Origin of the sequence: Serratia sp. root2, assembly GCF_031931805.1 — a bacterium.
Lineage (GTDB): Bacteria > Pseudomonadota > Gammaproteobacteria > Enterobacterales > Enterobacteriaceae > Serratia > Serratia inhibens.
Map to the genome: position 1 here is coordinate 1,771,243 of NZ_JAUJXB010000001.1, position 113,872 is coordinate 1,885,114.

Below are 113,872 nucleotides of genomic sequence, written 5' to 3' on the forward strand. Positions count from 1 at the left end.
ACCTGCTGTTTGATGGTCAGATGCAGCGCCGCCTTGCGCGTCATCCCCTGTTGCAAATGCCGGGCAAAGCTGGCCTGCAGGGCGTCTGGGGAGGTAGGTTGCCTGCTGTCAATGCGGTGTTTCATGGTGCTCCGGGTCAAAGGGGGCTTTACCGCCCCACTTTACCTTATTTCTGCTCCTTGGCGGCATGTTGGGCGCTCGCTCTAAACCCAGTCCGTTGTAAATAAAATGTTTTGAAACAGATCATTTATTGTTGCATTTGCCGCACAAGTCCTACACTTAAACGACCATATAGTTAGCAAGCTAATTATATGGCAATTCTGATTTTCAAGACCCGCCCCCTGCCCGTTTACTGCCGCTGGATAGCGGCGGCGCAGGCTCGTATTACCTGCACGGGCATTTACTGTGAAACATGTTCAAGGTGGAATTATGTCGCAACAGCACAACCCCACGCCGCCTCGGCGTAATTTTCTAAAAAAGTCCCTGGCGTTAATCCCGCTGGCCGCTGCGGGTAGCAGCATGCTGGCGCTGGAAGCGAAAGCCACGCCCGCCACCGGCGTCTCTGCCCACTATGTGCCGGTTTATTTCAACAACGACGAATGGCGTTTTCTGCTGGCAGCCTGCGATCGGCTAATCCCGAGCGATGCGAACGGCCCCGGCGCGGTGGATCAGGACGTGCCGGTGTTTATCGATCGGCAAATGGAAACCCCCTACGGCCACGGCGGGCTGTGGTATATGCATCCGCCGTTCGTGCCTTCCGCGCCAGAGTTGGGCTACCAGTCCAAATTGACGCCACGTGAAACCTATCGAACCGGCATTCGCGAGGTTAATGCTCATTGCCGGCGGCAATTCCAAAAAGTCTTTGCCGATCTCGGCCATGCCGAACAGGAACAGTTGCTGACGGCGCTGGAACACGGCCGGCTGGATTCCGATGCTCTACCCGGCGCGCTGTTTTTCAATCAACTGCTGACCAACACCAAAGAGGGGTATCTGGCCGACCCGGTTCACGGCGGCAACCAGACGTTGGCCTCATGGAAGCTGATCGGCTTCCCCGGTGCGCGGGCAGATTACACAGATTGGGTCAACCGGCCCAATCAGCCCTATCCTCTCGGCCCGGTCAGTATCTCAAGCAAAAGGAATGCATAAATGAGCGCAATTAAAAAACCGCCGGTAGACGTGGTGATCGTCGGGTTTGGCTGGACCGGCGCCATAATGGGAATGGAGTTGACCGAAAGCGGTCTGAGCGTACTGGCGCTTGAGCGCGGCGAACGGCGTGAAACCTATCCGGACTTCGCCTACCCGCGCATTGCCGACGAACTGACCTACGGTATCCGCCTGAAACTGGCGCAGGAAATGGCGAACGAAACCGTGACCGTGCGCCACACCCCGGCCGACTTCGCGGTGCCCTATCGCCAGCTCGGTTCATTTCTGCCAGGCAACGGCGTCGGTGGCGCCGGTGTTCACTGGAACGGCATGCACTGGCGCGCACTGCCTTCCGATCTGAAGCTGCACACTACCCTGACGGAAAAATACGGGGCCAAATGGATCCCGGAAGGCATGACGTTGCAGGATTATCCCCTCAGCTATCAGGAGCTGGAACCCTACTTCGATAAGTTCGAAAAGGTGTGCGGCACCGCCGGTAAGGCCGGCAACCTGCAGGGAAATATCATCAAGGGCGGCAACCCGTTCGAAGGACCGCGCAACAGCGAATACCCGACGCCGGCGCTAAAACAGCTCTACTCAGGTTCGCTGTTTGGCCAGGCCGCCGAGTCTCTGGGCTACCACCCGTTTCCCGTTCCCGCTGCCAACTGCTCAGAACCCTACGCCAATACTTACGGCGTCCAGCTTGGCCCCTGCAATTTCTGCGGTTACTGCGAGCGTTTCGGTTGCTTTATGTACTCCAAGGCGTCACCGCAAACCACCATTCTGCCGGTGCTGACCAAGCGTAAAAACTTTGAGCTGCGCACCCAGGCGCAGGTGATCAAAGTGAATCTGGACAGCGGCGGCAAAAAAGCCACCGGCGTCACTTATATCAACGCGCAGGGGCAAGAAATCGAACAGCCGGCCGATCTGGTGATCCTCAGCGCCTTCCAGTTGCATAACGTTCGCCTGCTGCTGCTCTCCGGCATCGGCAAACCTTACGATCCGGTGACCGGCGAAGGTGTGGTCGGCAAGAATTACGCCTACCAGATGAACAGCGGCATTTCGCTGTTTTACGACAAGGATACTCACTTCAATCCGTTTATCGGTGCAGGCGCGGCCGGCACCGTGATCGACGATCTGAACGGTGAAAACTTCGATCATGCCGATCTGGGCTTTATAGGCGGTGCCTATATCTCCGCTACCCGTACCGGCGGGCGGCCGATCCAGCAAATGATGCTGCCGCCAGGTACTCCCGGTTGGGGCAGCGGCTGGAAACAGGGCATCAAGGATAACTACCCGCACTCGATGAGTATCGGCTCCGAAGGCTCGGTGATGCCGTACCGCGATTGCTATCTGGATCTGGACCCGACCTACAAGGACGCTTACGGCCTGCCGCTGCTGCGCATGACCTTCGACTGGAAACAAAACGAGATCAAAATGACGCAGCACATCACCGGTAAAATGGTGGATATCGCCAACGCCATGAAACCCGGGCAGATGGCGGTGTCGGTGAAGAAAACCGGTGACCATTACGATGTGCGGCCTTATCAGTCGACGCACACTACCGGCGGCGCCATTATCGGCGACAGCCCGGCCACCAGCGTGGTGAATAAGTATCTGCAGTGCTGGGATGTGCCAAACGTGTTTGTCACCGGCGCCTGCGCCTTCCCGCAGAACCTGGCCTACAACCCTACCGGCATCGTCGGCGCGCTGGCCTACCACTCGGCCGAGGCGATCCGTAATCAGTATCTGAAGAATCCCGGCCCGCTGGTTCAGGCCTGACGGCATCACAAGGAGCTTATATGAAAGGATTTACCCCTTCGCTGTTAGCGCTGGTGATGCTGAGCGCCGGTGCGGCACAGGCGGCCGACGATGCACAAAGGATCCGACACGGAGAATATCTGGCGCGTGCGGGCGACTGCGCCGCCTGCCATACCGCCCCCGGCGGCGATCCCTTTGCCGGCGGCCTGAAAATGACCACCCCGATCGGCGCCATCTACTCCACCAACATTACGCCGGACAAACGGACCGGCATCGGCGAATACAGCCTGCAAGAGTTCGGCGACGCATTGCGCAAAGGCGTGGCACGCGACGGCACCCGGCTGTATCCGGCCATGCCTTACCCGTCATTTGCCAAAATCAGCGACGAGGATGTGCGCGATCTTTATCTGTACTTCACCCATCAGGTTAAACCGGTAACACGGCAAAATAAGGACAGCGATATTCCCTGGCCGCTGAATATGCGCTGGCCACTGGCGCTATGGAATCTGGCGTTTCGCGAGGACGGCAGTTACCGGCCGGATGCCAAACAGAGCGCAGAATGGAACCGCGGCGCCTATCTGGTTCAGGGCCTGGGGCACTGCGGCACCTGCCACACACCGCGTGGCATCGGTTTCCAGGAGAAAGCGCTCACCCAAAGCGACAGCGCCTATTTGAGCGGGGGCACGCTGGAAGGCTGGCACGCCGCCAATCTGCGCGCAGACCCGGTCAGCGGGTTGGGCAATTGGCGAACGGAAGATATCACTCGCTTCCTGAAAACCGGCCACAACTCAGGGTTTGCCGCTTTTGGCTCGATGGTGGACGTCGTGCAGGACAGCACCCAGCACCTGAGCGACGCCGATTTGCAGGCGATCGCCGACTACCTGCAATCGCTGCCGGGCGACAGCCGGCAAAAACCGCCGCAGGCCGACGCCAAAACGGCGAAAGCACTGTTTAGCGGCGATGTCAGCCGGCCCGGCGCGCAAGCCTATCTGGATAACTGCGCCGCCTGTCACCGCAGCGATGGTCAGGGTTATCGCGATACCTTCCCGCAGTTGGCGCACAACCCGGCGCTGTTAAGCGAGGACCCCTCTTCGCTGATCAGCATTATTCTCAACGGCTCCCGCACGCCGATGACCGTCAGCGCCCCCACCGGGCTGACCATGCCGGACTTCGGCTGGCGGCTGAGCGACGAACAAGTCGCCCAGGTGGCCAGTTTTGTGCGCAGCAGTTGGGGTAATCATGCCCCGGCGGTGACCGCAGAACAGGTTCGTGAGATCCGTGAAAACAGCGCGGTAAAACCCACTCGGCAGTAATTATTCCCGGGCGCACCCTCTGCGCCCGTCACTTTTCATCCCGCAATAACCCGCGCTTTAGATCGCTCCTTCAACACCCGTCGGTTTAAGTTTGGTTTAACTTTGCTCCGCCATTGTTTATCCGGCGTTTATTAGCCCTTGCCGATAATGACGGCGAACATAAAATCGATAGCGCTTATTTCCCGCCAACGCTCTGCGTCTCTTGCGGTAACAGCGGGTTCTACCTACCATAACGTCAACATTCACGATCAATGGGTAAGGTAGCCGCACGCTATCCCTCGCACGCTGAAGAGCGTGTTACCTTTTATAGCGGGGTGACAGGATGTTCACCCGCATAGCCACAGGAGTCCGCCATGCGAGTATTGGTTGTTGAAGATAACGGTTTGCTGCGCCACCACCTTTCCGTACAGATGCGCGAGATGGGCCATCAGGTCGATGCTGCGGAAGATGCCAAGGAAGCCGACTATTTCCTGCAGGAACATGCGCCGGACATCGCGATTGTCGATCTCGGCCTGCCGGGCGAAGATGGCCTGAGCCTGATCCGCCGCTGGCGCGCTCACCAGATGAAACTGCCCATTTTGGTGCTGACCGCACGCGAAAGCTGGCAGGACAAAGTGGCGGTGCTGGAAGCCGGCGCCGACGACTATGTCACCAAACCCTTCCACCTGGAAGAAGTGATCGCCCGCATGCAGGCGTTAATGCGCCGTAACAGCGGCCTGGCTTCCCAGGTGATCGTCTTGCCGCCATTCCAGATCGATCTGTCGCGCCGCGAGTTGAGCGTCGGGGAACAGCAAATCAAACTGACCGCGTTCGAATACACCATTATCGAAACCTTGATCCGCAATGCCGGCAAAGTCGTCAGCAAAGACTCACTGATGCTGCAGCTGTATCCGGATGCTGAACTGCGCGAGAGCCACACCATCGACGTGCTGATGGGCCGCCTGCGCAAAAAATTGCAGGCTGAATATCCGCAGGAAGTGATCACCACGGTTCGTGGCCAGGGCTATCGTTTCGATGCGAAGTGAACATGATGTTCAACAAGGATAAAAAACCTTTTTCGCTGCGCGCGCGCTTTTTGATGGCGACCGCCGGGGTGATCCTGGCGCTGTCGCTGTCTTACGGCCTGGTGGCGGTGGTCGGCTATATCGTCAGTTTCGACAAGACCGCCTTCCGCTTGCTGCGCGGCGAAAGCAACCTGTTCTTCAGCCTGGCGCAATGGAAAGACAACAAGCTCACTATCGCCATTCCGCCCGACCTCGATCTCAACTTCCCTACCCTGGTGTTTATTTACGACGACAAGGGCAATCTGCTGTGGAGCCAGCGCCAGTTGCCGGAGCTGGAAAAGCGCATCAACAAAGAGTGGCTGGAGAAATCCGACTTCTACGAAATCGATACCGATACCCGCATCAGTAGCGAAGTGCTGGGCAACAACCCCAAAGCGCAGGATCAGCTGAAAAACTATGACGACAACGACCAAAATGCGCTGACGCACTCCGTGGCGGTCAACACCTACGCGGCAACCTCGCGGCTGCCTGCGCTGACCATTGTGGTGGTCGATACCATCCCGCAGGAGCTGCAGCGCTCGGACGTGGTCTGGGAATGGTTCAGCTATGTGCTGCTGGCCAACCTGCTGCTGGTGGTGCCGTTGTTGTGGCTGGCGGCTTACTGGAGCCTGCGCCCGATCAAGGCGCTGGTGAATCAGGTCGGCGAGCTGGAGAACGGTGAACGCGAGCAGCTCGACGAGAATCCCCCCAGCGAGCTGCGCGGTCTGGTGCGCAATCTGAACATTTTGCTGCGCAATGAGCGCCAGCGTTACACCAAATACCGCACCACGCTGTCCGATCTGACCCACAGCCTGAAGACGCCGCTGGCGGTGCTGCAAACCACGTTGCGTTCGCTGCGCACCGGTAAACAGACCACCATCGAAGAGGTCGAACCGATCATGCTGGACCAAATCAGCCGCATCTCGCAGCAGATTGGCTACTACCTGCATCGCGCCAGCATCAGTTCGGGGCAAACGGTCCTGACCCGTGAGATCCACTCCGTACCCGCGCTGCTGGATAGCCTGACCGTGGCGCTCAACAAGGTGTATCAGCGTAAAGGCGTGGTGATCACGCTGGATATTTCGCCGGAAGTGACCTTTATGGGGGAAAAGAACGACTTTATGGAAGTGATGGGCAACATATTGGAAAACGCCTGCAAATACTGCCTGGAGTTCGTTGAGATTACCTCACTCCACTCCGAAAAAAACCTCACCATCGTCATCGACGACGACGGGCCGGGCATTCCGGAAAGCAAACGCGAGTTGATCTTCCAGCGGGGCCAGCGCGTAGACACTCTGCGCCCCGGTCAGGGGTTGGGATTGTCCGTTGCGGCGGAGATTATCGAGCAGTATGACGGCAGCATCAGCATCAGCGACAGCCCGCTCGGCGGTGCGCGCATGCAGGTCACCTTCGCCCGGCAGCACGATTCCCATCATCACGAATAAATTCTGTCGTTCCGGCCCCGATCCACGGGGCCAAACTTCCGTTATAATCGCACTCAGGCTCACTCCTTTCTGCTGGAATAGAACATGGATTATCAATTAGATCTGGACTGGAACGACTTTTTGCAACGTTACTGGCAAAAGCGTCCGGTGATTCTGAAGCGCGGCTTCAAAAACTTTATCGATCCAATCTCCCCGGATGAGCTGGCCGGGCTGGCGATGGAAAACGAAGTGGATAGCCGCCTGGTCAGCCACCAGGACGGCCGCTGGCAGGTTGCGCACGGTCCCTTCGAGAGCTTTGACCACCTGAGCGAAAACAACTGGTCGCTGCTGGTACAGGCGGTGGACCATTGGCATGAGCCTTCCAGCGCACTGATGCGCCCGTTCCGCCAATTGCCGGACTGGCGGATGGACGACCTGATGATTTCATTCTCGGTCCCTGGCGGCGGCGTTGGCCCGCACCTCGATCAATACGACGTCTTTATCATTCAGGGCACCGGCCGTCGCCGGTGGCGCGTAGGCGAGAAGGTGCCGATGAAGCAGCACTGCCCGCATCCGGATCTGCTGCAGGTTGAGCCTTTCGACGCCATTATCGACGAAGAAATGGAGCCGGGCGATATTCTGTATATCCCGCCGGGCTTCCCGCATGAAGGTTACGCGCTGGAAAATGCGCTCAATTACTCGGTGGGCTTCCGCGCACCGAACGGCCGCGAGTTGATCAGCGGCTTTGCCGATTACGTGCTGGCACGCGAGCTGGGCAGCCAACGTTACAGCGATCCGGACATTCAGTTGCGCGACCAACCGGCGCAGATCTTGCCGCAGGAAGTCGACGCCCTGCGCCAGATGATGTTGGATCTGGTTCAGCAACCGGAACACTTCCAGCACTGGTTCGGCGAATTCATTTCCCAGACCCGCCACGAGCTGGACGCCGCGCCGCCGGAGCCGCCGTATCAGGCCGGAGAAATCTACGAACTGTTGCAACAGGGTGAGCCTTTGCAACGCCTGGGCGGCCTGCGCGTGCTGCGCGTTGGCGATCGGTGCTTTGTGAATGGCGAGCTGATTGATACCGAACATCTGCAAGCCGCCGACGCGCTGTGTCAGCACTTCAGCGTTAACGCCGCCATGCTGGGCGACGCCATCGACGATCCGTCGTTCCTGGCCACACTCACCGCGTTGATCAACAGCGGTTACTGGTATTTCAACGACTAAACCCGATAACCGTCGGATAGGGCCACCCGCTTCGGCAGGTGGCTTTTTTTTCATCACGCCCCCGGCACCGAACTCCACCGAGGGGAAATACTCAGTACTTATTAAAAGTTTAACCGCAAAAATCCATACCGGTATTTTCCTGAACTCGAGTTAATAAAAACATTTCCTACGACTCCCCCTCGTTCCTTTCCTGGCTTCGTCCAATATCCATTGAGCAAATGCTTGTATTGGCTCCCTGCTTAATTCGATCGGCTCTGGGAGAACGAGGCAAAAGGTTTTGGCGATCGTTTTCCCCTCTGGCCACGGCGCGACCAACCTTCCTCGCGCAAGTTCGGTATCAACGTAGAGGCGCGGCACCAATGCAACACCGAGGCCGGCCAATGCCGCTTCGATCAACATGGCATGGAGATCGTAGCGTGCCCCCATCGCAGGATGGGTCAGAGGGATCCCCGTCTCCTGGGAGTAGCGTTGCCAAGCCTCAGGGTTTTGCCGTCGGTGCAGACGCGGTAAGGTGTCCAGCGCGCTTGTCCCCTCGCCTCCCGTCAGAATGTCAGGATGGCAAACCGGAACCAGCACCTCATCCAACAGGGGGTGAGTCCGCATTCCCGTCCAGGCCGGGTGTTCGAAATGGATTGCAGCATCGAACCCACTCCCGGCCAGCACAAAGGGTTCCATGCGTTCGGCGAGATGCACAGTGATGTTCGGATGCTTCTGTTGAAATCGTGACAAGCGCGGAATGAGCCATCGCATCGCGAAAGTCGGGATGATAGCAATATCCAGGCTTGCACCATCGCTCGGCTGCCCTGTCAGGTATTGACTGTCCCGATCCAGGCGGTCAAGCAACTCACGGATTTGGGTCGCATAGCGTTCCCCGTTCGGCAGGAGCCGGACGCGATTTCCGATTCGCTCGAACAGCGTGACGCCAAGGAAGGCTTCCAGACGACCAATCTGACGGCTGATGGCGCCTTCGGTTAGAGACAGTTCATTCGCCGCGCGAGCGAAGCTGCCATGACGTGCGGCTGCCTCGAATGCCATCAGTGAAGTGTTGCTAGGGATCTTCCGGCGCATAAGCGTTCCTGATTTAGGCCTCGGCAGTCGGCCTACCTTGATTTTTTGTCACTGAAGCATACCGAAAAATCGTTTTTTTCGCTGCCTTTCGCGCTCTACCATGACTTAACATCAATAAGGCGTTCGGTCGAGAGTGATCTAATGATTTATACAGTCGAATGCAGCTTTGCCGATCCAACCGGCGAAGCTGAGTGGAATGATTTTTATAGTCTGGAAAAACTGCCCGCACTCATTTCGGTAAGCGGGTTCCATACCTCGCAGCGTTTCAAGGCGCTGAGCACCGGTTGCCCTGTCTACCTTGCCCTTCATTCGATCGACAATCTCGATGTTCTTCAGGGAGATGAGTATCGTCAGAAAGGCGGCGGCAATTTCGCGCGCTGGCAGCAACACATCACCGACTGGCACCGCACTCTTTATGGTGGCCTCGACCGTGCACCTGCCATCGGTGAAGACGAACACCTGGCGACGAGTGCAGTCGGCCCGGAACCGCTCATCGAAATGGGCCTCACGCCTTATCGGATGCCGGCTGTCGCATTGGAGAAATGCCCTGAAGTTCGGTGGCTGGCGAAGCTGGGGCGCCCCCTTGAACAGGGTCTGGAACGGCTTCCGAAGGGCGTCCACCTCTATGTGCCGATGACGAATCAATTGACGAAAGGCAGTATTAGTGAGGAGTACGATGATGAATAACATGAAATTTCCAAGCCGGCAGATTGGGGCGTTTTCGATCACCGCCATCAGTGACGGATACCTTTCCGCAGGCCTGGATTTGCTCTCCAATATCGATCCGATGGATGCGTCAACGTTGCAACAAGACGCAGGTGCGAACGATCCCTCTTCTATTCATATCAATTGTTACCTGGTTCGTGGCCATGGCCGCACGATCTTGATTGATGCGGGTGCCGGGGGATTTAAGCAATGGGGCGGCAAACTGAAAGCGAATCTTGCACTTGCCGGCGTACAACCCTGCGACATTGACACTATTCTTCTGACTCATGCGCATCCCGATCATGTCGGGGGGCTGGTGGACCCGTCCGGGGACGCCGCCTTTCCCGATGCAGAATTGGTGGTCCACCAACATGAGCTCTCTTTCTGGGAGGATGACAGCAATCTCAGCCGGGCGAGTGAGCGCGCTCGCGGCAACTTTCTGTTTGCCCGGAAGGCGTTCGATAAGTATCGGGAGAGGATTCGCACGTTTACGGATAATGAAGTTCTCCCTGGCATCAGTGCGCATCCCCTTCTGGGGCATACCGCAGGGCATTCCGGTTATCGCCTCGAATCCGATGGCCACAGTCTGTTGATTTGGGGGGATATCGTTCATTTCCCCCAAATCCAGATTGCTCGCCCCGACGTATCCATTGCGTTTGACCAGGATCCGCGGGTTGCCGCCGAAACACGATCAAAGCTGTTGGATGTCGTCAGCTCGGACAAAACGCTTGTCGCCGGCATGCACCTGGGAGAACTCGGCTTTGCACGTATCGAGCGGACAGGTAAGACCTACAAAATATCTTACGAATCTTGAGCGTCATCCCTTCCTTTGTCCGCCCGTGAACGGGCGCGGGCCATTGCTTATACCTGCAACGCCAGCGCCCGGTAGCCGTTCAGTTCGTTTTCCGCCATGCCGACCTGTTTCGCTGCCGCGCAAATCTGCCGCCAGGTGTTGTCGTCTATCGGGATCCCCCGTTGCAACCGCGCCTCACGGTTCGCTTCTTCCCATTCGCCCGGTACCTCAATCGGCTTGCCGTCGCTTGGCGGCGAAGCCTTGACCCAGTCGACAAACGCCTCGGCTTCGCTTTGCATCTCTGGCGCTTCAAAGGCTTCCGGATTAAGGATGATGGTGGTCATGCAGTTGAAAATGGCGCTGCTGTCGGATTTCAGCGTGGCGTTATGGGTAGTGCGACCGCCGGAGAGCGCGCCACCGAGAATTTCGCACAGGGCAGCCAACGCATAGCCCTTGTGGGCGCCGAACGGCAGCAGCGATCCGAAAGGTTGTTCGTGCATCACACTGGGTTCCGTGGTCGGCCGGCCTTGTTGATCAATCAGGTAGCCCGGTGCCACGCTCAGGCCTTTGTTGTAGGCCACACGCGTTTTGCCGTAGGCGATGCCGCTGGTGGCGAAGTCCAGCAGCAGCGGTTTTTTACCCTCACGCGGGAAAATCACGCAAAACGGGTTGGTGCCAAAGCGGCGATCGCTGCCGCCGAACGGTGCCACCATCGGGTCACCTACCACGTTGACGAAATGAATGGAGATAAAACCGGCGCGCGCGCACTGCTCGGCCCAGTGGCCGATGCGGCCGATATGGTGGGAATTATGCAAAGCCACCGCCGCCAGCCCCAACTGCCGGGCGCGTTCGATCCCCTTGTCCATCGCTTCACTGGCCACCACCTGGCCAAACCCCTGGCCGCCGTCAATCGTCAGCACCGCGCCGGCGTCACGCACCACCTTGGCATGAACGTTAAGCTGCAACTGCCCTTCCGCCAGCGACGCCATATAGCTTGGGATCATGCCGACACCATGCGAATCATGCCCGGCCAGATTGGCCTGCACCAGATGCTCAGCCACCAGCGCAGCCTCCCGATCCGTGCTGCCAGCGTGGCGCCAAATGGCCTGTACAAATTGCTCAAGGCTTTGGCTGTCGATACGGTGTTCGGTGCTCATAAGGCGGGTCCTTGCGCTAAAAAGAGGTTCACAAACACTAGGAGCAAAGCGTGATTGCGGCAAGCAATTATGACAACGGCAATCAACGCGCTCTGGCGCGCTCGGCCGTCAGCGCCGCGATACGCATGATGACGGCCACCGCCTGCTCCATGCCCTCGAGCGAGACGAACTCGTGCTTGCCGTGAAAGTTGTAGCCGCCGGTAAACAGGTTCGGGCACGGCAGGCCGCGAAACGACAGCTGCGCCCCGTCGGTGCCGCCGCGAATCGGCTTCATTACCGGTTCGATATCGCAATCACGCATCGCCTGCTGCGCCAGCGCGATCACATGCGGGTGCTCAGCCACATGCTCGCGCATGTTGTAATAGCTGTCTTCGATCGTCACATCTATATAGCAATCGCGCGGCAGGCCTTTGCCCACCTGGCGTGCCACTTCGATCATCCGGCGTTTGCGCGTCTCAAAACCTTCATGCTCGAAATCACGCAGGATGTAGTGCATTTCGGCACGTTCAACGCTCCCCTTGATGCTGCTGAGGTGGTAGAAACCCTGGTAGCCGGCGGTGGTTTCCGGCGTTTCATCCGCCGGTAGCGCCTGCTGAATGCGGGTCGCCAGCGACAATGCGTTAACCATTACTCCTTTGGCGCTGCCGGGATGAACGTTGTTGCCGACAATTTTAATTGTCACCGAGGCTGCATTGAAGTTTTCGCATTCCAGCTCGCCGACACCGCCACCGTCCACGGTATAAGCCCACTCGGCGTTGAACTCTTCTACGTCAAACAGCTGCGCACCTTTGCCCACTTCTTCGTCCGGGGTAAAGGCCACGCGAATATCGCCATGCGGGATGTTGCGCTGTTGCAACCGCACCATGGCGGTGAGGATTTCGGCAATGCCCGCTTTGTCATCGGCGCCGAGCAGTGTTTTGCCATCCGCGGTGATCAGCGTCTGCCCCAGCATTTGGTGCAGGATCGGGAACATCACCGGCGACAGCACTTCATCGCCAATGCCCAGGGCAATATCGCCGCCGCGGTAACTTTCGACAATCTGCGGGTTAACGTGCTTACTGGTAAATTCCGGTGAAGTATCCAGATGGGAAATAAAACCAATGGCCGGCACCGGCCAGGCAACGTTGCCCGGCAACGTCCCCATCACGCAGCCATGCTCGCTGAGCGACACCCGTTCAAACCCCAGTTCAATCATTTCCTGTTGCAACGCACGCGCCAGCTTCAGTTGCCCGTCGGTACTCGGCACATGTTTGACGTTCGCTTTAGATTGCGTGTCGAAAGAGACGTAGTTAAAAAAGCGATCAAGTAGTTTATTCATGGTATCCGCCCTCAGAATATCGCGTTTCATTATGCGGAACCGATCCGGATCAAATATTGAGACAGGTCATTTTTAACCAGAATTAACGGAAATCATTAATTCCCGAGATGTTTGCAATCTCGCCAGCCGTCTCCAGCCTGACAGCCGTCCACATCCTGATGTGATCGCCCTCACGCCTGGTACCTGTTGTCAGCCGCTGACCACAGGTGCCTTTTTCGGGCAACCGATTGCAACGCCTAATTATTCCACCTATAACTGATTCAAGGCAGAGGTTGCCGCATTCTTATCCTTTAATTTCGCCACACCAGGGAGTTTTATCAGCAACGTCGTTATCCACTAAAATATAAAAAAGGAACTGCCATGAAAGGTATTATTGATAATATCTTAAGCAAGCTGCAGACTTTCTCGAAAGCCATGATGGGGCCGATATTTTTTCTGCCGGTGATTGGCTTGATTCTGGCATTAAGTTCTATTCTTACCAACGCCACGCTGGTGAATGAAAACTCCGGCGTCTTTCATATTGGCAAAATGATCGGGGATACCTTTTGGCCGTTGTTTGGCAACCTCGGGCTCATTTTTTGTATTGGCATTACCTACGGTCTGGCAAAGGATAAAAAAAGCGAGGCGGCGCTGGTAGCCGTGATGTGCTTTATTATGTTCCTCGGTGCCAACTCCTCTTATTTGCAGTTGAGCGGCCACGTCGCGCAGAAAATTAACGGGGAATACTACGGGACCGGGCAAACCGAACTGCTGGGCTTTACCGTGGTGGATATGGGCATTTTCCTCGGCCTGATCCTCGGCATCACCATCGCCTGGGTGCACAACAAACTGTGCAACGTAGAGTTGAACGGCGTGTTCTCGGTCTATGGCGGTTCCAAACTGGTGCTGATCGCCATGACGCCGGTGATTATGCTCTACGCCGTCGGCTTCAGCTACCTGTGGCCGGCCATTTCGCACGGCCTGATCGCCCTGACCGGCTTTATGAAAAGCTCCGGCTCGCTCGGCGTGTTTGTCTACGGTTTCTTCGAGAAATTCCTGATCCCCACCGGGCTGCACCACTTTATCTGGTCGCCGTTTCAGCTCACCAGCATCGGGGGGTCGATAGTCCAGGACGGCCATACGGTGTCCGGCTCGCAGGCGATTTTCCTCGCCTATATGCGCGACCCCGGCATCTCTCCACTGATGAACGACGCGTTGCGCTTTTCGCAACAGGGCATGGTGACCATCTTCGGCCTGTCCGGCGCAGCGCTGGCCTTCTACCGCACCGCCCGGCCCGAAAAGAAAATGCTGGCCAAGGCCATACTGATCCCGGCCATCACCACCTCTATTCTGGTGGGCATTACCGAACCGATAGAGTTCACCTTCCTGTTTATTTCACCGCTGCTGTGGGTGATCCACGCGGTGCTGACCGCGCTGTCGCAGGTGGCGTGCAACCTGTTCGAGGTTCGCCCCTGGGGCGCCAGCGGCCTGATCGAGTTCCTGGTGTATAACCTGCCGCTGCCGGTCGCCCTCACACGCTGGCCACTGTATGTGGTGATTGGTCTGGTGCAGTTCGCCGTGTATTACCTGGTGTTCAAAACCCTGGTGCTGAAACTCAACTTAAAAACCCCGGGGCGTGAGGATGACGATGAGGTCAAACTTTATTCCAAGCAAGACTACCAAAATAGCAAAAACCTGCCGAACGAATTAAGCGGCATTATTATTCGCGCCCTCGGCGGCAAGAGTAATATTGTTTCCGTCGATAACTGCTTCACCCGGCTGCGGGTGGAATTAAAAGATATGCAGCTTATTGACGAACCCGCATTAAAAAGCACCGGCGCCAAAGGCGTGGTGAAAAATCGAAATGAGGTTCAGGTGATCTATGGCGTCACCGTCGGCAAGGTAAAGAATCAGGTCGAAAAATATTTAGCGGCATTATAACGTTTATTCATAGGGAGACTTGTCATGAAATTAACCGTTCTGGGCGGCGGCGGCGTACGTTCGCCGTTCCTGGCCAAATCCATTGCTTATAACGCGCACCGCATCGGCGTGACCGAAGTGGTGTTTATGGATACCGACCGGCAAAAACTCGCCGTTTACGGCGCTATCGCACAGGGCGTATTCGAACGCATCCGCAGCGACATCGCCTTCAGCCTGAGCAGCGATGCCCGCCAGGCGCTGAGCGGCGCCGATTACATCATCACCACCCTGCGCATCGGCGGCGAGGAAGGCCGCATTCATGACGAGCGCATCGCGCTCAACCATCAGGTGTTGGGGCAGGAAACCACCGGCGCTGGCGGTTTCGCCATGGCAATGCGTTCCATTCCGGCCATCATCGATTACTGTCGTCTGATCGAACAGGTGGCATCGCCGGATACGGTGCTGTTCAACTTCACCAACCCTTCCGGCATGGTGACCGAGGCGATCATCAAATCCGGCTTCAAACGCAAGGTGTACGGCATTTGCGACGCGCCCAGCGAGTTTATCCGTGAACTGGCAGAGCTGCTGGGTTGCCGCGAGGCCGAGTTGAGCGTCGACTGTTTCGGGCTGAACCACCTGTCGTGGTTTCGCAACGTGCGGGTCAACGGCCAGGAGGTGACGGAGAAATTGCTGGCCGACCCGCGCCTGTACCGCGATACCTGCATGAAATACTTCTCGCCGGAACTGGTGGCGCTGTCCGACAACCTGATGCTCAACGAGTACCTGTATTATTACTACTACCGCGAACAGGCGATCGCCGCCATCGTCGGTGCCGGGGAAACCCGTGGCGAACAGATTGCGCAGATTAACCGGCAAATGCTGGCGGACCTTGCCGAACTGGACATCCCCCACCAATTGGAGCAAGCCTTCAGCGTGTATTTCAGCCACTATCTGACGCGTGAAAACTCTTATATGCAGCGCGAATCGAGCCAGGGCAAGGTGAAAGAACGTGAGATGCTGACGCTGCAACAATTTATCGAACAGCCAGACAGCGGCGGTTACGCCGGGGTGGCGATAGACATTCTGGAAGCGGTGAATAATGGCCAGCAAAAACGTGTGGTGGTGTCGATGCAAAACAATGACACGCTCGATTTCCTGCACCCGGAGGACGTGATCGAAATCAGCTGCGAATTGAGCAACGCGGGCATTCATCCGGTGAAAATGCGTGATATCCCCGATACCCAGAAGAACCTGATCGCGCAAGTCAAAGAGTACGAGCGCCTGGCGGTCGCGGCCATCCTGGAGGGCAACCGCCAGAAGGCCATCAAGGCGCTGATGGTGCACCCGCTGGTGAATTCTTATTCGCTGGCGAAAACCCTGGTCGAGGAATATCTGCAGGCCCATCACCAATATGCCGAGCACTGGCGTTAAGCGACGCGGCGCATACCCTCAGGGGATGCGCCGTTCAAACCAGGCCTTGACCAGGTTCTCAAACCCCAGCAGGCAATGGCCGAAAAACGGATTGGGGTAGTAAATATCGTGGTCGTACTTCTGCCGATCCTCATAAAGAAAGGTCATGTCTGCCTGTCGCGCCAACGGGCTGTCGCCGTCGCCGCAAAACGCCGCCAGCCGGATATTGTTGCGCTTTACCGCCTCACTCCAGCTCAGCGCCGAATTGCTGTTGCCTGACTTTGAAATCACAATCACCATATCAAAGCGGAAACGCATCTTCTGATCGAGGATCTCGAAATCCGGCCACAGCGACAGATAACTGTCGATCCCCAGCGTCATGAATTTGTTGTACATATACTGCGCCACAAGCTGCGAGAAGCCGCTGCCGTGGATCAGGATCTTGCCGCTGTCGAGCATATCGAGAAACTGCGCCTGCTGCTTTTCATCGGCCGGTGCGGCCAGTTGCGGTTCCCCCTGCAACGCCGGCGCCATCACCAGGTTGAACTTTATGAAATACACCAGTTCCAGATAACCGCGAAAACCGAGTTTCTTTGCCAGCCGCACCAGCGTCGAGGGCGAGCTGTGGCAGCGGACGGAAACCGCCCGGATGCCGTCGTCGATGCAAGCGTCCGGGTTGTCGAAAATAGCGTTGAGGATGGTGAGATCCGTTTTGCTCAGATCCGCCTGGCTGAATACCTGTTTGAAATTCACCGCGCCTCTGCCCATTCAGTAAAAATAACGGCCGGTCGGCTGACAAGACCAGAGCGCAACCTGCTGCGCTCTGAACTGCAGGTTAAGGCCGATCGGCCCGTTCGACTTTCCCTACCAGGAATTTGTGCACAAAGCGCGGCACCACTTCACTGGCCTGGCCATAGTGTTTCTCATCGAACTGGCTTTCCACCTGGCTGGGTTCCAGATTCAGTTCCATGGTATGCGCCCCGCCCAACCGAGCCTCGTGCACAAAACCGGCCGCCGGGTAAACATGGCCCGAGGTGCCGATGGCAACAAAGAAGTCGGCCTTGGCCAGCGCCTGATAGATTTCGTCCATGCCCAGCGGCATTTCGCCGAACCACACCACGTGCGGGCGCAGCGGTGCCGGGAACTGGCAGCAATGACAGCGATCGTCCACGCTGAGATCTCCCGGCCAGTCAAACACCTGCCCGGAGCTGGTGCAGCGCGCCTTCAGCAATTCGCCGTGCATATGCAGCACCCGCTTGCTGCCGGCGCGCTCATGCAGGTTGTCGATATTTTGCGTCACCAGCAGGAAGTTATCCCCCAACCAGGCTTCCAAATCCGCCAGCGCGCGATGCGCGGCATTAGGCGCGATTTCCGGCGTTTGCAGTTGTTGGCGGCGCGCATTGTAGAACGCCTGCACCAGTTGCGGATCGCGCTGGTAACCTTCCGGCGTAGCGACGTCCTCCACCTGGTGTTCTTCCCACAAACCGTCCGCAGCACGGAAGGTGCGGATGCCCGATTCCGCTGAAATCCCGGCCCCGGTCAACACCACCACAAAAGGCTTTTTCAGCTCGGCCGCCGCCATGGTGTCGCGATGGAAAATACGTGAACGAAAGCGCTGATGCAGCACATGCTTGCTCTTACGAAACTGACACAACCGATGGCGAGTGTGCATTAACTCTCTCCTTACCTTTCCCTGTTTTCCAAATTGAGGAACGCCGCCCCGCGCACGCCGCCGGCATCGCCATAGCGTGCTTTCTCGATCCGCGGCAGCTTGGCCACGCGCAGCAAGTGCGCCGGCAAACGCTGTGGCAACGCCTGGTAGATCGCTTCAAAATTCGACAACCCGCCACCGATCACCACCAGATGCGGATCGATAATGGTCAGCAGATTCCCCAGGCATATCGCCAGGACGTCCATAAAACGCTCAACGTGAGCCACTGCCTGCGGCTCACCTGCCTGATAATGCGCAATGATCTGCTGCGCAGGCAAGTGCTGCTGATAAAAGTGAGCGTACATCCACTCAAAACCGCGGCCCGATATGTAATTTTCGATGCAACCCTGATGACCGCAACCGCAGGCAACGCGAGGTATATCACGCCCCAGCACCTCGAGCGCATCCACCGGCAACCGGAAGTGGCCAAATTCGCCGGCGATGTAATTGCGCCCGGACACCACTTTGCCCTCCACGATCAGCCCGCCGCCCACGCCAGTGCCCAGAATAATGCCCAGCACGGTCGGATAACGACGGAACTCTTCGTCCCAGGCTTCCGACAGCGCAAAACAGTTGGCGTCGTTGTCGACGCGCACGTCGCGGCCAATCAGCTCCGCCAAATCGCGCGGCAGCGGCTGCCCCATCGCCGCCGGTACGTTGGAGGTGAACAACGTACCGTCATCATTGGGCAACCCCGGAATGCCGATACCCACTTTGCCCCGCAGCCCGCAGAACTCGTCCGCCTCAAGGGTCAGGTCACGCAGCGTGGTAAGCAATTGCCGGTAGTCGTCGCGCGGCGTCGGTACCCGTTTCTGCCAGATGCGATTCAGATCCGCATCAAATACGCCCAGCTCAATTTTGGTGCCGCCCATATCGAAACCGTAGTACATAACCCACCCTCAGGCTAAAAAAAGGGGGCGGCGTTTCCGCCACCCCTGATTTTCATTATTGTCCGCTCAACACTCGCGCCGGATCGATACGGCTGGCGCGCCTGGCCGGATACCAGCTGGCCAACAGGCTGAGCACCAATGCGGTCGCCAATACAATCACCACGTCCAGCCAGTGCAGCTCGGAAGGCAGGAAGTCGATGAAGTAGATATCTCCCGACAGGAACGAGTGCCCCATCAGTTTTTCCAATCCTTTGATGATGTTGGTCAGTTGCAGCGAGGCGATCACCCCGACCACCACGCCGCTGACGCTGCCCACCAGCCCGGCCAACAGGCCGTACCAGATGAATATGGCGCGGATAAAACCGTCTTTGGCACCCAGAGTGCGCAGCACGGCGATATCGCCGCTCTTGTCCTTCACCGCCATCACCAGCGTGGACACGATGTTGAAACAGGCCACGCCAATCACCAGCACCATCGCCAGATACATAATGGCGCGGATCATCTGGATATCGCGGTACATGTAGCCGTAGGTGCCGATCCAGCTCTTGATATAAACGTAGGAATTGGTGACTTCGCCCGCGTCGCGCACCAGTTTGTTGGCGGCAAACACGTCATTCACCTTAATCGCGATACCGGTCACGCTGTCGCCCATATCCAGATACTGCTGGGCATCGGCCAGCGGCACCATCGCCAGGCTGTGGTCCAGTTGGCCGCTCAGTTGCAGAATGCCGGTCACATGCAGACGGATGCGTTTTGGCTGCAACAGTTTCATTTGCGGATCGCTGTTGGGGATCATCACCGTGACGTAAGAGCCCTGCTTCACGCCCAGCGCATCGGCCACGCCCTTGCCGAGGATCACCTGCTGTTCACCGCTTTTGAAATTGGCCCAGGCATCGCCCTGCACGTATTTCGGCAATGCGCTGAGCTGGCTTTCCTGCTGTGGGTTGACCCCTTTGACGCCAACCGCCCGCAGCTGCGCGCCGTTTTCCATCAGGCCGGTAAAGTTGATATAGGGGGCGGCGGCCAGGATGCCCGGCACCTTTTCCACCCGCTGCAAGATTGACGACCAGTCTTTGAACGGCTGTTTCACCGGCTCAATCTCACCGTGCGGCACCACCGCCAAAATACGGTTTTTCAGCTCGCGCTCGAAGCCGTTCATCGCACTCAGCCCGACGATCAACACCGCCACGCCCAGTGCAATGCCAATGGTGGAGATCACCGAAATCAGCGACACCATGCCGCCGCGCTTGCGGCCCCGGCTAAAGCGCAGCGCCGTCAAAAAGGAAAGTGACGCACCCGCCATTACTCGGCTCCCATCAGGGTCAGTTGAGCCTGCAGGTGACCGTCGGCCATTTCCAGCTGGCGGCTGAGACGCTTGGCCAGTTGCAGATCATGGGTCACCACCAGGAAGGCGGTGCCCTGACGCACGTTCAGTTCACCGAGCAGATCAAAGATGCTGTCGGCGGTGCGCTTGTCGAGGTTACCGGTCGGCTCGTCCGCCAGTACCAGCGAGGGATTGTTCACCAATGCACGCGCGATCGCCACACGTTGGCGCTCACCGCCGGACAGCTCCGAAGGCCGGTGTTTACTGCGTTTTTCCAACCCGACCGCCGTCAGCATTTCCAACGCCTTTTCCTGCGCCTGGGCCGGTTTCATGCCGCCGATCAACAACGGCATGGCGGCGTTTTCCAACGCGGTAAAGTCCGGTAACAGGTGGTGGAACTGATAAATAAAGCCCAACTGGCGGTTGCGCAGTTCAGCCTTGGCCGCCGACGACAGGGTATTCAGCGACTGGCCTTTGTAGATCACCTCGCCGGAGGTCGGTGAATCCAGCCCGCCCAGCAGGTGCAACAGAGTACTTTTACCGGAACCCGAGCTGCCGACAATCGCCATCATCTCGCCTGGCTGCATGGCAAAGCTGACATTACGCAGTACGTCGGTATGCAGATTGCCTTCCTGATAGGTCTTGCACAGGTTTTCGCACTGCAGCAAAAGATGGTTACTCATAACGTAAAGCCTCAGCGGGTTGTACGGCGGCAGCGCGCCATGAAGGGTAAAGCGTGGACAACAAGGAGACCGCCATCGCCGCCACGGCGATAATCGTCACCTGCAGCGGATCGACCGCCACCGGCAGCGACGCGCCGTCAATCAATGCACCGAGGATCGGCATCAGGTTATTCAGGTTGGTGGCCAACAGCACGCCCAACAGCGTACCGAGCAGCGAACCGATAATACCGGCGCTGGCGCCCTGCACCATAAACACCGACATGATCTGTCGGCGGGTCAGGCCCTGGGTTTGCAGAATGGCGACTTCGCCCTGCTTCTCCATCACCAGCAGGCCGAGCGAAGTAATGATGTTAAACGCCGCCACCGCCACAATCAGGCTGAGCAACAGCCCCATCATGTTTTTTTCCATGCGCACCGCCTGGAACAGCTCCCCCTTGCGTTCACGCCAGTCTTTCCATTGCGTCCCCTGCGGCAGTTTCTGCTGGCTGAGGGTATCGACCGTCAGCGGCTGTTGCAGGAACAGACGCCAGCCGGTGATGTTGCCGGCCGGGTAGCGCATCAGGCGCGAAGCGTCTTGCTGATTGACCAGCATCTGGGTGCCGTCCACCTCACTGTTGGCGTGGAAGGTGCCAATAATAGTAAACAGGCGCTGGCTGGGAATACGGCCCATCGGCGTGAACTGGCTGGCGCTTGGTATCATCACCCGCAGCGAGTCGCCGCGTTTGACGCCCAGTTGCCCGGCAAGCTGCTCGCCGATGATGATATTGTACTGGCCCGGCTGCAGCTGTTGCTGTTTGACGTTCACCAGATACTGCGTCAGCGGATCGGCTTCGTCCGGGTTCACACCGAGCATCACGCCGACCGCCACGCTGCGGGCGCTTTGCAGCACCACGTCGCCGGTAGTCAGCGGCGCAACGCGGCTGACGCCCTGCAACCCCTGCGCCATCGACGCTGGGATCTGCTGGGGATTGATCGACCCCTGCGGGCCGGTGATCAACGCCTGCGGCATCAGGCCGAGGATATTGTTTTCCAGATCTTTTTCAAAACCGTTCATCACCGACAAAACGGTGACCAACGCCATGACCCCCAGCGTAATGCCGATGGTGGACAGCCAGGAGACAAACCGCCCAAAGCGGTCTGAGGCTCGCCCGCGCATGTAGCGCAGGCCAATGAATAACGCGACAGGTTGATACATGAAATCCGTTTTGTTGCCGTAGCTTAAGCAAAGTGATCAAGGATAATAAAGGCTATACCTCGTTTAGGGAACCACCCAGACGCCTTTTATTCCGCCTATTGCGCATTGCGCCGCAGCATCTGCCCCAGAGCTTTGAGTAAGGGCGCTGCATGCTGCCCCCCCGTTTCAGTCGGGGCAAATGTATTCGCTCCCCCACGGGTTCTGTCAGGAACAGAGTTGAACGCTGCAGCGTGAAAGACGGCGGGTAGTTAACCGGCATCTCGCTTTAACAGGTTATAAACCGACACCCGTGAAATGCCCAGCGCCTCCGCCGCCATGGTGGCCGCCCCGCGCAGTTGCAGATAGCCCTGTTGCTTCAATAACTGGATCACCTGAAAACGTTGCTCGGAAGAAAGCGCACGCGGCTGGGTGGCATGCGACGCGGCAAAATTGTTGATCACTGCAGCGATATCCGACAGCGAACGGGCCCCCTCCGCCGCCGGCTGCGGCACACTCTGCACTACCGCGGTCAATTGTTGCAAGATGGCGTTGACACTGTTGAAAATTGAGACGTCCAAATTAAGGCAGATGGCCGCCACATAGACGCCTTCACTGTTGCGCAGACCAATCGAGGTGCTTTTGGCCGGACGCCCGTCCGGGAAGGCATTGGCGTAATTTTGTACCACGTCCGGAAAGTCCGGCGAGGCAATGCGCTCCAGCCCCATTTCACTGGCGGCGTCGCCAATACTGCGGTTCGACAGATTGTTGGCGATGGCGACGATGGCATGGTCCGGCTGTGTCAGATCGTGCAATACCACTTCACAACTGGGGGCAAACATCATACCCAGCGCCTGGACAATTTTTTCCGCTTCGCGCAGCAATAGCGCATTTTCCTGCCTGAGATCGCTCATTAACTTAACCATTTGACAAAAACTTTACAAAGAGTAAATTAAAAATTCCGGACAATCAATCTCTCCTTCATCCCCGCGAGGTCGCCATGAGTTCAACGCCCCACTGTATCACCGCCGCCGATATCTCTACCGCCGCAGAAATCCTGGCCGGACATGCCCGCCACACGCCGGTCATGACCTCGCATCAGGCCGACAACCTCACCGGTGCAAAACTGTTCTTCAAATGCGAGAACTTCCAGCGCGTCGGTGCCTTTAAGTTCCGCGGGGCGTACAACGCGATCGCGCAACTGAGCGAGGCGCAGCGCAAGGCCGGAGTGATCGCCTTTTCCTCCGGTAACCACGCGCAGGCAATGGCGCTGGCGGCGCGGGAACTGGGCGTCAACGTCACCATAGTCATGCCGAACGACGCGCCGGCAACCAAGCTGGCGGCGACACGCGGCTACGGTGCCAACGTGGTGATTTACCAACGCCACAGCGAGAACCGCGAAGAGATTACCCAGCGATTGGCCGCAGAACAGGGTCTGTCGATAGTCCCCCCCTATGATTACCCACAGGTGATTGCCGGCCAGGGTACCGCCACCAAAGAGCTGATAGAAGAAGTCGGCCCGCTGGACGTGTTATTGGTGTCTACCGGCGGCGGAGGCCTGCTTTCCGGCAGCGCGATAGCGGCCCACCACTGGTCGCCGGGCTGCCGGGTGTTCGGTGTGGAGCCACAGGCGGGCAACGACGTGCAGCAAGCTTTTCGCAGCGGGCATCCGGTGCGCATTCCGGTGCCGAAAACCATCGCCGATGGTGCACAAACCCAGCAGGTGGGTACACTCACCTTCCCGATCATTCAGCAGTACGTAGAGGATATTTTGACGGTCACCGACGCGCAGCTGTGCCGGCAAATGCGCTTTTTTATGGAACGGATGAAAATGGTGGTCGAGCCAACCGGGTGCCTGGCCGCCGCGGCAGCGATGAATTCGCTGCTGGATTTGCGCGGTAAAAAAGTCGGGGTGATTGTCAGCGGCGGCAACGTCGACGTGGATAAAATCGCGCAATACCTCGCTATAGGCGCGCAAGAATAATGCCTTCAGTGGGTTAACCATATCCGCGAGGCGAGCAGTTCACCCTGGCCTGGCAGGGGCGCTGCACGCTGCGCCCGCATTAGTCATAAACGACGCTGGCGCTTGAAAGACGACGGATATGGCGCTTTTACCTATGTCAGTTTGCTGGCCAGTGGGCTAGTATTACCGGGTAAAGGCGCTTTGTTATTTGTGCCAGGGCGAAATTTAACACATTGATTAAAGATACCTTAATGAGCACCTCCGATAACCGTAACCGTTCTGCATCGTCATCCTCCCGTTATTCCCTGCCCGAACGCGCGGGCGACTTGCGCCAGTTGGGGCAGCTAACCGGCGCGGCCTGTGCCGTGGAGTGCGCCGAGATCGTCGAACGTCATAACGGGCCGGTGATGCTGATCGCCCCAGACATGCAGAACGCCCTGCGGCTGCGTGACGAAATCCAGCAGTTTACCGATCAAATGGTGACCACGCTGTCCGACTGGGAAACCCTGCCCTACGACAGCTTCTCGCCGCACCAGGAGATTATCTCCGCCCGTCTGTCGAGCCTGTACCACCTGCCGACCATGGTGCGCGGCGTCATCATTCTGCCGGTCAATACCCTTATGCAGCGCGTTTGTCCGCACGAATTCCTGCACGGCCACGCGCTGGTGATGAAAAAGGGCCAGCGTCTGTCGCGCGAAAAACTGCGCGCCCAGTTGGAACAAGCCGGCTATCGCAGCGTCGATCAGGTGATGGAGCACGGCGAATTCGCCACCCGCGGCGCGCTGCTCGATTTGTACCCGATGGGCAGCGAGGAACCTTACCGCATCGATTTCTTCGACGATGAAATCGACAGCCTGCGCATCTTCGACGTCGACACCCAGCGCACGCTGAGTGAAGTCGAGGCCATCAACCTGCTGCCGGCCCATGAATTCCCGACCGACAAAACCGCCATCGAGCTGTTCCGCAGCCAGTGGCGCGAACAGTTTGAGGTGCGCCGCGACGCCGAACATATCTACCAACAGGTGAGCAAAGGCACCTGGCCGGCCGGCATCGAATACTGGCAACCGCTGTTCTTCAGCCAGCCGTTGCCGTCGCTGTTCAGCTATCTGCCGGCCAACACGCTGATCGTCAACACCGGCAATCTGGAGAGCGCCGCCGAGCGCTTCTGGCTGGACGTCAACCAGCGTTACGAAAGCCGCCGTGTCGATCCTATGCGCCCGCTGCTGGCGCCGGACAGCCTGTGGCTGCGGGTTGACGCGCTGTTTGGCGAATTGAAAGCCTGGCCGCGCATGGCACTCAAAACCGAAGCGCTGCCAGCCAAAGCCGGCAACACCAATCTGGACTATCGCGCGCTGCCGGATCTGGCGGTGCAAGCCCAGAATAAAGCGCCGCTGGACCAACTGCGCCGCTTTATAGAAAGCTTTGACGGCAGCGTGATTTTCTCGGTCGAGAGCGAGGGCCGCCGCGAAACGCTGCAAGACCTGCTCGGCCGCATCAAACTCGGCACGTCGTTAATTCAACATCTCGATCAGGCGGAACCGGCCGGCCGCTACATGATGGTCGGCGCCTCCGAGCGCGGTTTCCTCGACGGCATACGCAACCGGGCGCTGATCTGCGAAAGCGATCTACTCGGCGAACGCGTCAGCCGCCGCCGACAGGACAATCGCCGCACCATCAATACCGATACCCTGATCCGCAACCTGGCGGAGCTGCATCCCGGCCAGCCGGTGGTGCATCTGGAACACGGCGTCGGGCGTTACGTTGGCCTGACGACGCTGGAAGCCGGCGGCATCAAGGCCGAATACCTGATCCTGTCCTACTCCGGTGAAGACAAACTCTATGTGCCGGTCTCTTCGCTGCACCTGATCAGCCGCTATGCCGGTGGCGCAGATGAAAACGCGCCGCTGCACAAGCTGGGCGGTGACGCCTGGACTCGCGCACGGCAAAAAGCCGCGGAACGGGTGCGGGACGTGGCGGCCGAGCTGCTGGATATTTACGCCCAGCGCGCCGCCAAATCCGGCTTCGCCTTCAAACACAACCGCGAACAGTATCAACTGTTCTGCCAGAGCTTCCCGTTTGAAACCACCCCAGATCAGGAACAGGCAATCAACGCCGTGCTGAGTGACATGTGCCAGCCGCTGGCGATGGATCGGCTGGTGTGCGGCGACGTCGGCTTCGGCAAAACCGAAGTGGCGATGCGCGCGGCCTTCCTGGCGGTGGAAAACGGCAAGCAGGTGGCGGTGCTGGTGCCCACTACGTTGCTGGCGCAGCAGCACTTCGACAACTTCCGCGATCGCTTCGCCACCTGGCCGATTCGCATCGAAATGATGTCGCGTTTCCGCAGCGCCAAAGAGCAACAACAGATCATGGACGACGCCGTCGATGGCAAAGTGGACATTATTATCGGCACCCACAAACTGTTGCAGAGCGATCTGCGCTGGAAAGATCTGGGGCTGCTGATCGTCGATGAAGAACACCGTTTCGGCGTGCGCCACAAAGAACGCATCAAGGCGATGCGCGCCGATGTGGATATCCTGACGCTAACCGCCACGCCGATCCCGCGTACGCTGAATATGGCGATGAGCGGCATGCGCGACCTGTCGATTATCGCGACCCCGCCGGCCCGTCGTCTGGCGGTGAAAACTTTCGTGCGCGAGTACGACAGCCTGGTGGTTCGCGAGGCGATACTGCGTGAAGTGCTGCGCGGCGGCCAGGTTTACTACCTGTACAACGACGTGGAGAACATCGAGAAGGCCGCAGAGAAGCTGGCTGAACTGGTGCCGGAAGCGCGTATCGCCATCGGTCACGGACAGATGCGCGAGCGCGATCTGGAGCGGGTGATGAACGATTTTCACCACCAGCGTTTTAACGTGCTGGTCTGTACCACCATTATTGAAACCGGCATTGATATTCCCAGCGCCAATACCATTATCATCGAACGCGCCGATCGCTTCGGGCTGGCGCAGCTGCATCAGTTGCGCGGCCGCGTAGGCCGTTCGCACCATCAGGCCTACGCCTATCTGCTGACGCCGAATCCGAAGGCCATGAGCACCGACGCGCACAAACGGCTGGAAGCCATCGCTTCGCTTGAAGATCTCGGCGCAGGCTTTGCGCTGGCCACCCATGACCTGGAAATCCGCGGTGCGGGCGAGCTGCTGGGTGAAGATCAAAGCGGCCAGATGACCACCGTCGGCTTCTCGCTGTACATGGAACTGCTGGAGAGCGCGGTCGACGCGCTGAAAAACGGGCGCGAGCCGTCGCTGGAAGATCTCACCAGCAACCAAACCGAAGTGGAGCTGCGCATGCCGGCCCTGCTGCCGGACGATTTTATCCCGGACGTGAACACCCGCCTGTCATTCTATAAACGCATCGCCAGCGCGAAAAACGACGGTGAACTGGAAGAGCTGAAGGTGGAACTGATTGACCGCTTCGGCCTGTTGCCGGATCCGGCGCGCAACCTGTTGCAAAGCGCGGCGCTGCGCCAACATGCGCAGAAACTGGGGATTAAGCGCATAGAGGGGAACGAGCGCGGTGGGTTTATCGAGTTTGGCGAAAAGAATCGGGTCGATCCGGGTTACCTGATCGGTTTGCTGCAAAGCAATCCGCAAATTTATCGCCTGGATGGGCCAACCAAGCTGAAGTTTATGCTGGACCTGACCGATCGCCAGAAGCGCCTGAAGTTCACCGAGGAACTATTGACCGCATTCCGCGAGCATACGTTGGCAGCCTGACTGTCAGCCCCGGCGGTAACGCTATTGCCCGGCCTTGCCCGGCTGCGGTTCTAAGTTATCGCCAAGCTGTCTATCCCGTTTTTTCGGTTCAGGATACTCTGTGCTCAGCCAAGCTTAATGGGGGTAGCCATGAATATTGATGATGAGTTGCGTGCGCTCAGCGAACAGGAAGCCACGCTGACCTTTAGCCATTTTGACTCTGCAACCGCCTGGGAGCTGGGCGCGGCGCTGAAGACCGCCGCAGAGCAACGGCATCTGAGTATCGCCATCGAAATCCAGCTGGCCGGGCAGACGCTGTTCTATTACGCCATGCCCGGCACCACGCCGGACATCGCCGACTGGGTACGGCGCAAACGCAACGTGGTGAATCACTTTCACAAAAGTTCTTACGCTATCGGCCTGCGCTTGCAACAGCGGCAGGCAACGCTGGAGGAGCGCTATGGCCTGAGCGTGCGTGACTACTCGGTGCACGGCGGCGCTTTTCCTATCAATCTGGCAGGCATAGGCTGCATCGGCACCCTAAGCATCTCCGGTTCGCCACAGCTGGAGGACCATAACCTGCTGGTCGGCACGCTGGCACATTTTCTCGGTTTATCCCTGCCCTCGTTGCATTAAGCGCTAAAAGTCTCGTTATCTTTTCCCACCCGGCCGCCTTATCCGCGGCCGGCCTGCCTTTTCCGCTTCACCCTTCCAATCAAAATAGCGTAACTCCGATTTTCTGCGTCCCTTTGATGTATATCTAGGAATCGCTGCCGTAACTGGCGTAGTGTGTCTATCAGCTATTCGAGACGGACCTTACCTGGCCCGCCATTCCGTTCTCTTTTATAGACTTGGTCCGCACCTTAGATGAAAACGCACGAAATTACCGGCATCCGGCCGTTCAGCGCGCTGATTGACGCCTGCTGGCGAGAACCCTATTCCCTGCAACGCCTGCTTAAAGATGCCATCGCCGGTGTCACCGTCGGCATTATCGCCATCCCGCTGGCGATGGCACTGGCAATCGCCAGCGGCGTGCCCCCTCAGTACGGGCTCTACACCTCGGCAGTCGCCGGCATCGTCATCGCCATCACCGGCGGTTCGCGCTACAGCGTCTCCGGCCCCACCGCCGCCTTTGTGGTGATCCTCTATCCGGTATCGCAGCAGTTCGGCCTTTCCGGGCTGCTGATCGCTACCCTGCTTTCCGGCGTGTTTCTGGTGATTATGGGGCTGGCTCGCTTCGGCCGTCTGATTGAATATATTCCCCTGTCGGTCACGCTGGGCTTTACCTCCGGGATCGCCATCACCATCGCCACCCTGCAAGTGAAGGATTTCTTCGGCCTGCAACTGGCGGCGATGCCGGAAAATTATGTCGGCAAGGTTTACGCCCTATTGCAGGCGCTGCCGACGCTGGATATCGGCGACACGCTGATCGGCGCGGTCACGCTGCTGATACTGGTGTTCTGGCCGAAGCTCGGCCTGCGGGTGCCCGGCCATCTGCCCGCGTTGCTGGCGGGGATGGCGGTCATGGGCATCCTGGCGCTGTTCGATCATCAGGTGGCGACTATCGGTTCCCGTTTCAGTTATCTGCTGGCCGATGGTAGCCGTGGACAGGGTATCCCGCCGATCTTGCCGCACCTGATGCTGCCGTGGGATCTGCCGGCCGCTGGCGGCAAGCCGATGCCGCTGAGCTGGCAGACGCTCTCCGCCCTGTTGCCGGCGGCATTTTCCATGGCGATGCTGGGCGCCATTGAATCGCTGCTGTGCGCGGTAGTGCTGGATGGCATGACCGGCAAAAAACACAACTCCAACACCGAACTTATCGGCCAGGGCGCGGGTAACCTCATTGCGCCGTTTTTTGGCGGCATTACCGCCACCGCCGCCATTGCGCGTTCGGCGGCCAACGTGCGCGCCGGCGCTACCTCGCCGGTGGCGGCCATTATCCATGCGTTGCTGGTGCTGCTGGCGTTGCTGGTACTGGCCCCCTGGCTGTCCTGGCTACCGTTGTCGGCGATGGCGGCGCTGTTGCTGATGGTGGCATGGAACATGAGCGAAGCGCACAAGGTCATTTATCTGCTGCGCAGGGCACCAAAGGACGACATCCTGGTGATGCTGCTGTGTCTGTCGCTGACGGTGCTGTTCGATATGGTGATCGCCATTACCGTGGGCATAGTGCTGGCCTCGCTGCTGTTTATGCGGCGCATTGCACGCATGACCCGCCTGAGCGAACTGAGCGCCGGAAACGGCCGCCTGGTGCTGAGAGTGAATGGCCCGCTGTTTTTCGCCGCCGCCGAACGCATCTTTAATGAATTGCTGGCGCGCAGTGAAAGTTATGACGTGATTGTGCTGCAATGGGACGCGGTGCCGGTGCTGGATGCCGGGGGCTTAACCGCCCTGCAACGTTTTATTGAGGCCCTGCCCGCAGGCAAGCAGTTGGCGATCACCGATATTCCGTTCCAGCCGTTGAAAACGCTGGCGCGGGCGCGGGTACAGCCGATCGAGGGAAAACTGCATTTCTACCCGACGCTGCCGGAAGCGCTGGCTGCGCTGGGCGATTAAAAAAGCAAAAGCCCGACAAATCGGGCTTTTTCAGACGCGGAAACCGGCTTAGTTGCTGGTATCCAGCTCCGGGAAGCTCTTCACCAGATCGTCGATGGCTTTCATCTGCACCAGGAACGGCTCCAGCTTGTCCAGCGGCAGCGCGGATGGGCCGTCGCACTTGGCACTGTTCGGCTCCGGGTGCGCTTCGATGAACAAACCGGCCAGACCCACCGCCATGCCGGCGCGCGCCAGCTCGGCAACCTGCGCACGACGACCGCCGGAAGCGGCGCCGAACGGATCACGGGTCTGCAGGGCGTGAGTAACGTCGAAGATCACCGGGTGGCCGCCGGTCACGTTTTTCATCACGTTGATGCCGAGCATGTCGACCACCAGGTTATCGTAGCCAAAGTTACTGCCACGATCGCACAGGATCACCTGATCGTTGCCGCCTTCCTTGAACTTGTCGACGATGTTGCCCATTTGGCCCGGGCTGACGAACTGTGGCTTCTTGACGTTGATTACCGCGCCGGTTTTCGCCATCGCTTCAACCAGATCGGTCTGACGCGCCAGGAAGGCCGGCAGTTGGATAACATCAACCACTTCTGACACCGGCTGCGCCTGCGACGCTTCGTGCACGTCGGTGATGATTTTCACGCCGAAGGTTTTTTTGATTTCTTCGAAGATTCTCATCCCCTCTTCCAGACCCGGACCACGGTACGAGTGAATGGAAGAACGGTTGGCTTTGTCAAAAGAGGCTTTGAAAACGTAAGGAATGCCCAGTTTTTGCGTTACGGTCACGTAGTGCTCGCAGATGCTCATCGCCAGATCGCGCGATTCCAGCACGTTCATACCGCCAAACAGCACAAACGGCAGATCGTTCGCTACGTTGATGTCGCCAATGCTAACTACTTTCTGTTTCATGCTTTCGCCTTTGTTGATGTTATACCCGTCGCCTTCCAGGCCGCAGCTTGAAATGCACAGGGTATTTTAAATGAATTAATGCAGCGTAACCTGTTTAGGTTCAATCGAGTGGATCTGTACTTTGATCACTTCGCTGATTGGATCTTCAGGACACTGTTCGACAAAATAGTTGAGATCGGAAATAGCGATATGGTTGCATTCCAACTGGGCGTAAATCAGCCCGCGGTCGCGGATCTCGTAAGGATCGTCCGGATCGAAGCACAGCACCGTTTCGCTGGCACGCAGGGCCATTTCCATCTGTTTTTCTTCCATCAGGGCGGCTTTCAGCGTATCCAGCATTTTACGCACCACCATGATGTTTTCCGATTCATCGAGATCGTCGTCTTCCAGTTCGGCGCCCAAGCCCAGGTTGCCCTTGATCCACACTTCCAGCTGATGTTCGTTCAGCGTTTCGCCGTTCAGCGGGTTGATCAGCCACAATTCTTCATCCAGCCAGTCTGCACGCAGGATCAGCTGGGTGGGGAAAATAACCGGCAACAGCGGTAAATCGAGATGATGGGCGATATGCAGGAAAATGGTGCCGAGCGAGACTGGCGTACCCTGACGCCCTTCCAGCACCTTGTCGAGCCAGATGGCGTCGGATAGCCGATACACGCCACCGGCACCGCCAAAACCCCAGGTTTTGAAGAACAGCTCAATGAGTGCGTCCAGTTGCTGTTCCTGGTTGAGATCCTGCGGCATGGCCGCACGCGCATCGTCGACCAGCTGTTGCAGCTTGCGCTCGACTTCGGCGACGGGAAAATCACGCCGCACCGACTGCGATACCAGGATTACACCCTCGCTCAACAGCGAGGTGTTAAATTCAAAATCAGCAATGCTACTCATAAGTATCCCATCAGAAAGGGTAATTTCGTCGTGGCAAGTTTAATTATCAGGTACAGACAGCCCAGCGCCAGTACAAACGCCAAGGTGCGCAGGTTCTGGCTTTTGGTCTTCTTGCCCAATGCGACGTAACCAAGCAGGATATAGATAATAACGCCAAACAGCTTCTCGGTCAGCCATGAGTCCATGCCCAGCAGCGGATAAAGCTTGAACATCACCACCAGTGCAATACCGCTGGCAAACAACACCGTATCATTAACGTGCGGCGTTATCTTCACCCAGCGCTTGTTCAACATGGCCGAATTGCGCCACTTCCAGAAGAAACGCAATACAAACAAGGCAATACTGAGGGCGACCGTCAACAAATGCAGATTTTTTAACGCCGTGTAGACTGCCATATCGCTTCCTTTTTTTTATTCGCTGTGTGCTTCGTTATTGTTGGTTTTCAGTTACTGCGGCCATTGGCCAAACGTCACGCGATCGTTACCACCGTAATCACGACGTGTAGCGACCGAAATAAAACCGGCGGCCTGCAGCAGCGTGCGTACGCTTTCCCCCTGCTGCCAACCATGTTCAAGCAACAACCAACCCTGATACTGCAGATAATGCGGTGCCTGCTGCACGATGGCGGTCAAATCCGCCAGCCCGTGCCGTGGCGCCACCAGCGCGCTGCTCGGCTCAAAACGCACGTCACCCTGCGCCAGATGCGGGTCAGCCGCGTCGATATAGGGTGGGTTACTGGCGATCAGGGCAAAAGTCTGGCCGGCCAGCGGTTCGAACCAACTGCCCTGCAAGAACCGCGCATTAGCGATCGCCAACTTCTGCGCGTTATGCTGCGCCAGCGCCACCGCTTCCGGCTGCAAATCGACGCCGGTCACCGCGCAATCCGGGCGTTCGCTGGCCAGCGCCAACGCAATGGCACCGGTGCCGGTACCCAGATCGAGGATGGTGCAGGGAGAAGGCGGCAAACGTTCCAGCGCCAGTTCCACCAGGCATTCGGTGTCCGGGCGCGGGATCAGGGTTGCGGGTGATACCGACAACGGCAGCGACCAAAACTCGCGCTCGCCGATCAAATAAGCCACAGGTTCGCCGCGTTCGCGGCGCACCAGCAGCCTTTCCAACTGTTCTTGTTCCTGCGGCGTCAAAACGGTTTCGCCAAACGCCATCAGGAAGGTTCTGGCCCGGCCGGTCACGAAGCCCAGCAGGATCTCGGCATCACGTCGGGCGCTTTCGCTCTGCGTCAGCCGCGCACTTGCCGCCTTCAGCCAGGATTGATAATCCATTACTCAAGCTCTGCGGACAGCGCGGCGAGCTGATCGGCCTGATATTCCTGCACGATCGGCTGAATCAGCATATCCAGCTTGCCTTCCATCACCTCATCCAGACGGTAAATCGTCAGGTTGATGCGGTGATCGGTCACCCTTCCCTGCGGGAAGTTGTAGGTGCGGTTGCGATCGGAACGATCGCCGCTACCCAACAGGTTGCGGCGGGTTGACGCCTCTTCCAGCTGGCGTTTGGCCATTTCGGCGGCGCGGATGCGCGCACCCAGCACCGACATCGCCTTGGCTTTGTTCTTGTGCTGCGAACGCTCGTCCTGGCACTCCACCACGATGCCGGTCGGCAAGTGGGTGATACGGATCGCCGAGTCGGTGGTGTTGACGTGCTGACCGCCGGCACCGGAGGAGCGGAAGGTGTCGATTTTCAAATCGCCGGCATTGATCTCCGGCAATTCGGCCTCCGGCACTTCCGGCATCACCGCCACGGTGCAAGCGGAGGTGTGAATGCGCCCCTGCGACTCGGTTTCAGGTACGCGCTGCACGCGGTGGCCGCCGGATTCAAATTTCAGTTGGCCGTAGACGCCGTCGCCGGAGACCTTGGCAATCACTTCTTTATAACCGCCGTGTTCACCTTCGTTGGCGCTCATGATCTCGACGCGCCAGCGGCGCGTTTCGGCATAACGGCTGTACATGCGGAACAGATCGCCGGCGAAGATCGCCGCTTCGTCACCGCCGGTACCGGCGCGCACTTCCAGGAAGATACCGCGTTCGTCATCCGGGTCTTTCGGCAGCAGCAACAGTTGCAACTGCTGTTCAAGTTCTTCCGTCGCCGCCTTGGCCTGCTTCATCTCTTCCTGCGCCATCTCGCGCATTTCCGGATCGTCCAGCATCATTTCTGCGGTGGCCAGATCGTCCTGCACTTGGCGCCATTCCAGGAAACAACGGCTGACGTCGGTCAGTTGCGAATATTCGCGCGACAGGGCGCGGAACCGATCCTGCTCGGCAATAACGCCGGCATCGCCGAGCAGCGCCTGCACTTCTTCATGGCGCTCTTGTAACGCTTCCAGTTTGGCAACAATAGAAGGCTTCATGCGTGGTATTAAACCCTGTTAAAAGAGAAAACTAATGCTGATCCAGCCCGAGGCTGTCGCGTAATAACTGCAACCGCTCCACGTCGCCGTCGCCGGCGGCCTGCTGGAGGGATTTGGTAGGGGCATGAATAAGGCGGTTGGTCAGCCGGTGGGCCAGTTCGTGGATAACCTGCTCCACGTCAGCGCCTTGCGCGATGGCGGCCAGCGCTTTGCCTTCCATTTCGGCACGGATCTGGTCGGCTTGCGAGCGGTAGTCGCGAATGGTTTCCACTGCACCCTGCGAGCGCAGCCAGGCCATAAAGTTGGTGCTTTCCTGCTGAACGATCGATTCCGCCTGCACTGCCGCGGCTTTGCGCTGCGCCAGGTTGTTTTGGATGATGGCGTGCAGATCGTCCACGCTGTACAAATAGGCGTTCGCCAGCTTACCCACTTCCGGCTCGATATCGCGCGGTACGGCGATATCCACCAGCAGCATCGGCTGGTTGCGACGCGCTTTCAGCGCTCGCTCCACCATCCCTTTACCGATGATCGGCAGCGGGCTGGCGGTAGAACTGATGATAATGTCGGCATCCGCCAGACGTTCGTCGATTTCCGGCAACGTGATCACTTCCGCGCCGACTTCGTCAGCCAGCAACTGGGCGCGTTCGCGGGTTCGGTTGGCGATAATCATATGCCGCACTTTGTGCTCGCGCAGGTGACGCGCCACCAGTTCAATGGTTTCACCGGCGCCGACCAGCAGCACGTTCAGATCGGCCAGCGACTCGAAGATTTGCCGCGCCAGCGTACAGGCGGCAAAGGCCACGGAGACTGCGCTGGCGCCGATTTCTGTTTCGGTGCGCACGCGTTTGGCGACGGAGAAGGATTTTTGGAACAGGCGTTCAAGTTCGCCGGAGAGCGACTGGCCGCGTTGCGACTCGGCAAAGGCTTTTTTCACCTGCCCGAGGATTTGCGGTTCGCCCAGCACCAGCGAATCCAGCCCGCTGGCCACGCGCATCAAGTGGCTGACGGCGTCGTTGCCGTGGTGCCAGTACAGGCTTTTGCTCACTTCTTCCGGGCGCAGGTGATGGTATTCGCACAGCCAGGCTACCAGCTGTTCGTGAAGATGTTCCTGTTGCTCCACGCTGAGATAAAGCTCGGTGCGGTTACAAGTAGACAACACCACACCGCCCTGCACCAACGGTTGTTGGAGCAAGCTGGTCAGCGCCTGATCGATAGACTCTGGGGAGAAGGTCACCCTTTCACGCAGAGAAACCGGAGCGGTTTTGTGATTTATACCTAACGCCAGCAGGGTCATTGCTTCGAGTAATACTTCTGTTGGTACGGGTTCTCGTTGAACGGCATTCTACTTGATGCGCGAGATCAATAAAAGTAACAACCGCATCTTCCGTTCAATCACTGATATAGCCAAAGCCAATCAATGAATAATAATAAATTCAAAAAGTTAAGTTTTATCCAGATCAATAAGCGCACTAAATTTTAGTTTGAAACGCGACGATCCGCACAGTATTCATCAATAAGTTATCCTGATTTAACGGTTATGGCCGCCCAAATAGTCAGCAGAGCTCTCTTCATCGCCGGTTACGGTGCCGGCATGCTACGCCGGCACCTTTAGGCTGTCGCGGCTTATTTAGCTGCAGATAACCCGTTGAACCTTACGTCGCTACAGCTGAAAAAGGTTTCTCTCGCGGGATCCTGCCGCTCCCACTGCACATACAACAGCGTTTGCTTCCCGTCGGCACGATCGGCCGGGATCTTGACGTCAATCTGATAGACGCCGGCATATTTGACCTGGTTGCCTTTGGCCGGCGGCGGAACTATCACTTTAGTCACCTCAAGCTGTGTCAGATCGCTCCATTTCAACTTATCCGTAGCGGCATTGAAACTCGGCTTGGCAAGCGACACCGTCCACTTGCTCGGTTCATGCACCTGGGTGGCATCAAAGTAGAGCGTGGCCTGACCGTCTTTCACCGAAACACTGCTCACCTGCCAGTCGGCATGCGGCTGGTCGATGCCTTCAAACTTGGCGATGCCCGCCGAGCACAGCTGGCCATCAGGGACCTTATCTGACGGATGCTGTGTGCCTTCCAGGTTTTGCGAATAAGCGGGCCATTCGGTAAACATCTGGCGGCGTTCCCAAATAGGGATGGTCTCCGCTTTGTACAAAAAGGCGTTTCTGCAGGCCGCATTAGGCATGTTCGAGCCATCATCCGGGTGGTTGTACCCGCCGTCCTGTTCACAAATCACCTGACGCGCCTTGGGAATCAAGGTAGCGCCGTGCTTTGGCCCGATCGCTTTCGGTTCGGTATTCTCGGCGGCATGCGCCGGCATCGTTAATGCAAACAGCATTCCTGCCAACAGAGAAAAACGCTTTTTCATACGAAATACCTTATTTTCATTATGTGTAGGGGGTTGAAATACATCCGCATCGCCTGCGTGACGCAGATGATGTGCAGATGGATAGCCCTGCTATCCATCTGGCCTTACCAGCATAGACATCTTTCCAGTAAATTGCATAAATAAAATTAATCAATTACCACTGATTATCGAATGAAATACGCATAATTACGCGGTTATTATTCAATAAACATTAATTTAATTGCTAATACATGCTGTTTTGGCACAACACCGACGTGGGTTACAACCGAAGATATTCTCGCGGCCGGCGCGGCACGACTGAGCGATTGTGTTAATCTTATGGCAACCAAAAGCTCAGCCGTCAGCCGTTAAAGCGCCTGTTATCCCGTCAAAAAGACGGTGATATTCGGAAAGGGAGCCTGTTGACGCTGTCGCGTTCCCCCGCTAGCGTGAACGTTGAAAAAAGATTTCGCTGTGCATGCCCGCAAGGACAAAAGGACAAGAGAAAGTTATGCCAATCCGCAAAGTTAGTTTGCTACGTCTGATCCCGCTGGCCAGCCTGGTGCTGGCCGCCTGTACCACCACCAAGCCAAGCGGCCCGGCGACCAGCCCAACCTCACCGCAGTGGCGCACCCACGAGCAAGCGGTGCAACAGCTCGGGCAATATCAAACCCGTGGCTCTTTCGCCTATCTGTCGGACCAGAAAAAAGTCTACGCGCGCTTCTTCTGGCAGCAATTTTCGCCGGAACGCTACCGCCTGCTGCTGACCAACCCGCTTGGCAGCACCGAGCTTGACCTGAACGTGCAACAGAACGTGGTGCAATTGACGGACAACCAGGGCAAGCGCTATGTCAGCGACAACGCCGAAGAAATGATCCGCAAACTGACCGGCATGGCGATCCCGCTGGATAACCTGCGCCAGTGGATGCTCGGCCTGCCGGGCGAGGCCAATGATTTCACGCTGGATGACCAGTACCGCCTGAGCAAGTTGACTTATCAGCAAGGCGGCCAAACCTGGACCGTGGATTACCAGGACTACAACAGCGATCTCAAGCCGCAGTTGCCAAGCCGCCTGGAGCTGAAACAGGGCGATCAACGCATCAAACTGAAAATGGATAACTGGACCCTCAAATGATCCGCCAGTGGCCATCTCCCGCTAAACTAAATTTGTTTTTGTACATTACCGGCCGGCGCGAAGACGGTTACCACCAGCTGCAGACGCTGTTCCAGTTTCTGGATTACGGCGATACGCTGACCATCGACGCGCGGCAGGATGACGCCATCCGCCTGCTGACGCCGGTGGATGGCGTGCCGGACGAGCAAAATCTGATCGTCCGCGCCGCACGCCTGCTGCAACGGCATTGCATCAGCCACGGGGTCAACACGGCCCCGCGTGGTGCCGATATCGGTATCGATAAGCGCCTGCCGATGGGCGGCGGGCTGGGTGGAGGCTCTTCCAACGCCGCCACGGTGCTGGTAGCGCTTAATGAACTGTGGCGCTGCGGGCTGAGCGACGACCAGTTGGCTGAGCTGGGGTTGACCCTGGGTGCCGACGTGCCGGTTTTTGTGCGCGGTCATGCGGCGTTTGCCGAAGGCATCGGCGAACGATTGCAGCCGGCCAATCCGGCAGAAAAGTGGTATCTGGTGGCACATCCGGGCGTCAGCATCCCTACCCCGGTTATTTTTGGCGACGCGGAATTAAAAAGAGACACCCCGGTTCGCCCGTTAAATGTGCTGTTGCAGGCAACTTACGCAAATGATTGCGAACCAATCGCAAGAAAACGTTTTCGCGAGGTTGAACAGCTTCTTTCTTGGCTGTTAGAATACGCGCCGTCACGCCTGACTGGCACAGGTGCATGTGTGTTTGCTGAATTCGACACAGAAATCGCCGCCCGTCAGGTGTTAAATCAAGCTCCGGAGTGGTTGTGTGGTTTTGTAGCGCGTGGCGTTAACGTCTCTCCACTACATCGCATCCGTTCCGGGCAGATTGAACCGTAGTTCTCGTTTCGCTGCGCAGAGTCATGCACACCTGGCCCTGTAATCCCTGCGCCGCTGCGGTTTCAAGTTAGTTTTTACACACCCGTATGATATTGCGCCGGCATCGTTAACTGCCCCTTAGCGAAGGCCGTACGACAATATCTTCTCTGGACGCATGCCTGAGGTTCTTCTCGTGCCTGATATGAAGCTTTTTGCTGGTAACGCCACCCCGGAACTAGCACAACGTATTGCCAACCGTTTGTACACCAGCCTTGGTGACGCCGCTGTAGGTCGTTTTAGCGACGGCGAAGTGAGCGTGCAAATCAACGAAAATGTACGCGGCGGTGATATTTTCATCATCCAGTCCACCTGTGCCCCTACCAACGACAACCTGATGGAACTGGTTGTTATGGTAGATGCCCTGCGTCGCGCCTCCGCAGGCCGTATTACTGCTGTTATCCCTTACTTCGGTTATGCCCGCCAGGATCGCCGCGTGCGTTCTGCTCGTGTTCCCATCACGGCCAAGGTTGTCGCCGATTTCCTCTCCAGCGTAGGGGTTGACCGCGTATTGACGGTGGATCTGCATGCTGAACAGATTCAAGGCTTCTTCGATGTTCCGGTAGATAACGTGTTCGGTAGCCCGATCCTGCTGGAAGACATGCTGCAACAGAATCTGGTGAACCCAATCGTGGTTTCCCCGGATATCGGCGGCGTAGTGCGCGCCCGCGCTATTGCCAAACTGCTGAACGATACCGATATGGCTATCATCGATAAACGCCGCCCGCGTGCGAACGTTTCTCAGGTGATGCACATCATTGGTGACGTGGCAGGCCGTGACTGCGTGCTGGTTGACGACATGATCGACACCGGCGGTACCTTATGTAAAGCGGCTGAAGCGTTGAAAGAACGCGGTGCCAAACGCGTATTTGCCTACGCGACGCACCCGATCTTCTCCGGCAACGCCGTGGAAAACATCAGGAACTCGGTGATTGATGAAGTGATCGTCTGCGACACCATTCCGTTGTCTGCTGAAATCAAGGCACTGAAAAACGTACGCACTCTGACGCTGTCCGGCATGCTGGCTGAAGCCATCCGCCGTATCAGCAATGAAGAGTCAATCTCTGCGATGTTCGAGCATTAATTCATTTTCTTTTGGTGCGGCGCCCTGCCGTACCGGAAGAACCTATTGCCCGGCAGCAGAAAAAGAAAAACCCGTTGGTGCGCAAGCAGCAACGGGTTTTCTACTCGTAGTCAAACATGACCTTAGACCTGAGTGCGCGGCAGATCTCCTTTGCCGTAATGCCGCTTCCCTTACGTTTTTTTAATCAATGCGACGAACGATGCTGATCGTTGCGGCAGCGTTTATCGAAATGTTTTACCCACCAGTAACGATCCGCAACCTGCTCGCGGCCGCCGATACGTGCACCGACCAGCCACAACAACGCACCGACGAAAATACTCATGACGGCGCCATGGGCGAAAAGTTGCGGTAAATCGAGCTGCGATACTTCAGCAAGAATGTTATATCCGACACCGCCGATCATCACGACCAGCCCCAGCCCCATAAAAAAGTTGCCCATTCTGCACGCGTTTCTACGTTTCATATGTCACCTCCATAGCGTTATATGCCAACCGGGATAACTCAGCAAAGGGTTAACCCTCTTTGATAAGTTAAGTATAGTCCCTGGTCCGACAAGGGGTTTGCGGAGACGATCACAAATGGTAAAGAAAACGTGACAAATCTTTACCTTATCCGGTTTATTAGCCAACAAATTGAATTGTTCTTCTAATGAATTATTCAATTTTCAGCCTATGGCAGAATCAATGCGCGGGGTTGGGCATCAGGATTTTGTCATTCGCGGCGGCGGCAGGTAGACTAATGCCCTTTCCATTATCTCGATCATAGCGAATTTCCCAGTGAGCAGTATTAAATTGATAGTCGGCCTGGCGAATCCGGGCGCTGAATATGCCCAGACGCGGCACAACGCCGGCGCCTGGTACGTAGATTTGCTGGCTCAGCGCCATAACCAGCAGTTGAAGGAAGAGAGTAAATTCTTCGGTTACACCGCACGGCTCAATCTGGCGGGCAACGACGTGCGCCTGCTGGTACCGACCACCTTTATGAATCTGAGCGGCAAAGCGGTGCTGGCGATGGCCAATTTCTACCGCATTGAGCCGGACGAAATCCTGGTGGCGCATGACGAGCTGGATATCCCGCCGGGCGTCGCCAAAATCAAACTTGGCGGCGGTAACGGCGGCCATAACGGGCTGAAGGATATTCAGAACAAGTTCGGCAATAACCCGAACTTCTACCGTTTGCGCATTGGCATTGGCCATCCGGGCGATAAAAACAAGGTCGTAGGATTTGTGCTCGGCAAGCCACCGGCCAGCGAGCAAAAAATGATTGATGAAGCGATAGATGAAGCCGCCCGCTGCACCGAAGTTCTGCTGACCGACGGGTTGGAAAAAACCGTGCGCCGTCTGCACAGCTTCAAGGCGCAGGCCTGAGGGTTACCGCAGCGGGCATGCCGCCCGCTGCGTGCTGCGTTACGTCCGCACCTTAAAGGTTTCCTCGCCGACGTGACTGTCATCGGTCCGATACCCTTCTTCAGCCACATAATATTGCGGGTCGTCCAGCTCATGGCTGCAAAACGGACCGGCCCGTTTCAGCAAGCGCACGCAATCGCCGCTCAGGTGGCGCAGGCGGATGGTTTTCCCCGCCGCCAGATAGCGCGCCGTCAGCTTATCGATCGCCTCTACCCCGCTGGAATCCATCACCCGGGTGCCGGCAAAATCCAGCACCACGTTCTGCGGATCGTTTTTCGGCTCAAACAGGTCGGCAAACGCCGCCGTGGAGCCAAAGAACAGCGGGCCGTCGAGTTGATACACCGCCACTTCTCCCTCAACCTGGCGCTGACGAATGCGGATGCGCGCCTGCTGCCAGGCAAACACCAGCGCCGAGATAATCACCCCGCTGATTACCGCCACCGCCAGATCGGTAAAGATGGTGATCAGAGTCACCAGCAGCATTACCAGCGCATCCATCTTCGGCATGCGGCGCAGACGGCGCAGCGAACTCCATTCAAAGGTGTTGTAACACACCACCAGCATGACCCCGGCCAATGCCGCCACCGGCAACAGGCCGATATAGCCCGACAGGCTGACCACGAACAAAATCAGTAACAATGCACCCACCACGCCGGAGATACGCCCGCGGCCGCCTGAGGTGAAGTTGATGATCGACTGCCCAATCATCGCGCAGCCGGCAAAGCAGCCAAATAGGCCGCAAATCGTGTTGCCTGCACCCTGAGCGATGCTCTCGCGGTTGCCGTTGCCCTTCTTGCCGCCCATTTCGTCAAGCACCGTCATGGTCAACAGCGATTCAATCAGGCCGACCAGAGCGATCACCAGCGCGTACGGCAGCACCACTTTCAGCATTTCCAGGTTGAGCGGCGCCATAGGCAGGCTGAAATGCGGCAACGCGCCAGAGATATCCGCCAGATCGCCGACCCGCAGCGTATGCAGATTGAGCCCGATCGCCAATGCGGAAACCACGATCAGTGCCGCCAGCGAAGCCGGGATCACGCGCGTCAGCCGGGGGAAGAACACCACCACCAGGATCGCCAGTACCACCAGCCCATACATCAGCGGCCCCTGCCCGGCAATCATATGCAGCTGCGCCAGCATGATGACAATCGCCAGGCCGTTAACAAAGCCGTGAATGGCGGGCAGCGGCACCAGCCGAATAAATTTGCCCAGCCGGAACACGCCGATCAGGATTTGGATAGCGCCGGCGAAAATCGTTGCCCACAGTACGTATCCCATGCCGTGCTGCGCCGCGAGGCTCATCAGCACGACCACGATCGAACCGGCAGCACCCGACACCATGCCCGGCTTGCCGCCGAACAACGCCGTTACCAGGCCGATAATAAAGGCGGTGTGCAGCCCGACGATGGGGGAAAGTCCGGCGACCAACGAGAAGCCGACCGCTTCCGGGATCATCGATACCGCCACCACAAAGCCCGCCAGGACCTCGTTCTTGACGTCCGACAGCCTGATATTGCTCAGGTTAAACATGGATTATTCGCTTCTGACAGATAAAAAACACATCCCCGCAGAGCGGGAACCAGGGCCGCAAGACGCGGCAAATGATCGGGCGGAGAGCACTCAGGGTGGACTGGGCAAGAAATACATCCGGCGCGTTTCCTGTAGGTTAATCAGAAGTGTCAGTATGTGTAAATGTGATCCAAATCTCAATCGAAAACCGGCCGCCCTATCCGTCTTCCCTGTGTACCCTAAATAATTGGAGTTGCATCAAGGCAGCAAGTGTGAGAATCCCCGGGAGCTTACTCAGGTAAGTGACCGGGGTGAACACTCGCAGCTAACACAGATGCAGCTTCAAGTATGACGGGTACACAGTCAGATCGAGATAAACGCCCATTACGTGTATAATGGCGGCATTATTTTGCCATTTATGCAGTGGGTTAACCCTAACCGGCTGATAGTTAAGATATTTAAGGTGATAACAACATGGGATTCAAATGCGGTATCGTCGGCCTGCCTAACGTAGGCAAATCCACCCTGTTCAACGCGTTGACCAAAGCGGGTATCGAAGCAGCCAACTTCCCGTTCTGCACCATTGAACCTAATACCGGTGTGGTGCCGATGCCCGATCCGCGTCTGGACAAGCTGGCAGAGATCGTCAAGCCTCAGCGCATCCTGCCAACCACCATGGAATTCGTCGACATCGCCGGCCTGGTGAAGGGCGCATCCAAAGGCGAAGGCCTGGGCAACCAGTTCCTGACCAATATCCGTGAAACCGAAGCTATCGGCCACGTGGTGCGTTGCTTCGAAAACGACAACATCATCCATGTGAACAACAAAGTTGATCCGGCTGACGATATCGAAGTCATCAACACCGAGCTGGCGCTGTCGGATCTCGACACCTGCGAACGCGCAATCCACCGCGTGCAGAAGAAAGCCAAAGGCGGCGATAAAGACGCGAAAGCCGAACTGGCCGCGCTGGAAAAATGCCTGCCGCAGCTGGAAAACGCCGGTATGTTGCGCGCGTTGGACCTGACCGAAGAAGACAAGGCCGCCATCCGCTACCTGAGCTTCCTGACGCTGAAACCGACCATGTACATCGCCAACGTCAACGAAGACGGTTACGAGAACAACCCGTACCTGGACAAAGTGCGTGAAATCGCCGCCGCCGAAGGTTCCGTAGTGGTTGCCGTGTGCGCCGCCGTGGAATCCGACATCGCCGAGCTGGAAGACGAAGACCGCGCCGAGTTCATGGCCGAGCTGGGCCTGGAAGAGCCGGGTCTGAACCGCGTGATCCGCGCCGGTTACGAGTTGCTGAACCTGCAAACCTACTTCACCGCCGGCGTAAAAGAAGTGCGCGCCTGGACCATCCCGGTCGGCGCTACCGCCCCGCAGGCGGCCGGCAAGATCCACACCGACTTCGAGAAAGGCTTTATCCGCGCGCAAACCATCGCGTTTGAGGACTTCATCACCTACAAGGGTGAGCAAGGCGCCAAAGAAGCCGGCAAGATGCGTTCGGAAGGCAAAGACTACATCGTCAAAGACGGCGACGTGATGAACTTCTTGTTTAACGTCTAAGCTTCAGCTTCGCTGCCAACAACAAAAAATCCACGCAATTGCGTGGATTTTTATTTAACGGCAAGATGCTTAGTTCTGCTCACCGATCCACTCCCCAATACATTTCTCGAACACCATTTTCAATGGCCGGAGTCACAAATGACCGCCGCTATGTTAGCGCGTATCCACTCAGCCTCTTCGACGGGCCACCAACTGATCGTAAAACCCGCGTTGACGATGATATGTTCGAACAGAACGCGTTGAGCTCTACCGTTACCCTCCCGAAAAGGATGGATCATGTTCAGATCGCCAAATTGCTCGGCCACTGTATCGATCAAGGCGGAACGCTCCCACCCTTCAAACCAATCCTTTCGCGCCATGATGTTAAAGATTTTGGCAGCCTCTGGCTCGATTCGAGTAAGGCTGCAAAAACGCGTGTCGCCCTTTGAGATGTCAATAGTGCGAAGCTCACCAGCCCCATCATAAATATCGGAAAATAAACTACGGTGAATTTGCTGAAGGTAGATCAGATCATAAGGGGGAAGGGAAAAATCGATCTAGTCAACCGCAATCTCTGAAAGATCACGTTCGGCCTGTACGAGTAACACATCATCCTGAAGGTTTAACCGATTACGTAGCGTGCTACTACCAGGGTAACAATAGGGCGTCCAAAAGTCAGGCCAGTTTCCGATACGTACGTAGAACAGCTTCGCGTTCGGGTAGCTCGCGTTTAGACTCCGCCTCTGTGACTTCATAACCTTCTAAACGTAGACTGGCAGCGTAGTTAGAACGACGTGTCTTGGCACAGTAGGCTACTTTGGCTTGCAGACTGGTCTTTTTCACTGAAAACACCTTATCTTGAAAACCCACAAAATATAGCTTAATTATACGGAATCCCCGACTAAAACCCATCCCGAAAAATAGGCCATATCCTGTGGCAAAGGTGAAATCTTTTCCCTCCCCCCGGCTACCGCCGCACCAGCACCCGATCCACCAGCCCCCACTCAACCGCCTCGTCGGCCGTCATAAAGCGGTCGCGATCCAGCACGTGTTCGACCTCTTCATCGCTGTGGCCACAATGTTCGGCATACAGCCGGATCACCCGCTCCTTGGTGCGCCGCATCTCTTCGGCATGAATAAAAATATCCGATGCCTGGCCCTGAAAACCGCCCAACGGCTGATGAACATGCAGGCTGGCATTGGGCAATGCCGCGCGGTGGCCCGGCTCCCCCGCCATCAGCAGAAACGACCCCATCGAGCGGGCGGTTCCCATGCACAGCGTATGCACCTGCGCATTGATGAATCGCATGGTGTCATAAATGGCGAAGCCGCTGGTAATGGCACCGCCGGGTGAGTTGATGTAGAGGTGAATGGGTTTTTCCGGGTTCTCCGCCTCGAGAAACAGCAACTGCGCACAGACCAGTTCGGCGGTGGCGTCGTTGACTTCGCCATTCAGAAAGATGATGCGATCGCGCAATAACCGCGAGTAAATATCAAAGGATCTTTCCCCCTGGCTGGATTGTTCTACCACCATCGGGACGAGCAGCATCGCTTCACGCATAGGTGAACTCCGTTTGTCAGATACAGGCCAGATGAATGAAAGGTGTCAGGCGGCGCGCATAAGGGGTTGCCCGCTGTCGTTGGCCGCCGTCAGGCGTACGTCGTCCAGTGCATGGATAATGCGCAACAGGCTGCCGCCATCGGTGCCGGGCCGGATTTGCAGCGTTACCGTACTTTCGAGGAATGGCGGTTCGTCATCGCGCATCCGATAACGGATTTCCTCACCCGGTATCGAAACCACCGGCTCGGCATCGGCCAATACCTGTGGTGGCAACCATTGTTCGCGCAACTCGGGGATGCCAATCGCCCGCCAGACTTTCTCCGGCGGTGCGTCGAGCCGGTATTCGAGGAGCAAAGGCTCGCTTCGTTTTTCGCTGCCGGTATCGTTCATTGGTCCATGTCCTTGAGCAAAATGTTCAGCTTGTCGACCTGTGCCGGCCAGAAGGCACGGTACTTATCCAGCCAGCGGGCTATCAGCGCCAGTCCTTGGGGATCGACTTCGTAATTGACGAAACGGCCCTGCCGCTCCTCACACACCAGCCCGGCGTGGCGCAACACTGCCAGATGTTGGGACATGGCCGATTGGCTGATTTGCATGCCTTCGCGCAGCCCACTGGCATTCATACTGCCAATCGCCAGCTTTTCGAAGATGGCGCGACGGGTGGGATCCGCCAGCGCTTTGAAGATGTCATTTTCATTCATGACTACACATTAGTACCCACTTATCTAATGCGCAAGTTTTCAGCATGAGATAGTCATTTGCCTATTACAGAACGAGGAAAAGGGGTAGGCAGCCGGGAGACGACAAACCGCGCAGCCGCGCGGTTTGTTTATGCGTTACTGTTTAATCGGGATCACCAGCACGTCGACGTTCAGCTGATTGATGGCATGGCGGGTCGATGAAAACAGGTTGTTCCACAGGTCGTGATGATGGCCGAAGATCGCCAGATCTATCCCTTTATCCACTACCGCGTTCTGCAATTGTTCAATAAAATCCCCGCGCCCGATAATCACCTCGTGGATCGGGTAATTCACATTTTGGGTCATCGGTTCCATCTCTTTTTTGATCTTGTCGTCGAAAGATACACCGTCGTAGCTTCTCTCCGAAAAGCCAATCGCCGCGTGATAGGTATCGTAATGAACGTCCACGTAGATCAGGGAGAGCCTGGCCTTCAAAGCGGCGGCCAGCAACGCGCCTTTTTCAACCAACCGTTTGCCGTCATCGCTCAGATCGGTGGTAATTAAAATATGTTGATAACACATAGCGCCTCCTGTCATTGACTCGGTAGAGAGCCGAGGCTCCGATATCCCATCAGGGTTATATCGTTATGGTTAATTTTAGTTCAGAAACGCGGCAATCGGACGGGGATATTACGCAGAAGAATGGCCCCGCCGACGGGGCCTGAGAGGGATCAACGCACGCGCTGCACTTCAAACCATACATTGCAAACCGACAGAATCAGCGTGTTGGCGTCTTTCACCAGCACGTTGTCGCCGGGTACGCCTTCGGTGCCTTGATCGGTGATGCCTTTAATCTCGGTATCGGCATGCTGGATCGCCACCCGCTCAACCGAAGGCGTGCTGATGCCCAGCATCGGGAAGTCAATGTAGGAACTGCTGCCGGAATTGTCCTCGACAAATTCCTGCGCCTCGACCGTGCTGAGGGTCGCGCCCTGATTTTTCAGCGCGGTGCCGTTCCAACTGAAGCCGTCGGCCTGATAGCTGATTTTGCCGCCGACCAGGCTTTTTGCCTGCTGTTCGTCCCAGCAACCCACGGTTTGCGTCGGCAAAATCTTGCTGACATGCCAGTTACCCAACAGCGTTTTTGGGATGGGTTCAACCGCCGCCTGCTGGCCCTGCTCCGCCGCCTGTACCTGCGTCGCCGATACGCAGGCCAACACCACCAGCGGCAGCAGCGCCTTGCTCCAGATGTTAAATCGCATTGTATTTTCCTTTCGTGAATTCTGCCCCTGCCGGGCCTGCGGACATCATAATAACCCGGTGGATCCGCAGTCAAAACAAACCGGAGACCAAGGGCACAAACAGAGCAATCCTATAACCCTTATTTCACGCCCGGCGACGCCTGACGTTGCTCATAGCAAATCGCTATTAATCATAGTGAATCCGTCTTTTGTTTTATCCTGACGTTTACTTAGAGTCATCATCACTGCTTATCCTGCAATAACCAGCAGGCTATTTTGACAAGGACTCTGGGAAAATGACATTTACGCTAAAAAAACTCGCCGCAACGTTGGCGGTAACCGGCACTCTGCTGCTCACCGCCTGCGGGCCAGCGGATCAAGACAGCCACCATATTAAGGTCGGTATCAGTTCCGGTATCGATCAATCGATGTGGGCAGTGGTGCAGAAGGTCGCCAAACAGAAGTACAACCTGGATGTGGAAGTGGTGACGTTCAATGATTACGTGCTGCCCAACGAGGCATTGAACAACGGTGACCTGGATATTAATGCCTTCCAGCACCGGCCTTACCTGGAAAAACAAATTCAGGAACGCGGTTACAAGCTGGTCGCGGTGGGCAATACCTTCGTTTACCCGATTGCCGGTTACTCGAAAAAAATCACTTCGCTCAGCCAACTGCCGGACGGGGCGCAGATCGCCGTGCCGAACGATCCCACCAACCTCGGCCGCTCGCTGCTGCTGTTGCAAAAACAGGGGCTGATCGTTCTGAAAGACGGCGTCGGCTTGCTGCCTACCGCGCTGGATATCGTCGGGAATCCGAAGAAACTGAAAATCGTCGAGATCGAAGCGCCGCAGTTGCCGCGCGCGCTGGACGATAAACAGGTAGCGCTGGCGATTATCAATACCAACTATGCCAGCCAGATCGGCCTGTCACCGGCCAGGAACGGTCTGTTTGTCGAAGATAAAAACTCGCCTTACGTCAATATTTTCGCCACACGCATCGATAACAAAGACAGCGAAAACGTGAAGGATTTGGTCAAGGCCTATCAGACCGATGAAGTGGCCGCCAGCGCGGCCGACATCTACAAGGGCGACGCGGTGAAGGGCTGGTAACGCCTACAACAATGGCGCTGCGTGCAGCGCCATATCCTCAGCCAGCCGGAGTCACTGTTTGGCGATGTACTTTTGCATAGTGGCCGGCGTCACCAGTTCAAACGGGATCCAGTAATACGGCTCCAGTTTTTCACCTTTGATCATCCGCTGCGCTACGTCGACCGAGGCTTTGCCCTGGCCAACGGCGTCCTGGAATACCGTCACCTGCATCTTGCCGGAAGACAACGCCTTCAGGCCGTCCGGCGTGGCATCGATGCCGCCGATCAGCACCTTGCTGTCACGCTTGCCGGCCTGCTGCAACGCCATGATCGCGCCAATCGCCATCTCGTCGTTGTTGGCGGCGACAATATCGATGGATTCACCGTTAGTGACCCAGTTCATCATCAAATCCATGCCTTCGCTGCGCGAGTAGTTGGCACTTTGCTTCTGCACGACCTTCATGTTCGGGTACTTCGCTACCACCTGCTCCACGTCTTTGGTGCGTTGCAGCGCCCCGGCATCTGTCAGGTTACCGATCATGATCGCGACATTGCCCTTGTAGTTCGCCAGGCGCGCCAACTCTTCCATTTGCAGGGTGCCGGACTCTTTCTCGTCGGAACCGACAAACACCACACCGGAAGGCAATTTGCTGTCGCCCGGCGTGCGGTTCACGTACACCAGCGGAATACCCGCCTTCGTCACCAGTTTGGTGATGGCCGGCGTCCCCGCCGAATTAACCGGATCGACAATAATCGCGTCCACGCCGGCACTGATAAAGCTCTGCACCTGATCGGTCTGGCGGCCAACGTCGCCACGTGCGTCTTCGAACTGCACGGTGATACCGCGCGCCTTGGCCTCTTTGTCTATCGAGTGGCGGATAATGGTCAGGAAGTTCTGGTCAAAATAGGCCATCGACACGCCGATGGTTTCCGCCAGCGCCGAGGTGGAACAGCTGAGTGCCGCCACCAGCACGATTTTTTTTAAGTATTTCATGGTAATTCCCCGGAGATAAAAAAATACCGCCGACCCGACTGCTTCGGCGGCAATTCACGGCAATCAGTGTTTTTTGCGGTTACGGTGCATGTCGATCGACACGGCAGCGACGATAATCACGCCTTTGATAATGTCCTGAATGTAGGAGTCCACGCCGATAAAGGTAAAGCCACTTTTAATCAGCCCGAGGATCACCGCGCCGATCAGCGTGCCGGTAATGCGCCCGACGCCGCCCATCAGGCTGCTGCCACCAATCACCGCCGCGGCGATGGCGTCCAGTTCGTAAGACATCCCCATGCTCGACTGGCCGCTGCTGACGCGCGCCGCCAGCACCACGCCCGCCAACCCCGCCAGGCCACCGGCGATGGTATACACCGTCACCAGGTATTTATTGACGTTGATGCCGGATACACGGGCCGAGGTCATGTTGCCGCCGATGGCATAGATGTATTTGCCGTAACGGGTGTGTTTCAGCGCGATATGGAAGATCACCGCAATCACCAGGAAGATAATCACCGGCATCGCGCCCTGGCCGATCGAGGTGAAACCGTCGGACAGGAAGCTGACCGGATTACCCTGGGTGTAATACTGCGCCAGGCCGCGCGCCGACACCATCATGCCCAGAGTGGCGATAAAAGGCGGAATGCCAGTGCGGGTAATCAGGAAACCGTTAATGAAACCGCAAACGATGCCCACCCCTATCCCTGCGCCGATCGGGATCGCCGCAGGCAAATCGAGCAGCGCCGGGTACATCGGTGAAATGCTGTCGGAGGTTTGCGCCAAACTGGCCGCCACCACCGCCGTCAACGCAATCAGCGAGCCGGAAGAGAGATCGATACCGGTGGTGATAATGACCTGGGTAACGCCGACGGCGATAATGCCGATAATCGCCACCTGCAGAACGATCAGCAACAGTCGGTTGGGATTCATCAGGAATGACTGATCGCGGATATACCAGCCGAGAATTTCGAATATCAGCGCGATGCCGATCATCACGATAAAGATGCCGGTGTCTTTCGGCATTTTGCCGCTCAGGCCAGAGAACAATGGCGCTTTACCCGCAAGCGGCTTCTCGATTTTTACATTACTCATGGTGGTTCACCTATGCGTTATTCAGAGGCCAGCGCCAGGATTTTTTCCTGATCCGCTTCTTCTTTATCCAAAATGCCGGTAATACGGCCGCCGTGCATGACCATTACCCGGTCGCTCATGCCAAGGATCTCCGGCAATTCCGAGGACACCAAAATAATGGCGACGCCACGGTTCGCCAGCTCGCTGATCAGGCGATAAATTTCCGCTTTCGCCCCCACGTCGATACCGCGCGTGGGCTCGTCGAGAATCAATATTTTCGGCTGTGCCAGCAGCCAGCGGGCGATAAGCACCTTCTGCTGATTGCCGCCGCTCAGGTTATTGATGATTTGATCCATGGTCGGGGTTTTGATGTTGAGCTTTTTAATCTGCTCCATGCAGTCTTTGGCCATTTGCACATGGCTGACAAATCCGTTCTTGCCGATGTATTCCGACAGGTTGACGATACTCATGTTCTCGACCACCGACAGCACCAGAAACAGCCCGGACTTTTTGCGATCTTCGGTAAGAAAAGCCAGCCCCAGCTCGATGGCCTTCGACGGGGAATCAACCTTTGCCGCCTTACCCTCGATAAAGATGCTGCCACCGTCCGCCGGGTGCATGCCGAACAAACTTTCCATCACCTCGCTGCGGCCTGCGCCCACCAGCCCGGCGACGCCGAGGATCTCGCCGCGTTTAACGCTGAACGAAATATCGTGGAACCAGTCCGAACGCCGCAGCCCTTCGACCCGCAGCACTTCCTCGCCGATATTGTTGTTGAACTTGGGGAACATTTGGGTCAGTTCGCGCCCTACCATCATGGTGATCAGCGACTGCTTGGTCAGGTTTTCGGTTTTGTCGCAGGCGATAAAGGTGCCGTCGCGGAAAATACTCACCTCATCGGTGATGGCAAAAATCTCGTCCATCTTGTGGCTGATATAAATAATGCCTTTACCCTGTTCGCGCAGCTCGCGAATGATGGCGAACAGGTGCCCGACCTCGCTCTCGGTCAGCGCCGAGGTCGGCTCGTCCATAATCAGGACGTCTGCGTTATAGGAAACCGCCTTGGCGATCTCCACCATTTGCTGGCTGGCGATGCTAAGTTCGCCGACCAGGGTCTCCGGTTTTAACTTGATGTTCAGCCGCGCCAGCAGATCGCGGGTTTTCCTGTTCAGTTCGTCATGATTGACGAAGCCAAGCCGCACCGGTTCGCGCCCCAGCCAGATGTTTTCCGCCACCGTCATGTAAGGCACCAGGTTAAGCTCCTGGTGAATCATGGAAATGCCCGAATGCAGCGCCTGCAGCGTGTCGCTGAAGATCACCGGCTCGCCTTTTATTTTAATGGTGCCTTCATCGGGGTGATAAATGCCGATTAAACATTTCATCAGCGTGGATTTTCCCGCGCCGTTCTCTCCCATTAACGCGTGTACGCTGCCTGGTTTGATTTTAATTGAGACCTTGTCCAGCGCCTTCACGCCGGGAAACTGCTTACTGATGCCTTCAGCCTCAAGAACATAAGGATACATACTGATAACCTCCGCCGTTCGTCAATGCATCCCTGCCGTATTTACCGCCGTGTGCCGGGTCAATACGGCAAGGGATATATACCCGTCGCCTTTCAAACTGCAGCGTTGTTACCTGCTCTTGCTTACCCCAGTTACTTACTAAAGTAAGCGCCTGGGGATTAGCAAGCTGGGCGCCTAGCTGCAGCATGAAATTCATAGGGTATAGCCGCGCTGCTTTAACGCTTATTTTCTGTTCTTGTCGGCAAATTCCTGATAATTGGCCTTGGTGATCAGCTGGTACGGGATCAGGACGTTGCTTTCCACCTTCTCGCCCTTAACCAGCTGAATGGCGGTTTGCACTGCGCCCTCGCCCTGCCCTTTAGCGTCCTGGAATACGCTCAACGCCAGATCGCCCTTCTTGATGAACTCCAGCGCGTCCGGAGTGCCGTCAACGCCGGCCACCAGCACGCCACTTTTCTTCGCCTGCTTGAGTGCCAGGATCGCGCCGATGGCCATTTCGTCGTTGTTGGAGGCGATGGCATCAATCTGCTGACCGGTCAGCACCCAGTCGGTGGTAATGTCGACGGCTTCTTTACGGCCCCACTTGGCGGTTTGTTTGTCGAGGATTTTGATGCCGGGGTACTTGGCCGCCACCTCTTCCACGCCGCGGGTACGGTCGCGGGTCGCTTCATTGGACAGCTCGCCCATCAGGATCATCACGTTGCCCTTGCCGTTCATCTGCTTGGCCAGCTCTTCCATTTGCAGCTTGCCTGCCAGTTTGGAGTCTGAGCCCACGTAAGCCATGCCCGCCGGCAGCGTGACTTCCGGGCGACGGTTAACGAACACCAATGGGATCTTGGCGTTTTCCGCCAGTTTGATCATTGGCTTCACGCCCTGGGTATCGACCGGGTTGAGGATGATGGCGTCGACGCCCTGACTGACAAAGTTTTCTACTTGTTGAATTTGCTGGGCAATATCCCCTTTGGCATCTTCAAACTGACCGCTGACGTTGCCGTCCGCCTTCATTTTGCTCTGCATTGACTGGCGCAGGATGGTGAGGAAGTTGTCATCGAAATAAGCCATTGAAACGCCGATCTTGATGTCTTTTGCCAACACGCTGGCCGGCAACATGCACATCAGTACCGAGGTGACGATCAGTTTCTTCAGCTTCATGTTCTGTACCCTTTAATCGTTAGAATGAAGAGGCCTGTTGATTTGACAGCTAATGAAAAATATTTTTTACATTCAAACAACAATCCGGTCGGTGTTATCCCTTTGATACGGCAGATTTACCGCTTTTTCTGCGTATTCGGGCGGTGTGTAAAATGTTGATCGATATCTCAAAATAGAACAAAAACAATGTATTGAAATAAACCCTCTAACAAAGCAGTAACGTCATCACGTCATTATCAAATGTTTATTTCATAATTGAGATTATTGAAACTTTTTAACTCAAACAAGCGAAACATGCGTTTTGGAATGACCAAGTAACAAAAACATGACACGGATCTAACAAATGACGCAAAAGCCATCAGCCGACTACGTCCTTTACTGCGTTCAACCGCAGTTAACGCCCACGGCAATGGAAAATGGCGCGACGATTTCTCAGTAAATGTGCGAGCGGGCGCGCAGTTTGCGGTTTCCACATTTCATGCTCATGCTTACTCAGCGATACTGGACATATCCCTATTTTCAGGAGGATCTGACATGCAGCTCAGCAGTAAGGTACGGATGAACCGGCTGTTTAATAACGGTAAATGCCTCGATGTGGCGATCGACCACGGCATCGCCAATGAACCGGATTTTTTAATCGGCCTGGAGGATATCGAACGGGTCATGGGCAGCCTGATCGCCGCCCGGCCGGATGCCATTCAGGTTAACTACGGCCAGGCGGATTTGCTGCAACGCTCGCCGCTGCGCGACAAACCGGCGCTGGTGATGCGTACCGACGTCGGCAATGCCTATAATGCCGCCCGCCACCGCGAAATGTGGGCGGTGCTGCATAACCCGGATGCGCCGATCCTCGCCGCGCTGCAGATGGATGCCGCAGCGGTGGTGGTTAATCTGTATCTGATCCCCGATGAACCGGGCATTTTCCGCCAGTGCGTGGAGAACATCGGCCGGCTGCGCCATGCCTGCGATCGCTACGCCATGCCGCTGATGATCGAACCGCTGGTGATGGCCCCGCCCGGCCAGGGCGCCGCTTATGGTTCGCTGGGTGATGTGGAAAAAATGGTGCCGCTGGTGCGGTTGGCGCGTGAACTGGGTGCCGACATCATCAAGGCCGATCCGACCGAACGGGTGGAGGATTTTCACCGCATCGTGGAAGCGGCACGCTGCCCAACGCTGGTACGCGGCGGCGGCAAAGGCGAACTGGGCGCAGTGTTGGAGAAGTCTGCCGCACTGATGGCGCAAGGCGCATCCGGCATGGTGTATGGCCGCAACGTTTATCAGCACAGCAACCCGTCAAAAGTGGTCAGTGCGCTAATGGCGATCATCCATCAGGGTGCCAGCGGCCAACAGGCGCTGGAAATCTACCACCAGCCCTGAATACGGCTTTTGTAACTAAAATAATCCCTCGCCCGGCGGCAGCATGTTATAACCTGCTGCCGGTCACTACCCTACGACCTATTCCCCGCAAGAATCGTTGATATCGCCATTCGGAGAACCGCCATGCCAAAACAACGGATCCCGCTGAAGCTCAGCACCACACTCACGCTAATGGTGTCCGCCATTATTGCTTCGGTGCTGCTGGTGGTGTTCGCGCTGTTTTTTGTGCAGATGAACCAAGAGGGGCAGGCTCAGTTGCAGCAAAAAGCGATGGCTATTGCCAATACGCTGGCGCTCTCCTCCACCGTGGTCGACGGCCTTGAACGTCAGGATCGCAGCGGCGAAATCCAGCGCTTTGCCGAGCAGGTGCGTAAGCAGAACGAGCTGCTGTTCGTGGTGGTGGTCGATATGAAAGGCATTCGCTACTCGCACCCCAAACCCTGGCGCATCGGCCAGCATTTTATCGGCGAGGATCTGGAGCCTGCGCTGCACGGCAAAAACAATAGCGCCATTACTCGCGGCTCGCTGGGGCCGTCACTGCGGGTTTTTGTCCCGGTCTATGACGCGCAACGGCAGCAGATCGGCGTAGTGTCACTCGGCATCGCACTGGATACCGTCCGCCGGGTGCTGGGCGAAAGCCGCTGGATTATTTACTGGACCATCGCCTTCGCCGCGCTGGTCGGCACGCTCGGCACTTTCTTCCTGGTGAAGGCGTTGAAACGCATCATGCTCGGCTTTGAACCCTACGAAATTTCCAACCTGTTCGAACAACGCAACGCCATGCTGCAGTCGATTAAAGAAGGCGTGATCGCGGTCGATAACCAGTCGCGCATTACCATTGTCAACGACGAAGCCAAACGGCTGCTGCGTCAATGCGGGCCGCTTGAGAATTTGCTGCTGGAATCCGCCAGCAAGCATTGGCCGGCCCAGTTGCATCTGGCGGAGGTATTGGCCAGCGGCAAACCGCTACGCGACCGGCAGATCAGCTTTAACGGCAGCGAGTTGTTAACCAATACCGTGCCGGTGATCGTCAAAGGCCAGGTTATCGGCGCCATCGCCACCTTCCGCGATAAAACCGAGGTCAGCCAACTGGTGCAGCGCCTGAGCGGGATGGCGCACTACGCCGATGCGCTGCGCGTGCAGTCGCATGAGTTTATGAACAAGCTGCACGTAATCCTCGGCATGTTGCATATGAAGGCTTATCAGCAGTTGGAAAACTACATCATCAATACTGCCAGCAACTACCAGGAAGAAATCGGCGCGCTGCTGCGCAAGATCCAGTCTCCGGAAGTCGCGGGGTTCTTTATCGGCAAAATCAGCCGCGCTCATGAGGCCGGCATTGAGTTGACCATTGATGAGACCAGTCTGCTGCCGGAAAGCGACGATGCGGAAACTACCCATGTGCTTATCAGCGTGCTGGGTAATCTGATTGAAAATGCCATCGACGCCATCGACGGCGTTGAAGGGCATGAGATCAACCTGAGCTTCCATCACAATGAGAATCACTTACACTGTATTGTCAGTGATGACGGCCCCGGGATCGATCCGGCTATCGGCGCACGTATTTTTGAACAGGGTTTTTCCACCAAAGGACCGGGGCGCGGTATCGGGCTGGCGCTGATCCGCAGCAGCCTGGAGAAGCTGGGTGGCAGCATTGATTTCGACTCTGAACCGGGTGAACTAACCCAATTTTTTGTGCATATTCCCTATCGGGCCAAGGGCTGAACCCATGATTAACGTATTGATTATCGACGACGATCCGATGGTTGCGGAACTCAATAAATACTATCTGAGCCAGGTCAGCGGTTTTCACTGCCAGGCGACGGTCGCCACGCTGGCGCAGGCGCGCGCGTTGCTGGCAGACGCCAGCGTCACTGTCGATCTGGTGCTGCTGGACATCTATATGCAGCAGGAAAACGGGCTGGATCTGCTGCCCGGCCTGCGCGAGCTGGGTGAAAAAACCGACGTCATCATCATTTCTTCCGCCAGCGACGTAGACACGGTGCAGCGAGCGCTGCACTACGGCGTGGTGGATTATCTGATCAAGCCTTTCCAGTTCACCCGATTCAAAGAGGCGTTGAACAACTACCAGCAGCAGTCGCAAATACTGGCGCAACGCGAGTTCTCGCAGAGCGACGTCGACAGCCTGCTGCGCCGCCAGCCCAACAGCAGCGAAGGCAAGAAACTGCCGAAGGGGCTGACCGCCATCACGCTGAGCACGGTGTGCGAATGGATTGAACAGCAACATGACGGCGAGTTCTCCACCGACAATCTGGCCAACGCCATCGGCATTTCTCGCGTTTCCTGCCGCAAATATCTGATCTATCTGGCAGAAAGCGGCATCCTTGGCACCCGTATTCTGTACGGTACTACCGGCAGGCCGGTCTATCTTTACCAACTTAAGCCGGATGCCATCGCCATGCTGAAAGAGTATTGCCGGCCGGCCTAGCCGATCAGAAAATCCAACAGCGCCGCCAAAAAATCATCAGGCCGCTCAACGTTGGACAGATGCACCACCGGCAATATCAGTAACTCTGCGCCCGGCACCGTACGGGCCAGCAATTCACCCTGCGATAACGAGGTGACGGTGTCATCCCTGCCGGCGATCACCAGCGTCGGCGCCAGAATCAATGCCGCCGTACGGCGCATATCCAGCTCGCGAACGGCGGCAAAACACCCGGCCAATCCCTGCACGGAGGTGGCCAGCAACATGGCGCGAAATCTGGCCACCGTCGCCGCATGCTGCTGCCGGTATTCTGCCGAAAACCAGTTAGTGAGAAACCCTGCCGCGACGTCATGCATATCAGCCTGCCGCAGTTCGGCAATCCGCGCGTCCCATTGCCCTGCCGGCCCCAAATAAGACGAGGTGTTGGCCAGTACCAGCTTTTCGATCCTCTCCGGCGCGTGTACGCCGAGCCACTGCCCAACCATGCCCCCCAGCGACAGGCCGCAGAAGAACACCTTATCGAGCCGCAACGCATCCAGCAGTTCAATCACGTCGCGCCCCAGCCTGGCGACCGAATAGGCTCCCGCAGGGGCGTCTGACGCGCCGTGCCCCCTCCCGTCGTAACGCAGCAGGGTAAAATGTGCGGATAGTGCCGTGATTTGATCGTCCCACATCGCCATTGTGGTGCCAATCGAGTTGGATAACACCAGAATCGGTTTATCGGCTGTGCCGTCAAACCTGTAGGCAATCTTGCAACCGTCACCGGCGGTAATAAAAGATAAGCTGTTCATGATCACCCCGATAGCCCTGAACGCGGGAGGATCCCGGCGCCCTGTTTCCACTATGCTATAGAGTTAAATAAGGATGACGAGCGCCTTAAATGACCGGCTGTGTAGCCTGACAGGAACCCATTTTGAGCATGAACGATCGCCTCACCGGCATTACTACCTTCGTCCGGGTGGTCGAGGCCGGCAACTTTGCCCTGGCCGCCGAACGCCTGCACCTGACCCGCTCTGCGGTGGGTAAAGGCATCGCCCGCCTTGAGCGGCGCCTCGGGGTCTTGCTGTTCCATCGCAACGCTCGCGGCCTGAGCCTGACCCAGGAAGGCCAGGCCTATTACGATCGCTGCCTGCGCGCGTTAAGCGAACTGGATGCCGCCGACGCCGAACTGGATACTGGACGGCGAGAGCCGCAAGGCACTTTGCGGGTCAGCGCGCCAAAACTGCTGGGCCGCCACTGCATCACCCCAGTGCTGATGGCGTTGGTCGACCGCTACCCTAATCTGCGGATCGATATCGCCTTCAATGATCGGGTGGCGGATTTGGCTGAGGAAGGTTTTGATCTGGCAGTACGTATCGGTCCACTGGATGACAGCGCAAACATCATTGCCCGCCGGTTGGGCAGCCAGCATCTTGCGCTGTGTGCGGCACCGATTTATCTGGCCGCGCGCGGCACTCCGCAAACCCTTGCCGCGCTCGATGGCCACAGCGGCATCGCCTACCATCGGTTTGGCGAGGACGTCGGGTGGCACCGATTACAGGCCGATGCCGCTACCTGTAAGCTGAATATCGATATCCGCTTGCGACTCGACGATCTGCACTCGCTGGCCGATGCCGCCGTTGCCGGCGCCGGGCTGGTATGGCTACCCAACTGGCTGCTGGCACGCTACCTGCGCAGCGGCGAATTGGTCGCGGTGCTTGACGACATTCAGCTGTTACCCAACGATATCCATGCCGTGTGGCCACAGACCCGCTATCTTCCGGCCAAAACCAGGGCTGCGATCGACGCTCTGTTGGAACAGATGCCGACGAGACTGCTGGGGATCAGCGACGGTGCTTGAGATTCGGGAAAGCCATATCGCGGCCAGGTAACCTGCACGTTGCGCCCTGCTGGGGTTTATTGCCGCAACGGCGCTCGCCGAACATTGTGCTATTGCGCCGTCTGTTTGCCTGCTCGCTGGCCCCCTGTTGCCGTTCCCGCTCAAACGCCTTTTCATTGGCCAGTGCCACGCCTTCGGCGCTCCATATTTTATGCTGTAGCCCGCTGCGTTTTTGTTGGTAATCCTCGGAGACTTTGTTATCCAGCGGTAGCGCAGCGTGGTATTGCAAATCAACCAACGCTTGCGAAGAGAAAGAACAACACTGTGCCACGCAGGCCAGAAAAATCCGTTTCATTGATACACTCCCAACATGATATTTACCTGACTCCACCCACGGCTCAGCACCCCACCTGCCGCCAGTTGATCCAGACGCGACAAAAAGTACCGACATACAGCCGATGCGCGCCTATCACCGGGATCGGCAACCGCCTCACGGCCAGGCAGCGGTTAACCGCCGATGCCAGGCCGCACTGTGATTCTTTGTGCTGATGGGGATACGCAACGGTCAGCACAGGGGGTAACTCTGATTCCCGTTGATGGATAGCGGCCTCCAGCGCTTTTCGCCGTGCGCGCAAATCGGCAAGCCGCGCCTGTTCCGAGCGAATTTGCTCTACGTACCAGAGATGTTGCAACAGGCCGTTAAACCGCTGCCGATAGTCAACCGCACCGTCATTCGCGCCGGCGGTTGCAGGCTGAGCGTGCCGGTCGACGAATGAATAGCAACAGCCAGATGCGAGCAAGGCGAACGCCGCCGCAACCACAGAGGTCAATTTCAAAAGCATAAACTCCATTAATGCCGTAAGGGGCTAACAACCGTCGATAAGCAAGGGCTGTTCTTCACGCGGCAAGGCCGACGGATGTGCTTCAGCCGTGGCAGAGGCAGTTTTTCCCTGGGTCTTGCAACCTTTACGCAGGGCCAGCGTCGTGTTTTCGCTTTGCGTCGATACCGGAGGCCGCTGTTTTTCATGCCCCATTTCGTCCCACAGGCCGTGGGCCATTTCTTTCAGTTTCTTGCGAAACAGCACGGGCGAGACCTCTTCCTGCTCCCGTTCATAACGAGCGGCAGCGGCCGGGTGGCACCAGGGTAATAATAAGAATAGGAAAATAACGGGGATGCCCTTTTCCACAATAAACTCCTGTAATAAGGCCCATGCAGGCGCTCATTTCCATTAAATCAAGAGAGGCATTATTTGCCCTTAAAGCAAACATCACCCAAGAACAAATACATTAGCCGAAAAACAGTAAACCTTAATTAAATAGGTGATATTGAGACTTATAATTCGCAGGCATAATATATTTCTGCGGGTTAACGATCCCACAACCTTGACCAGTCCAGGGTTCCGCCGATACCAGGCGAACCCTCGTGCAATACGGAATAGGCTGACTCTCCACTGCTGATGCGTTGTTTCTGCTCCCGCGTTGCCCGCGCCGGCGGATCCCAGGAGGAATGCGATAAATCTGCATGAATAGCGCTGCAGCCACTCAGAAATATTATCAGTACGGGGATACCATGACTCAATGCCATATATTCTCCTTAAAATAGACTTAACCGTCGGCCGCGGTAAATAAAAAAGACACTTTTTTTAGTTTATTAATCAGAATGCCCCTTCGAGAACGCAGAAACAAAACGCATCACTGTTAAATAATGTGGCGAATGATTTAACTTAAAATAAACAACCTGTTTCACCGCAGCGGCAATTAAATTTTTCAAATAGAGTGCGGCGCGCAAAATGCGCTGCCGCGTCAGTCTTCGCTATCAGGTTCCCAGGCCAGCAGATCGCCCGGTTGGCAATCGAGAATGCGGCAGATTTTGTCCAACGTCTCCAACCTGACGCCTTTGACCTTACCGTTTTTCAGCAACGATAAATTTTGCTCAGTGATCCCCACCTGCTCCGCAAGCTCCTTCGATCGCATCTTCCTTTTGGCTAACATGACATCAAGACTTACTATTATCGCCACTCTATTCTCACACGAAAGAAAGCTGTTCTTCATTCAGCCGCAACGCTTCCAGGAATACCCGACTAAACACCAGGATTGCGCAGCCTACGATCAACGAACGTACCGACTCGCTGTTGACGCCATAATAAATTATTAACAGCATTTTTTCACTGGCGGTCAGTATCATCACTTGCAACATACCGGCCAATGAAGGGAACAACACATCGACAATCAATAAAATGCCGATGATCTGCAGCAACAGCATATTGTTGCGCTGCCAGACATTGCCGCGATAAAACTGATAAAACAGCCCGGCACCGCACAACAGCGCGCTGTAATAAGGCGCATAGGCGAACATATCCAGCAACAAGGTGGCAAAAATCGCCCAGCGCTGCTGCGGGATGGCGTAGGCATTCAGCTCCGGGTAGTAGTCGCGATAGGCGGCCACGATGCGGTTGAACGCCTCACCCTGCACCCAGCCCTGGACAATCATGAACATCTCCACGCCGGTGCTGATAATCAGCATCGCCATGATCAACAAACATAAGCAACGTACGTAAAGCGGAAGGTGGATCCGTGGCGCAGAAACCATAACGAGTCATCCGTGAAAAACAGCAATAAGTTATCGTAAAACGATAATTTATTGCTGTCAACGTTCAAGTGGACTGATGAGTAGCGACTGGAACAGCCAGGTATGGGCGTAAAAAAGCCGGGATAACCCGGCTTTTTCCGAATGCTCGATAGGCTTAGACCAGTTCGATCACGTCGAACTTAACTTCACCGCTGAGATCCGCTTCGTAATCAACGCCCTGCAGACCAAAGCCGAACAGACGCAGGAACTCGGCCTTATAGCCCAGATAATCGGTCAGCTCATTGATGTTGCTGTCGTTGATCTGCGCCCAAACTTCACGGCAGGTGTTCTGCACGTCGTCACGCAGTTCCCAGTCGTCCAGACGCAGACGGTGCTTCTCGTCGGTGTCTGGTGCAGTGCCGCTGTACAGCTTGGTGGCGAACAGGCGCTGGATTTGCTCGATGCAACCTTCGTGGATCCCCTGAGCCTTCATGATTTTGAAAACGATGGAGATATACAGCGGCATCACTGGAATGGCAGAGGAAGCCTGAGTCACTACCGACTTCAGCACCGCAACGTAAGCCGCGCCGCCTTTGGCCTTCAGCTTCTGATCGATGGCCTGAGCCGCGCGATCCAGATCTTCTTTTGCTTTGCCCAGCGTACCGTGCCAGTAGATTGGCCAGGTCAGATCGGTACCGATGTAGGAGTATGCGACAGCCTGCACGTTGTCTGCCAGCACGCCGGCTTCTTCCAGTGCGTCCATCCACAGTTGCCAGTCCTGTCCGCCCATCACTTTGACGGTATCGGCAATTTCTTGCTCGTTGGCTGGTTCAACCACGGCTTCTACCAGCACGTCTTTGTTGGTGTCCAGCGCCACGGATTTGTACGGTTCGCCGATAGGTTTCAGCGCCGAGCGCACCACTTCACCGGTTTCCGGCATTTTACGCACCGGGGAAGCCAGCGAGTAAACCACCATGTCGATCTGACCCAGGTCCTGTTTGATCAGGTCAATAACGGTTTGACGGCATTCGTTGGAGAATGCGTCGCCGTTAATGCTTTTCGCGTACAGGCCTTCTTCTTTAGCTGCCTTATCAAAACCGGCAGAGTTGTACCAGCCGGCAGAACCGGTTTTGCCTTCGCTGCCAGGCTTTTCAAAAAATACGCCGATGGTGGCCGCACCGCTGCCGAACGCAGCATTGATACGTGACGCCAGACCGTAACCGGTAGAGGCACCAATCACCAGCACCTTTTTAGGCCCGTTTTTCAGTTCGCCACGGGATTTAACGTAAGCGATTTGCTCGCGGACGTTGGCTTCACAGCCTGCCGGGTGAGCGGTGGTGCAGATAAAACCACGAATTTTAGGTTTGATAATCATAGTAATTTTGTCTTGGTAGCTAAAAACCGAAGGACAATATACCTGATTTTCACAATATACTTAAGACAGGTGCATTGCAGAATCGCAACAAGCCCAGTGAGCAGACCAGTCTCGCCCGGTAAACTCAGGCCGCAGAGAGTGATCATAAAGCGTGATGACCAGGGGAGTTTACGTAGAAAAGCACCTTGCCGGCAGGCTGAGCAAGCCGCAGCGGACGTCGGCTGGGTACGCGGCCTCAGGTCAGGATTTTCGGCCCTGACCTGCCGGGGCGTTATCAGACCTTTTTCTTTTCCAGCTGTTCAACCAGCGTATAACGCAGTGAGGATGCATCGGCCGGTACGTTTTCCGCCTGGGTCACCTTAACCTTCAGACGATAGCGGTAGCCCGGTTCAAAGGTGAAGCCTTCAATCTGGCTGTAAAACATTTCCCACTGCCCTTGTATTGAATGACGCACCTGCATGCATTTCATCGGGGAGACGCCCATGCAATCCACCAGCGCACTGTTAACCAGCAACACTTCCGTATGGTCACCCTTGTTTTTCTTGGGTTGGTTCACTGAGGTTCCCTCTTGGCTGCAGCCAGCCAGGCCGGCTAATGCAACAAATAATAACGCTTGGATTTTCAATGTAATGCACCATTGACTGTTTGGGTGGGAGGGATAGTAACAAAGCCATTGCCGCTGAGGCCAGCGGCATGCTCCGAATTTATCGGCGAGCCGGGATAGCCGGCCCGCCGTTTTTTCAGAACTGCACGTCCGCAGTTTGTATCAACTGGGCAAAAGGACCTGACAGAGTCAGATTATGGTGCCTGATTATCGCCTCGGCGTTCAGCGCCGGCGTATCGCTGCAGGAGTGCGCATCAGCGACCAGCAGCACCTGAAACCCCAGCTCGCTCGCCTGCCGACAGGCGGTATCCACGCAATATTGCGTCTTCATTCCCGTTATCGCCAACCGGGTGATACCACTTTCTTTGAGTTGCCCGGCCAGCCCCGTTTGATAGAAACAGCTGGGCCGGTTTTTATCTATAACCCTGTCCACTGCCGTATCGATTGCCAGGCGAGGATGCAATTGCCAAAAATGACTGCCGGCTGCGATCGGTGACCCTTCTGGCCCGGCATGGCGCACAAAGAATATGGGGCAGCCCGCATCGCGCGCCCTACCAATCAGCGCGTTGATATTGGCCAGAACGCGTTCGCCTTCATAAGGCGGCTCCGGGCCATCGTACATGCCTAGCTGCATATCAATAATCAAAAGTGCGGTACGGTGATGATGTTGTTGCATGTGGATCTCCATCTTTACCGGCCAGGACGGAGCATAAAGACACCCCGGCCATGGCTGGCGGGGCTTTGGGGAACTGCGTTTTTAGCTCACGCACACCCTTGCGGCCCGCCAGAAAAAGGCGGTTGTCGTGGTGGTGGTGGCGGTGAGCTGGGTATATTTCATCACTCGATGATGCTTAAGGTCGGCAGAGGAGTCAATGAGGTTTAGAGGATAGATATTACCCATTGCAACGAAAAAGCCCTGGCAAATTTGCCAGGGCTTTTTTGAGTACTTAGCTTTGAGAGGCGACCGTAATGTTTTGAGTCGTTATTTGTTCACAATAACTTTCCTGCATATCAAACGAGTAATTAAATGCCCAACTGGCACCGTCTTGAGCGACAACCGGCACGCCCACGCCAGAGAAGCAACGCCCCTCCAACGAGACAGCCAAGTAGTAGGCGGCAGCTGAATGCAACACTTCGTCGTACACCGTTACCGGCTTAATTGGCAACGGCAAACGGCCGAGGTACTTGTTTAAAAGGACCGCACCTTGGAACTCCCCCCCTACCACTACCTGGGTTAACGCTTTTGCCTGCTCCGGGGTTAGCGTCACACAGTTATTCTTATCAATAATCAGCTTTGTCATTTTAGTCTCTTTGTCCATAGTTACTGTATCCATATACAGCAAATGGACTCTATCAACTTATTGACGGGATATCGCATGACTGACGGTGTGCCCTTGTTGGCAGGGCTTAATCCACAAAAACATAAATATTGATAGTTTCATAAGGTCGAAGTAAATAATAAACACACCAGGCTATTAATCACAAGCAGAAAAAAATCCCCATAAAATATTAAATAAAAATACAGTTATCTTATTAATTATATCCATGGTGATAAAACACTTTTAACCATATAAATCGCATGGCAATTAATATCTATGTATCATCAGAAACAGGTCAATGAGTGAAATAGAAAATCAAGATAAACATAATTGGTTACCCAACACCCTCTGACAGCTTTATCGTCCCCCCTGGCCGCGGGTTAGATTTTGGCCACACTTTTCCGCAGCCTGGCATTAGCTGCCGACCATCTAAGTTCTTGTCTGCTGGAGTGAGTCTACAAGCCATTGAACGATCTGAACCAACATGGCGACAGAGAAAGAAAAAGGGTGAAACTCGATATAACAGGCAGGTGTGATAAGTGATTGCCTTAGATGTAAGCTACTGTTTTAAAAAGCAAACAAAAAAAGACCGAATACGATCCAAGAGAATAAAAATACAATGATTTCAATGAACTAGGCATATACCCAGGATATAGTGGCGACATAGTGGCTACATAACTTTGTCGCCATCATCATTTGGAAAATCAATCAATTTACATACATTATTTTAGATTTTTTACTAATCATGCTGAAAGTTTCAATTCGGCTCATGGCTCATCTGTCTTATTCGACTAACAACTATTGGCATTGGTTTTAATTCATAACAATCTAGTATCTCGGATACTTGCCTTGATGAGAATAATTTAGGCTGATAATTTCTAATGACATCTGACTTCTTCGAGCCAGATCTCATTAGTAGCAAGGTGTAAACCTCTTTAGCTGAATCTGTTGAAAGAGAGAACCGGCTATCTACTTTTGAGAACGCCTTGGCGATCCCCTCCAAGATTTTTATTTCTCTCTCGGGTGTCCTATCTTTTCTAAAATCATCTACCCATGCAGATAAAGAGTCAGGAAATATATTCCCTAATATTCTATAAGCTATAGAAACTCTTCTTTCTTGATCATTGGTTAGAGTTGAACAGAATTTATTCTGTGCATAGATATCTTTAATATGAACCCAATGGGAAGGTTTCGTGTTTTGTAACTCCGCATTATCAAGTATTTCTGGGATGTTTAAAGGATTATTAATTGACACACCATGCTCAACGTTAATCTCATTACAAACTTCTAGGATGATATCCTTACCAACCTCTAATGGAATGCAGAAAAACTCCCTTCTAGTACTTATCCTATACGCCCTCAAATTGAAGTGTATAATTTTCTCCGCCCTTTTGTAGTCAATCACTTCACATGCAAAGACGACATCGAAAGGTTCTGGTACACCGGTCGCACCATTAAAAATTTGTGTTGCCCTTTCTAAGGGGTAATTCTTTGTAAACCCAATTTTGAAAATATTCCTCTGAAACGAATTATTTTTAAGCATATATACATAGCCAGAAAAATCAGTCAAAATTGCTCTCCATATTCACAACACCACTGATGACATAGCTATAAATTAATACATAACCTGCAAAACGGTGGTTAAACCACCGCTTTGCATAATGTCACATATTTATAATTCCGGAAATTATCTTCCCTCTATTAATTCGATTACCTCTATCATTGCTAGCTTGCAATGCTGCCTTATAATAAATTTCTGGTTCAGCGTTGCTCGAACTATATCGTCCCGCAGATACATCATCGACCTTCATATAAAATTCATCCAAATACTTACGAACATTAGATGCACTTAACTTAACACCTTTTAAGATTAAAGATTTATAAACCTCAACAAATAAAGTATAAAAATCTGCTTTCTTCATCGCACGGCTATTTGGATTAAAATTAAGTGAATCAATAAATTTTAAGGTGACATTTATATTACTTAACAACGTATCACGATTAGGAAATTCTTCATTAAACTTCTCCAAAAAAACTTCTAACTCTTTATCCCGATTGAAATAAGTTGTCATTATAGTTACAACTAAACCAAGACAGTATCTAACATCATTCATTCTCTTAATATCAGATGAGGTAAATATTTTATAGTTATCAAAAAAATCAATTTCAGATACTTCTTCACCAAATTTTTTGAACTCGCCACCATAACGAGCATTGTCTATTTCCATCGCGTTAAGGCCATAGCTCGTAGAGTTTATTTTTTTGAAAACGTCCCTTATAACATCTATAGACATTGCTCCCAAGTCTCGAACTACCACGCTATATTCTAGAAAATCAATTTGTCTTTGCACATGGAGATCAGAATATTGTGGAAGATCCTTAGGTAAACGTAGATCTGGATCACCTTTAAAATATTGATAAAGTGTTGTAACTCTTTGTTGTCCATCAACCAAAACTTCCGATCCCTCCCCTGTTTTCGGGTCCACTTTCCCTGCGGCAATATAAATTTCCGGGAATGGGTAACCATCTACAACTGTTTTTATAAACTCAACTTTATCTTTATTGGTCCAAACTAAACGCCGCTGAAAATCAGGTTGAGGGATAAGAGTACCTGAGCCTACTGCAGTTAGGATAACTCTCAAACGTCGATTAGATGCTGAAGTGTTCATTGTGCTAACTCCGATGCGCATTGTTCTAGACAGGCTATTTGATATTTTTCCAAGAAAAATGAACTGTAATATATACCAGCTGCGATTTTATAATCACCATATTCTCCTGAATTTGTCATTGCAGTAAAAAACTCCCACCAGTCACTAGAGAAAGCAAAATTAACACTAGGTGGGAATTTATCAGGTCTAATCCAACCTGCTGAGAGATATTTGAAAAAATTATTTTTTGTAGGCCAATCAGCTCTGCTATATTTATATTCCATTGCCGACTTCCATATCTTTTCAAAAAGAATAGGTGATACTATGGCAACATCAATATCGGATTCGTCGTTAAAAAACTCAAACCTTCTCGCCGGTTTGATACTAAATCCAAGTTTGCATGATCCTACGATAAAGACATTATCAAAACCAATCTGGAACTTATCACATATTTTATTTTTTAAATTATAGCTTTTACCCGAATCTATTATTTGACAATCAGGATGTAATATATAGCGCCTAAATGTATCGGTGGCACTATTAGTACCTAGGAAAGCTTTGAAACCATTAAGATATTCACTCACCTTATCCCCTTAACTTCACGGTATTTCATGAATAGTGAAATAATTTCATCGTTATTCAGATGCTATTGTTTTTAATACTTTCCCAGAGCATATTATAGCCCCCGCATCGCATTCAAATTCAATAACTTCAATGGAAACTTTTATTTTATTCCCAGGAATCCTGGATGTGACATAAACATCATATACTCCATCAACATTTAATAAATATTTTCCATTTCCTAAATTATAGTTGGAAAAATCTACAATCCAAGAGGTTTCGTTTTTATCAACGATCCCTACACATTCAGAAGGCTCGGAGACAAGACTAGGATCACATACCCATGAACCAACTTTAATAAGGTCACCAGTGGAAATCGACCAACGAGGCAAAGTCACGGAAGTTATCTCTTTTGGCGTTAAATTGAGGTTACCCGGATTACCTTGCCCTGTAGCAAGCCAGAGTAATGAAACTCCAGTATCTAGGGCACAAGCAACAACAGCATCCCCCGGGAAATATTCACGCCGCACCCAAGTACTGATAGTTGCAGTGGAAATATCCAAAAAATCTCCAAGTTCCTTTTGAGTTCGGAACCCATATGCATCTAGCATTCTTCGCAGCACAGGTTTGCCACCTGCGGCTTGGATTCTTTCATATAAGGCTTTGCCACGAAGTGTGGATTTGCCAATTTCGATATTCGAATTTGCAAATTTCCCGGTTACTAGCCAAGTAACATCGGCGCCAGTATCCAGAGCACAGCGCACTATAACCGTGCCAGGGACCTGCCCCCGCAATAGCCATCCACCCACGTTACTGCTGGAAATTTCCAGTTTTTCAGCAAGCTCCTTCTGCATGGTAAACCCATAAGAAGAAAGGATTCTTTCTAAAACCTCTGACGCCACAGCGTTTTCTATACGCATCAATACAACCTTAAATTCGATTTTCGTATTTACAGATACAAAAAACGGATCTACGATGAATGCACACCACATGTAACACCGTAGAACACAAACCACTAACCGGAGATATTGCTTTATGTCTCATGATATTGCAAACCCCCAGGTCGCCCCCGCCGCGCCTTTTTCACCTGCGCAGATTGCAAACATGTTGCTGCCTGGTCTGAGCGGCGCCATTCTGGAAGCAGTGCAGCGCGCAGTTGCTATGCACACCTCCCCGACAATGTCCAAAGAGGACTTCATTGCCGTTAACGGTATCAGCGCATCCGTGCTGGAGAAATGGATCGCCAACGGCGTTGTGCTACTGGCGCCAACCCCTACCACCACCGTGAAGCAGAACCGAAAGAACCAGAAGACCGGCGAGATCGAAGAGGTCACGATGACCAAGCACGGTAACGCCCTGATCAACCTCGAAGCGTGGCGCGAGAAAAACCGCCAGGTTGCGATCAAATGCCGCTACATCCGCGGTTAATTCGATTATTCGAATTTTGAAGGGCTAAACCATGTTTGATTATCAAGTCTCTAAACAGGCGCACTACGAAGAAGCCTGCCGCCGATTCGCGACAAAGCACAACATCAAGCAGTTGAGCGCTGATGCTGGCATGTCCGCTCAAGTGCTGCGCAACAAGTTGAATCCAGACCAGCCGCACCGCCTGACGGTTGAGGAATTGCTGACGCTGACCGACCTCACCGAAGACCCGACGCTGATCGATGGGATGCTGGCGCAGCTGCACTGCCAGCCGTGCGTACCGATCAATGAGCTATCCAGCGGCAAAGTCGCGGCGTATGTGCTGAATGCCACCTCAGAAATCGGCAAGGTCGCTGCCGAAGCAGTTGCAGATGGCGCCATGACCGCCGCGCACCGCGGTGCGATACGCGAAAGCGTTAATGCCGGCATTCGTTACATGACGCTGGCAGGCCTCGCCATTCAGTCCCGCATCCATACCAACCTGAACGCGTGATCGTGAAAGAAGCAGGCGGCCAAATGGTTGTAGAAACCGTCCCTGAGCCGGAACCACCTTACGCCGATCAGTGGGCGCCTAATGAGTGACTTTATTCAGATTGAAGACTGGCTGGTCGCCCTCACCTCACAGCTAAGCCCAGCAGCGAGGAAAAAGCTAACTCGCCAGTGGGCTAATGAATTGCGCCGCCGCCAGAGACTGCAAATCAGCCAGCAGCGCAACCCGGACGGAGCCCCGTATGCCGAGCGAAAGCCGCAAGGCCGAAACAAAAAGGGGCGGATACGCCGGAAAATGTTCAGCAAGCTGCAGACCACTCGCTTTATGAAAACAGCAACCACGGCAGACGAAGCCGCCGTTTACTTTGCCGGCAGCGTTATGCGCATTGCGCGCGTGCACCATTACGGCCTGCGTGACAAAGTAAGTAAGCGCGGTCCAACCGTGAAATACGACGCCCGCCAATTATTTGGACTGAATGATCCAGCCATCACCGCCGTCGGCGACATCCTAATCGACCACTTAAGTAAATAACTGTTCACATGATAAATTTCGAGCGCGACAACACGGAAACCTTTAAATCCGAAATATATTCAAAGTATCGATTTGAATATTGAAAGATACCTTTCGAATGTTCCGGCATCATGCATCCTTTGCATTAATTCATTTCTTTCTCGGCTAAAGCGTCTGGCATCCTTAATGAATCCAGTCAACTCAAACATTTCCAATGATTTTTCGTAGGGAACATCTAATTCTTTATGAATTATCGCAGCAAACTCGTTTGCGAGGAGCCAAAAGCTCTCATTCGCTTGTTTGACGGCTTTTTCAACTCCAATGCCGGGCTCTTGACCTATAATCGAATCATCATCCAACTGCATTGTCATACGGTGCTGCAAAGTGCCTGAGTTATGTGCAGGCCCCAAGAGATATGACCAAATTATCAGGAAACGAAAATCACTAATAACAAAACTGCGAACATTGGATGAATAGTTGATTTTAGGAACGTCTAAAGAGGCAGAGCCAACATACACAGATAAAAAAAGAGATGAGCTTTTAACATCCCACTCACCCAAGTTTTCTTCAACGCTCCCTTTTGATAGTTTTTTCATATCGTATCTTTCGGGGGTAAGATTAGGGACTCTGTGGCTATAGACTTGTACAAACCCTGATTTATCTTTAATAACTGGCGTCACCACATGAGTATTTATTACTTCGCCATTGTTTTTTTCAAAAGTATGCTTAATAAAATTTATTTGCTCTTGACTTTCCATACTCCGATGAAATGAATAACGCTGCTGTTTTATTTCACAATCAGCGGGATTAGATTCGCCTAGATCACGAAAATGGCTAGCATGTTTTAAAAGAAGAGCGACGTCATCTCCTTTTCTTAACTCGAACCTCATAATTCGTCTAGCGACACCATCGATATTAATGGTGATGAATATTTTCTTTATTATATTTTTCTCATCTGTTTCAAAGCCATCCTGAGATATATTCATCATAAACACCCTTTATAAATATTACCTTACTGGTTTTTAAGTGGCGAAACGTAGATTCATTTAATTAATTTTCACGCTGCATTGTGCCAGCAACCAAACAATAGCGCCAACATGCGGCCATCGCAACTCGCATGGCAGGCTGTGCCAATGAATACACAACTTTCTGAACTACTGCGCCTGCTGACCAATCTGATCCGAATCGGAACCATTTCCGAGGTCGATACAGAGAACGGCCTATGCCGTGTGCAAACAGGTGGGCTTGAAACCGCGCCGATCAAATGGCTGACCATGCGCGCAGGCCGCGCACGCACATGGTGGGCGCCGTCCATCGGGGAGCAGGTGCTGATCTTGAGCATGGCCGGTGAGCTGACAACAGCTTTTGCCCTGCCTGCAATTTTTTCGGACGCTAATAGCATTATTTTAATCAACAAGATGATATATGTACGCATCAATATTTTGTGAAATACTTCACGCACTAGGAGATTGTTTTTTTAGCGGCATAATAGGCTTGCATTTTAATACCTTGGTTGAAATTCCATTGCTAATATTTCTAACTAAGTCCCCACAAACACGGCATGCCATATTAAAATATTCTAAATTTGGCGCCATATAGATATCTGAATTATCAGGCATTCCAACCTCACCTAATTTCCTTATGTATATATCGTTTTTCATCCACTGATTGTGTATTCCCAAATCACGCCTCGCTTTAATTTCTATATACTTGTAGAATTCTTCTTTAATTGTTCCACTATCCACCCCTAGAAGGTCGCATATAGAGTTCATATACTCTTTAGGCTTTTTGTACATAATTCCATTTAAATACTCCTTAGACTTAATCTCTAATATCTCTTCTTTTGTCAACTCTATAACCAATTTAAAATCAACGGTCTCTTTAGCAATCTTTTGCGGGTATTTTTTTAATATAAACATCGATATCTCAATCATGTAATCTTCAAATGCGGAGACTAAAGAGAAAAAACATAGCGATGGCATATACCTCATCAAAACTTCCGCTTCTAACTCCCCTGAATTTTTTTGCTCAAGGGATTTACTCAATGATTTTTTGAGGTTAGATAATGCTAAACTTTGTGCATGAACTTCATAAGTTGAACAGGTGTGTATTGAATAATGAAAAAATGCAATGGAATTAAAAAGAACAGTTGCCTTATCAAAATAGCTTGCAGTGATCAAGTCAAGCTGTTTAAAATCACTATTAATCATGGTGCATCCCAATTAACAAAAATATCAAACAGATAGTACAATATGAAAATTTTGATATAAATTCAACTGGTATCTAATCCGTGCAATCAATAACTCCAAGTTACGAGTTGAGATTTAAATCAACTTGAAAGAATGAATCAAAATGTACTGCCCCATTCCTTGGATCTTGGAGTTCCCTATCAGTGGCGGCAAAGTGGCGACAGAGGAAGAAAAAGGGTGTAATACGGTATAACAAGAGGTGTGATAAGTGATTGTTTTACTTGTAACCTACTGTTTTAAAACGATAAACAAAAAAAGACCGAATACGATTCCTATATTCGGTCTAGGGAAATGGCTCTTGGGAGAGAGCCGTGCGCTAAAAGTTGGCATTTTGTGCAGGGCTTGTTCAGCCATGCACTTTAAGAGTAGCTTACCGCGCTAGTTTTGCCAGCCTCACACACGGGCGGTGACAGTTACGTTTTGAAATTAATCCCGCGCAATTTGTCAGTGCCGATTAACCTCCGGCTAAGCCATTGTGGGGCAAGCCATTAGTTGGCGCACAGCTTTTCGGCGCGCTCCAGGTATGGCGCCGTACTCATTTTTTTGCCGGGATTGGCTGCGTCATCCAGCAGGATCACATCCAGCGGCTGGGCGCGCTGCTGCCCCGCTTTCACCTGCGCTTCTGCGGCGGCGTTGAGCGGGTATTGCATCAGCGTGCTGTTGTTAAGCACAAACAACGCGCCGCCGCTGCGGCATTGCAGCGTCACTTCTTCTTTGGTGAACGCCCATTGCTTACCGTATTCCAGCTTGGTGATGTTAACCAGTTGGTCTGCCGCCAGTGCGCCGGTCGCGGTGGCCAGCAGCGTAATGCCAAGTAATACCGATTTCATGTTATGGCCTTAAGGTTGCTATTTGATTCAATTTTCCCGCAGTTTAGGGGCATCCGGCAAGCCGCAATGTTATACCGGCGCATAGGTTGCAAATAAACTGACCAATAGCAGCACGCCCGCGCCCAGCACAACCTCAATCCAGCAGGCCAGCACCAGCCCGCGCTGTGCCAGCCTGGGCACGCTGCTCATCGCCGGTACGATGGCGTAACGGTTGGCCAGCGCCACCATGACCATCAGCGCCACCAACGCGGTTTTGAACAACAACAGACGCTGGTATGGCGAAGCCACATCCAACGGCCAGTTGCCGAGAATAATCAAACTGTTAATGACGCCGGTCAATATCACCAACGCCACCGCCAGGTGTCCCCAGCGCGAGAAACGTATCAAGGTGCTCACCGCGTCGCTGCGCCACTGCGGTTGAGCGAGGTAACGCAGGCAAATCAACAGCGGCAGCAGGCTGCCAAACCAATAACCGGCGGCCAACAGGTGCAGCGCATGGTTAAAACGGTGCAGTGCGCCGAGTGCGCCCCCATGCATCGCCGCATGGCCGATAAACGCCATGCTGACCAACAACAACGTGGAAAGCAGCGCCAAAACCTGTGCGCGGCGCTGATCCGGCAGCCACAGGCTTAACAACGCCAGCAACGACATTCCCAAATGCCAGCGCCAGATCTCGCCGAAGGTGGTGCCCAGCACCGCCCACCAAACCTCGGGTCGCCAGGTATCGGCCCAGCCATCTCCCATCTGCCCGGCCTGAATAGCCAGCAGCGCCACGGCAGAAAGCCCGGCAAGCCAGGTGCCGGAGACCAGCAGAGGACGCACGTCACGAGAGAGATACGGGGAAAGGCGCTGCGGCGACAATAAGGCGGTGAACAGGCTGGTGCCAAACATCAGCATCACCGCCGCAAAGTGCACAAAGCGACACAGGACAAACAGGGCCGCCAGACTCATGCTTAGTTAACGGTGAAGCTGTACTGGCCTTTGGTTTTATGACCGTCGACCGAAACCACATGCCAGCTGACGTTATATTTGCCAGCGGCCAGATCGTCCTCGATAGGCAAATTGATCTGGGTGTTGTTGTTTGCCTCAATCTGCAATTTACCGGTTTTCACCTTGGCGTCGTTCGGGCCGGTAATTTTCACGCCGCTGAAGTTAGGCTCAATGCCTTCGGAGAAATTGAGCGTCAGCACCTTCGGTGCAGGGCTGACGATGGCATCTTCCGCCGGCGTCTGCACTTTCAAATGGGCATGCGCCAGCGCCTGCTGCGAGGACAGCCCGACAAACAGCACGAAAAGGGTAGAAAGCAGACGATATGAAGAACGAATTTTACCGATCACAGTGATATCCCTTAAAGCAATAATCGAGGGTGATAAGGGTTAAGGCCGGCGGCCGGAACCCACCGCAGATGATTGCGCCACGGGTAAACAGAAGAACAGGAATAACGGCTAACCCGCTGTTTTTAACTCTCTACCTTCCCTGTAGCGTATCGAATTAAATGATAACGAGACTCGATCCGTAAGTCGAGCAGAACGCTGGCATTCTGCGATCTGGCAGCACGTATCGCTGCTAAACCACGTTAAATGCAGGGCATAAAAAAACCGCGAACCAGGCAAAGCCCGACACGCGGTTTGTCAGCGGGGGTTATTAGCCCTGGCCGTTGCCGTTTTCACCGGCTGCACCCATTTTCTTCAGATCTTTATCAATGAAGAACAGAGCTTTGCCGCTGCTGCCCACCAACGCCAGTTTATCCAGCACGGATTTGAACAGTTTCTCTTCTTCGTGCTGCTCAGCGACATACCACTGCAGGAAGTTGAAGGTAGAGTAGTCATGAGCGGTCATTGCCGCGTGCGCCAGTTCGTTGATCTGGCGAGTAATCAGTTGCTCATGTTCGTAAGTCTGTTGGAACACGTCCGCCAGGGATTCGAACTCAACCGGCGGCGCGGCGATGGTGCCCAGCAGCGGCAGGGAACCGGTATCACTCAGGTAATCGAACAGACGTTGCATGTGCTGCATCTCTTCCTGAGAATGCTCTTTAAGAAATGCGGCCGCGCCTTCAAAGCCTTTATCGCTGCACCATGCGCTCATTTGCAGGTACATGTTGGCGGAATAAAATTCCAGATTCAGTTGCTCATTCAGCTTTTTGGTCATTTCTTGCGTCAGCATAATTTTCCCTTTTATTTTGCAGGTATCGATTTAATTTTTCCGCATTATGCCTTGGCAAGAACAAAATAAAAACACCTGATTTATATTACACCCAACTTTATTTTTAAATAATTAAAAATCAATTAGTTATATTAAAACTAAATTATTCATCTAAATTATTATGATAATTATTTTCATCTGTACATTTAATCAAAAAGCGAATCATTCTTATTTAATAAAACAAATAGATTGCATTGCCTTCGGCATAATAAATAATCGCTGATGGCCAACGTTATTCCCACCGCCCCGCTCTCCTTGCGCTTCAGGCTTGCCAAGTGCCGCCGGGTGCATTACCTTCTGCGCTGATCCAATGCGGTAACAGTAAGGAGAATACGGTGGGTTACAATCTGGCAGAGCTTTCCAAAGAAGAGATGGACAAAGTGAACGTTGATCTCGCGGCTTCCGGCGTGGCGTTTAAAGAACGCTATAACATGCCGGTGATCCCGGAAATGGTTGAACGCGAACAGCCGGCGCACCTGCGCGATTATTTCCGCGAACGCGTAGCCTTCTATCGTGTCGAATCACACAAGTATTCGCGCCTGCCGTACGAGCCGAAATCCAGATAAAAAAACCCGCCGTTATGGCGGGTTTTATGTCATTTTGCGGCAAACCTGTCGGTGGCCAGCATCAACTGATGCAGGATACCCGGTTCATCGAAGGAGTGCCCGGCCCCCTCCACGATATGCAGATCCGCCTCCGGCCAGACCTTCGCCAAATCCCAGGCATTTTGCACCTGGCAAGCCATATCGTAACGGCCATGGATGATCACCGCCGGGATATGACGAATCAACGGAACGTTGCGCAGCAACTGGTCGTCGCTGTCCAGGAAGCCCAAGTGGGTAAAGTAGTGGTTTTCGATGCGGGCGAACGCCAGCGCAAAGTCATCCTCACCAAAGGAGGCGGACTCGGTACTTGGCAACAGCGTTACCGTCTCCCCTTCCCACACGCTCCACAGCTTCGCCGCTTCAAGCTGCACTTGCAGGTCCTTTGAGGTCAAACGCTGGCGGTAGGCCGCAATCACGTCCTTGCGCTCTTCTTCGGAAAGAATCGACAGCACGCGTTCCCATTTCTCGGGGAAGAAGCGCGAAGCGCCATCCTGGTAATACCAGCTAAGCTCCTGCTTACGCAGCGTGAAAATACCCCGCAACACCATTTCGCTAACGCGCTGCGGATGGGTTTGCGCATAGGCCAGCGCCAGCGTCGATCCCCATGAGCCGCCGAACACCAGCCATTGATCCACGCCGGCCATTTCACGCAGGCGTTCAATGTCCTGCACCAGATGCCAGGTGGTGTTGTTGTCCAGGCTGGCGTGCGGTTTGGAGCGGCCGCAGCCGCGCTGATCGAACAGCAGTACCTTATAGCGCTGCGGATCGAACAGTTGGCGGTGATAGGAGGAAATACCGCCACCCGGCCCGCCATGAATAAAGACTGCCGGCTTGCCCTTCGGGTTGCCGCTCAGTTCCCAGTAGATCCGGTGGCCATCCCCTGTGTCCAGCCAACCGCTGTCATACGCTGCTAACGGCGGGTACAAACCTCGTAATTGTTCCATGGCGCTTCCGTCTCTCTGTGGTCGTACCCTCATAAAAGCCGAAGCGGCCCATCAGGTCAACGGTAAAACCCGAAAACTCCTACACTCTCCAACAAGTTAACGTGCGTTTGCTTAAAATGACTGCAAAATACCCTTTGCCTCCTGCAACCAATCTGCGGATCAGCCTCTTTTGCGCAAATGCGGTTCGCGCATTTCCTGAGCGGTTTTCGCTTCAATGCTCAGTTCCGCCGTTGGCCGCAATAGCAGACGTGCCAGGCCAATAGGTTCTCCGGTTTCCAGGCAGTAGCCATATTCGCCGTTGTAAAGCCGGGTCAGCGCCGCGGCGACCTTCGGCAACAAACGGCTTTCACGGTCCAACTGGCGGAACAATAATCGCAGGTCCTCTTCACGCGCGGCTTTATCCGCTTCGTCGCCGGATACCTCACCGCCGTCGATGTCCCGTTTCAATGCATCGATGTGTTGCAGCAGTTTTTGCTGCTCTTCCAGCAAACGTTGGCGAAAAAACGCCTGCTGCGCCGGGTTCATATAATCAGACTCCGGCATGGCCAGGAGCTGTTGTGGGTTTAACAAGGAAATAACGGTCATTGCGTTCTCCGGCTAGTTTTAACTGTTATATTATAACATATCAAATAAATTAAGCAGCCTTCCTCAAGAAACAAAATACTCACGCTTAACAAGCGATTAACCAAAACACATGTTTTCATGCTTGCATCCGACGTGAGTAAGGGGGTTAATGGCAGAGCAAACCACCCACCCATAGGTAACTGAGAGGCCAACATGAGTAAGGGAATGGATAGCAAGAAAAATGCGAAGAAGAAGCCGTTGAAAACCCCTGCAGAAAAACGTGCAGGCAAACGCGCCAAAAAAGGGCAAACGTCCGGCGAGTAAGCGAACTTCTAACCGTAATTAAACCCGCCGAGGCGGGTTTTTTGTTGCCCGAAATTACCGGAGTGCATACCGATGCCGCACTTGACTATCGCCGCCGCTCAGTACAGCGCGGTGGCGGCTGATATTGACCGCAATTTGGACCACCATCTGACATTTATCCGTCAGGCCGCTGAACAACATGTGCAGTTGCTGATTTTTCCTGAACTGTCGCTGACCGGGTACGAGCTCAATGCTGCCGGTCGTTTAGCCCTTACGCTTGACGATCCGCGTTTGCAGCCGCTAGCCGCCGCGGCTAAACAACAACAGATGACGCTTGTTGTCGGTGCTCCGGTCAATGATGGCACTGAATTGTTTATAGGCGCACTCACGTTCAGCCCCGACGGCAACCGAAATGCCTACACCAAGCAACATCTGCACGGTGCGGAAAAAGAGATATTTTGTCCCGGCAATGGTGGCCCACTGTTGACGGTCAACCAACGACGGATCGCCCTGGCGATTTGCGCTGACACCGCGCACCCAGAGCATGCCGCCGATGCCGCAATAGCCGGTGCTGAGATCTACGCCGCCGGCGTGTTGGTTTCTCACGCAGGTTACCCCACCGACAGCTCTAATTTGGCGAGTTATGCGCAACAACATGGCATTGTCACCTTGATGGCTAACCATGCCGGCCCTACCGGCGGCTGGATCCCTGCCGGCAGAAGCGCAATATGGGATGAAACGGGCCAACAGGTAGCCAGCGTACCGGATAGCACCCAAGGGTTGCTGATTGCGGAAAACCGCCCCAACGGTTGGCACGGGCGCTACTGCCGGTTAAGCTAACCTCTGTGTAGTGACCCCCGAGGAAACCATGATTTTGCGTGTAATTGATACTGAAACCTGCGGGCTGGACGGCGGTGTGGTGGAAGTCGCCTCCGTCGACCTGATCGACGGCCAAATCGCCAACCCGATGAGCGATTTAGTCAGCCCCGATCGGCCGATTGGCATTGAAGCTATGGCTATCCACCATATCACCGAACAGATGGTCGAGGGTAAACCGCGCATCGCGGTGGCGATCGGCCGCTATCTGGGCAGCCCCTACTATGTGGCGCACAATGCGGCTTTCGATCGCGGCGTGCTGCCGGAAATGCGCGGTGCCTGGATATGCACCATGAAGCTGGCGCGCACTCTTTACCCGGACATCAAATACGGCAACCAGTATCTGCGCTATGCACTGAATCTTGAGGTGCAATTGCCGCAAGATACCACGCTGTACCCGCACCGGGCGCTGTACGATTGCTATGTCACCGCCGCACTGCTGCAACGCATCATCAAGGATTCAGGGTGGACGCCGGAACAAATGGCGCAAATCACCGAACAGCCGGTGCTGCTGAAGAAATTCAAGTTCGGCAAGTATCGCGGGCAGGAAATTGATCGCATTGCACAGGAAGATCCCGGCTATCTGCGTTGGATGTTGAAGTCCATTGAAGATCTCAGCCCTGACATGAAGCATACGCTGAAATACTATCTGATTGGTTGAAAAAGCGGGCAGCAACCGCCGCCCGCCTGCAGGTTACTCCGCCAGCGCCAAAATAAAGGCGTACTCCAGCGCAATGTCCTCATAGGCTTTGAAACGCCCGGACTTGCCGCCGTGGCCGGAATCCATATCGGTATATAGCAGCAACTGACGATCGTCGGTTTTCAGCTCGCGCAGCTTCGCCACCCACTTGGCCGGTTCCCAGTACTGTACCTGCGAATCGTGCAGCCCGGTGGTCACCAGCATGTGCGGGTAATCTTGCGCTTTCACCTGATCGTACGGGCTGTATTGTTTGATGTAATCGTAATACGCCTGCTCGTTCGGGTTGCCCCATTCGTCGTATTCGCCGGTGGTCAGCGGGATAGACTCATCCAGCATGGTGGTGACCACATCGACAAAAGGCACCTGCGCCACGATGCCGTTAAACAGCTGCGGCGCCTGATTGATCACCGCCCCCATCAGCAGGCCGCCGGCGCTGCCGCCCATGGCGAAGACGCGTTTGGCATCGCCATAACCCTGCGCTATCAGCGTTTCGGTCACGTCGATAAAATCGTTGAAGGTATTTTGCTTCTTGAACAGCTTGCCATCCTCATACCACAGCTGCCCCAGTTCGCCGCCACCGCGAATGTGTGCCAGGACGAAGACAAAACCACGATCCAGCAAGCTCAAGCGGCTGGCGCTGAAGGCCGGATCCATACTGCTGCCGTAAGAACCGTAGCCGTAAACCATCAACGGGTTGCTGCCGCGAATAAAACGATCCTGGCGATAAACCAGCGAAACCGGTACCTCGACGCCATCACGCGCCTTCACCCACACCCGCTCGCTGCGGTAATTTTCCGGCGTGAAGTTTTTCACTTCCTGCTGTTTGAGCATTACGCGCTCGCCGCTGTCGAGATTAACCTCATACAGCGTGGTCGGCGTGGTCATCGAAGAGTAACCGTAGCGCAGCAGTTCGGTTTCAGGTTCCGGATTGTAGGCCAGCCAGGTGGTATAGGTCGGATCGTCAAAAGCGATGCGTTTCACTTCACCGCTCTGCCAGTGGATCTGGCGCAGTTGAGTCAGGCCTTCGCTGCGCTCTTCCACCACCAGCCAGTCACGGAACAGGCTGAAGCCCTCCAGCATCACCTCGATACGCGGGGCGATAAGCTCCTGCCACTGAGCTTCATCCGCCTGCTCGCTCTGATACAGGCCAAAGTTCTTGCCGTCCTTGTTGGAGCGGATATAGAAATGCTGATGGTAGTGATCTATGCCGTATTCATGATCCTTGCGGCGCGGCACAAACATCTGCGGCGTGCTGTCGGCGCGATCGGCATCCAGCAGCAAAATCTCCGAGGTAGTGGTACTGCTCAGGTGGATCAGAATAAAACGTTCGGAGGTGGTTTTTTCCAGCCCTACGTAGAAGGTATCGTCCAGCTCTTCGTAGATCAGTTCATCGTGCTGCGGATCTGTGCCCACCACGTGGCGATACACCTGATAGGGCAGCAGCGTTTTGGCGTGTTTGCGCACGTAATAAACGGTGGCAGAGTCGTTCGCCCATTCGAAGCTGCCGGAGGTGTTTTCCAGCACTTCGTCGGCCCAGCTGTCGTCGCTCAGATTTTTAAAGCGAATGTCATACTGGCGGCGTGACAGGAAATCCTCCGCTACCGCCAGTTTCTGGTTATCGGGGCTGACTTCCAACCCGCCGAGAGTGTAAAACTCGCGTTTTTCAGCGCGCTGATTGCCGTCGATCAGCGTATCCCAGCGTTCACTTTCTGCCTGCGGCTGACGAACATAAATCGCGTATTCGTTGCCCGGCTCGAAACGGGTCTGATAACGGTAACCGTGCCTGACATAAGGCACCGAGTGCTCCTGCTGGGGAATACGCGCCACCATCTCTTCATACAGCGTTTCACGCAGCGCCTGCTGCGGTTTCAACATTGCGTCGGTAAAGGCGTTTTCCGCTTGCAGATAGTCCAGTACCTGAGGATCTGCGCGCTCGTCGTCGCGCAGCCAATAGTAGTCATCCACGCGCGTGTCGCCGTGGGTAGTGATAGGATAAGGCCGTTTTTCTGCCTTAGGGGGTGTCATCATTGCTAAATCATCCGCTTACCTTGATTAAGGCAAGAGTGACACGATTCCCCCCGGCTTGCCAAGCGGCGCTACGCCAGCTCGCGTTTTTTCTCGTTGACGTCGTTTTCAATGCCCTGCTTGACGTCCGCAGGGATCTTCAATGACTGCGCCAACGCATCGAGATAGCCACGTTCCATAAAGTGATCGACGTCGATCACCATGCAACTGAGGTAATACACCTCAAGCGCCTCATCTTCGTTTTTCACGCTCTGGGCGATCAGATCCGGGTTTAACGGCTGGTCGATCGCCTCCTGTACCCATTTTTGCGCTTCCTCACCCACCTGCAGCTGTTCCAGGCTGTGGTCGATGGCGCGCTTTTCTTCCGCATCGATATGGCCGTCGCTCTTGGCGGCAAACACCAGCGCCTGCACCAACCGTTTGGCGCGCAGATCCACCGGCGTGGCCTGCAGACCGTACTGCGGTTCGTCCTGATGAGTTTCTTTCACCCGTTGCTTGTATTTATTCCACAACACCGCGCCAACGGCCGCGCTGCCGCCGATAATCAAGGCGTTTTTGCCGAACTTGCCCACCAGCTTGCGTGAAGACTTGTTTGCCAGCAAAACGCCCACCAGCCCCCCCAATGCGGTCGGGGCCAGCAGTTTGCCAATGCCTTCCGCCCCACCGATGGAACCGGCCTTTTGCCCAATCATCGATTGAATCTGCTGCATCCAGTTATTTTTCATGCTCTACCCTTTGCGTGAGGAAACGAGGCGCACAGGCACGGAAAAGCCAACCGCCGATGAACCGTCAGATTAGGGGATTTTTTGTCAACTTACGTATGGGGGATGAAAACCTGTGTTTAGCGCGCAGAAAACGATGACGGGCCATGCAGGCCCGCCATTTTTAGTGCTTCAGCCTTCTTCTTCGCCCGGCTGTTCTTCGTCCTGCTCATACTCAGCCAGTTCGTCACGCATCGCCTGAATCGACTCACGGGCCAGCAGCGCCAGCGTACGATAAAAACCGGTCGTGGCGTGCGCTTCCACTTTACCGAGGAAACGGCCGCACCAAGGCAACAGGTATTCGTCAAACAGGGTGATTTGCGCCTGGACTTCGTCTTCCTGCGATTGATCTTCCAGCCAGGAGGCGGCCAGCAGCAGAGAGCCGAAGTGATCGGCCGGCGCTTCGCCAAGCGGCATGCCGCGTTGCTGCAGGAAAGTGCGGACTTCCGCCTCCGTTGCCCCTTCCACATAAGCGGAACGGAATGGCGACACGCTGCATTCGCTGCCGACAAACATCGCGTTGAAATCGGCGGAAAGCAGGTTCACATCGCATCCCTGCTGCAAGCGCGCCAGCAGTTCGTCCTGTTCCAGCGGCCAGTGTTGCTGCAGCTTACCCTCTTTAATCAGCGTAAACAGCGGCACCAACAGCGGATCTTGCGGCTGACGGTAAAACAGCGTACCCAGCACGCGGCAAACAACGGAAAACTCATTCATGATAATGCCTTATACAATACGGAAAATTTGCCGGGACGATGTCATAAATCGGCCAATTCCGCAATCGCCGGCTTGCCGCGCCGCTCGAGAAAATCCAGTAAACGCCGTGGGCTGACGTTGAGGATCCGTTCCTGCGGGAATTCCACTTCAGCGATGATGCGCTCACAGTGCTCGAAGCCGCCGAGTGAGAAAGCGATATGTGAATCCGACCCCAGCGCCAACCAACCGCCTGCATCACGCACTGCGGCGGCAATCGCCCGGCAATTGTCCTCGCTGCCCTTGCGTGAATGGGTGAATGACGAGTTATTCAGCTCCAGCGCTACTTCATACTTCGCGGCCGCTGCGGCGACCGCCGCGATGTCGATCGGGTACCTCGGGTTGCCGGGGTGGCTGATAATGTGCACATCCCCTTGCGCCATCGCGGCAATCATCGCTTCGGTATTGGCCGCCTTGTCTTGCGGCGCAAACACCGGTTCGTGGAAACCGGCGATGATCACGTCGATCGCGTTCAACATCGGCCCCGTGCAGTCGATATCGCCCTGCAGGTTTTTGATGTTGGCTTCGATGCCGCGCAGAATACCCACACCGTCTACCAGGCGCGGCCAGACGTGCATGTTCATAAAGTGCCAGTAATGCGGCGCATCGGCCATATCCGGGCCGTGGTCAGTGATGGCGAACAGTTTGATGCCCTTTTGATGGGCTTCGACGATGTAATCATGCAGCGTGCTGTAGGCGTGGGTGCTGGCAACGGTGTGCATATGCAAATCAACAGGGTACATTATTTCTCCTTCTGGCGGCCTGCCAAAGGGACGACGGCAGACCGGGTTTCTTGTTAGCTTAGCAGGTGAGTCACCGAAAGGTCAGTAGCCAAGTTGCACATCCACCACCCCTGCCGGCGTTTGCCCGGCCTCTAGAGTGCGGATATTGGCCGCTATCTGGTCCATCGCCTGTTCCGGCAAGGTGATGGCAGCAATATGCGGGGTAATGGTGACACGCGGATGACGCCAGAACGGATGGGTTTGCGGCAGCGGCTCGTTGACGAACACATCCAGCGTGGCGGCGGCAATCTGCCCCTGCTCCAGCGCCTGCAAGAGATCGTCCTCAACCAGATGCGCGCCGCGGGCGATGTTGATCAGATAAGCTCCCGGCACCAAATGCGCGAACAGGTGGCGATTGAGGATACCGGCGGTTTCCTGCGTGTTGGGCAACAAGTTGATCAGCAACCGAGTGCCCTCGAGAAACGCAGTGCGCTGCTCTGCGCCGGCAAAACTCTCAACGCCATCGATCTGCTTGGGGCTGCGGCTCCAGCAGCGTACGTGAAAACCGAACTCCACCAGCTTTTGCGCCACGCTTTTCCCCAGAACGCCTGCACCGAGGATGCCAATGGTGAAATTATCCTGTTGATGGGGATCGAGCGGCTGCCATTTTTGCTGTTGTTGCAGCAAGTGATACTCGTCGAAACGACGGAAGTAACGCAGCACGTAGCTCAACGCATATTCCTGCATCTGCTGCGCCATGCCTGTGTCCTCCAGGCGCAGCAGCGGGACGCCCGCAGGCAGCGTGCCGGGATGTTGGCGCTCTTGCTCGAGAATGGCATCTACGCCCGCCCCCAGAGCAAATACCCCTTTCAGTTGCCGGCGGTTAGCCAGCATCTCCTGCGGCGGACGCCACGCCAGCGCATAATCCGCCGGGCGATCGTCGCCGGGTTGCCATTCGCGAACGTTGGCCTGCGGCAGACGCCGTTTGATGCCGGTCAGCCAATCCTGGGCGTTAAATAAAGGGTGGTAATAAATGATGTTCATCAGTCAGGCTCCGTCTGTTTTTTATGCATTTCCATCCAGACTTCCGCGATTCGCCGACAGATGCAAGCGCTAAAGCCAAAAACGCAAACAGCCCCGACCAGTGGGGCTGTTTTTTATCCTGCGGGGATCTCAGGCAGCGACGGGGGCGTCGTGCCTTATCAATCGGCGCAACAGCGGGATCAGGATCAACATCACTACCCCAACGCCCGCCGCCCCCCAGCCCAGCGCACTGAATATTTCGCTGTAGCCGGGGTTGGTCAGCGCCGGAGTGCTGCCGCTGTTTTCCGGCATCAGGCCGGAGACATAGCCTGCCAACACCGAAGCGACGCCGGTGACCATCATCCAGCAGCCCATCATGACCCCTTGATAACGCGGTGGCGCCAACTTGCCGATCATCGCGTAGCCGATAGGGGAAATCATCAGTTCGCCAATGCTCTGCAGTATGTAGCTGATCGCGATCCATTTAAATGCCACCAGCCCGTCGCCGCCTGCCAGGCTGATGCCCAACGGCAACACCAGCATGCCCAGCCCGATGCAGAACAGCGAGCCGGAGAATTGCAACGGGATATCGATATTGCAGCCGCGAGCTCGCAAGCGGTTAAACCACCAGGCCATCAGCGGCCCGCCCACCACAATCACCAGCGTGTTGATATTCTGGATCCACTGCGGAGCGACCTGGATACCGTAGACGTTCAGGTTGATATTGTGCTCGGAAAACAGCATCAGCCCCATAGGCGCCAACTGGTACAACGCCCAGAAAACCAATGAGCCCAGTGCCAGAATCAGATAGGCCACCATGCGACGGCGCTCTGTGCGCGGGTGGTGACGCAGTGTGACCACGCACAGCATCAGGAAAATCAGTACGCCGAGGCCAATCACAAAGTGGCCGCTGAATTCCGCATGGGTCAGCATCACCCGGATAATGGGCACCAGCGCCACCAGAACTGCCAGCCCCACCAGCATACGCCAGCGGTATTGCGCGCGGCTGGCGTCATGCAGCGGTGTGTTGAGATCGGCCAGAATGCGCCAGCGGCTGACGGCAACGATAATCGCCGCCGCATTGCCCAACGTGGCAAACAGGAACAGCGCGCGGTAGTTTTCGCTCAACTGGAAATAGCCGGCCACGGTAAAACCGACGAAGAAGCCAAGGTTCATCCCGGCGTAGTTCCACAAAAACGCCGACTCGCGCCGATCGTCATCCGGCTTGAAGCGCTGGGTGAGCATCATATTGATGCAGGTGACGTTCAGCCCGCTACCGGTCAGGAACATCGCCAGCCCCCAGTACAGGCCCCAAACGCCCGCCACGGCAATCAGCGCGCAGCCGATTACCTGCAGCACCATACCCAGTACGAACAGGTTCCGGTTACTCAGAAAACGCCCGCCCAGGTAACCGCCGAACATATGCAGCCCATAGTTGAAGGCGCCGAATACACCCATCATGGCGTTAGCGCTGCCCTCGCTAAAGCCCAGGCGTTTGGTGGCGTAAAGCACCAACGTGGAGTACAGCACGGCAAAACCCAGCGTGGCGAAGATTTGGATAAAAAACAGTGCCCCGGCGCCCGGGGGAATGGCATGGCGCTGATGCGCCGCCGGCATGGAGTCCGATGGAGTCAAAGTGAACCTCTGCTGCATGATGCACGTCGTATTTCAAGCCGCAGCGCCGCTGGCTGTCAGTTGAAATTCGTCGAGTCTGTTATTTTATGATCAGTCCCTGTCTGCGTTATCGCCGGCGTACGGCCCGGCAACCTGCGCGGCGGTGTGATATTCCTTGCCAAATCCTCCGCGTCAGCAGCGATCTATTTAGCGATACATATGACTAATAATCCAGTATTAATGCATATAACAGCACAGCATAAGACTTGGCTGCTGGTATATTGAGCTGATGTATACCAAGGCGCTCAAACATTATCCTGAGAGATAATTTAGCGCCATTATTATCCCTCAGGCACGCGTTGCCCAGCGGTTTATCGCTCGGGAAATCAGCAAATTGCTGCAACTTTAGCTAAACAGTCATTGTTATGTCACAAGAGGGTTGACGCTGAGATCAGATTCTCCTACATTAGCGCCCGTCGACAGCGCAATGCGTTAGCGATGCTACAAAACGGTGAGGTGTCTGAGTGGCTGAAGGAGCACGCCTGGAAAGTGTGTATACGCGTAAGTGTATCGAGGGTTCGAACCCCTCTCTCACCGCCATATTCTGAAGAGAAAGCCTGGATTCGCGTCCAGGCTTTTTTGCTTTTATAAATCCCCCCGCCGAGAGGGGTGAGAAGCCTCGACAGGGTTTGACAAAACGCATTGCGTTTTGGACCGCCAAAGGCGGCCCGCAGGGTGAGCGTAGCGAATCAACCCCTCTCTCACCGCCATATTCTGAAGAGAAAGCCTGAACGCAAGTTCAGGCTTTTTTGTTGTCGGCAATACAGGGAAAATGCCCGCAGACCTGACCGTCCACAGAGTTTGCCGCCATTTTCAACAAACTGAGCAGCGCGTGAGCGGACGCGCCGAAACGCAGAAATTCTGCTTGACCGGATAGCCCCCACTCCCTATAGTAGCGCCCCGTTGCACCAGCGAGTACGCAACGAAAAAATACGGTGAGGTGTCTGAGTGGCTGAAGGAGCACGCCTGGAAAGTGTGTATACGCGTAAGTGTATCGAGGGTTCGAACCCCTCCCTCACCGCCATATTTTAAAGAGAAAGCCTGGATTTGCGTCCAGGCTTTTTTGCTTTATAAATCCTCCCACCGGGAGGGGTGAGAAGCCTCGACAGGGTTTGACAAAACGCATGCGTTTTGGACCGCCAAAGGCGGCCCGCAGGGTGAGCGCAGCGAATCAAGCCCTCCCTCACCGCCATATTTTAAAGAGAAAGCCTGGATTCGCGTCCAGGCTTTTTTGCTTTATAAATCCCCCTCCGGGAGGGGTGAGAAGCCTCGACAGGGTTTGACAAAACGCATCGCGTTTTGGACCGCCAAAGGCGGCCCGCAGGGTGAGCGCAGCGAATCAAGCCCTCCCTCACCGCCATATTCTGAAGAGAAAGCCTGAACGCAAGTTCAGGCTTTTTGGTTGCCTGCAATCCGCCTCAGTGTGCGCGACTGGCGGCAATCTGCGGCTGCATCACGGCGCGGCGCCAGTCGCCCGGGGTCTGGCCGAATTGGCGTTTAAAACTGCGATTGAAGGATTGCTGCGAGTCAAAGCCGAGTGATATCGCCACGCTGACGATAGGCTCGCCGCTGTTGGCCAGGCGCTCTGCGGAAACCTTCAGTTTCTGCATACGGATATACTCCCCCAACGCGTAGCCGGTCTGACGTTTGAACATGCGCTGCAGGTGCCATTTGGAATACCCCGCGCGGTCCGCCACGGTATTGATATCCAGCTTCTCTTCCAGATTGTTGTCAATCCACTCAATCAAATCAGTAATAAAACCCGTGCTGTTCATGCTGACGCTCCCATGACATTGGCAGGTAAGTCCGCTGCCCGATATCACTACGTTGCAGCAGTTTCGCATTAAATGCAATTTTTATTATTGCATTTATCGGATAGGCGCTTCTATAATCCACCCAGTTAATGTAACCGATATTAATACATTAATGTGACAACAATGTGTTTCAAAACCTAACGTTGTGTCGATGAACGACACAACCGCTCTGCCGCCGGTCACAGGCCAGGGACGTTACCCGGATAACAGGGCCGGGTGTATGGCCTGACCGCGCTCACCCATGGAATAAAAATAATGCCAAGCCAGCCAAACTCATTGTTTAACGCTCACAGCATCGGTTTCAGCACGCGCCTTTCAGCGGTAGCGCTGCTGGTCGCCCTGCTGGCAGGGTGCGACAACAGCGTCGCTCAAAATGCGGCTCCCCCGCCACCGGCCGTCAGCGCCGCTGACGTGGTGATAAAACCCATCAGCCAGTGGGATGCTTTTAACGGCCGGATCGAAGCTGTGCAAAGCGTTCAACTGCGCCCGCGGGTTTCCGGCTATATCGATAAGGTGAATTACACCGAAGGCGATGAGGTGAAAAAAGGTCAGGTACTGTTCACCATCGACGATCGTACCTACCGCGCCGCCCGTGAACAGGCTCAGGCCGAACTGGTACGAGCGCGCAATCAGGCGGCGTTGGCCCGCAGTGAATCCAGCCGTACCGAGAAACTGATCGGCACCCAGGCGATCTCGACCGAAGTGTGGGAACAGCGCCGATCCTCCGCCGCACAGGCGCAAAGCAACGTGCTGGCGGCCCAGGCTCAGCTCGATATCGCGCAGCTTAACCTCGATTTTACCCGGGTGACCGCCCCGATCGACGGGCGCGCCAGCCGTGCCATGATCACCGCCGGTAACCTGGTCACCACCGGTGATGGCGCCAGCGTGCTCACTACGCTGGTGTCGCTCGATAAGGTCTATGTCTATTTCGACGTCGATGAAGCCACCTTCCTGCGTTACCAGAACATGGCGCGCGACGGCCAACGCAGCCAGGATCCGCAGGCAAAATTGCCGGTCAAGGTCGGCCTGGTGGGTGAAGACGGCTACCCGCATCAGGGCGTTGTCGATTTCACCGATAACCAGCTGAATGCCGGCACCGGCACCATTCGCATGCGCGCCCAGCTCGAAAACCACGAGCGCCGCTTCACTCCTGGGCTGTTTGCACGGGTGCAGATGCCCGGCAGCGCCGAGTTCAACGCCATGCTGATCGACGATAAATCGGTGATGACCGATCAGGACCGCAAATTCGTTTATGTCGTCGATAAGGACGGCAAGGCTCAACGGCGCGATATCGAAGTGGGCCGCGTGGCGGATGGATTACGCATCGTGCAGAAAGGCCTGGCGGCAGGCGATCGGGTGATCGTCGATGGCATGCAGAAAGTGTTTATGTCAGGGATGCCGGTCAATGCGAAAACCGTCGTGATGGCAGCCAACACGCCCGCTTCCGCAGTCAACTAAGCCACCAGCAGAGAACCCTGACTCATGGACTTTTCCCGTTTTTTCATCGACCGACCGATCTTTGCCGCGGTGCTGTCGATCCTGATTTTCGTCGGTGGCGTTATTGCGATCCCGCTGTTGCCGATCAGCGAATACCCGGACGTCGTCCCTCCGAGCGTGCAAGTGCGCGCCCAATACCCAGGCGCCAACCCGAAAGAGATTGCCGAAACGGTGGCTACGCCGCTGGAAGAGGCCATCAACGGCGTCGAACACATGATGTATATGAAATCGGTGGCCGGTTCTGACGGTGTGCTGGTGACCACCGTCACCTTCCGCCCGGGTACCGATCCCGATCAGGCGCAGGTACAGGTGCAAAACCGCGTGGCGCAAGCCGAGGCACGCCTGCCCGAAGACGTGCGCCGCCAAGGGGTCACCACGCAGAAGCAGTCGCCAGCCCTGACGCTGGTGGTGCATCTGGTTTCCCCTTCCGGTAAATACGACTCACTGTATCTGCGTAACTACGCCACCCTGAAGGTCAAAGATGAGTTGGCCCGCCTGCCGGGCGTCGGCCAGGTGCAGATTTTCGGCGCCGGTGAATACGCCATGCGCGTCTGGCTGGATCCAAATAAGGTCGCCTCTCGCGGGTTGACTGCCTCTGACGTGGTCACCGCCATGCAGGAGCAGAACGTGCAGGTTTCCGCCGGCCAACTGGGCGCGGAGCCGATGCCAACGCGTAGCGATTATCTGCTTTCCATTAACGCCCAGGGCCGCCTGCAAACCGAGGAAGAGTTCGGCAATATTATCCTCAAGAGCGGCGACAACGGCGAGATAGTGCGTCTGCGCGACGTAGCGCGCATTGAAATGGGGTCCGGCAGTTATGCGCTACGCGCCCAGCTCAATAATAAGGATGCCGTCGGGATCGGTATCTTCCAGGCTCCGGGCGCTAACGCCATCGAGCTGTCCGACGCGGTGCGGGCCAAAATGGCCGAACTGTCGACCCGCTTCCCGGATGGCATGAGCTGGAAATCGCCGTACGACCCCACGGTGTTCGTACGCGATTCGATCCGTGCAGTGGTAGATACCCTGCTCGAAGCGGTGTTGCTGGTGGTACTGGTGGTGATCCTGTTCCTGCAAACCTGGCGCGCCTCGATCATTCCGCTGTTGGCGGTGCCTATTTCCATCGTCGGTACCTTCGCCGCGCTGTACCTGCTGGGCTTCTCGCTCAATACGCTTAGCCTGTTCGGGCTGGTGCTGGCGATCGGTATCGTGGTCGATGACGCCATCGTGGTGGTGGAAAACGTCGAACGTAATATCGAGGAAGGTTTATCGCCGCTGGCGGCGGCGCACCAGGCGATGCGCGAAGTGTCCGGGCCGATCATCGCCATCGCGGTAGTGCTGTGCGCAGTGTTCGTGCCGATGGCATTTTTGTCCGGCGTCACCGGGCAGTTTTATAAGCAGTTCGCCGTCACCATCGCCATTTCGACCGTAATTTCGGCCATCAACTCGCTGACCCTGTCGCCGGCGCTGGCGGCATTGCTGTTGAAACCGCACGGCGCCCCGAAGGATATGCCATCGCGCCTGATTGACCGGTTGTTCGGTTGGCTGTTCCGTCCGTTCAACCGCTTCTTTGCCAGCAGCTCGCAACGCTATCAGCGTGGGGTTTCCCGTGCGCTCGGTAAGCGCGGCGCGGTGTTCGTGGTGTACGTGCTGTTGCTGTGCGCCGCGGGCGTGATGTTTAAAACCGTGCCCGGCGGATTTATCCCGACGCAAGATAAGCTTTACCTGATTGGCGGGGTGAAAATGCCGGAGGGTGCGTCGCTGGAGCGTACCGATGCGGTGATCCGCAAAATGAGCGCCATCGGCCTGAGCATCGACGGGGTGACGGACGCGGTAGCCTTCCCGGGGCTGAATGCATTGCAGTTTACCAATACACCCAATACCGGCACCGTGTTCTTCGCGCTTGAATCTTTAAGTACCCGTACCCGCAGTGCGGCGCAGATCAACGCCGAGATCAATGCGCGCATTTCGCAGATTCAGGAAGGGTTCGCCTTCTCAATCATGCCGCCGCCAATCCTCGGTATCGGGCAGGGTTCCGGTTATTCTCTGTATGTCCAGGATCGCGCCGGTCTCGGATATGGCGCACTGCAAACCGCGATCAACACCCTGTCGGGCAGCATCATGCAAACGCCGGGGATGAGTTTCCCGATCTCGTCTTATCAGGCCAACGTGCCGCAGCTGGAAGCGAAAATCGATCGCGACAAAGCCAAGGCGCAGGGTGTGCCGCTCAACGCGCTGTTCAGCACGCTACAGACTTATCTGGGGTCGTCGTACATCAATGACTTCAACCGTTATGGCCGCACCTGGCAAGTCATCGCGCAGGCCGACGGCCAATTCCGCGACAGCGTGGAGGACATCGCCAACCTGCGCACCCGTAACGACAAGGGCGAAATGGTGCCGATTGGCAGCATGGTCAACATCAGCACCACCTACGGGCCAGACCCGGTGATCCGTTATAACGGCTTTCCGGCGGCGGACCTGATTGGCGATGCCGATCCGCGCATCCTGTCGTCTACGCAGGCAATGAGCGAACTGACGACGATGGCCGCCAAACTGTTGCCGAACGGCATGAATATCCAGTGGACCGATCTGAGCTACCAACAGTCGACCCAAGGTAATGCGGCGATTATCGTGTTCCCGGTGGCGGTACTGCTGGCGTTCCTGGCGTTGGCCGCGCTGTACGAAAGCTGGACGCTGCCGCTGGCGGTGATCCTTATTGTGCCGATGACCATGCTGTCGGCGCTGTTCGGCGTCTGGCTGACCGGCGGTGACAACAATGTGTTCGTGCAGGTGGGGCTGGTGGTGTTGATGGGGCTGGCCTGCAAGAACGCCATTTTGATCGTCGAGTTCGCCCGCGAGCTTGAATTGCAGGGCAAAGGCATTATGGAAGCGGCGCTGGAAGCCTGTCGCCTGCGGTTACGACCGATCGTAATGACCTCCATCGCCTTTATTGCCGGTACCATCCCGTTGATTCTGGGCCACGGCGCCGGTGCCGAAGTGCGCGGAGTGACCGGTATCACGGTGTTTGCCGGTATGCTGGGCGTGACGTTGTTCGGGTTATTCCTGACGCCGGTGTTCTACGTAACCCTGCGCCGCATGGTGACGCGTAAAGCACAGCAGCAAACGGCTTAAAAGTTCGCCTGCCCGCAGTGGCAGGCATAAAAAAGGTCGGGCTAAGCCCGACCTTTTTCTTTGCATCAATACCGCAGATTATTTATCCGCAGCCTCCGCGAGTTTCGCCGTTTCTGCCACGTATTCCGCGCAGCTACGCTTATCGCCACGCGCCAACTCGGCCAGCGCATCCGCAACTGTATGGCGCTCCAGCACCGCCAGCGATGCCTCTTCAGCCTCATTCACTACCGACTTGAAATACCAGCAGGCATTGGCGCTGACCAGACAGCGGGCAGGCCCTTCCGGCCGCGCAGCCCAGATACGCTTATCGTCAATGACCGACAAATAGATATCGCGCAGGGTGATCTCTTCCAAAGGGCGGCCAAGGTGAATCGAGCCGTTACGGCCCAGCGTGGAAACGATAATGCCATTTTTGGTCAACGGCACCATCAGCTTGCGGATGAAACTGGGGTTGGCTTCCAGACCGGCGGCAAGGATCGCGCTGGTCGAACGCAGGCCCTGCTTTTCAGCCAAGGCTACGCTAAGTACCATTTGCAATGCTGTCGGAAAGCGGAAATCTAGCATGTCTTTATCTCTGTCTCCGGGAGACCAAAATATCAGGCTTGGCCGGTGCGGCATCGCGCCATAACACCCGCTCAATTGCACAATAATATAACAAATATTGCCGCATTATTGAAGTTATGCCCTGGGAAATCGCACGGATACATTAGCGTAAAAGATACCGTTGGTGCCGACTCGACGTAAAGCGGCGGCGGCATAAAGCAGAAACCCGCGTCAATATTAATGCCGCTCGCTTAACTGCGTTAAACGATCAGAACTAACACTGTCCGCGGGTTTAATTCTTAAACTGTGATCAGGCTTTGTTCAGCACCAGTTGGCCGCTTTTATCCAGCGGGATCTGGGTACCGGGATCGTGATCCATACGGATCTTGCCCTGCTGATTGCCAATCTTGTAGGTCACATCGTAACCCAGCATTTTCTGTGATTTGTCGTAAACCGTTTTGCAACGCTGTTGCGTGCTGGTGGTGGTATCGTTACTTTGCATTGCACCCTGCACCTGATTACCGGCATAACCGCCACCCAGTGCGCCAACTACTGTCGCAACGTCACGACCGCGGCCGCCGCCAAACTGGTGACCAATCACGCCACCGGCTACCGCACCCAACACGGAACCGGCAATGCGGTTTTCATCCTGCACGGGCGCACGGTGAGTGACGGTCACATTGCGGCATTCCTGACGCGGGGTTTTGATGGTTTCTTTGATCGGCGTTGCGGCGAGCACCTGCGCAAATTGCGGACCGGAAGAAAACACATCCATGCTTGCCACCGCGGCAATACCCAGAGCGGCTGCAACGCCAATCCCAACACCGGCTAACATTGACTTGTTCACAGGAAATCCTCCTGAAAGTGTTACCACGCATTTGTACCGGGAACGCTACCTACATTGCGCCGCGCTTATTATTTTTGCGCATGGGCGGCACGTGGTATCCCGGTTTACGGCGTGCGCGACGCGCCGTCTGTAAACGAGATAAAGTCTGCACAATGTTCCGGATCCCCGCAATAAGACAATGTGACCAAAGATGCTGGAAATCACGCATCTCCCCAGTGTTTAGGAGGAATCTTAAGAATTTTACCCATGCCGACGAAATTTTGTGCTGGCCATTAATCCCGCAACCGCCGATGCTGCCTGGCTCAGACATAAAAAAACCCACGCGGGCGAACCGGCGTGGGTGAGTCGACAACTGCAACTTTTAGTGCATTTTCAGACGCGGGCGGATCACCCGGTTGATGCCGCCAACCAGCATCATCAGACCGGTTTTGATGTAGCCATGCAGCGCGACCTGATGCATGCGGTACAGCGAGATATAGACGAAGCGCGCGATGCGCCCTTCTACCATCATCGAACCGCGCATCAGATTGCCCATCAGGCTGCCGACGGTGCTGAAGCGGGACAGCGAGACCAGAGAACCGTGGTCTTTATACACGTAAGGTTTCAGCGTCTGGCCGTTCATCAGCGCCAGAATGTTGGTGAAGCAGCGTGACGCCATCTGGTGCGCCGATTGGGCACGAGGCGGCACAAAACCGCCGCCTTCTTTCGGGCAGGAAGCGCAGTCACCGATGGCGAAAATGTTCGGATCGCGCGTGGTCTGCAGCGTCGGCTCCACCACCAGTTGGTTAATGCGGTTGGTTTCCAACCCGGCGATGTCCTTCATAAAGTCCGGCGCCTTGATGCCAGCAGCCCATACCATCAGATCGGCATCGATAAATTCACCGCCCTTGGTATTCAGGCCGTTGGCGTCCGCGCTGGTGACCATGGTGTTGGTCAGTACGCGTACGCCCAGTTTGTTCAGTTCCTGGTGCGCAGCGGCGGAAATACGCGGCGGCAACGCAGGCAGAATACGCTCGCCCGCCTCTACCAGAGTCACGTTCAGCGCGCTGTTGTCCAGGCCTTCGAAACCATAGCTGTGCAGCTGTTTCACCGCATTGTGCAGCTCGGCGGACAGTTCCACGCCGGTGGCGCCGCCGCCGACGATGGCGATGTTCACTCGCCCTTTCTGCCCCGGCTGCGCCGAGAACTTCAGGAACAGGTTCAACATTTCATTGTGGAAACGGCGAGCCTGATGCGGGTTATCCAGGAAGATACAGTGATCTTTTACGCCTGCGGTGCCGAAATCGTTCGAGGTGCTGCCCAGCGCCATAACCAGAATGTCGTAAGGTAACTCGCGCTCAGGCACCAGTTCTTCACCCTGTTCGTCGCAGATTTGCGCCAACTGCAGCGTTTGGGTTTCTCGGTTAATGTTGGTCAGCGATCCCAGCTGGAAGCTGAAATTGTGGTTGCGCGCGTGCGCCAGGTAACTCAGCGCGTCCACGCCGTCATCAAGGGAACCGGTTGCTACTTCATGCAGCAAAGGTTTCCACAGATGGCTGTGGTTACGGTCCACCAGCGTGATCTCGGCTTTGTGCTTGCGGCCGAGCTTATGGCCCAGACTGGTCGCCAGTTCCAGACCACCGGCGCCACCGCCGACAATAACGATTTTTTTCTTTGGCGTTGTCAAAATAACCCCCTAAATGTGAACCAATTGTTACCCAAGGGTAAATAAATAATATCCTTAGATTACATAGGGTTCGCTTAAAATAAACCTGCTATCTAAAGTCAGAATAGCATGTGAGGTTATTTGGTCATACCAAAATTGATGTACATCAAACTTTTTTGGTTAAAGGCTGGACGAGGGGGATTTTTGAGGATTGTGATTCAAATAGTTAGCGCTGCGTCACAGTTTTAAATTTTGCCGCCGGCCTGGCAAAATCGGGGGTTTTTGATAAAAAATGCCGCAATTCTTGCCGGTAAAAAGCAATCACTGCGGCGGCGTCAGGCGTTATGAAACTGTTAAAGCAGGCTCTTGAACGCCTTGATGCGTTGCAGATGCGGGGAGATATTTTTGAACTTGTGGGTCTGTTGCTCATCCCAGACGATTTCATAGTAGTGGTGCAGCAGCTCCGCACTGCGCTGGCTGTCCAGTACCTCATCTTGCCGGGAAAGCACCACCAGGCAGCGATCGCGGTTTTTTTCGCGGAAATCCTCGACACACTTGGTGGCGATATCGCGGTACTCCTCCGGCCTGTCGATTTTGCCGTGCATATGTTCTTCAGGGTACAGATTAGGGTTGAAGATCACCTGCCGGATGCCGCACAGGAAACCGATGCGTTCGGCCCAGAACCCGCCCAGGCCCACCCCACAGATCAGAGGATGCTTATCCCCTTCCTGCTGAACCGCCTTGTCCACCTCTTTCAACAGATGCTGCATATCATGGCGTGGGTGCAAGGTGCTGTAGCTGATAAAACGCACGTCCGGATCAATGAACTGCAGTTGTAAAACCTTTTCATGATTGCCGGGACTGGTGGAATCGAAGCCATGCAAATAGATAATCATATGGTTCCTCGCAACAAGCTGAGGACCGCGCCGCAGCCCTCATCATTTACTACGCCGCATTACGACGCCCTGGGTTCACCCGGCGCTACGCTGTTTATGTTCTTCCCAGCGTTCGCTGAGCGCGCTCAGCTCTTTATGCGCCTGCTGCCAGCGCGCGGAATCACGCAATTCCTGACGGGTGAACTGACCGCGATGATATAACTGCTTCACCCGCTCTGCTTTGACCGGGGACAGGTTATCCAGCACGCTGACCGCGCCCTGACGGTTATTGCACACCAGGATCATGTCACAGCCGGCATCCAGCGACGCCTGGCCGCGCTCAGCGTAGCTGCCCATGATGGCGGCCCCTTCCATCGACAGATCGTCGGAGAAGATAACGCCGTCAAAACCCAGCTCCTGGCGCAGAATTTGTTGCAACCAGTATGGCGAACCGCTGGCCGGACGCGGGTCTGCTTCAGTATAGATGACGTGCGCCGGCATCACGGCGTCCAGCAACTGGCGGTTAATCAATTCGCGGAATATCGCCATGTCATGCTCACGGATCTGCGCCAGCGGACGTGGATCGCGCGGGGTTTCTTTATGTGAATCTGCACTGACGGCGCCATGGCCGGGGAAATGCTTGCCGGTAGTTTTCATCCCGGCGCTGTGCATGCCCAGGATAAAACGCTCGGCCATCGCCAGCGCCTGTTGCGGGTCGCTGTGGAATGAGCGTTCGCCAATCGCCGCGCTGACGTGGCCGATATCCAGCACCGGTGCAAAGCTGATGTCGATATCCTGTGCGATCATTTCCGCCGCCATCAGCCAGCCGGCCTCCTGCGCCAGACGCCCAGCCTCATGCGCTTCGTTCAATGCCGCGAACGACTGCGCCGCCGGCAGGCGAGTGAACCCTTCGCGGAAACGCTGGACGCGCCCGCCTTCCTGATCCACCGCCACCACCAGCCGATCGTGGGAAGCCTCGCGGATTTGGCGCACCAATTCACGCAGCTGCTGCGCATCGTGGAAGTTACGGGTGAACAGGATAAGCCCGCCGACCAGCGGGTGTTTTAAAATCTCGCGTTCTTCGGCATCCAGCTCATAGCTGGCGACATCTAACATTACTGGGCCCACGGCCACCTCACTTCATTATTCATTTAGAACATGGGGATGATGATAAACAAAAACGCCGGCGCTGCACTGCGCCCCAACGTAAAAATTCGCTATCGCCGGTCTGTTGCCAGCGCACTTCAAACCATAACAACATCAGGTAATCCACCCACGGCAACCAGCGCTGCACCTGCGTGCTCAGCAGCGGCAAGTCGTGGTAGCCCTCGTGGACATAATGCCGCAAAAAACGCAGCTGATTATCCGCAGACCACGCGTTGCCGCGAAACAGTGCGGCAATCTCCAGCGCGATGTCACCGTCGGCGGCGTACTCCCAGTCAATCAGCCGCACTCCTTCGCCCTGTGCAATCACATTGCCCGGATGAATATCCATGTGCAGCGGAGCTATTTTCAACGGAGAAGGCTGGCTGGCTTGCAAGAAACGCTGATGCAACCGCAGCCAGGCGGGCGTCGGACGCCGGCGATCCAACTGCTGCCAGTAGCGGGCAAACTGCCGATGCAGATTCAACGGGTAACCGCTGAGCGGCCGCTTGTGCAAACGGGCAACCAGCCGCGCCAGATCGCCCTGTTGATTCAGGCGCGTAAAATGCGCCTCGGTGACAACGTCACCAGGCAGCCATTCCAGGATAATCCACTGATTGTTCTGTATTAAAACCTGCGGACCCAAACCTTCGCCGGCGCTGCGCAACACCTTAGCCTCTCGCCGCCGGCTAACGCCAAGCGCGGTTTTCTCTGCGCTTTGTTGGCGCGCCAACAGTTGCACGCCCTCGCCTTCGATACGCCAACTTTCGCCGGTCAGCCCCTGCACCGGGCTGAAACGACAACCGGCGGTTTTCACCGCCGGCAGCTCGCTTTCAATCAGTCTTCGCAGCGCGGCCTCAGCGGGTAACGGCGCCATTGCCTGACCAGACGATTTCACCGGTTTGCACCAGCATCAACTGCATATCCAGCGTCGGAGACTTCACGTCGCCGCTGACATCGCTGTACAACACGTACTGTGCGCTGACGATACGCGCCAGGCCAATCGCCTTACTGCGCGACCCCAGACTGTCATCCGCCGACAGGCCCAAGGTTTGCTTGGCGGTCGCCAATTGCGCTTCCGGCACGATGGAGAAGGTTTGGTTCGACGCCAACGCCTTGTGCAGCGCGGAGGTGGCTTTAGCCGTTTGCAATGCGCCGTTGGTGTTGTTCTTCACGCTGTCCAGCAGCAGCACGCTGCCCGGGTTGACGCCGTCGGCTTTCAACATCTGGTTCACCAACGGCTGCACGCTGCTCAGCCAGTCAAGTTGCTGAATTTTTGGCGGTTGCGGTACCTGCTCGCCAATGGGCGGCTGGGGTTGCGGCTGCGGCTCTACCACCACCGGCGGTTTGACCGGCTCGACGGTGGCCGGCGGCTGCTCCGACTCTGGGGGACGTGACAGACAGCCGCTTAACATCAAGGCGGCCAGTGCGACAAATAGATACTTTTTCATTATCCCTCTCCAACTAAAGCAAGAGCTTACAAGAATAGATGCAGACGCACGCGTTTGGCATCGAGGTTGCCGTTAATCGAGTAAATTTCGGCGTCGGAATTCGGCGCAACGGTAATGGTACGCGGCTGTTCAAAGGGCCGGATATCCAGCCCCTGATTGTCATACCAGTAGAAACGGTAATGTACCGTTACCGGTGTTGTTTGGCTGTTGCTGAGCACCGAGGTTGCCATCACGCGCCCGGAGGCATCCGCAATCGACGGATTATCAGCCACTATACCTGCGGTAAGCACCGGCGAATCCATCACTACCGTCTGCCGTTCGTTGACCGCAATGCCGGGCCGAGTGCTGCAACCCATCAGAATTGCGGCGGGTAACGCCAGCGCCATCAGACAACGCAGGGTTTTGCTATAGCGCATGGTTGACCTCGGTTAGCGGGACAGCAGTGGCCCCAACGAGCGGCCACCGACCAGATGCATATGAATATGATAGACCTCCTGGCCGGCATGGCGATTGCAATTAACAATCAGGCGATAGCCATCTTCGGCAATGCCTTCCTGTTCGGCAATTTTCGCCGCGGCGGTGATCATGCGGCCCAGCGCGGCTTCATGCTCGACGGTGACGTCGTTCACCGTTGGGATCAGGATATTGGGTACGATCAGAATATGGGTCGGAGCCTGAGGTGAAATATCACGGAACGCGGTAACCAGTTCGTCCTGGTAGACCACATCAGCAGGGATTTCGCGGCGGATAATTTTACTGAAAATCGTTTCTTCGGCCATCTGGCATTCCTTGTTGAGGAAAATAATCTGTACGCAGTATGAGTGACAAATTCTACTGCTTTCAACCTGATTGCGCACTTTCCGCGTCGAGTGATGCAGAATCAGGCAACCCACCAGGCTACCGACGCCTCTGTCATGGGATTACCGCGGCAATCATCTGATTTTTTTCACTTTGGTTATTCACTATTGTTGCTTTACTTGCCAGTTGCCACCGCCAATAGTAACTCCATGATTAACAACGGATAGAGAACATGATGCCACTCAAAACCCTGGCGCTGGGCGCGCTGCTGCTGTGCGGTGCCGCCCAGGCGGAAAGCAAAAGCATTATCGATCTGCAGGCCAATCAGCAACATTTGCGCGCGCTCAAAAACCCGGCCGCCGTAGCCTTGATTCCGGCGAATTACCATTTTGCCGTACCGGGCAAGTTAACCGTAGCGGTGGCGTCTGAAAATTCCCCGCCGCTTGCGCTATTTGCCGAAGACAATAAAACGTTGATCGGCAGCGACCCGGATATCGCACAACTGGTGGCGGACAGTCTGGGGCTGGAACTGAATCTGGTGCCGACCTCCTGGGAGGACTGGCCCCTTGGCATTACTTCCGGCAAGTACGATGCCGCCATTTTTAATATTGCCGTCACCAAGCTGCGGAAAACCAAATTTGATTTCGCCACTTACCGCGTAGATACGCTGGGTTTCTATGTGAAATCCACCAGCAAGATCGCCTCAATCAACCAGCCGGCGGACGTCGCCGGACTGCGGATTATTGTCGGCTCCGGTACGAATCAGGAAAATATCCTGCTCGGCTGGGATAAACAGAACCGCGCCAACGGGCTGGCACCGGTGCAACCGATTTATGTCACCGATGACGCAGCCGCCAACCTGAGCATTCAGTCCGGGCGCGCCGACGCGTTCTTTGGCCCCCACTCTACCGGTGCCTACAAAGCGGCGCTGACCGGCAGAACCAAAATGGTCGGCATCGGCCCTAACGTCGCCTACGTAGCGGTGACCACCAAAAAAGATAACGGCCTGGTTGCCGCCATTAACGCCGCCATCAACGGTGTGATCGTCAGCGGCGAATATGCCCAGGTGCTGGACCGCTGGGGCGAACATGATGAAAAGGTAGAGCGTTCCACCATCAACCCACCGGGGATCGGCGATTAGTCACCGCTCAATTGCGGGGCGTGCGCACGCATCCACTCGGCCAGAGAATCCAGCGTCGGACGCAGGGACTTGCCCAGCGCCGTAATCCGGTATTCAACGCGCGGCGGGACTTCCGGGAATACCTGCCGCGTAACCAGGCCGCGCTGCTCGAACTGCCGCAGTTGCCGCGTCAGCTCTTTCTGGGCGATTGGCGCCACCGCGCGCTGCAACTCACTGAAACGCACCGGGCCGTCGATCATGATAAGCCTGTAGAGGATCGGGATTGCCCATTTCCCCGCGACCAGATTAACAAACCCCACCATAGGGCATGGCTCGTCTGTTGCCGGCAACGCCGTTAAATTTTTTTCCGCTGCCGAAAGCGCCACTGTCGTCATTTCATCCCATCCCGTACCTTGGTATCCAAAAGGTGCCTACTATGCAAAAGATACTATAGCGCAAATAATGAGGCTACCAACGGGAAACAGGAGGCAGGCTATGTCACGACTTAAAGGTAAATACGCATTGATCACCGGCGGCACCAGCGGGATTGGTCTGGAAACCGCACGCCAGTTTATTGCCGAAGGCGCCACCGTGGCGATCACCGGCCGCAGCCAAAGCGGCCTCGACGCAGCGGGGAAAGCGCTGGGCGACGTGCTGCTGTTGCGCAGTGACGCCGGAGATATTCGCCAACAGCAAGCTTTAGCGCAGCAGTTGGCCAGCCACTGGCCGCGCCTTGACGTGTTGTATATCAACGCCGGTGACGTCACCCACCTTCCGCTGCAGCAATGGGATGAGCAGAGCTATCAGCGGCTAATGGACATCAATCTCAAAGGGCCATTTTTTTTAATCCAGGCGCTGCTGCCGTTATTAGCGAATCCAGCCTCGATTATTTTGTGCGGTTCGGTCAGCGCACATATCGGCCTGCCGCTAAGCAGCGTTTACGCCGCCAGCAAGGCCGGCCTGCTGTCGTTGGCCAGAACGCTTTCCGGTGAATTGCATCCGCGCGGTATCCGGGTCAACGGCCTGAGTCCAGGCCCGACCGAAACCCCGGCGTTAGGCAAGCTGGGGTTGAAAGAAGAGGATGAACAGGCGCTGCGCGACGACATCCGCGCATTGGTGCCGATAGGCCGCATGGGCACACCGCTGGAACTGGCAAAGGCGGCGGTGTTCCTCGCGTCTGACGAATCCGCGTTTATGGTTGGGGCCGAACTGCAGATTGATGGGGGAGTAGGCAATTTGTAATTATGAAGTATCATTCACTGTTGGGTAGAACCCAACGGTGAAATTAAGTTACGGAACAGACAGTAAGTTAAGTAATATTATTATTGGGTGATAATAATAAAATATCGCTTTATTGATACGTTCTTTAACTGCGTCTAGCCTTAGTATTTCTCCAATTTGGATGGTGAAGACTCATGGCAAGCCAAAAGAACAATCAAAGCGTAGGAATACTGGTAATCATCGCCATCGCCCTTTGGTTCGTATTCAAGTCTGACAATAAAACAGAAAAAAACACGCCGATACCGCAATCCGGCACCTCAGTGGCCAATGTTTATACCCCAATAACCACAACGGCGTCAGAAAGCAGCGAACAGCCCCCTCAACCACAAAGCGATATCCCTCAGTCAACGAAATATGTAGCGGCCGATCGGCTCAACGTTCGTAACGCGCCGAATGGTAAAGTCATTACGTCCTTAAAACGTGGACAAAGTATCACCGTTTACCAAGAGCGCGATAATTGGGCAAGGATCACGCCGGGTAACCAATCGAGCCAATGGGTTTCTACAAAGTCATTGTGTCATGGTGATAGGTGCTATCAAAAAAACCGCCAGGCACTTGCGCCTGCGCCAAAGCAGCCGGTATATCGGCCAGCGCCAAGGCGCAATGTGGAAAGTGATGCCGAATGCCCCTGTTCTTCAGGAAGAATATGTATAGGCCCGCGTGGCGGGCGGTACTGTATTACTTCGGGAGGAAACAAACGCTACGGCGTGTAATAAACCGCTGGCGACGGTTATTGAGTAATACCGGCCAGGGAAGTGAAGTATGGCTGTCGGCTTAGGTATCCTGAAAATGCACACATGGTAAGCATGGTAATTATTTCTCAGGTAACATTTTTACATACGCTGATATAAATCATGCGCTTCATTTACATCAGCCTCCTGATGGTCACCGATAACCCGTTCTACACTGAATAGGCAGGGCGTCGTGCGGATCCCAGACCGCCAGCCGCAACCAGACTGACCTTAGGTTATCCCCCACCCTCAATTGCTTTTTCCTGAATCGCTATGGCTCGGATTTACCGTACCCTATGCATCAACGGACATTGAGATCATGAAAATCAGAACCTTCGTTCATACCGCGTTGCTGGTGATACCGATAGCGTTTAGCGGCATCGCCCAAGCCAGCGATCAAACAATCCCTTGGGCAAAAAATACCGGCGACGTCGAGTCCAACCATATCGCCGCCGTCGGCCAGAACCTGAATGCCGGCCACCAGCAGGTGACCAAAACACAAGAAGGCGTATGGGCGGCTAATACCGGCAGCATTTCCAACGATGAGAAGGCCCTGACCGGTGGTCAAAACTCGGGACCGAAAACGACGCCTTAACGCGAGTTATAGATAGGAGACAAGCCGTGCCCCTAACAACCGCACGGCTTATCAATCAGCCCAAACCCGGAATAGCCACGCCGAACGTCTGCAGCAACAGCACCATGTTGAGCAGGATGATAATCACCGTACCGATGATCGATACCAGGCTGGTGAGGCGGCTGTTCACAAACTCGCCCATGATGTCGCGGCGGCGGGTAAACATAACCAGAGCAATCATCGGCGCCGGCAACGCCAGGCTAAGCACCACCTGACTGTAGACCAACGCATCCGTCGCATTGACGCCTAACGCCACCACGATAAACGCCGGGATCATGGTCACCAGACGACGCACCCATACCGGGATACGGAAGCCGACAAACCCCTGCATAATCATCTGGCCCGCCATGGTGCCCACCACCGAGCTGGAAATACCGGATGCTATCAGTGACATCAGGAAGATCCCGGCGGCGGCGGCACCAAACAACGGGGTCAACGTATGGTATGCCGTGCCGATCTCCGCCACGTCGCTGTTGCCTGCATGGAAGGCGCTGGAAGCCATAATCACCATGGCGATATTCACCAGCCCGGCTATCGCCAGCGCGATCACCACCTCGATATTGGAAAAACGCAGCAGCTTGCGCCGTTCGCCGCTATTGCTGGCCGGCGTTCGGTGCTGGGTCAGGCCCGAGTGCAGGAAAATGGCATGCGGCATTACGGTGGCACCGATAATACCGACGGCAATGGTCAGCGCCTGCGCATCCGGCAATTGCGGCGTCACCATGCCGGTGCCCGCCGCCAGCCAGTCGACCGGCACGATAAACATCTCGGCGAGATAGCACAGGGCAATGACCGCCACCAGCCCACCAATCATCAGCTCAACCGGGCGGAAACCTTTCTTTTCTACCATCAATAACGCATAGGTGATCACCGCCGTCACGCCCATCCCCGCCAACAGCGGCATATGGAACAGCAAGGCGAGTGCGATAGCCCCACCCAGAAACTCCGCCAGATCGGTGGCCATGGCCGCCACTTCGCTGAGCAGCCACATGCCGATCACCACCGGGCGCGAGAATTGATCGCGGCACATTTCCGCCAGATTGCGGTTGGTGACGATGCCCAGCTTGGCCGACAGCGCCTGGAACAGCATGGCAATCAGGTTGGCCATCACCACTACCCACAGCAGGCTGTAACCGTATTTTGAACCGGCCTGAATATTGGTGGCGAAATTGCCGGGGTCCATGTAGGCAATAGAGGCAATCACCGCCGGCCCGGCGAACAATAGCGGCGTAAACGCGCCGCGCTTGCGCCCGGCCAGTGCGTTACCAATCGCCGTATTGGTCCGTTCGGTTAACGATGTGGTGGTTGCCGCCTCACGCATATTTTACCCTCAATGTTATTCTGGTTATTTTTCACCCAACACTCAGAGCAATGTAGCATCGGCTACACTTTATGCAAAATGGAAGATACCTTACCTTTGTGTACAAATATTTCTTATTGTCATTGAATGCGGCTGCCGAATTGATAATGCGTCGCCATTAGACTAACGTAGGGCAGGATTCCAGTAGTCTGGAACTCACTGGTTTAACCTATAAAGGACGTCCCAGAATATGGTAACAAGCGCGCCAGATAACGCCGAACGCCCTATCTTAGCTGAAATGCCGGATGAGGCCGAGCACGCCCTGCGTTTTACCCGCGCCCGTGAAGCGCAGTCGAATGCGTTGATCGAAGATTACGTAGAACTGATTGCCGACCTGCTGCTGACCACTCGTGAAGCCAGAACCACTGACATCGCCCGTCGCTTTGGCGTTTCCCACCCCACGGCGATCAAGAACATTGCACGGCTGAAGAGCGCCGGATTGGTAGAGTCACGCCCGTATCGCGGGGTATTTTTGACTGAAGAAGGCGAACAACTGGCGCAGCAAGTGCGCCGCCGACACCGTATTGTGGTCGACCTGCTGGTGTGCCTCGGGGTGCCGACTGAAACGGCGGAGCTGGACAGCGAAGGGATTGAGCATCACATTTCTAGCGACACTCTGGCGGTGTTTGAGCGTTTTCTGCAAAGCCACGCCGAGAAATAAATCCTGCCAATAAAAAAGGGAGGCTTTCGCCTCCCTCAAAGCTCCCCAGCCTGAATTAGTGATTACGGATGTATTCGTCCATATCGGTTTTCAGGTTGTCAGATTTGGTACCAAAGATGGCCTGAACGCCAGAGCCTGCGACAACAACGCCGGCAGCACCCAGTTTTTTCAGACCAGGCTGGTCAACCTTGCTCACGTCCGCCACGCTAACGCGCAGACGGGTGATGCAGGCATCCAGATTGGTGATGTTATCTTTACCGCCAAAGGCCTGAACCAAAGCCGCAGACATCTCAGAACCGCCCTGAGCAACCTGCTCGGAAACGGTGTCTTCACGGCCAGGCGTCTTCAGATCCAACTTGGCAATCAGCACGCGGAAGATGGTGTAGTACACCAGACCGTAGATGATACCCACGATTGGGAACAACCAGATCTTGCTGCTGTTGCCGCTCAGCACGATGAAGTCGATCAGACCGTGCGAGAAGCTGGTGCCATCGCGCATCCCCAACAGGATACAGATCGGGAACGCCAGACCAGCCAGAATGGCGTGGATTGCGTACAGGATCGGCGCAACGAACATGAAGGAGAACTCGATCGGCTCGGTGATACCGGTCAGGAACGAGGTCAAGGCAGCGGAGATCATGATACCGCCAACTTTAGCGCGGTTTTCCGGCTTGGCTGAATGCCAGATGGCAATAGCGGCAGCAGGCAGACCGTACATTTTGAACAGGAAGCCACCGGACAGTTTACCCGCAGTCGGGTCACCCGCCATATAACGCGGGATATCGCCGTGGAACACCTGGCCGGCCGCGTTGGTGAATTCACCGATCTGCATTTGGAAAGGTACGTTCCAGATATGGTGCAGACCAAACGGCACCAGCGCACGTTCAACGACGCCGTAGATACCAAACGCCACTACCGGGTTCTGATAAGCAGCCCACTGGGAGAAGGTCTGGATAGCCGTACCGATCGGCGGCCAGATGAAGGACAGCACTACGCCCAGAACGATCGCCGCCAGGCCGGAGATAATCGGCACAAACCGCTTACCGGCAAAGAAGCCCAGGTATTCAGGCAACTGAATGCGGAAGAAGCGGTTAAACATGTAGGCAGCGATAGAGCCGGAGATAATCCCCCCGAGCACACCGGTATCCGCCAGGTGTTTAGCCGCAATTTCTTCAGCCGGCAGGTGCAGAACCAAAGGTGCAACCACCGCCATGGTTTTCACCATGATGCCGTAAGCCACTACCGCAGCTAACGCAGATACACCATCGTTATTGGTGAAGCCCAGGGCAACACCGATAGCGAAAATCAGCGGCATGTTGGCGAAAACTGAACCGCCGGCTTCCGCCATCACGTGAGAGACTACCGCAGGTAGCCAGCTAAAGTTGGCGGAACCGACGCCCAGCAGAATACCTGCGATTGGCAATACGGAAACCGGCAGCATCAGCGACTTACCTACTTTTTGCAGGTTTGCAAATGCGTTCTTGAACATAGTTGAGTGTGCTCCTGAGTAATAGTGCTTTGCTACTTCTCGCGATTCTTCGCGTTGCAAGGGGGGGAGAAAAACCCCTGCAATTCAGGGTGTCTGAGCACCCCTTGAATTTTTACGCAGAGTAAAATAAATAGCCTGCGCAATGTTTGATGGCAGTCACGTTTCGATGAACAAAGCCGGGTATTTTTCTTAAATCGATCATTTTTTATCAAAACAGACGAAAAAAAGCCCAGCCATCGCCATAAAACGGGTGGGAACATTACCCGTTTCAGCGATTAATTACGAGCTTAAAAAAAATTCCGACATCAATGACTACAGCTAAGCCTAGGCCAAGGATTATAGTTCGATGTGAAATAAGCGTGAAAAGTTGGCGGTGGTGGTTTCGGCCAGCGTTTCCAGGCTCACGCCCTTCAATACCGCCATGTATTCAGCCACATCACGCACGTAGGCAGGTTGGTTTTCTTTGCCGCGATGCGGCACCGGAGCAAGATACGGCGAGTCGGTTTCAACCAGAATGCGATCAAGCGGCACGTAGCGCGCCACCTCACGGAGTTGCTCCGCATTGCGGAAAGTCAGGATGCCGGAGAAGGAAATATAAAAACCCAGATCGAGCAGCGCTTCTGCGGTAGCGATATCTTCGGTAAAACAGTGCAACACGCCGCCGCAGTCCTGCGAGTTCTCTTCACGCAGGATCGCCAGCGTATCTTCACGCGCGTCGCGAGTATGCACGATCACCGGTTTGTTCAGCGCACGGCCAATGCGGATATGCTCACGGAATGACGCTTGCTGCAGCTCGAGATTGTCTTTCTGATAAAAGTAATCCAGCCCGGTTTCTCCCAGCGCCACCACCTGCTCTGCCGCCGCCAAACGACGCAGCTCTGCGTAATCGTAACCGCCCTCGAGATTCAGCGGGTGAACACCGCAGGAGAACGCCACGTCATCGCGTGGGCCGATCAACTGCGTCATGGCCTGATAACCCGGCAACGTGGTCGCTACCGCCAGAACGTAGCCGACATCGCGCGCCTTGGCTTTCGCCAGAGCATCATCCACGTTTTGATGCAGCGTTTGGTAATCCAGGCCATCAAGATGACAATGCGAATCTACTAACAACATAATAGTTAACTCTTTTACAACGAATGAGGATGAGAATAGCCGGTAGCGCCGAGCATCTGCTCCCAACTGAGTAATCGTTCGGTCAGCAGCAGCTCACGATTGACGCCGGTTACGTTAAGCAACTGATGGCGGCAATTGAGCCATTGCTGTACCACTTGTTGCAGCGAGGTGCCGCTCAGGCGGCTGGCCAATTGGTGCACCAGCGGTTGCTGATCCTGATTAAGCACAAAGCTCGCCGCGCCCTGCTGCCACTTCATGGCGTCCACCAACAAGGCGCATAGCCAGTGCAGCCGCTCCGCTACATCTTCGTGATTCAGCACCGGCAACAGCGACAGCATGTCATGCTGCGGCAAGGCGACATTCAGTGCAGCGCACAAAGCGCTGCGCTGCTGCCAACGCTCGGGTTGCAGCAGTTGCTCGGCGGCCAGCGGTGCCCCGTCGTGCAGCCGCAGTGCGGTGAGGAGATCCACCGAATTGCCCGGCGTTTGCCGGTTCAACCACTGCAAACCGAGCCGTTCATCCGGGCTGGCGAGATGCCAATAGAAACAGCGGCTACGCAATGTCGCCAGCAGCCGTGAAGGCTCGCGGCAGCTCAACAGGAAATAGGTTTTTTCCGGCGGCTCTTCCAGCGTTTTCAACAGGGCATTGGCCGCCGCTTCGGTCAGCAACTCTGCCTGCGGCAACCAGATAACCTTGGCGCCCCCCTGCTGGGCGTGGGAATAAAGGGTTTCGATCACCTGACGGATAGGCTCGACACCCAGGCTGCTTTTTCCCTTTTCCGGCGCCAATACGTGATAGTCCGGATGGTTCCCCGCCAGCATAAGCCGGCAGCTATGACACTCGCCGCAGCTTTTCTCGCCGTTACGCCGCTGACAAATCAACCAGCGGCTTAGACCATAAGCCAGCGCTTCATCGCCATTGCCCACTGAAGCATGCAACAACAGGGCATGATGGCCGCGACCGGCTGCATATTGCCCGACCAACTGACGGTAAGGCGTGTTGAGCCACGGGTACCAGTTCATTACACCCCTTCCTGCCGTAGCCATTGGCTGAGGCAACTGCGGATAGCCGCCGTCACCTGTTCCAGCGATTGAGAGGCGTCAACGGTGACGATAGAATCGTCCTGCGCCGCCAACTCCAGATAGCGCGAGCGGGTGCGTTCAAAGAACGGCAGCGCTTCCTGCTCAATACGATCCAGTTCGCCGCGCGCACGGGCGCGCTGCAGGCCAACCCGCGGCGGCAGATCCAGATAAACCGTCAGGTCCGGGCGGAAATCCCCCAAAACGGTGTCACGCAGCGAGGCCATCAGCTGTTGATCTACGCCGCGGCCGCCGCCCTGATAGGCCTGTGATGACAAATCGTGACGATCGCCGACCACCCAGGCACCACGCGCCAGCGCCGGTTTGATAACCGTTTCTACCAGTTGCACGCGGGCCGCATACAGCATCAGCACTTCGGCTTTGATGGTCGGCAATTCGCCGTCTACGCCACGTTTGAACAGATCGCGCAGCTTTTCCGCCAGTGGGGTACCGCCCGGCTCGCGAGTAAAGACAATGTCGCTAATGCCGTGTTCGCGTAGCACGTTGACCACGGTATCGCGCGCGGTGGTTTTTCCCGCCCCTTCAAGCCCTTCGATAACCACAAATTTACTTTTCATTCTTTTCCTTAAGCACCTGGCGATAGGCGCGCACCGCCTGATTATGGCTTGCCAGGTTAGTGGTAAACTGGTGGCCGCCCTTGCCATCGGCGACAAAGTACAAATAAGGCGTCTTCGCCGGATTGGCGGCGGCTTCCAGAGAAGCCAGGCCCGGCATGGCGATCGGCGTCGGTGGCAGGCCGTTGATCACATAAGTGTTGTACGGCGTCGAAGTTTCCAGATCTTTGCGGGTAATGTTGCCATTATAAGCATCACCCATCCCGTAGATCACCGTTGGATCGGTTTGCAGGCGCATGCCAATGCGCAGGCGATTAATGAATACCGAGGCCACCTTGGTGCGCTCTTCCGGCACGGCGGTTTCCTTCTCGACTATCGAAGCCATGGTCAGCAGTTCTTCCGGTGCCTTGTACGGCAGGCTGGTATCGCGGCCCGCCCAGGCAGCGTCCAGCGCCTTGACCATGCGCAGATGAGCGCGCTTGAGCAATGCGATATCGCTCATACCGGCGGTATACAGATAAGTATCCGGATACAGGCGCCCTTCCGGATGAGCCCCCTCCGGCAGACCCAGCGCCACGGCGATTTCCGCTTCGCTTTTGCCCGCCAGCGTATGTTTGAGGTATTTAGATTGCTGCAGCACCAATAGCCAGTCGCGCAAACGCGAGCCTTCGATAAAACGCGCGCTGAACTGGGCTTCTTTACCGCTGGCCAGCAGTTTGAGCATCTGGCGCACCGTCATGCCCGGCGTAAAGCGGTAGGTGCCGGCCTTGAACTCCGCCAACTGCGGCTCCAGCCGCAGCAGCCACGGGAACCAGACACCGTTGCGAATCAGCTTGTCGCGCACCAGCAACTCTTCCAGCGCTACGCGTCCGGTGCCGGCCGGCAGTTTAAAAATGGCTTCCTGCTGGATCGCCAATGGCGTATCAGCAAAGCGTTCAACCTTCTGGTAACCCCAAAACAGCAGGGCCAATACCAGAACAACAATAATAGAAACGACCTTCAGCTTTCTTTTCTTCATCAATCAGCCATCGTTAACAGTGTGGGCGCAAAAAATCATAGAGTTGACGCGAGCGATAACGCCAGGATTGCGCTGTATTTACCGGCAGCAATGGCATCAGCGCGTTGCTCACCAGCACTTCTTCGGCGTCGGCAAGAGTGACCAGCGGCTCGCTGACGTAGTGCAATGAATATTCACTGCCCGCCAGCAACTCAATCACTCTGCGGCGCATCAAACCAGCCACGCCGGCCTGGCTCAGATCGGGCGTAAATACCGCTTTCCCTTTGCGCCAGAATAAATTAGCCGCACAGCATTCCACCAGCATACCGGCAGTGTCAAGCACCAGCGCCTCGTCGGCAGCCGTCTGGTCAAGATGCGCGCGGATCAACACCTGCTCCAGGCGGTTCAAGTGTTTCAGCCCCGCCAGCAACGGATTACGCGCCAGAGCCACCGGGCTGAGCGCCAGGCTGATTCCCTGTTCGCGCCACGAAAGGTAATGGCTGGGATAGGCACTGCGAGAGACAATCCGCGTAGGATTTTCACACCCCTGCGGGCTGTAACCTCGTCCGCCGCTGCCGCGCGTCACTATCGCTTTGACCACGCCGAGCGGGATAGATTCTGCCGCATGCACCATTTCAGTTTCAAGAGCCCCCCAATCGGTATCCGGCATCATCAGCCGCTGTGCCGCCTGTTGCAGGCGCTCAATATGCCAGGAAAGCAGCTCTATGCTGCCATCGATAACCCTGGCAGTAGTAAAACAGCCATCACCGAACTGCAAACCGCGATCGCTTGGCGCTAACGCACCCTGCTGTTGTCCGTTAATCCAGTACATATTTCCCCACACTCTCCTCGTTATGCCGGCGCTCAGCGGCAAGGCCCCTGGAAGTGGATGGCGTTAATGTGGCAACTGCGCGGCTGCTGCAGCACAAAACGCATCGTTTCCCAGATCGAACGTGCGTTCAGCACGGGTTGCTCCGATTGTTCGGGTGGCTCGTCATCCAGGCCGCACATTTCAAAATCCGGCGGATAAAAACCCGTCACCCGAATGTTTTCCGCGGCCAGGTGGTGCGCGATGTTATGGCAAAAGCCCCCGATCCCCTGCTTGGCGGCAAAAAACGCCGGATGAGCACTCGACCCGATGAATTGAGGTATGCCGCACGCCGACACCATCACCATAATGTCAGCCCCGGCCGAAAGCCGCAGGCTGGGCAACAGTGCGCGGGTCAGTAAAATATTCCCCGTCAGCCCAGAGTTGATGGTACTGATGACATCGACATCATCTTTGTTCTCCAGCGCACCCTCAAGCCATTGGGCTGCGCTCAATACCAGGATGTCGATCGGCCTGTCGTCCTGCAACAGTTGATCGACAAACGCCCTAAGCGAAGCAGGATCGGCTATATCGCACTGGTAGGCCTGCGCCCGCCCGCCTTCGGCCCGTATGATTTTTTGAGTTTCCCTTGCGCTGCTGAGTTGTCGGGCGCAGATATCCACGTCAACACCCTCACGCGCCAGCCAGACCGACACGGCTTGCCCAAAATCGCGCCCGCCCCCCGTGACCAACGCACGTTTTCCGCTCAACATACACTTTCTCCTGCTTATCTAACCATGGATTTACTCCGACTTTTGCCGGCAACCTTCCACCAGTAAAGCCTATTCCATTAATTTTTCAGCCAAAAAAGTGCGGAACTCATTTTTTCACCGGTAAACAACCATAAAAAAACCCGCTCGAAAGCGGGTTTTTACAGTCTGCCAGCAGACACATCACACCTTGCGGAAGATCAGCGAACCGTTAGTACCGCCGAAACCAAAGGAGTTACACAGCGTGTACTGCAGATCGCTTACCTGGCGCGCTTCGTGCGGAACGAAGTCCAGATCGCAACCTTCATCCGGGTTATCCAGATTGATGGTTGGCGGAACAGCTTGATCACGCAATGCCAGCACGGTGAAGATCGATTCAATCGCACCTGCCGCACCTAACAGGTGGCCGGTCATCGATTTGGTCGAACTGACCATCACGCGCTGCGCATCGCTGCCAAATACCGACTTCACTGC

116 protein-coding genes, 2 tRNA genes, 3 other RNA genes and 1 pseudogene (2 of these 122 running past the window's edge) are annotated in these 113,872 nt (G+C 55.4%); 43 read left to right on the forward strand and 79 right to left on the reverse strand.

The annotated features are described in order from the left end of the window. A protein-coding gene (pdxR, locus tag QZQ97_RS07995) for a MocR-like pyridoxine biosynthesis transcription factor PdxR (RefSeq protein ID WP_311993014.1) crosses the window boundary here: on the reverse strand, positions 1-125 show its beginning. It extends 1,393 nt beyond the left edge of the window; only the first 125 of its 1,518 coding nucleotides appear in the window; it begins with the start codon at positions 123-125; the stop codon falls past the left edge of the window. 304 nt (positions 126-429) lie between these two features. On the opposite strand from pdxR, the gene QZQ97_RS08000 reads away from it, so the two are divergent. The 6 genes from QZQ97_RS08000 to QZQ97_RS08025 all read left to right on the forward strand — a co-directional run bounded on the left by QZQ97_RS08000 (position 430) and on the right by QZQ97_RS08025 (position 7,911). Beyond that, the gene (locus QZQ97_RS08000; RefSeq protein WP_311993015.1) at positions 430-1,146 is read left to right on the forward strand and encodes a gluconate 2-dehydrogenase subunit 3 family protein; all 717 of its coding nucleotides are present in this window, start codon (positions 430-432) and stop codon (positions 1,144-1,146) included. Next, positions 1,147-2,925: a GMC family oxidoreductase gene (locus tag QZQ97_RS08005; protein ID WP_311993016.1), complete on the forward strand. Its 1,779-nt coding sequence runs from the start codon at positions 1,147-1,149 to the stop codon at positions 2,923-2,925. A gap of 20 nt (positions 2,926-2,945) precedes the next feature. Then, complete coding sequence (locus tag QZQ97_RS08010; RefSeq protein ID WP_311993017.1) at positions 2,946-4,217, forward strand: c-type cytochrome; 1,272 nt, start codon at positions 2,946-2,948, stop codon at positions 4,215-4,217. A 353-nt stretch (positions 4,218-4,570) separates the two neighbouring features. After that, on the forward strand, positions 4,571-5,242 hold the full coding sequence (gene phoP, locus QZQ97_RS08015) for a two-component system response regulator PhoP (protein ID WP_004943295.1): 672 nt from the start codon (positions 4,571-4,573) through the stop codon (positions 5,240-5,242). Positions 5,243-5,247: 5 nt separating this feature from the next. Beyond that, positions 5,248-6,705 (forward strand): two-component system sensor histidine kinase PhoQ, encoded by a 1,458-nt coding sequence (phoQ, locus tag QZQ97_RS08020; RefSeq protein WP_311993894.1) that lies wholly within the window; start codon positions 5,248-5,250, stop codon positions 6,703-6,705. A gap of 84 nt (positions 6,706-6,789) precedes the next feature. After that, entirely contained in the window at positions 6,790-7,911 is a 1,122-nt protein-coding gene (locus QZQ97_RS08025) for a ribosomal protein uL16 3-hydroxylase (RefSeq protein ID WP_122288614.1), read from the forward strand. Between the two features lie 150 nt (positions 7,912-8,061). On the opposite strand, the gene QZQ97_RS08030 is transcribed toward QZQ97_RS08025, so the two are convergent. After that, positions 8,062-8,979, reverse strand: coding sequence for a LysR substrate-binding domain-containing protein (locus QZQ97_RS08030; RefSeq protein ID WP_311993018.1), 918 nt, complete (start codon positions 8,977-8,979; stop codon positions 8,062-8,064). Positions 8,980-9,120: 141 nt separating this feature from the next. On the opposite strand from QZQ97_RS08030, the gene QZQ97_RS08035 reads away from it, so the two are divergent. Beyond that, positions 9,121-9,666: a sugar ABC transporter gene (locus tag QZQ97_RS08035; RefSeq protein WP_311993019.1), complete on the forward strand. Its 546-nt coding sequence runs from the start codon at positions 9,121-9,123 to the stop codon at positions 9,664-9,666. After that, positions 9,659-10,498: an MBL fold metallo-hydrolase gene (locus QZQ97_RS08040; protein ID WP_311993895.1), complete on the forward strand. Its 840-nt coding sequence runs from the start codon at positions 9,659-9,661 to the stop codon at positions 10,496-10,498. The genes QZQ97_RS08035 and QZQ97_RS08040 overlap by 8 nt, the downstream gene beginning before the upstream one ends. Before the next feature lie 47 nt (positions 10,499-10,545). Here the strand turns inward: QZQ97_RS08040 and QZQ97_RS08045 are convergent, their stop codons facing one another. Both QZQ97_RS08045 and pepT read right to left on the reverse strand, forming a co-directional pair. Next, positions 10,546-11,634 (reverse strand): malate/lactate/ureidoglycolate dehydrogenase, encoded by a 1,089-nt coding sequence (locus tag QZQ97_RS08045; protein WP_311993020.1) that lies wholly within the window; start codon positions 11,632-11,634, stop codon positions 10,546-10,548. A gap of 82 nt (positions 11,635-11,716) precedes the next feature. After that, a complete protein-coding gene (gene pepT / locus QZQ97_RS08050; protein WP_311993021.1) occupies positions 11,717-12,952 on the reverse strand; it encodes a peptidase T in 1,236 nt (411 codons plus the stop codon). A 360-nt stretch (positions 12,953-13,312) separates the two neighbouring features. On the opposite strand from pepT, the gene QZQ97_RS08055 reads away from it, so the two are divergent. Beyond that, the gene (locus QZQ97_RS08055) at positions 13,313-14,872 is read left to right on the forward strand and encodes a PTS transporter subunit EIIC (RefSeq protein ID WP_311993022.1); all 1,560 of its coding nucleotides are present in this window, start codon (positions 13,313-13,315) and stop codon (positions 14,870-14,872) included. A gap of 24 nt (positions 14,873-14,896) precedes the next feature. Next, positions 14,897-16,282, forward strand: a complete 1,386-nt coding sequence (locus tag QZQ97_RS08060) for a family 4 glycosyl hydrolase (RefSeq protein ID WP_311993023.1) — start codon at positions 14,897-14,899, stop codon at positions 16,280-16,282. Positions 16,283-16,300: 18 nt separating this feature from the next. Here the strand turns inward: QZQ97_RS08060 and QZQ97_RS08065 are convergent, their stop codons facing one another. From QZQ97_RS08065 to QZQ97_RS08095, 7 genes are all read right to left on the reverse strand, one after another. Beyond that, entirely contained in the window at positions 16,301-17,014 is a 714-nt protein-coding gene (locus QZQ97_RS08065) for a MurR/RpiR family transcriptional regulator (RefSeq protein WP_311993024.1), read from the reverse strand. 82 nt (positions 17,015-17,096) lie between these two features. Continuing rightward, a complete protein-coding gene (cobB, locus tag QZQ97_RS08070; RefSeq protein ID WP_119803248.1) occupies positions 17,097-17,933 on the reverse strand; it encodes a Sir2 family NAD+-dependent deacetylase in 837 nt (278 codons plus the stop codon). Between the two features lie 11 nt (positions 17,934-17,944). Continuing rightward, positions 17,945-18,862, reverse strand: coding sequence for an N-acetylglucosamine kinase (gene nagK, locus QZQ97_RS08075; protein WP_006316764.1), 918 nt, complete (start codon positions 18,860-18,862; stop codon positions 17,945-17,947). 55 nt (positions 18,863-18,917) lie between these two features. Further along, positions 18,918-20,165, reverse strand: a complete 1,248-nt coding sequence (gene lolE / locus QZQ97_RS08080) for a lipoprotein-releasing ABC transporter permease subunit LolE (RefSeq protein WP_006316763.1) — start codon at positions 20,163-20,165, stop codon at positions 18,918-18,920. Beyond that, a complete protein-coding gene (lolD, locus tag QZQ97_RS08085) occupies positions 20,165-20,869 on the reverse strand; it encodes a lipoprotein-releasing ABC transporter ATP-binding protein LolD (protein WP_006316762.1) in 705 nt (234 codons plus the stop codon). The genes lolE and lolD overlap by 1 nt, the downstream gene beginning before the upstream one ends. Beyond that, positions 20,862-22,064 (reverse strand): lipoprotein-releasing ABC transporter permease subunit LolC, encoded by a 1,203-nt coding sequence (gene lolC, locus QZQ97_RS08090; RefSeq protein ID WP_311993025.1) that lies wholly within the window; start codon positions 22,062-22,064, stop codon positions 20,862-20,864. Before lolC ends, lolD begins: the two co-directional genes overlap by 8 nt. 248 nt (positions 22,065-22,312) lie before the next feature. After that, positions 22,313-22,954: a helix-turn-helix transcriptional regulator gene (locus QZQ97_RS08095; RefSeq protein WP_311993026.1), complete on the reverse strand. Its 642-nt coding sequence runs from the start codon at positions 22,952-22,954 to the stop codon at positions 22,313-22,315. Positions 22,955-23,040: 86 nt separating this feature from the next. On the opposite strand from QZQ97_RS08095, the gene QZQ97_RS08100 reads away from it, so the two are divergent. The 4 genes from QZQ97_RS08100 to dauA all read left to right on the forward strand — a co-directional run bounded on the left by QZQ97_RS08100 (position 23,041) and on the right by dauA (position 30,269). Beyond that, on the forward strand, positions 23,041-24,024 hold the full coding sequence (locus QZQ97_RS08100) for a threo-3-hydroxy-L-aspartate ammonia-lyase (protein WP_311993027.1): 984 nt from the start codon (positions 23,041-23,043) through the stop codon (positions 24,022-24,024). Positions 24,025-24,254: 230 nt separating this feature from the next. After that, entirely contained in the window at positions 24,255-27,734 is a 3,480-nt protein-coding gene (gene mfd, locus QZQ97_RS08105) for a transcription-repair coupling factor (protein ID WP_311993028.1), read from the forward strand. Positions 27,735-27,863: 129 nt separating this feature from the next. Then, positions 27,864-28,349 (forward strand): heme-degrading domain-containing protein, encoded by a 486-nt coding sequence (locus QZQ97_RS08110; protein WP_311993029.1) that lies wholly within the window; start codon positions 27,864-27,866, stop codon positions 28,347-28,349. Between the two features lie 231 nt (positions 28,350-28,580). Then, on the forward strand, positions 28,581-30,269 hold the full coding sequence (dauA, locus tag QZQ97_RS08115; RefSeq protein WP_311993030.1) for a C4-dicarboxylic acid transporter DauA: 1,689 nt from the start codon (positions 28,581-28,583) through the stop codon (positions 30,267-30,269). A gap of 48 nt (positions 30,270-30,317) precedes the next feature. On the opposite strand, the gene kdsA is transcribed toward dauA, so the two are convergent. The 7 genes from kdsA to QZQ97_RS08150 form a co-directional block, all read right to left on the reverse strand. After that, positions 30,318-31,172 (reverse strand): 3-deoxy-8-phosphooctulonate synthase, encoded by an 855-nt coding sequence (gene kdsA / locus QZQ97_RS08120; RefSeq protein WP_004943235.1) that lies wholly within the window; start codon positions 31,170-31,172, stop codon positions 30,318-30,320. 75 nt (positions 31,173-31,247) lie between these two features. Beyond that, complete coding sequence (sirB1, locus tag QZQ97_RS08125; protein ID WP_311993031.1) at positions 31,248-32,057, reverse strand: invasion regulator SirB1; 810 nt, start codon at positions 32,055-32,057, stop codon at positions 31,248-31,250. Continuing rightward, positions 32,054-32,452 carry a SirB2 family protein gene (locus QZQ97_RS08130; protein WP_064798780.1) on the reverse strand — a complete coding sequence of 133 codons (399 nt, stop codon included), beginning with the start codon at positions 32,450-32,452 and terminating at the stop codon, positions 32,054-32,056. Before QZQ97_RS08130 ends, sirB1 begins: the two co-directional genes overlap by 4 nt. A gap of 51 nt (positions 32,453-32,503) precedes the next feature. Then, positions 32,504-33,337, reverse strand: a complete 834-nt coding sequence (gene prmC, locus QZQ97_RS08135; protein WP_311993032.1) for a peptide chain release factor N(5)-glutamine methyltransferase — start codon at positions 33,335-33,337, stop codon at positions 32,504-32,506. Beyond that, positions 33,337-34,422 (reverse strand): peptide chain release factor 1, encoded by a 1,086-nt coding sequence (prfA, locus tag QZQ97_RS08140; RefSeq protein WP_311993033.1) that lies wholly within the window; start codon positions 34,420-34,422, stop codon positions 33,337-33,339. Before prfA ends, prmC begins: the two co-directional genes overlap by 1 nt. A 31-nt stretch (positions 34,423-34,453) precedes the next feature. After that, positions 34,454-35,716, reverse strand: coding sequence for a glutamyl-tRNA reductase (gene hemA / locus QZQ97_RS08145; RefSeq protein WP_311993034.1), 1,263 nt, complete (start codon positions 35,714-35,716; stop codon positions 34,454-34,456). Positions 35,717-36,045: 329 nt separating this feature from the next. Next, positions 36,046-36,798: a lytic polysaccharide monooxygenase gene (locus QZQ97_RS08150; protein ID WP_311993035.1), complete on the reverse strand. Its 753-nt coding sequence runs from the start codon at positions 36,796-36,798 to the stop codon at positions 36,046-36,048. Between the two features lie 490 nt (positions 36,799-37,288). On the opposite strand from QZQ97_RS08150, the gene lolB reads away from it, so the two are divergent. The 3 genes from lolB to prs all read left to right on the forward strand — a co-directional run bounded on the left by lolB (position 37,289) and on the right by prs (position 39,895). Next, positions 37,289-37,912, forward strand: a complete 624-nt coding sequence (gene lolB, locus QZQ97_RS08155) for a lipoprotein insertase outer membrane protein LolB (protein WP_311993036.1) — start codon at positions 37,289-37,291, stop codon at positions 37,910-37,912. Further along, positions 37,909-38,775, forward strand: a complete 867-nt coding sequence (gene ispE, locus QZQ97_RS08160; protein ID WP_311993037.1) for a 4-(cytidine 5'-diphospho)-2-C-methyl-D-erythritol kinase — start codon at positions 37,909-37,911, stop codon at positions 38,773-38,775. Before lolB ends, ispE begins: the two co-directional genes overlap by 4 nt. A 172-nt stretch (positions 38,776-38,947) precedes the next feature. Beyond that, positions 38,948-39,895: a ribose-phosphate diphosphokinase gene (gene prs / locus QZQ97_RS08165; RefSeq protein WP_004943207.1), complete on the forward strand. Its 948-nt coding sequence runs from the start codon at positions 38,948-38,950 to the stop codon at positions 39,893-39,895. Between the two features lie 184 nt (positions 39,896-40,079). Here the strand turns inward: prs and ychH are convergent, their stop codons facing one another. Continuing rightward, entirely contained in the window at positions 40,080-40,358 is a 279-nt protein-coding gene (ychH, locus tag QZQ97_RS08170) for a stress-induced protein YchH (protein ID WP_311993038.1), read from the reverse strand. Positions 40,359-40,671: 313 nt separating this feature from the next. Between ychH and pth the strand changes: the two genes are divergently transcribed. Beyond that, complete coding sequence (pth, locus tag QZQ97_RS08175; RefSeq protein WP_020826441.1) at positions 40,672-41,262, forward strand: aminoacyl-tRNA hydrolase; 591 nt, start codon at positions 40,672-40,674, stop codon at positions 41,260-41,262. A 39-nt stretch (positions 41,263-41,301) separates the two neighbouring features. Here the strand turns inward: pth and QZQ97_RS08180 are convergent, their stop codons facing one another. After that, positions 41,302-42,831 carry a SulP family inorganic anion transporter gene (locus QZQ97_RS08180; protein ID WP_311993039.1) on the reverse strand — a complete coding sequence of 510 codons (1,530 nt, stop codon included), beginning with the start codon at positions 42,829-42,831 and terminating at the stop codon, positions 41,302-41,304. A gap of 453 nt (positions 42,832-43,284) precedes the next feature. Here QZQ97_RS08180 and ychF point away from each other — a divergent pair, with 453 nt between their 5' ends. Beyond that, entirely contained in the window at positions 43,285-44,376 is a 1,092-nt protein-coding gene (gene ychF / locus QZQ97_RS08185; protein WP_006324802.1) for a redox-regulated ATPase YchF, read from the forward strand. Between the two features lie 119 nt (positions 44,377-44,495). Here the strand turns inward: ychF and QZQ97_RS08190 are convergent, their stop codons facing one another. The 7 genes from QZQ97_RS08190 to QZQ97_RS08220 all read right to left on the reverse strand — a co-directional run bounded on the left by QZQ97_RS08190 (position 44,496) and on the right by QZQ97_RS08220 (position 47,858). Further along, a complete protein-coding gene (locus tag QZQ97_RS08190) occupies positions 44,496-44,912 on the reverse strand; it encodes a Fic/DOC family protein (protein ID WP_311993896.1) in 417 nt (138 codons plus the stop codon). Between the two features lie 118 nt (positions 44,913-45,030). Continuing rightward, complete coding sequence (locus tag QZQ97_RS08195; protein ID WP_311993040.1) at positions 45,031-45,267, reverse strand: YhfG family protein; 237 nt, start codon at positions 45,265-45,267, stop codon at positions 45,031-45,033. A gap of 55 nt (positions 45,268-45,322) precedes the next feature. Further along, entirely contained in the window at positions 45,323-45,916 is a 594-nt protein-coding gene (locus QZQ97_RS08200; protein WP_311993041.1) for an ATP-dependent Clp protease proteolytic subunit, read from the reverse strand. A gap of 45 nt (positions 45,917-45,961) precedes the next feature. Beyond that, entirely contained in the window at positions 45,962-46,306 is a 345-nt protein-coding gene (locus tag QZQ97_RS08205; RefSeq protein ID WP_311993042.1) for an SRPBCC family protein, read from the reverse strand. Beyond that, the gene (locus QZQ97_RS08210) at positions 46,303-46,617 is read right to left on the reverse strand and encodes an ArsR/SmtB family transcription factor (protein WP_311993043.1); all 315 of its coding nucleotides are present in this window, start codon (positions 46,615-46,617) and stop codon (positions 46,303-46,305) included. Before QZQ97_RS08210 ends, QZQ97_RS08205 begins: the two co-directional genes overlap by 4 nt. Before the next feature lie 135 nt (positions 46,618-46,752). Beyond that, entirely contained in the window at positions 46,753-47,178 is a 426-nt protein-coding gene (locus QZQ97_RS08215; RefSeq protein ID WP_311993044.1) for a universal stress protein, read from the reverse strand. Positions 47,179-47,327: 149 nt separating this feature from the next. After that, positions 47,328-47,858, reverse strand: coding sequence for a hypothetical protein (locus tag QZQ97_RS08220; RefSeq protein ID WP_311993045.1), 531 nt, complete (start codon positions 47,856-47,858; stop codon positions 47,328-47,330). A gap of 275 nt (positions 47,859-48,133) precedes the next feature. Here QZQ97_RS08220 and QZQ97_RS08225 point away from each other — a divergent pair, with 275 nt between their 5' ends. Beyond that, positions 48,134-48,949 (forward strand): MetQ/NlpA family lipoprotein, encoded by an 816-nt coding sequence (locus QZQ97_RS08225; RefSeq protein ID WP_311993046.1) that lies wholly within the window; start codon positions 48,134-48,136, stop codon positions 48,947-48,949. Between the two features lie 51 nt (positions 48,950-49,000). Here the strand turns inward: QZQ97_RS08225 and QZQ97_RS08230 are convergent, their stop codons facing one another. The 4 genes from QZQ97_RS08230 to QZQ97_RS08245 form a co-directional block, all read right to left on the reverse strand. Further along, the gene (locus tag QZQ97_RS08230; RefSeq protein ID WP_311993047.1) at positions 49,001-49,921 is read right to left on the reverse strand and encodes a sugar ABC transporter substrate-binding protein; all 921 of its coding nucleotides are present in this window, start codon (positions 49,919-49,921) and stop codon (positions 49,001-49,003) included. A 63-nt stretch (positions 49,922-49,984) separates the two neighbouring features. Then, the gene (locus tag QZQ97_RS08235; protein ID WP_004943164.1) at positions 49,985-51,013 is read right to left on the reverse strand and encodes an ABC transporter permease; all 1,029 of its coding nucleotides are present in this window, start codon (positions 51,011-51,013) and stop codon (positions 49,985-49,987) included. 17 nt (positions 51,014-51,030) lie between these two features. Beyond that, positions 51,031-52,515 (reverse strand): sugar ABC transporter ATP-binding protein, encoded by a 1,485-nt coding sequence (locus QZQ97_RS08240; protein ID WP_311993048.1) that lies wholly within the window; start codon positions 52,513-52,515, stop codon positions 51,031-51,033. 222 nt (positions 52,516-52,737) lie between these two features. Then, on the reverse strand, positions 52,738-53,667 hold the full coding sequence (locus QZQ97_RS08245; RefSeq protein ID WP_311993049.1) for a sugar ABC transporter substrate-binding protein: 930 nt from the start codon (positions 53,665-53,667) through the stop codon (positions 52,738-52,740). A gap of 534 nt (positions 53,668-54,201) precedes the next feature. Here QZQ97_RS08245 and QZQ97_RS08250 point away from each other — a divergent pair. The 3 genes from QZQ97_RS08250 (at position 54,202) to dcuR (ending at position 57,493) form a co-directional block, all read left to right on the forward strand. Further along, complete coding sequence (locus QZQ97_RS08250; RefSeq protein ID WP_311993050.1) at positions 54,202-55,044, forward strand: class I fructose-bisphosphate aldolase; 843 nt, start codon at positions 54,202-54,204, stop codon at positions 55,042-55,044. Between the two features lie 123 nt (positions 55,045-55,167). After that, complete coding sequence (locus QZQ97_RS08255) at positions 55,168-56,769, forward strand: sensor histidine kinase (RefSeq protein ID WP_311993051.1); 1,602 nt, start codon at positions 55,168-55,170, stop codon at positions 56,767-56,769. Positions 56,770-56,773: 4 nt separating this feature from the next. Then, on the forward strand, positions 56,774-57,493 hold the full coding sequence (dcuR, locus tag QZQ97_RS08260; RefSeq protein WP_311993052.1) for a two-component system response regulator DcuR: 720 nt from the start codon (positions 56,774-56,776) through the stop codon (positions 57,491-57,493). Here the strand turns inward: dcuR and pcaD are convergent. Beyond that, on the reverse strand, positions 57,490-58,281 hold the full coding sequence (gene pcaD / locus QZQ97_RS08265; RefSeq protein ID WP_311993053.1) for a 3-oxoadipate enol-lactonase: 792 nt from the start codon (positions 58,279-58,281) through the stop codon (positions 57,490-57,492). The two genes, dcuR and pcaD, sit on opposite strands and share 4 nt — an antisense overlap. Before the next feature lie 128 nt (positions 58,282-58,409). Between pcaD and QZQ97_RS08270 the strand changes: the two genes are divergently transcribed. After that, complete coding sequence (locus QZQ97_RS08270) at positions 58,410-59,330, forward strand: LysR family transcriptional regulator (RefSeq protein ID WP_311993054.1); 921 nt, start codon at positions 58,410-58,412, stop codon at positions 59,328-59,330. Here QZQ97_RS08270 and QZQ97_RS08275 read toward each other — a convergent pair. From QZQ97_RS08275 to QZQ97_RS08335, 13 genes are all read right to left on the reverse strand, one after another. After that, on the reverse strand, positions 59,314-59,664 hold the full coding sequence (locus tag QZQ97_RS08275) for a hypothetical protein (protein ID WP_311993055.1): 351 nt from the start codon (positions 59,662-59,664) through the stop codon (positions 59,314-59,316). The genes QZQ97_RS08270 and QZQ97_RS08275 overlap by 17 nt on opposite strands. A 43-nt stretch (positions 59,665-59,707) precedes the next feature. Then, on the reverse strand, positions 59,708-60,151 hold the full coding sequence (locus QZQ97_RS08280) for a hypothetical protein (protein ID WP_311993056.1): 444 nt from the start codon (positions 60,149-60,151) through the stop codon (positions 59,708-59,710). Between the two features lie 24 nt (positions 60,152-60,175). Next, the gene (locus QZQ97_RS08285) at positions 60,176-60,496 is read right to left on the reverse strand and encodes a hypothetical protein (RefSeq protein WP_311993057.1); all 321 of its coding nucleotides are present in this window, start codon (positions 60,494-60,496) and stop codon (positions 60,176-60,178) included. Between the two features lie 616 nt (positions 60,497-61,112). Continuing rightward, a complete protein-coding gene (locus tag QZQ97_RS08290; RefSeq protein WP_126482053.1) occupies positions 61,113-61,328 on the reverse strand; it encodes a helix-turn-helix domain-containing protein in 216 nt (71 codons plus the stop codon). A gap of 7 nt (positions 61,329-61,335) precedes the next feature. Continuing rightward, positions 61,336-61,899 carry a DUF2975 domain-containing protein gene (locus QZQ97_RS08295; RefSeq protein WP_311993058.1) on the reverse strand — a complete coding sequence of 188 codons (564 nt, stop codon included), beginning with the start codon at positions 61,897-61,899 and terminating at the stop codon, positions 61,336-61,338. Between the two features lie 154 nt (positions 61,900-62,053). Next, complete coding sequence (gene fabV / locus QZQ97_RS08300; RefSeq protein ID WP_311993059.1) at positions 62,054-63,253, reverse strand: enoyl-ACP reductase FabV; 1,200 nt, start codon at positions 63,251-63,253, stop codon at positions 62,054-62,056. A 274-nt stretch (positions 63,254-63,527) separates the two neighbouring features. Continuing rightward, the gene (locus tag QZQ97_RS08305) at positions 63,528-63,878 is read right to left on the reverse strand and encodes a DUF4377 domain-containing protein (RefSeq protein WP_311993060.1); all 351 of its coding nucleotides are present in this window, start codon (positions 63,876-63,878) and stop codon (positions 63,528-63,530) included. Between the two features lie 115 nt (positions 63,879-63,993). Further along, positions 63,994-64,533 carry a cysteine hydrolase family protein gene (locus tag QZQ97_RS08310; protein WP_311993061.1) on the reverse strand — a complete coding sequence of 180 codons (540 nt, stop codon included), beginning with the start codon at positions 64,531-64,533 and terminating at the stop codon, positions 63,994-63,996. Positions 64,534-64,804: 271 nt separating this feature from the next. Further along, positions 64,805-65,158, reverse strand: coding sequence for a hypothetical protein (locus QZQ97_RS08315; protein WP_311993062.1), 354 nt, complete (start codon positions 65,156-65,158; stop codon positions 64,805-64,807). A 775-nt stretch (positions 65,159-65,933) separates the two neighbouring features. Further along, positions 65,934-66,746: a GIY-YIG nuclease family protein gene (locus QZQ97_RS08320; RefSeq protein ID WP_311993063.1), complete on the reverse strand. Its 813-nt coding sequence runs from the start codon at positions 66,744-66,746 to the stop codon at positions 65,934-65,936. A gap of 94 nt (positions 66,747-66,840) precedes the next feature. After that, complete coding sequence (locus QZQ97_RS08325) at positions 66,841-67,845, reverse strand: DUF262 domain-containing protein (protein ID WP_311993064.1); 1,005 nt, start codon at positions 67,843-67,845, stop codon at positions 66,841-66,843. Further along, positions 67,842-68,408: a hypothetical protein gene (locus tag QZQ97_RS08330; protein ID WP_311993065.1), complete on the reverse strand. Its 567-nt coding sequence runs from the start codon at positions 68,406-68,408 to the stop codon at positions 67,842-67,844. Before QZQ97_RS08330 ends, QZQ97_RS08325 begins: the two co-directional genes overlap by 4 nt. Positions 68,409-68,459: 51 nt before the next feature. Continuing rightward, positions 68,460-69,305 carry a phage repressor protein CI gene (locus QZQ97_RS08335; protein ID WP_311993066.1) on the reverse strand — a complete coding sequence of 282 codons (846 nt, stop codon included), beginning with the start codon at positions 69,303-69,305 and terminating at the stop codon, positions 68,460-68,462. 115 nt (positions 69,306-69,420) lie between these two features. Between QZQ97_RS08335 and QZQ97_RS08340 the strand changes: the two genes are divergently transcribed. The 3 genes from QZQ97_RS08340 to QZQ97_RS08350 all read left to right on the forward strand — a co-directional run bounded on the left by QZQ97_RS08340 (position 69,421) and on the right by QZQ97_RS08350 (position 70,831). After that, positions 69,421-69,813 carry a hypothetical protein gene (locus tag QZQ97_RS08340; protein ID WP_311993067.1) on the forward strand — a complete coding sequence of 131 codons (393 nt, stop codon included), beginning with the start codon at positions 69,421-69,423 and terminating at the stop codon, positions 69,811-69,813. Between the two features lie 31 nt (positions 69,814-69,844). Beyond that, the gene (locus QZQ97_RS08345) at positions 69,845-70,303 is read left to right on the forward strand and encodes a phage regulatory CII family protein (RefSeq protein WP_311993068.1); all 459 of its coding nucleotides are present in this window, start codon (positions 69,845-69,847) and stop codon (positions 70,301-70,303) included. An 81-nt stretch (positions 70,304-70,384) separates the two neighbouring features. Then, positions 70,385-70,831, forward strand: a complete 447-nt coding sequence (locus QZQ97_RS08350; RefSeq protein ID WP_311993069.1) for a phage virion morphogenesis protein — start codon at positions 70,385-70,387, stop codon at positions 70,829-70,831. Between the two features lie 59 nt (positions 70,832-70,890). Here QZQ97_RS08350 and QZQ97_RS08355 read toward each other — a convergent pair whose 3' ends face one another. Further along, positions 70,891-71,799: a hypothetical protein gene (locus QZQ97_RS08355; RefSeq protein ID WP_311993070.1), complete on the reverse strand. Its 909-nt coding sequence runs from the start codon at positions 71,797-71,799 to the stop codon at positions 70,891-70,893. A 144-nt stretch (positions 71,800-71,943) separates the two neighbouring features. On the opposite strand from QZQ97_RS08355, the pseudogene QZQ97_RS08360 reads away from it, so the two are divergent. Continuing rightward, positions 71,944-72,201, forward strand: a pseudogene (locus QZQ97_RS08360) (phage baseplate assembly protein V); the annotation flags it as partial. A gap of 63 nt (positions 72,202-72,264) precedes the next feature. Here QZQ97_RS08360 and QZQ97_RS08365 read toward each other — a convergent pair. The 5 genes from QZQ97_RS08365 to ftnA all read right to left on the reverse strand — a co-directional run bounded on the left by QZQ97_RS08365 (position 72,265) and on the right by ftnA (position 76,052). Then, complete coding sequence (locus QZQ97_RS08365) at positions 72,265-73,020, reverse strand: hypothetical protein (RefSeq protein WP_311993071.1); 756 nt, start codon at positions 73,018-73,020, stop codon at positions 72,265-72,267. Positions 73,021-73,547: 527 nt separating this feature from the next. Then, positions 73,548-73,889, reverse strand: coding sequence for a YebY family protein (locus QZQ97_RS08370; protein WP_311993072.1), 342 nt, complete (start codon positions 73,887-73,889; stop codon positions 73,548-73,550). Positions 73,890-73,958: 69 nt separating this feature from the next. Continuing rightward, positions 73,959-74,840, reverse strand: a complete 882-nt coding sequence (gene copD / locus QZQ97_RS08375; protein ID WP_311993073.1) for a copper homeostasis membrane protein CopD — start codon at positions 74,838-74,840, stop codon at positions 73,959-73,961. A gap of 2 nt (positions 74,841-74,842) precedes the next feature. Then, positions 74,843-75,226, reverse strand: a complete 384-nt coding sequence (gene yobA, locus QZQ97_RS08380) for a CopC domain-containing protein YobA (protein ID WP_311993074.1) — start codon at positions 75,224-75,226, stop codon at positions 74,843-74,845. Positions 75,227-75,533: 307 nt separating this feature from the next. Further along, positions 75,534-76,052, reverse strand: a complete 519-nt coding sequence (ftnA, locus tag QZQ97_RS08385) for a non-heme ferritin (RefSeq protein ID WP_311993075.1) — start codon at positions 76,050-76,052, stop codon at positions 75,534-75,536. A gap of 374 nt (positions 76,053-76,426) precedes the next feature. On the opposite strand from ftnA, the gene QZQ97_RS08390 reads away from it, so the two are divergent. Continuing rightward, positions 76,427-76,657, forward strand: coding sequence for a DNA polymerase III subunit theta (locus QZQ97_RS08390; protein WP_004943118.1), 231 nt, complete (start codon positions 76,427-76,429; stop codon positions 76,655-76,657). Between the two features lie 29 nt (positions 76,658-76,686). On the opposite strand, the gene pip is transcribed toward QZQ97_RS08390, so the two are convergent. Next, a complete protein-coding gene (pip, locus tag QZQ97_RS08395; protein ID WP_311993076.1) occupies positions 76,687-77,640 on the reverse strand; it encodes a prolyl aminopeptidase in 954 nt (317 codons plus the stop codon). A 159-nt stretch (positions 77,641-77,799) separates the two neighbouring features. After that, positions 77,800-78,225 carry a TraR/DksA C4-type zinc finger protein gene (locus QZQ97_RS08400; protein WP_311993077.1) on the reverse strand — a complete coding sequence of 142 codons (426 nt, stop codon included), beginning with the start codon at positions 78,223-78,225 and terminating at the stop codon, positions 77,800-77,802. A 375-nt stretch (positions 78,226-78,600) separates the two neighbouring features. Between QZQ97_RS08400 and QZQ97_RS08405 the strand changes: the two genes are divergently transcribed. Further along, positions 78,601-79,347: a carbon-nitrogen hydrolase family protein gene (locus QZQ97_RS08405; RefSeq protein ID WP_311993078.1), complete on the forward strand. Its 747-nt coding sequence runs from the start codon at positions 78,601-78,603 to the stop codon at positions 79,345-79,347. Positions 79,348-79,375: 28 nt separating this feature from the next. Continuing rightward, positions 79,376-80,044 (forward strand): exodeoxyribonuclease X, encoded by a 669-nt coding sequence (gene exoX / locus QZQ97_RS08410; RefSeq protein WP_311993079.1) that lies wholly within the window; start codon positions 79,376-79,378, stop codon positions 80,042-80,044. Between the two features lie 33 nt (positions 80,045-80,077). On the opposite strand, the gene QZQ97_RS08415 is transcribed toward exoX, so the two are convergent. From QZQ97_RS08415 to QZQ97_RS08440, 6 genes are all read right to left on the reverse strand, one after another. After that, positions 80,078-82,111, reverse strand: coding sequence for a S9 family peptidase (locus QZQ97_RS08415; protein ID WP_311993080.1), 2,034 nt, complete (start codon positions 82,109-82,111; stop codon positions 80,078-80,080). Between the two features lie 68 nt (positions 82,112-82,179). Further along, entirely contained in the window at positions 82,180-82,833 is a 654-nt protein-coding gene (locus QZQ97_RS08420) for a tellurite resistance TerB family protein (RefSeq protein ID WP_119803321.1), read from the reverse strand. A 168-nt stretch (positions 82,834-83,001) separates the two neighbouring features. Continuing rightward, positions 83,002-83,583 (reverse strand): TorD/DmsD family molecular chaperone, encoded by a 582-nt coding sequence (locus QZQ97_RS08425; RefSeq protein WP_311993081.1) that lies wholly within the window; start codon positions 83,581-83,583, stop codon positions 83,002-83,004. Positions 83,584-83,624: 41 nt separating this feature from the next. Next, positions 83,625-84,362, reverse strand: coding sequence for a phosphatase (locus QZQ97_RS08430; protein ID WP_311993082.1), 738 nt, complete (start codon positions 84,360-84,362; stop codon positions 83,625-83,627). A gap of 81 nt (positions 84,363-84,443) precedes the next feature. Continuing rightward, the gene (ghrA, locus tag QZQ97_RS08435; protein WP_311993083.1) at positions 84,444-85,385 is read right to left on the reverse strand and encodes a glyoxylate/hydroxypyruvate reductase GhrA; all 942 of its coding nucleotides are present in this window, start codon (positions 85,383-85,385) and stop codon (positions 84,444-84,446) included. Between the two features lie 129 nt (positions 85,386-85,514). Next, on the reverse strand, positions 85,515-86,981 hold the full coding sequence (locus QZQ97_RS08440; protein WP_006324731.1) for a peptide MFS transporter: 1,467 nt from the start codon (positions 86,979-86,981) through the stop codon (positions 85,515-85,517). A 507-nt stretch (positions 86,982-87,488) separates the two neighbouring features. On the opposite strand from QZQ97_RS08440, the gene QZQ97_RS08445 reads away from it, so the two are divergent. The 5 genes from QZQ97_RS08445 (at position 87,489) to QZQ97_RS08465 (ending at position 88,398) form a co-directional block, all read left to right on the forward strand. Continuing rightward, positions 87,489-87,578: transfer RNA gene (locus QZQ97_RS08445), tRNA-Ser, on the forward strand. Between the two features lie 48 nt (positions 87,579-87,626). After that, positions 87,627-87,748, forward strand: a non-coding RNA gene (locus tag QZQ97_RS08450) — RtT sRNA. Between the two features lie 224 nt (positions 87,749-87,972). Then, positions 87,973-88,062, forward strand: a tRNA-Ser gene (locus tag QZQ97_RS08455). Positions 88,063-88,109: 47 nt separating this feature from the next. Beyond that, positions 88,110-88,230, forward strand: a non-coding RNA gene (locus QZQ97_RS08460) — RtT sRNA. A 46-nt stretch (positions 88,231-88,276) separates the two neighbouring features. After that, positions 88,277-88,398, forward strand: a non-coding RNA gene (locus QZQ97_RS08465) — RtT sRNA. 58 nt (positions 88,399-88,456) lie between these two features. Here the strand turns inward: QZQ97_RS08465 and QZQ97_RS08470 are convergent. Further along, positions 88,457-88,813, reverse strand: a complete 357-nt coding sequence (locus tag QZQ97_RS08470; protein ID WP_004943090.1) for a helix-turn-helix domain-containing protein — start codon at positions 88,811-88,813, stop codon at positions 88,457-88,459. A gap of 294 nt (positions 88,814-89,107) precedes the next feature. Here QZQ97_RS08470 and QZQ97_RS08475 point away from each other — a divergent pair, with 294 nt between their 5' ends. Next, on the forward strand, positions 89,108-90,310 hold the full coding sequence (locus QZQ97_RS08475) for an efflux RND transporter periplasmic adaptor subunit (RefSeq protein WP_311993084.1): 1,203 nt from the start codon (positions 89,108-89,110) through the stop codon (positions 90,308-90,310). A 24-nt stretch (positions 90,311-90,334) separates the two neighbouring features. Then, positions 90,335-93,478, forward strand: a complete 3,144-nt coding sequence (sdeB, locus tag QZQ97_RS08480; protein WP_311993085.1) for a multidrug efflux RND transporter permease subunit SdeB — start codon at positions 90,335-90,337, stop codon at positions 93,476-93,478. Between the two features lie 78 nt (positions 93,479-93,556). On the opposite strand, the gene QZQ97_RS08485 is transcribed toward sdeB, so the two are convergent. From QZQ97_RS08485 to hinT, 9 genes are all read right to left on the reverse strand, one after another. Continuing rightward, positions 93,557-94,042 (reverse strand): RrF2 family transcriptional regulator, encoded by a 486-nt coding sequence (locus QZQ97_RS08485; protein ID WP_311993086.1) that lies wholly within the window; start codon positions 94,040-94,042, stop codon positions 93,557-93,559. 289 nt (positions 94,043-94,331) lie between these two features. After that, a complete protein-coding gene (locus QZQ97_RS08490; protein ID WP_006324726.1) occupies positions 94,332-94,868 on the reverse strand; it encodes a glycine zipper 2TM domain-containing protein in 537 nt (178 codons plus the stop codon). A 361-nt stretch (positions 94,869-95,229) separates the two neighbouring features. After that, the gene (locus QZQ97_RS08495; RefSeq protein WP_311993087.1) at positions 95,230-96,534 is read right to left on the reverse strand and encodes an NAD(P)/FAD-dependent oxidoreductase; all 1,305 of its coding nucleotides are present in this window, start codon (positions 96,532-96,534) and stop codon (positions 95,230-95,232) included. Between the two features lie 332 nt (positions 96,535-96,866). Continuing rightward, the gene (gene ycfP / locus QZQ97_RS08500; RefSeq protein WP_311993088.1) at positions 96,867-97,409 is read right to left on the reverse strand and encodes an alpha/beta hydrolase YcfP; all 543 of its coding nucleotides are present in this window, start codon (positions 97,407-97,409) and stop codon (positions 96,867-96,869) included. A gap of 75 nt (positions 97,410-97,484) precedes the next feature. Next, a complete protein-coding gene (gene nagZ, locus QZQ97_RS08505) occupies positions 97,485-98,504 on the reverse strand; it encodes a beta-N-acetylhexosaminidase (protein ID WP_119803330.1) in 1,020 nt (339 codons plus the stop codon). Positions 98,505-98,535: 31 nt separating this feature from the next. Further along, entirely contained in the window at positions 98,536-99,408 is an 873-nt protein-coding gene (locus QZQ97_RS08510) for a phosphotransferase (RefSeq protein WP_311993897.1), read from the reverse strand. Next, the gene (lpoB, locus tag QZQ97_RS08515; protein ID WP_311993089.1) at positions 99,389-99,982 is read right to left on the reverse strand and encodes a penicillin-binding protein activator LpoB; all 594 of its coding nucleotides are present in this window, start codon (positions 99,980-99,982) and stop codon (positions 99,389-99,391) included. Before lpoB ends, QZQ97_RS08510 begins: the two co-directional genes overlap by 20 nt. A gap of 26 nt (positions 99,983-100,008) precedes the next feature. Then, on the reverse strand, positions 100,009-100,398 hold the full coding sequence (locus QZQ97_RS08520) for a YcfL family protein (protein ID WP_311993090.1): 390 nt from the start codon (positions 100,396-100,398) through the stop codon (positions 100,009-100,011). Positions 100,399-100,410: 12 nt separating this feature from the next. After that, entirely contained in the window at positions 100,411-100,761 is a 351-nt protein-coding gene (gene hinT / locus QZQ97_RS08525; RefSeq protein ID WP_006322464.1) for a purine nucleoside phosphoramidase, read from the reverse strand. Positions 100,762-101,015: 254 nt separating this feature from the next. On the opposite strand from hinT, the gene QZQ97_RS08530 reads away from it, so the two are divergent. Further along, positions 101,016-101,921 carry a transporter substrate-binding domain-containing protein gene (locus QZQ97_RS08530; RefSeq protein WP_073439276.1) on the forward strand — a complete coding sequence of 302 codons (906 nt, stop codon included), beginning with the start codon at positions 101,016-101,018 and terminating at the stop codon, positions 101,919-101,921. Here QZQ97_RS08530 and QZQ97_RS08535 read toward each other — a convergent pair. Further along, positions 101,918-102,295, reverse strand: coding sequence for a winged helix-turn-helix transcriptional regulator (locus tag QZQ97_RS08535; protein ID WP_311993091.1), 378 nt, complete (start codon positions 102,293-102,295; stop codon positions 101,918-101,920). The two genes, QZQ97_RS08530 and QZQ97_RS08535, sit on opposite strands and share 4 nt — an antisense overlap. Before the next feature lie 100 nt (positions 102,296-102,395). On the opposite strand from QZQ97_RS08535, the gene QZQ97_RS08540 reads away from it, so the two are divergent. The 3 genes from QZQ97_RS08540 (at position 102,396) to QZQ97_RS08550 (ending at position 104,507) form a co-directional block, all read left to right on the forward strand. Then, a complete protein-coding gene (locus QZQ97_RS08540) occupies positions 102,396-103,142 on the forward strand; it encodes an SDR family oxidoreductase (RefSeq protein ID WP_311993092.1) in 747 nt (248 codons plus the stop codon). Positions 103,143-103,315: 173 nt separating this feature from the next. Continuing rightward, complete coding sequence (locus QZQ97_RS08545) at positions 103,316-103,894, forward strand: SH3 domain-containing protein (protein ID WP_311993093.1); 579 nt, start codon at positions 103,316-103,318, stop codon at positions 103,892-103,894. A 343-nt stretch (positions 103,895-104,237) separates the two neighbouring features. Next, positions 104,238-104,507, forward strand: a complete 270-nt coding sequence (locus tag QZQ97_RS08550; RefSeq protein ID WP_311993898.1) for a hypothetical protein — start codon at positions 104,238-104,240, stop codon at positions 104,505-104,507. Positions 104,508-104,562: 55 nt separating this feature from the next. Here the strand turns inward: QZQ97_RS08550 and QZQ97_RS08555 are convergent, their stop codons facing one another. Next, the gene (locus QZQ97_RS08555) at positions 104,563-105,867 is read right to left on the reverse strand and encodes an Nramp family divalent metal transporter (protein WP_311993094.1); all 1,305 of its coding nucleotides are present in this window, start codon (positions 105,865-105,867) and stop codon (positions 104,563-104,565) included. Positions 105,868-106,096: 229 nt separating this feature from the next. Here QZQ97_RS08555 and mntR point away from each other — a divergent pair, with 229 nt between their 5' ends. After that, positions 106,097-106,567, forward strand: coding sequence for a manganese-binding transcriptional regulator MntR (gene mntR, locus QZQ97_RS08560; RefSeq protein ID WP_311993095.1), 471 nt, complete (start codon positions 106,097-106,099; stop codon positions 106,565-106,567). Positions 106,568-106,622: 55 nt separating this feature from the next. Here the strand turns inward: mntR and ptsG are convergent, their stop codons facing one another. The 8 genes from ptsG to fabF all read right to left on the reverse strand — a co-directional run. After that, entirely contained in the window at positions 106,623-108,056 is a 1,434-nt protein-coding gene (gene ptsG, locus QZQ97_RS08565; RefSeq protein ID WP_006322502.1) for a PTS glucose transporter subunit IIBC, read from the reverse strand. 336 nt (positions 108,057-108,392) lie between these two features. Beyond that, positions 108,393-109,169, reverse strand: a complete 777-nt coding sequence (locus tag QZQ97_RS08570; RefSeq protein ID WP_013812441.1) for a metal-dependent hydrolase — start codon at positions 109,167-109,169, stop codon at positions 108,393-108,395. Positions 109,170-109,183: 14 nt separating this feature from the next. Continuing rightward, positions 109,184-110,191: a DNA polymerase III subunit delta' gene (gene holB / locus QZQ97_RS08575; RefSeq protein ID WP_311993096.1), complete on the reverse strand. Its 1,008-nt coding sequence runs from the start codon at positions 110,189-110,191 to the stop codon at positions 109,184-109,186. Further along, entirely contained in the window at positions 110,191-110,826 is a 636-nt protein-coding gene (tmk, locus tag QZQ97_RS08580) for a dTMP kinase (protein WP_311993097.1), read from the reverse strand. Before tmk ends, holB begins: the two co-directional genes overlap by 1 nt. Further along, positions 110,816-111,841: an endolytic transglycosylase MltG gene (gene mltG, locus QZQ97_RS08585; protein WP_311993098.1), complete on the reverse strand. Its 1,026-nt coding sequence runs from the start codon at positions 111,839-111,841 to the stop codon at positions 110,816-110,818. Before mltG ends, tmk begins: the two co-directional genes overlap by 11 nt. 13 nt (positions 111,842-111,854) lie before the next feature. Beyond that, on the reverse strand, positions 111,855-112,652 hold the full coding sequence (gene pabC / locus QZQ97_RS08590; RefSeq protein ID WP_311993099.1) for an aminodeoxychorismate lyase: 798 nt from the start codon (positions 112,650-112,652) through the stop codon (positions 111,855-111,857). Between the two features lie 32 nt (positions 112,653-112,684). Next, the gene (locus QZQ97_RS08595; protein WP_311993100.1) at positions 112,685-113,401 is read right to left on the reverse strand and encodes an SDR family oxidoreductase; all 717 of its coding nucleotides are present in this window, start codon (positions 113,399-113,401) and stop codon (positions 112,685-112,687) included. A 180-nt stretch (positions 113,402-113,581) separates the two neighbouring features. After that, on the reverse strand, positions 113,582-113,872 hold the 3' end of the coding sequence (fabF, locus tag QZQ97_RS08600; protein ID WP_311993101.1) for a beta-ketoacyl-ACP synthase II. The gene runs 951 nt beyond the window's last position; only the last 291 of its 1,242 coding nucleotides appear in the window; its start codon lies off the right edge, out of view; it ends in the stop codon at positions 113,582-113,584.

Coding starts and splice junctions, on each gene's coding strand:
- QZQ97_RS08000 (WP_311993015.1), top strand. CDS start 430: ATGTCGCAACAGCACAACCCCACGCCGCCTCGGCGTAATTTTCTAAAA.
- QZQ97_RS08005 (WP_311993016.1), top strand. CDS start 1,147: ATGAGCGCAATTAAAAAACCGCCGGTAGACGTGGTGATCGTCGGGTTT.
- QZQ97_RS08010 (WP_311993017.1), top strand. CDS start 2,946: ATGAAAGGATTTACCCCTTCGCTGTTAGCGCTGGTGATGCTGAGCGCC.
- phoP (WP_004943295.1), top strand. CDS start 4,571: ATGCGAGTATTGGTTGTTGAAGATAACGGTTTGCTGCGCCACCACCTT.
- phoQ (WP_311993894.1), top strand. CDS start 5,248: ATGTTCAACAAGGATAAAAAACCTTTTTCGCTGCGCGCGCGCTTTTTG.
- QZQ97_RS08025 (WP_122288614.1), top strand. CDS start 6,790: ATGGATTATCAATTAGATCTGGACTGGAACGACTTTTTGCAACGTTAC.
- QZQ97_RS08030 (WP_311993018.1), bottom strand. CDS start 8,979: ATGCGCCGGAAGATCCCTAGCAACACTTCACTGATGGCATTCGAGGCA.
- QZQ97_RS08035 (WP_311993019.1), top strand. CDS start 9,121: ATGATTTATACAGTCGAATGCAGCTTTGCCGATCCAACCGGCGAAGCT.
- QZQ97_RS08040 (WP_311993895.1), top strand. CDS start 9,659: ATGAATAACATGAAATTTCCAAGCCGGCAGATTGGGGCGTTTTCGATC.
- QZQ97_RS08045 (WP_311993020.1), bottom strand. CDS start 11,634: ATGAGCACCGAACACCGTATCGACAGCCAAAGCCTTGAGCAATTTGTA.
- pepT (WP_311993021.1), bottom strand. CDS start 12,952: ATGAATAAACTACTTGATCGCTTTTTTAACTACGTCTCTTTCGACACG.
- QZQ97_RS08055 (WP_311993022.1), top strand. CDS start 13,313: ATGAAAGGTATTATTGATAATATCTTAAGCAAGCTGCAGACTTTCTCG.
- QZQ97_RS08060 (WP_311993023.1), top strand. CDS start 14,897: ATGAAATTAACCGTTCTGGGCGGCGGCGGCGTACGTTCGCCGTTCCTG.
- cobB (WP_119803248.1), bottom strand. CDS start 17,933: ATGCACACTCGCCATCGGTTGTGTCAGTTTCGTAAGAGCAAGCATGTG.
- nagK (WP_006316764.1), bottom strand. CDS start 18,862: ATGTACTACGGTTTCGATATGGGCGGCACCAAAATTGAGCTGGGCGTA.
- lolE (WP_006316763.1), bottom strand. CDS start 20,165: ATGGCGGGTGCGTCACTTTCCTTTTTGACGGCGCTGCGCTTTAGCCGG.
- lolD (WP_006316762.1), bottom strand. CDS start 20,869: ATGAGTAACCATCTTTTGCTGCAGTGCGAAAACCTGTGCAAGACCTAT.
- lolC (WP_311993025.1), bottom strand. CDS start 22,064: ATGTATCAACCTGTCGCGTTATTCATTGGCCTGCGCTACATGCGCGGG.
- QZQ97_RS08095 (WP_311993026.1), bottom strand. CDS start 22,954: ATGAGCGATCTCAGGCAGGAAAATGCGCTATTGCTGCGCGAAGCGGAA.
- QZQ97_RS08100 (WP_311993027.1), top strand. CDS start 23,041: ATGAGTTCAACGCCCCACTGTATCACCGCCGCCGATATCTCTACCGCC.
- mfd (WP_311993028.1), top strand. CDS start 24,255: ATGAGCACCTCCGATAACCGTAACCGTTCTGCATCGTCATCCTCCCGT.
- QZQ97_RS08110 (WP_311993029.1), top strand. CDS start 27,864: ATGAATATTGATGATGAGTTGCGTGCGCTCAGCGAACAGGAAGCCACG.
- dauA (WP_311993030.1), top strand. CDS start 28,581: ATGAAAACGCACGAAATTACCGGCATCCGGCCGTTCAGCGCGCTGATT.
- kdsA (WP_004943235.1), bottom strand. CDS start 31,172: ATGAAACAGAAAGTAGTTAGCATTGGCGACATCAACGTAGCGAACGAT.
- sirB1 (WP_311993031.1), bottom strand. CDS start 32,057: ATGAGTAGCATTGCTGATTTTGAATTTAACACCTCGCTGTTGAGCGAG.
- QZQ97_RS08130 (WP_064798780.1), bottom strand. CDS start 32,452: ATGGCAGTCTACACGGCGTTAAAAAATCTGCATTTGTTGACGGTCGCC.
- prmC (WP_311993032.1), bottom strand. CDS start 33,337: ATGGATTATCAATCCTGGCTGAAGGCGGCAAGTGCGCGGCTGACGCAG.
- prfA (WP_311993033.1), bottom strand. CDS start 34,422: ATGAAGCCTTCTATTGTTGCCAAACTGGAAGCGTTACAAGAGCGCCAT.
- hemA (WP_311993034.1), bottom strand. CDS start 35,716: ATGACCCTGCTGGCGTTAGGTATAAATCACAAAACCGCTCCGGTTTCT.
- QZQ97_RS08150 (WP_311993035.1), bottom strand. CDS start 36,798: ATGAAAAAGCGTTTTTCTCTGTTGGCAGGAATGCTGTTTGCATTAACG.
- lolB (WP_311993036.1), top strand. CDS start 37,289: ATGCCAATCCGCAAAGTTAGTTTGCTACGTCTGATCCCGCTGGCCAGC.
- ispE (WP_311993037.1), top strand. CDS start 37,909: ATGATCCGCCAGTGGCCATCTCCCGCTAAACTAAATTTGTTTTTGTAC.
- ychH (WP_311993038.1), bottom strand. CDS start 40,358: ATGAAACGTAGAAACGCGTGCAGAATGGGCAACTTTTTTATGGGGCTG.
- QZQ97_RS08180 (WP_311993039.1), bottom strand. CDS start 42,831: ATGTTTAACCTGAGCAATATCAGGCTGTCGGACGTCAAGAACGAGGTC.
- ychF (WP_006324802.1), top strand. CDS start 43,285: ATGGGATTCAAATGCGGTATCGTCGGCCTGCCTAACGTAGGCAAATCC.
- QZQ97_RS08195 (WP_311993040.1), bottom strand. CDS start 45,267: ATGGGTTTTAGTCGGGGATTCCGTATAATTAAGCTATATTTTGTGGGT.
- QZQ97_RS08200 (WP_311993041.1), bottom strand. CDS start 45,916: ATGCGTGAAGCGATGCTGCTCGTCCCGATGGTGGTAGAACAATCCAGC.
- QZQ97_RS08205 (WP_311993042.1), bottom strand. CDS start 46,306: ATGAACGATACCGGCAGCGAAAAACGAAGCGAGCCTTTGCTCCTCGAA.
- QZQ97_RS08210 (WP_311993043.1), bottom strand. CDS start 46,617: ATGAATGAAAATGACATCTTCAAAGCGCTGGCGGATCCCACCCGTCGC.
- QZQ97_RS08215 (WP_311993044.1), bottom strand. CDS start 47,178: ATGTGTTATCAACATATTTTAATTACCACCGATCTGAGCGATGACGGC.
- QZQ97_RS08220 (WP_311993045.1), bottom strand. CDS start 47,858: ATGCGATTTAACATCTGGAGCAAGGCGCTGCTGCCGCTGGTGGTGTTG.
- QZQ97_RS08225 (WP_311993046.1), top strand. CDS start 48,134: ATGACATTTACGCTAAAAAAACTCGCCGCAACGTTGGCGGTAACCGGC.
- QZQ97_RS08230 (WP_311993047.1), bottom strand. CDS start 49,921: ATGAAATACTTAAAAAAAATCGTGCTGGTGGCGGCACTCAGCTGTTCC.
- QZQ97_RS08235 (WP_004943164.1), bottom strand. CDS start 51,013: ATGAGTAATGTAAAAATCGAGAAGCCGCTTGCGGGTAAAGCGCCATTG.
- QZQ97_RS08240 (WP_311993048.1), bottom strand. CDS start 52,515: ATGTATCCTTATGTTCTTGAGGCTGAAGGCATCAGTAAGCAGTTTCCC.
- QZQ97_RS08245 (WP_311993049.1), bottom strand. CDS start 53,667: ATGAAGCTGAAGAAACTGATCGTCACCTCGGTACTGATGTGCATGTTG.
- QZQ97_RS08250 (WP_311993050.1), top strand. CDS start 54,202: ATGCAGCTCAGCAGTAAGGTACGGATGAACCGGCTGTTTAATAACGGT.
- QZQ97_RS08255 (WP_311993051.1), top strand. CDS start 55,168: ATGCCAAAACAACGGATCCCGCTGAAGCTCAGCACCACACTCACGCTA.
- dcuR (WP_311993052.1), top strand. CDS start 56,774: ATGATTAACGTATTGATTATCGACGACGATCCGATGGTTGCGGAACTC.
- pcaD (WP_311993053.1), bottom strand. CDS start 58,281: ATGAACAGCTTATCTTTTATTACCGCCGGTGACGGTTGCAAGATTGCC.
- QZQ97_RS08270 (WP_311993054.1), top strand. CDS start 58,410: ATGAACGATCGCCTCACCGGCATTACTACCTTCGTCCGGGTGGTCGAG.
- QZQ97_RS08275 (WP_311993055.1), bottom strand. CDS start 59,664: ATGAAACGGATTTTTCTGGCCTGCGTGGCACAGTGTTGTTCTTTCTCT.
- QZQ97_RS08280 (WP_311993056.1), bottom strand. CDS start 60,151: ATGCTTTTGAAATTGACCTCTGTGGTTGCGGCGGCGTTCGCCTTGCTC.
- QZQ97_RS08295 (WP_311993058.1), bottom strand. CDS start 61,899: ATGGTTTCTGCGCCACGGATCCACCTTCCGCTTTACGTACGTTGCTTA.
- fabV (WP_311993059.1), bottom strand. CDS start 63,253: ATGATTATCAAACCTAAAATTCGTGGTTTTATCTGCACCACCGCTCAC.
- QZQ97_RS08310 (WP_311993061.1), bottom strand. CDS start 64,533: ATGCAACAACATCATCACCGTACCGCACTTTTGATTATTGATATGCAG.
- QZQ97_RS08315 (WP_311993062.1), bottom strand. CDS start 65,158: ATGACAAAGCTGATTATTGATAAGAATAACTGTGTGACGCTAACCCCG.
- QZQ97_RS08325 (WP_311993064.1), bottom strand. CDS start 67,845: ATGAACACTTCAGCATCTAATCGACGTTTGAGAGTTATCCTAACTGCA.
- QZQ97_RS08335 (WP_311993066.1), bottom strand. CDS start 69,305: ATGCGTATAGAAAACGCTGTGGCGTCAGAGGTTTTAGAAAGAATCCTT.
- QZQ97_RS08340 (WP_311993067.1), top strand. CDS start 69,421: ATGTCTCATGATATTGCAAACCCCCAGGTCGCCCCCGCCGCGCCTTTT.
- QZQ97_RS08345 (WP_311993068.1), top strand. CDS start 69,845: ATGTTTGATTATCAAGTCTCTAAACAGGCGCACTACGAAGAAGCCTGC.
- QZQ97_RS08350 (WP_311993069.1), top strand. CDS start 70,385: ATGAGTGACTTTATTCAGATTGAAGACTGGCTGGTCGCCCTCACCTCA.
- QZQ97_RS08355 (WP_311993070.1), bottom strand. CDS start 71,799: ATGATGAATATATCTCAGGATGGCTTTGAAACAGATGAGAAAAATATA.
- QZQ97_RS08365 (WP_311993071.1), bottom strand. CDS start 73,020: ATGATTAATAGTGATTTTAAACAGCTTGACTTGATCACTGCAAGCTAT.
- QZQ97_RS08370 (WP_311993072.1), bottom strand. CDS start 73,889: ATGAAATCGGTATTACTTGGCATTACGCTGCTGGCCACCGCGACCGGC.
- copD (WP_311993073.1), bottom strand. CDS start 74,840: ATGAGTCTGGCGGCCCTGTTTGTCCTGTGTCGCTTTGTGCACTTTGCG.
- ftnA (WP_311993075.1), bottom strand. CDS start 76,052: ATGCTGACGCAAGAAATGACCAAAAAGCTGAATGAGCAACTGAATCTG.
- pip (WP_311993076.1), bottom strand. CDS start 77,640: ATGGAACAATTACGAGGTTTGTACCCGCCGTTAGCAGCGTATGACAGC.
- QZQ97_RS08400 (WP_311993077.1), bottom strand. CDS start 78,225: ATGACCGTTATTTCCTTGTTAAACCCACAACAGCTCCTGGCCATGCCG.
- QZQ97_RS08405 (WP_311993078.1), top strand. CDS start 78,601: ATGCCGCACTTGACTATCGCCGCCGCTCAGTACAGCGCGGTGGCGGCT.
- exoX (WP_311993079.1), top strand. CDS start 79,376: ATGATTTTGCGTGTAATTGATACTGAAACCTGCGGGCTGGACGGCGGT.
- QZQ97_RS08415 (WP_311993080.1), bottom strand. CDS start 82,111: ATGATGACACCCCCTAAGGCAGAAAAACGGCCTTATCCTATCACTACC.
- QZQ97_RS08420 (WP_119803321.1), bottom strand. CDS start 82,833: ATGAAAAATAACTGGATGCAGCAGATTCAATCGATGATTGGGCAAAAG.
- QZQ97_RS08425 (WP_311993081.1), bottom strand. CDS start 83,583: ATGAATGAGTTTTCCGTTGTTTGCCGCGTGCTGGGTACGCTGTTTTAC.
- QZQ97_RS08430 (WP_311993082.1), bottom strand. CDS start 84,362: ATGTACCCTGTTGATTTGCATATGCACACCGTTGCCAGCACCCACGCC.
- ghrA (WP_311993083.1), bottom strand. CDS start 85,385: ATGAACATCATTTATTACCACCCTTTATTTAACGCCCAGGATTGGCTG.
- QZQ97_RS08440 (WP_006324731.1), bottom strand. CDS start 86,981: ATGCCGGCGGCGCATCAGCGCCATGCCATTCCCCCGGGCGCCGGGGCA.
- QZQ97_RS08470 (WP_004943090.1), bottom strand. CDS start 88,813: ATGAACAGCACGGGTTTTATTACTGATTTGATTGAGTGGATTGACAAC.
- QZQ97_RS08475 (WP_311993084.1), top strand. CDS start 89,108: ATGCCAAGCCAGCCAAACTCATTGTTTAACGCTCACAGCATCGGTTTC.
- sdeB (WP_311993085.1), top strand. CDS start 90,335: ATGGACTTTTCCCGTTTTTTCATCGACCGACCGATCTTTGCCGCGGTG.
- QZQ97_RS08485 (WP_311993086.1), bottom strand. CDS start 94,042: ATGCTAGATTTCCGCTTTCCGACAGCATTGCAAATGGTACTTAGCGTA.
- ycfP (WP_311993088.1), bottom strand. CDS start 97,409: ATGATTATCTATTTGCATGGCTTCGATTCCACCAGTCCCGGCAATCAT.
- nagZ (WP_119803330.1), bottom strand. CDS start 98,504: ATGTTAGATGTCGCCAGCTATGAGCTGGATGCCGAAGAACGCGAGATT.
- QZQ97_RS08510 (WP_311993897.1), bottom strand. CDS start 99,408: ATGGCGCCGTTACCCGCTGAGGCCGCGCTGCGAAGACTGATTGAAAGC.
- lpoB (WP_311993089.1), bottom strand. CDS start 99,982: ATGAAAAAGTATCTATTTGTCGCACTGGCCGCCTTGATGTTAAGCGGC.
- QZQ97_RS08520 (WP_311993090.1), bottom strand. CDS start 100,398: ATGCGCTATAGCAAAACCCTGCGTTGTCTGATGGCGCTGGCGTTACCC.
- hinT (WP_006322464.1), bottom strand. CDS start 100,761: ATGGCCGAAGAAACGATTTTCAGTAAAATTATCCGCCGCGAAATCCCT.
- QZQ97_RS08530 (WP_073439276.1), top strand. CDS start 101,016: ATGCCACTCAAAACCCTGGCGCTGGGCGCGCTGCTGCTGTGCGGTGCC.
- QZQ97_RS08535 (WP_311993091.1), bottom strand. CDS start 102,295: ATGACGACAGTGGCGCTTTCGGCAGCGGAAAAAAATTTAACGGCGTTG.
- QZQ97_RS08540 (WP_311993092.1), top strand. CDS start 102,396: ATGTCACGACTTAAAGGTAAATACGCATTGATCACCGGCGGCACCAGC.
- QZQ97_RS08545 (WP_311993093.1), top strand. CDS start 103,316: ATGGCAAGCCAAAAGAACAATCAAAGCGTAGGAATACTGGTAATCATC.
- QZQ97_RS08555 (WP_311993094.1), bottom strand. CDS start 105,867: ATGCGTGAGGCGGCAACCACCACATCGTTAACCGAACGGACCAATACG.
- mntR (WP_311993095.1), top strand. CDS start 106,097: ATGGTAACAAGCGCGCCAGATAACGCCGAACGCCCTATCTTAGCTGAA.
- ptsG (WP_006322502.1), bottom strand. CDS start 108,056: ATGTTCAAGAACGCATTTGCAAACCTGCAAAAAGTAGGTAAGTCGCTG.
- QZQ97_RS08570 (WP_013812441.1), bottom strand. CDS start 109,169: ATGTTGTTAGTAGATTCGCATTGTCATCTTGATGGCCTGGATTACCAA.
- holB (WP_311993096.1), bottom strand. CDS start 110,191: ATGAACTGGTACCCGTGGCTCAACACGCCTTACCGTCAGTTGGTCGGG.
- tmk (WP_311993097.1), bottom strand. CDS start 110,826: ATGAAAAGTAAATTTGTGGTTATCGAAGGGCTTGAAGGGGCGGGAAAA.
- mltG (WP_311993098.1), bottom strand. CDS start 111,841: ATGAAGAAAAGAAAGCTGAAGGTCGTTTCTATTATTGTTGTTCTGGTA.
- pabC (WP_311993099.1), bottom strand. CDS start 112,652: ATGTACTGGATTAACGGACAACAGCAGGGTGCGTTAGCGCCAAGCGAT.
- QZQ97_RS08595 (WP_311993100.1), bottom strand. CDS start 113,401: ATGTTGAGCGGAAAACGTGCGTTGGTCACGGGGGGCGGGCGCGATTTT.